The 115,343-nt window shown below is 73.7% G+C and carries 94 protein-coding genes, 4 tRNA genes and 1 riboswitch (1 of these 99 only partly in view); of the genes, 32 read left to right on the top strand and 66 right to left on the bottom strand.

Features of this window, described 5'->3' with window-relative positions; translation table 11 throughout:
- From ACIA8O_RS24330 to ACIA8O_RS24315, 4 genes are all read right to left on the bottom strand, one after another.
- A protein-coding gene (locus ACIA8O_RS24330) for a septum formation initiator family protein (protein WP_396296046.1) crosses the window boundary here: on the bottom strand, positions 1–352 show its 5' portion. 53 nt of this gene lie to the left of the window's left edge; 352 of the gene's 405 nt are visible here — the first part of the coding sequence; it begins with the start codon at positions 350–352; its stop codon lies beyond the left edge, outside the window.
- A 121-nt stretch (positions 353–473) separates the two neighbouring features.
- On the bottom strand, positions 474–1,760 hold the full coding sequence (eno, locus tag ACIA8O_RS24325; protein WP_396296045.1) for a phosphopyruvate hydratase: 1,287 nt from the start codon (positions 1,758–1,760) through the stop codon (positions 474–476).
- A gap of 193 nt (positions 1,761–1,953) precedes the next feature.
- Complete coding sequence (locus ACIA8O_RS24320) at positions 1,954–2,727, bottom strand: transglycosylase family protein (RefSeq protein ID WP_396296044.1); 774 nt, start codon at positions 2,725–2,727, stop codon at positions 1,954–1,956.
- 5 nt (positions 2,728–2,732) lie between these two features.
- A riboswitch (cyclic di-AMP (ydaO/yuaA leader) is annotated at positions 2,733–2,883 on the bottom strand.
- Between the two features lie 226 nt (positions 2,884–3,109).
- Positions 3,110–4,372, bottom strand: coding sequence for a cytochrome P450 (locus tag ACIA8O_RS24315; RefSeq protein WP_396296043.1), 1,263 nt, complete (start codon positions 4,370–4,372; stop codon positions 3,110–3,112).
- A 160-nt stretch (positions 4,373–4,532) separates the two neighbouring features.
- On the opposite strand from ACIA8O_RS24315, the gene ACIA8O_RS24310 reads away from it, so the two are divergent.
- Positions 4,533–4,928: an SDR family NAD(P)-dependent oxidoreductase gene (locus ACIA8O_RS24310; protein WP_396296042.1), complete on the top strand. Its 396-nt coding sequence runs from the start codon at positions 4,533–4,535 to the stop codon at positions 4,926–4,928.
- A 27-nt stretch (positions 4,929–4,955) separates the two neighbouring features.
- Here ACIA8O_RS24310 and ACIA8O_RS24305 read toward each other — a convergent pair whose 3' ends face one another.
- Entirely contained in the window at positions 4,956–5,942 is a 987-nt protein-coding gene (locus tag ACIA8O_RS24305; protein ID WP_396296041.1) for a MazG family protein, read from the bottom strand.
- A 17-nt stretch (positions 5,943–5,959) separates the two neighbouring features.
- Complete coding sequence (locus ACIA8O_RS24300; RefSeq protein ID WP_396296040.1) at positions 5,960–6,571, bottom strand: SurA N-terminal domain-containing protein; 612 nt, start codon at positions 6,569–6,571, stop codon at positions 5,960–5,962.
- 210 nt (positions 6,572–6,781) lie between these two features.
- On the opposite strand from ACIA8O_RS24300, the gene ACIA8O_RS24295 reads away from it, so the two are divergent.
- Positions 6,782–7,915 carry an ALF repeat-containing protein gene (locus ACIA8O_RS24295; protein ID WP_396296039.1) on the top strand — a complete coding sequence of 378 codons (1,134 nt, stop codon included), beginning with the start codon at positions 6,782–6,784 and terminating at the stop codon, positions 7,913–7,915.
- A gap of 159 nt (positions 7,916–8,074) precedes the next feature.
- Here ACIA8O_RS24295 and ACIA8O_RS24290 read toward each other — a convergent pair whose 3' ends face one another.
- From ACIA8O_RS24290 to mfd, 3 genes are all read right to left on the bottom strand, one after another.
- Positions 8,075–9,565, bottom strand: a complete 1,491-nt coding sequence (locus ACIA8O_RS24290) for a protein kinase (RefSeq protein WP_396296038.1) — start codon at positions 9,563–9,565, stop codon at positions 8,075–8,077.
- Positions 9,562–10,071 (bottom strand): hypothetical protein, encoded by a 510-nt coding sequence (locus ACIA8O_RS24285; protein ID WP_396296037.1) that lies wholly within the window; start codon positions 10,069–10,071, stop codon positions 9,562–9,564. The genes ACIA8O_RS24290 and ACIA8O_RS24285 overlap by 4 nt, the downstream gene beginning before the upstream one ends.
- A 325-nt stretch (positions 10,072–10,396) precedes the next feature.
- Positions 10,397–14,011, bottom strand: coding sequence for a transcription-repair coupling factor (mfd, locus tag ACIA8O_RS24280; RefSeq protein WP_396296036.1), 3,615 nt, complete (start codon positions 14,009–14,011; stop codon positions 10,397–10,399).
- A gap of 542 nt (positions 14,012–14,553) precedes the next feature.
- Here mfd and ACIA8O_RS24275 point away from each other — a divergent pair.
- A complete protein-coding gene (locus ACIA8O_RS24275) occupies positions 14,554–15,858 on the top strand; it encodes a nucleotide sugar dehydrogenase (RefSeq protein WP_396296035.1) in 1,305 nt (434 codons plus the stop codon).
- Positions 15,859–15,927: 69 nt separating this feature from the next.
- Here ACIA8O_RS24275 and ACIA8O_RS24270 read toward each other — a convergent pair whose 3' ends face one another.
- From ACIA8O_RS24270 to ACIA8O_RS24260, 3 genes are all read right to left on the bottom strand, one after another.
- Positions 15,928–17,118: a hypothetical protein gene (locus ACIA8O_RS24270; RefSeq protein ID WP_396296034.1), complete on the bottom strand. Its 1,191-nt coding sequence runs from the start codon at positions 17,116–17,118 to the stop codon at positions 15,928–15,930.
- A gap of 270 nt (positions 17,119–17,388) precedes the next feature.
- Positions 17,389–20,208, bottom strand: coding sequence for an SUKH-4 family immunity protein (locus tag ACIA8O_RS24265; RefSeq protein WP_396296033.1), 2,820 nt, complete (start codon positions 20,206–20,208; stop codon positions 17,389–17,391).
- Positions 20,202–21,227 (bottom strand): SMI1/KNR4 family protein, encoded by a 1,026-nt coding sequence (locus ACIA8O_RS24260; protein WP_396296032.1) that lies wholly within the window; start codon positions 21,225–21,227, stop codon positions 20,202–20,204. The genes ACIA8O_RS24265 and ACIA8O_RS24260 overlap by 7 nt, the downstream gene beginning before the upstream one ends.
- Before the next feature lie 189 nt (positions 21,228–21,416).
- Between ACIA8O_RS24260 and ACIA8O_RS24255 the strand changes: the two genes are divergently transcribed.
- The gene (locus tag ACIA8O_RS24255; RefSeq protein WP_396296031.1) at positions 21,417–22,307 is read left to right on the top strand and encodes a sigma-70 family RNA polymerase sigma factor; all 891 of its coding nucleotides are present in this window, start codon (positions 21,417–21,419) and stop codon (positions 22,305–22,307) included.
- A gap of 150 nt (positions 22,308–22,457) precedes the next feature.
- Here ACIA8O_RS24255 and ACIA8O_RS24250 read toward each other — a convergent pair whose 3' ends face one another.
- From ACIA8O_RS24250 to ACIA8O_RS24230, 5 genes are all read right to left on the bottom strand, one after another.
- Entirely contained in the window at positions 22,458–23,552 is a 1,095-nt protein-coding gene (locus tag ACIA8O_RS24250) for a DegT/DnrJ/EryC1/StrS family aminotransferase (RefSeq protein WP_396296030.1), read from the bottom strand.
- Positions 23,549–25,063: an MBL fold metallo-hydrolase gene (locus tag ACIA8O_RS24245; protein WP_396296029.1), complete on the bottom strand. Its 1,515-nt coding sequence runs from the start codon at positions 25,061–25,063 to the stop codon at positions 23,549–23,551. Before ACIA8O_RS24245 ends, ACIA8O_RS24250 begins: the two co-directional genes overlap by 4 nt.
- Positions 25,060–26,190, bottom strand: coding sequence for a DegT/DnrJ/EryC1/StrS family aminotransferase (locus tag ACIA8O_RS24240; protein WP_396296028.1), 1,131 nt, complete (start codon positions 26,188–26,190; stop codon positions 25,060–25,062). Before ACIA8O_RS24240 ends, ACIA8O_RS24245 begins: the two co-directional genes overlap by 4 nt.
- A gap of 143 nt (positions 26,191–26,333) precedes the next feature.
- On the bottom strand, positions 26,334–27,314 hold the full coding sequence (locus tag ACIA8O_RS24235) for an NAD-dependent epimerase/dehydratase family protein (protein ID WP_396296027.1): 981 nt from the start codon (positions 27,312–27,314) through the stop codon (positions 26,334–26,336).
- Positions 27,311–28,483, bottom strand: a complete 1,173-nt coding sequence (locus ACIA8O_RS24230) for a Gfo/Idh/MocA family protein (RefSeq protein WP_396296026.1) — start codon at positions 28,481–28,483, stop codon at positions 27,311–27,313. The genes ACIA8O_RS24235 and ACIA8O_RS24230 overlap by 4 nt, the downstream gene beginning before the upstream one ends.
- Positions 28,484–28,758: 275 nt before the next feature.
- Between ACIA8O_RS24230 and ACIA8O_RS24225 the strand changes: the two genes are divergently transcribed.
- The 3 genes from ACIA8O_RS24225 to ACIA8O_RS24215 all read left to right on the top strand — a co-directional run bounded on the left by ACIA8O_RS24225 (position 28,759) and on the right by ACIA8O_RS24215 (position 30,864).
- A complete protein-coding gene (locus tag ACIA8O_RS24225; protein ID WP_396296025.1) occupies positions 28,759–29,214 on the top strand; it encodes a YwqJ-related putative deaminase in 456 nt (151 codons plus the stop codon).
- Positions 29,215–29,234: 20 nt separating this feature from the next.
- Positions 29,235–29,738: an SUKH-3 domain-containing protein gene (locus ACIA8O_RS24220; protein WP_396296151.1), complete on the top strand. Its 504-nt coding sequence runs from the start codon at positions 29,235–29,237 to the stop codon at positions 29,736–29,738.
- Between the two features lie 103 nt (positions 29,739–29,841).
- Positions 29,842–30,864, top strand: coding sequence for an acyltransferase family protein (locus tag ACIA8O_RS24215; RefSeq protein WP_396296024.1), 1,023 nt, complete (start codon positions 29,842–29,844; stop codon positions 30,862–30,864).
- Here the strand turns inward: ACIA8O_RS24215 and ACIA8O_RS24210 are convergent.
- Positions 30,829–32,097, bottom strand: a complete 1,269-nt coding sequence (locus ACIA8O_RS24210; RefSeq protein WP_396296023.1) for a sensor histidine kinase — start codon at positions 32,095–32,097, stop codon at positions 30,829–30,831. The two genes, ACIA8O_RS24215 and ACIA8O_RS24210, sit on opposite strands and share 36 nt — an antisense overlap.
- Positions 32,098–32,403: 306 nt before the next feature.
- On the opposite strand from ACIA8O_RS24210, the gene ppc reads away from it, so the two are divergent.
- Positions 32,404–35,199 (top strand): phosphoenolpyruvate carboxylase, encoded by a 2,796-nt coding sequence (gene ppc / locus ACIA8O_RS24205; RefSeq protein WP_396296022.1) that lies wholly within the window; start codon positions 32,404–32,406, stop codon positions 35,197–35,199.
- Between the two features lie 66 nt (positions 35,200–35,265).
- On the opposite strand, the gene ACIA8O_RS24200 is transcribed toward ppc, so the two are convergent.
- The 6 genes from ACIA8O_RS24200 to ACIA8O_RS24175 all read right to left on the bottom strand — a co-directional run bounded on the left by ACIA8O_RS24200 (position 35,266) and on the right by ACIA8O_RS24175 (position 40,095).
- Positions 35,266–35,523 (bottom strand): hypothetical protein, encoded by a 258-nt coding sequence (locus ACIA8O_RS24200; protein WP_396296021.1) that lies wholly within the window; start codon positions 35,521–35,523, stop codon positions 35,266–35,268.
- Between the two features lie 164 nt (positions 35,524–35,687).
- On the bottom strand, positions 35,688–36,263 hold the full coding sequence (gene pth, locus ACIA8O_RS24195) for an aminoacyl-tRNA hydrolase (RefSeq protein ID WP_396296020.1): 576 nt from the start codon (positions 36,261–36,263) through the stop codon (positions 35,688–35,690).
- Positions 36,264–36,366: 103 nt separating this feature from the next.
- Positions 36,367–36,951: a 50S ribosomal protein L25/general stress protein Ctc gene (locus ACIA8O_RS24190; protein ID WP_396296019.1), complete on the bottom strand. Its 585-nt coding sequence runs from the start codon at positions 36,949–36,951 to the stop codon at positions 36,367–36,369.
- Positions 36,952–37,225: 274 nt separating this feature from the next.
- A complete protein-coding gene (locus tag ACIA8O_RS24185) occupies positions 37,226–38,206 on the bottom strand; it encodes a ribose-phosphate diphosphokinase (RefSeq protein ID WP_396296018.1) in 981 nt (326 codons plus the stop codon).
- A gap of 213 nt (positions 38,207–38,419) precedes the next feature.
- A complete protein-coding gene (gene glmU, locus ACIA8O_RS24180) occupies positions 38,420–39,871 on the bottom strand; it encodes a bifunctional UDP-N-acetylglucosamine diphosphorylase/glucosamine-1-phosphate N-acetyltransferase GlmU (protein WP_396296017.1) in 1,452 nt (483 codons plus the stop codon).
- A gap of 153 nt (positions 39,872–40,024) precedes the next feature.
- Positions 40,025–40,095 (bottom strand) — tRNA-Gln (locus tag ACIA8O_RS24175).
- Between the two features lie 202 nt (positions 40,096–40,297).
- Between ACIA8O_RS24175 and ACIA8O_RS24170 the strand changes: the two genes are divergently transcribed.
- The 3 genes from ACIA8O_RS24170 to ACIA8O_RS24160 all read left to right on the top strand — a co-directional run bounded on the left by ACIA8O_RS24170 (position 40,298) and on the right by ACIA8O_RS24160 (position 42,635).
- Positions 40,298–41,260 carry an acyl-CoA desaturase gene (locus ACIA8O_RS24170; RefSeq protein ID WP_396296016.1) on the top strand — a complete coding sequence of 321 codons (963 nt, stop codon included), beginning with the start codon at positions 40,298–40,300 and terminating at the stop codon, positions 41,258–41,260.
- 200 nt (positions 41,261–41,460) lie between these two features.
- Positions 41,461–42,063, top strand: a complete 603-nt coding sequence (locus tag ACIA8O_RS24165; RefSeq protein WP_345281154.1) for a TetR/AcrR family transcriptional regulator — start codon at positions 41,461–41,463, stop codon at positions 42,061–42,063.
- 80 nt (positions 42,064–42,143) lie between these two features.
- Entirely contained in the window at positions 42,144–42,635 is a 492-nt protein-coding gene (locus ACIA8O_RS24160) for a MarR family winged helix-turn-helix transcriptional regulator (RefSeq protein WP_396296015.1), read from the top strand.
- 45 nt (positions 42,636–42,680) lie between these two features.
- On the opposite strand, the gene ACIA8O_RS24155 is transcribed toward ACIA8O_RS24160, so the two are convergent.
- The 8 genes from ACIA8O_RS24155 to ACIA8O_RS24120 form a co-directional block, all read right to left on the bottom strand.
- Positions 42,681–44,216 carry a polysaccharide biosynthesis protein gene (locus ACIA8O_RS24155; protein WP_396296014.1) on the bottom strand — a complete coding sequence of 512 codons (1,536 nt, stop codon included), beginning with the start codon at positions 44,214–44,216 and terminating at the stop codon, positions 42,681–42,683.
- 59 nt (positions 44,217–44,275) lie between these two features.
- Positions 44,276–45,142, bottom strand: coding sequence for a LuxR C-terminal-related transcriptional regulator (locus ACIA8O_RS24150; RefSeq protein ID WP_396296013.1), 867 nt, complete (start codon positions 45,140–45,142; stop codon positions 44,276–44,278).
- 312 nt (positions 45,143–45,454) lie between these two features.
- On the bottom strand, positions 45,455–46,585 hold the full coding sequence (gene galK, locus ACIA8O_RS24145; protein WP_396296012.1) for a galactokinase: 1,131 nt from the start codon (positions 46,583–46,585) through the stop codon (positions 45,455–45,457).
- Positions 46,582–47,544 (bottom strand): UDP-glucose 4-epimerase GalE, encoded by a 963-nt coding sequence (gene galE / locus ACIA8O_RS24140; RefSeq protein WP_396296011.1) that lies wholly within the window; start codon positions 47,542–47,544, stop codon positions 46,582–46,584. Before galE ends, galK begins: the two co-directional genes overlap by 4 nt.
- Positions 47,537–48,631, bottom strand: coding sequence for a galactose-1-phosphate uridylyltransferase (gene galT, locus ACIA8O_RS24135; protein WP_396296010.1), 1,095 nt, complete (start codon positions 48,629–48,631; stop codon positions 47,537–47,539). The genes galE and galT overlap by 8 nt, the downstream gene beginning before the upstream one ends.
- Before the next feature lie 125 nt (positions 48,632–48,756).
- Positions 48,757–49,443, bottom strand: coding sequence for a LuxR C-terminal-related transcriptional regulator (locus ACIA8O_RS24130; RefSeq protein WP_396296009.1), 687 nt, complete (start codon positions 49,441–49,443; stop codon positions 48,757–48,759).
- Positions 49,444–49,571: 128 nt separating this feature from the next.
- Positions 49,572–49,644: transfer RNA gene (locus tag ACIA8O_RS24125), tRNA-Thr, on the bottom strand.
- An 82-nt stretch (positions 49,645–49,726) separates the two neighbouring features.
- Complete coding sequence (locus tag ACIA8O_RS24120) at positions 49,727–51,034, bottom strand: MFS transporter (RefSeq protein ID WP_396296008.1); 1,308 nt, start codon at positions 51,032–51,034, stop codon at positions 49,727–49,729.
- A gap of 216 nt (positions 51,035–51,250) precedes the next feature.
- On the opposite strand from ACIA8O_RS24120, the gene ACIA8O_RS24115 reads away from it, so the two are divergent.
- On the top strand, positions 51,251–53,152 hold the full coding sequence (locus ACIA8O_RS24115; protein WP_396296007.1) for an FUSC family protein: 1,902 nt from the start codon (positions 51,251–51,253) through the stop codon (positions 53,150–53,152).
- A gap of 147 nt (positions 53,153–53,299) precedes the next feature.
- Here the strand turns inward: ACIA8O_RS24115 and ACIA8O_RS24110 are convergent, their stop codons facing one another.
- The 8 genes from ACIA8O_RS24110 to rsmI form a co-directional block, all read right to left on the bottom strand.
- On the bottom strand, positions 53,300–55,102 hold the full coding sequence (locus ACIA8O_RS24110) for an ABC-F family ATP-binding cassette domain-containing protein (protein ID WP_396296006.1): 1,803 nt from the start codon (positions 55,100–55,102) through the stop codon (positions 53,300–53,302).
- Between the two features lie 71 nt (positions 55,103–55,173).
- Positions 55,174–56,163: an aldo/keto reductase gene (locus ACIA8O_RS24105; RefSeq protein ID WP_396296005.1), complete on the bottom strand. Its 990-nt coding sequence runs from the start codon at positions 56,161–56,163 to the stop codon at positions 55,174–55,176.
- A gap of 93 nt (positions 56,164–56,256) precedes the next feature.
- Complete coding sequence (locus ACIA8O_RS24100) at positions 56,257–57,177, bottom strand: 4-(cytidine 5'-diphospho)-2-C-methyl-D-erythritol kinase (RefSeq protein WP_396296004.1); 921 nt, start codon at positions 57,175–57,177, stop codon at positions 56,257–56,259.
- A complete protein-coding gene (rsmA, locus tag ACIA8O_RS24095) occupies positions 57,174–58,067 on the bottom strand; it encodes a 16S rRNA (adenine(1518)-N(6)/adenine(1519)-N(6))-dimethyltransferase RsmA (protein ID WP_396296003.1) in 894 nt (297 codons plus the stop codon). Before rsmA ends, ACIA8O_RS24100 begins: the two co-directional genes overlap by 4 nt.
- 20 nt (positions 58,068–58,087) lie before the next feature.
- The gene (locus ACIA8O_RS24090; protein WP_396296002.1) at positions 58,088–58,957 is read right to left on the bottom strand and encodes a TatD family hydrolase; all 870 of its coding nucleotides are present in this window, start codon (positions 58,955–58,957) and stop codon (positions 58,088–58,090) included.
- Entirely contained in the window at positions 58,957–60,576 is a 1,620-nt protein-coding gene (gene metG / locus ACIA8O_RS24085) for a methionine--tRNA ligase (RefSeq protein ID WP_396296001.1), read from the bottom strand. The genes ACIA8O_RS24090 and metG overlap by 1 nt, the downstream gene beginning before the upstream one ends.
- An 85-nt stretch (positions 60,577–60,661) precedes the next feature.
- Positions 60,662–61,072: a hypothetical protein gene (locus ACIA8O_RS24080; RefSeq protein WP_396296000.1), complete on the bottom strand. Its 411-nt coding sequence runs from the start codon at positions 61,070–61,072 to the stop codon at positions 60,662–60,664.
- Positions 61,073–61,333: 261 nt separating this feature from the next.
- Positions 61,334–62,182 carry a 16S rRNA (cytidine(1402)-2'-O)-methyltransferase gene (gene rsmI / locus ACIA8O_RS24075; protein WP_396295999.1) on the bottom strand — a complete coding sequence of 283 codons (849 nt, stop codon included), beginning with the start codon at positions 62,180–62,182 and terminating at the stop codon, positions 61,334–61,336.
- Between the two features lie 118 nt (positions 62,183–62,300).
- On the opposite strand from rsmI, the gene ACIA8O_RS24070 reads away from it, so the two are divergent.
- The 4 genes from ACIA8O_RS24070 to ACIA8O_RS24055 all read left to right on the top strand — a co-directional run bounded on the left by ACIA8O_RS24070 (position 62,301) and on the right by ACIA8O_RS24055 (position 66,886).
- A complete protein-coding gene (locus ACIA8O_RS24070; protein ID WP_396295998.1) occupies positions 62,301–62,714 on the top strand; it encodes a VOC family protein in 414 nt (137 codons plus the stop codon).
- Between the two features lie 42 nt (positions 62,715–62,756).
- Positions 62,757–63,191, top strand: a complete 435-nt coding sequence (locus tag ACIA8O_RS24065; protein ID WP_396295997.1) for a YdeI/OmpD-associated family protein — start codon at positions 62,757–62,759, stop codon at positions 63,189–63,191.
- A gap of 75 nt (positions 63,192–63,266) precedes the next feature.
- Positions 63,267–65,099 (top strand): dolichyl-phosphate-mannose--protein mannosyltransferase, encoded by a 1,833-nt coding sequence (locus ACIA8O_RS24060; RefSeq protein ID WP_396295996.1) that lies wholly within the window; start codon positions 63,267–63,269, stop codon positions 65,097–65,099.
- Between the two features lie 119 nt (positions 65,100–65,218).
- Positions 65,219–66,886 carry a penicillin-binding transpeptidase domain-containing protein gene (locus ACIA8O_RS24055; RefSeq protein WP_396295995.1) on the top strand — a complete coding sequence of 556 codons (1,668 nt, stop codon included), beginning with the start codon at positions 65,219–65,221 and terminating at the stop codon, positions 66,884–66,886.
- Between the two features lie 7 nt (positions 66,887–66,893).
- Here ACIA8O_RS24055 and ACIA8O_RS24050 read toward each other — a convergent pair whose 3' ends face one another.
- The 9 genes from ACIA8O_RS24050 to ACIA8O_RS24010 all read right to left on the bottom strand — a co-directional run bounded on the left by ACIA8O_RS24050 (position 66,894) and on the right by ACIA8O_RS24010 (position 79,565).
- Complete coding sequence (locus ACIA8O_RS24050; protein ID WP_396295994.1) at positions 66,894–68,405, bottom strand: N,N-dimethylformamidase beta subunit family domain-containing protein; 1,512 nt, start codon at positions 68,403–68,405, stop codon at positions 66,894–66,896.
- Positions 68,406–68,454: 49 nt separating this feature from the next.
- On the bottom strand, positions 68,455–69,768 hold the full coding sequence (locus ACIA8O_RS24045) for a glycosyltransferase 87 family protein (protein ID WP_396295993.1): 1,314 nt from the start codon (positions 69,766–69,768) through the stop codon (positions 68,455–68,457).
- 83 nt (positions 69,769–69,851) lie between these two features.
- Positions 69,852–71,315, bottom strand: a complete 1,464-nt coding sequence (locus ACIA8O_RS24040; protein ID WP_396296150.1) for an amino acid permease — start codon at positions 71,313–71,315, stop codon at positions 69,852–69,854.
- Between the two features lie 259 nt (positions 71,316–71,574).
- Positions 71,575–73,188, bottom strand: a complete 1,614-nt coding sequence (locus ACIA8O_RS24035) for a DUF2079 domain-containing protein (protein ID WP_396295992.1) — start codon at positions 73,186–73,188, stop codon at positions 71,575–71,577.
- A 1-nt stretch (position 73,189) separates the two neighbouring features.
- Positions 73,190–74,476, bottom strand: a complete 1,287-nt coding sequence (locus tag ACIA8O_RS24030; protein ID WP_396295991.1) for a glycosyltransferase 87 family protein — start codon at positions 74,474–74,476, stop codon at positions 73,190–73,192.
- 168 nt (positions 74,477–74,644) lie between these two features.
- The gene (locus ACIA8O_RS24025) at positions 74,645–76,108 is read right to left on the bottom strand and encodes a penicillin-binding transpeptidase domain-containing protein (RefSeq protein WP_396296149.1); all 1,464 of its coding nucleotides are present in this window, start codon (positions 76,106–76,108) and stop codon (positions 74,645–74,647) included.
- A 56-nt stretch (positions 76,109–76,164) separates the two neighbouring features.
- Positions 76,165–77,541, bottom strand: a complete 1,377-nt coding sequence (locus tag ACIA8O_RS24020) for an FtsW/RodA/SpoVE family cell cycle protein (protein WP_396295990.1) — start codon at positions 77,539–77,541, stop codon at positions 76,165–76,167.
- Between the two features lie 43 nt (positions 77,542–77,584).
- Positions 77,585–78,097, bottom strand: a complete 513-nt coding sequence (locus ACIA8O_RS24015) for a DUF1269 domain-containing protein (protein WP_396295989.1) — start codon at positions 78,095–78,097, stop codon at positions 77,585–77,587.
- Positions 78,098–78,383: 286 nt separating this feature from the next.
- Entirely contained in the window at positions 78,384–79,565 is a 1,182-nt protein-coding gene (locus ACIA8O_RS24010; RefSeq protein ID WP_396295988.1) for an FAD-dependent monooxygenase, read from the bottom strand.
- Between the two features lie 93 nt (positions 79,566–79,658).
- Here ACIA8O_RS24010 and ACIA8O_RS24005 point away from each other — a divergent pair, with 93 nt between their 5' ends.
- The 3 genes from ACIA8O_RS24005 (at position 79,659) to ACIA8O_RS23995 (ending at position 82,574) form a co-directional block, all read left to right on the top strand.
- Complete coding sequence (locus ACIA8O_RS24005) at positions 79,659–80,357, top strand: TetR/AcrR family transcriptional regulator (RefSeq protein WP_396295987.1); 699 nt, start codon at positions 79,659–79,661, stop codon at positions 80,355–80,357.
- Between the two features lie 76 nt (positions 80,358–80,433).
- Positions 80,434–81,723, top strand: a complete 1,290-nt coding sequence (locus ACIA8O_RS24000) for a VWA domain-containing protein (protein ID WP_396295986.1) — start codon at positions 80,434–80,436, stop codon at positions 81,721–81,723.
- Positions 81,724–81,725: 2 nt separating this feature from the next.
- Positions 81,726–82,574, top strand: a complete 849-nt coding sequence (locus tag ACIA8O_RS23995; protein ID WP_396295985.1) for a peptidase — start codon at positions 81,726–81,728, stop codon at positions 82,572–82,574.
- Positions 82,575–82,922: 348 nt separating this feature from the next.
- On the opposite strand, the gene ACIA8O_RS23990 is transcribed toward ACIA8O_RS23995, so the two are convergent.
- The 12 genes from ACIA8O_RS23990 to ACIA8O_RS23935 all read right to left on the bottom strand — a co-directional run bounded on the left by ACIA8O_RS23990 (position 82,923) and on the right by ACIA8O_RS23935 (position 93,391).
- Positions 82,923–83,900 (bottom strand): GNAT family N-acetyltransferase, encoded by a 978-nt coding sequence (locus ACIA8O_RS23990; RefSeq protein WP_396295984.1) that lies wholly within the window; start codon positions 83,898–83,900, stop codon positions 82,923–82,925.
- Between the two features lie 176 nt (positions 83,901–84,076).
- Positions 84,077–85,627 carry a M28 family metallopeptidase gene (locus ACIA8O_RS23985; RefSeq protein ID WP_396295983.1) on the bottom strand — a complete coding sequence of 517 codons (1,551 nt, stop codon included), beginning with the start codon at positions 85,625–85,627 and terminating at the stop codon, positions 84,077–84,079.
- A 151-nt stretch (positions 85,628–85,778) separates the two neighbouring features.
- Positions 85,779–86,444, bottom strand: coding sequence for an NAD(P)-dependent oxidoreductase (locus tag ACIA8O_RS23980; RefSeq protein WP_396295982.1), 666 nt, complete (start codon positions 86,442–86,444; stop codon positions 85,779–85,781).
- Positions 86,445–86,525: 81 nt separating this feature from the next.
- Entirely contained in the window at positions 86,526–86,888 is a 363-nt protein-coding gene (locus ACIA8O_RS23975; RefSeq protein WP_396295981.1) for a cupin domain-containing protein, read from the bottom strand.
- Positions 86,889–87,006: 118 nt separating this feature from the next.
- Positions 87,007–87,083: transfer RNA gene (locus tag ACIA8O_RS23970), tRNA-Ala, on the bottom strand.
- A gap of 65 nt (positions 87,084–87,148) precedes the next feature.
- Positions 87,149–88,249: a hypothetical protein gene (locus tag ACIA8O_RS23965; protein ID WP_396295980.1), complete on the bottom strand. Its 1,101-nt coding sequence runs from the start codon at positions 88,247–88,249 to the stop codon at positions 87,149–87,151.
- Positions 88,250–88,399: 150 nt separating this feature from the next.
- Positions 88,400–88,999 (bottom strand): GNAT family protein, encoded by a 600-nt coding sequence (locus ACIA8O_RS23960; RefSeq protein ID WP_345282576.1) that lies wholly within the window; start codon positions 88,997–88,999, stop codon positions 88,400–88,402.
- Positions 89,000–89,022: 23 nt separating this feature from the next.
- Positions 89,023–89,556, bottom strand: coding sequence for a molybdenum cofactor biosynthesis protein B (locus ACIA8O_RS23955; RefSeq protein ID WP_396295979.1), 534 nt, complete (start codon positions 89,554–89,556; stop codon positions 89,023–89,025).
- The gene (gene moaC, locus ACIA8O_RS23950) at positions 89,553–90,035 is read right to left on the bottom strand and encodes a cyclic pyranopterin monophosphate synthase MoaC (RefSeq protein ID WP_396295978.1); all 483 of its coding nucleotides are present in this window, start codon (positions 90,033–90,035) and stop codon (positions 89,553–89,555) included. The genes ACIA8O_RS23955 and moaC overlap by 4 nt, the downstream gene beginning before the upstream one ends.
- A gap of 55 nt (positions 90,036–90,090) precedes the next feature.
- Complete coding sequence (gene glp, locus ACIA8O_RS23945) at positions 90,091–91,392, bottom strand: gephyrin-like molybdotransferase Glp (protein WP_396295977.1); 1,302 nt, start codon at positions 91,390–91,392, stop codon at positions 90,091–90,093.
- 19 nt (positions 91,393–91,411) lie between these two features.
- Positions 91,412–92,329 carry a UTP--glucose-1-phosphate uridylyltransferase GalU gene (galU, locus tag ACIA8O_RS23940; RefSeq protein WP_396295976.1) on the bottom strand — a complete coding sequence of 306 codons (918 nt, stop codon included), beginning with the start codon at positions 92,327–92,329 and terminating at the stop codon, positions 91,412–91,414.
- A gap of 72 nt (positions 92,330–92,401) precedes the next feature.
- Positions 92,402–93,391: a diguanylate cyclase domain-containing protein gene (locus tag ACIA8O_RS23935; protein WP_396295975.1), complete on the bottom strand. Its 990-nt coding sequence runs from the start codon at positions 93,389–93,391 to the stop codon at positions 92,402–92,404.
- Between the two features lie 80 nt (positions 93,392–93,471).
- On the opposite strand from ACIA8O_RS23935, the gene ACIA8O_RS23930 reads away from it, so the two are divergent.
- Entirely contained in the window at positions 93,472–94,062 is a 591-nt protein-coding gene (locus ACIA8O_RS23930; protein ID WP_396295974.1) for a 5-formyltetrahydrofolate cyclo-ligase, read from the top strand.
- A 91-nt stretch (positions 94,063–94,153) separates the two neighbouring features.
- Here the strand turns inward: ACIA8O_RS23930 and ACIA8O_RS23925 are convergent, their stop codons facing one another.
- Positions 94,154–96,883 (bottom strand): penicillin acylase family protein, encoded by a 2,730-nt coding sequence (locus ACIA8O_RS23925; RefSeq protein WP_396295973.1) that lies wholly within the window; start codon positions 96,881–96,883, stop codon positions 94,154–94,156.
- Positions 96,884–97,156: 273 nt separating this feature from the next.
- Here ACIA8O_RS23925 and ACIA8O_RS23920 point away from each other — a divergent pair, with 273 nt between their 5' ends.
- The 5 genes from ACIA8O_RS23920 (at position 97,157) to mscL (ending at position 101,722) form a co-directional block, all read left to right on the top strand.
- Complete coding sequence (locus tag ACIA8O_RS23920) at positions 97,157–98,656, top strand: potassium/proton antiporter (protein WP_396295972.1); 1,500 nt, start codon at positions 97,157–97,159, stop codon at positions 98,654–98,656.
- 299 nt (positions 98,657–98,955) lie between these two features.
- Complete coding sequence (locus tag ACIA8O_RS23915) at positions 98,956–100,290, top strand: MFS transporter (protein WP_396295971.1); 1,335 nt, start codon at positions 98,956–98,958, stop codon at positions 100,288–100,290.
- Between the two features lie 81 nt (positions 100,291–100,371).
- Positions 100,372–100,680, top strand: coding sequence for an FmdB family zinc ribbon protein (locus ACIA8O_RS23910; RefSeq protein ID WP_396295970.1), 309 nt, complete (start codon positions 100,372–100,374; stop codon positions 100,678–100,680).
- Between the two features lie 210 nt (positions 100,681–100,890).
- Positions 100,891–101,211, top strand: coding sequence for a hypothetical protein (locus ACIA8O_RS23905; RefSeq protein ID WP_396295969.1), 321 nt, complete (start codon positions 100,891–100,893; stop codon positions 101,209–101,211).
- Positions 101,212–101,305: 94 nt separating this feature from the next.
- Entirely contained in the window at positions 101,306–101,722 is a 417-nt protein-coding gene (gene mscL / locus ACIA8O_RS23900) for a large conductance mechanosensitive channel protein MscL (RefSeq protein WP_396295968.1), read from the top strand.
- 42 nt (positions 101,723–101,764) lie between these two features.
- Here mscL and ACIA8O_RS23895 read toward each other — a convergent pair whose 3' ends face one another.
- Entirely contained in the window at positions 101,765–101,965 is a 201-nt protein-coding gene (locus ACIA8O_RS23895; protein ID WP_396295967.1) for a hypothetical protein, read from the bottom strand.
- Positions 101,966–102,119: 154 nt separating this feature from the next.
- Positions 102,120–103,091 carry a sigma-70 family RNA polymerase sigma factor gene (locus ACIA8O_RS23890; RefSeq protein ID WP_396295966.1) on the bottom strand — a complete coding sequence of 324 codons (972 nt, stop codon included), beginning with the start codon at positions 103,089–103,091 and terminating at the stop codon, positions 102,120–102,122.
- A gap of 360 nt (positions 103,092–103,451) precedes the next feature.
- Between ACIA8O_RS23890 and ACIA8O_RS23885 the strand changes: the two genes are divergently transcribed.
- Together ACIA8O_RS23885 and murJ are read left to right on the top strand one after the other, a co-directional pair.
- The gene (locus ACIA8O_RS23885; RefSeq protein WP_396295965.1) at positions 103,452–104,417 is read left to right on the top strand and encodes a phosphatase PAP2 family protein; all 966 of its coding nucleotides are present in this window, start codon (positions 103,452–103,454) and stop codon (positions 104,415–104,417) included.
- Positions 104,418–104,711: 294 nt separating this feature from the next.
- Positions 104,712–107,168 carry a murein biosynthesis integral membrane protein MurJ gene (murJ, locus tag ACIA8O_RS23880; RefSeq protein ID WP_396295964.1) on the top strand — a complete coding sequence of 819 codons (2,457 nt, stop codon included), beginning with the start codon at positions 104,712–104,714 and terminating at the stop codon, positions 107,166–107,168.
- Positions 107,169–107,248: 80 nt separating this feature from the next.
- Here the strand turns inward: murJ and ACIA8O_RS23875 are convergent.
- Positions 107,249–107,321: transfer RNA gene (locus tag ACIA8O_RS23875), tRNA-Arg, on the bottom strand.
- A gap of 182 nt (positions 107,322–107,503) precedes the next feature.
- On the opposite strand from ACIA8O_RS23875, the gene ACIA8O_RS23870 reads away from it, so the two are divergent.
- From ACIA8O_RS23870 to ACIA8O_RS23855, 4 genes are all read left to right on the top strand, one after another.
- Positions 107,504–108,817, top strand: a complete 1,314-nt coding sequence (locus ACIA8O_RS23870) for a diacylglycerol/lipid kinase family protein (protein ID WP_396295963.1) — start codon at positions 107,504–107,506, stop codon at positions 108,815–108,817.
- A gap of 90 nt (positions 108,818–108,907) precedes the next feature.
- Complete coding sequence (locus ACIA8O_RS23865) at positions 108,908–109,507, top strand: phosphatase PAP2 family protein (protein WP_396295962.1); 600 nt, start codon at positions 108,908–108,910, stop codon at positions 109,505–109,507.
- 142 nt (positions 109,508–109,649) lie between these two features.
- Positions 109,650–111,143, top strand: a complete 1,494-nt coding sequence (locus ACIA8O_RS23860; protein ID WP_396295961.1) for a carboxyl transferase domain-containing protein — start codon at positions 109,650–109,652, stop codon at positions 111,141–111,143.
- Positions 111,144–111,279: 136 nt separating this feature from the next.
- Positions 111,280–112,212, top strand: coding sequence for a YhjD/YihY/BrkB family envelope integrity protein (locus ACIA8O_RS23855; RefSeq protein ID WP_396295960.1), 933 nt, complete (start codon positions 111,280–111,282; stop codon positions 112,210–112,212).
- Between the two features lie 23 nt (positions 112,213–112,235).
- Here ACIA8O_RS23855 and ACIA8O_RS23850 read toward each other — a convergent pair whose 3' ends face one another.
- Entirely contained in the window at positions 112,236–114,161 is a 1,926-nt protein-coding gene (locus ACIA8O_RS23850) for a D-alanyl-D-alanine carboxypeptidase (protein ID WP_396295959.1), read from the bottom strand.
- Positions 114,162–114,438: 277 nt separating this feature from the next.
- Here ACIA8O_RS23850 and ACIA8O_RS23845 point away from each other — a divergent pair, with 277 nt between their 5' ends.
- Positions 114,439–115,179 carry a GPP34 family phosphoprotein gene (locus ACIA8O_RS23845; protein ID WP_396295958.1) on the top strand — a complete coding sequence of 247 codons (741 nt, stop codon included), beginning with the start codon at positions 114,439–114,441 and terminating at the stop codon, positions 115,177–115,179.
- The last annotated feature ends 164 nt before the right edge of the window (positions 115,180–115,343 follow it).

Raw genomic sequence — 115,343 nt, 5'->3', positions numbered from 1 at the left:
CGTACCAGGGCTGGGCGGCCTTGGCCTGCGGGGCTGACGCACCGTCGGCCGAGGAGGACTTGGTGGCCGGCGCTGCCGGGTCCACCGAGATGAACGGGGTCTCGCCGGGCATCGCGTAGTGCAGCCGCTGGCGGGCCTGGGCCTTCACGAACTCCGGGTCCTGCCAGCGGGCCTTCTCCCGGCTGAGCTTCTCCACCTGGGCCCTGGCGTGCTCGGCCCTGGCCCGTTGGGCGTTGATCTCCGAGCGCTGCGCGATGTACTGCCGGGTGGGGTAGGCGAGGATCGCCACCAGCGAGCAGAGGACCAGCACCAGCACGGTGGCGCGGCTGGTGAAGCGCGGTCGCGCCGCCAAGCCCGGAATCTTCCACATCGCCGGTACCCCTCCTCCAACAAGCCGGTGCCCCGGCCCACCACCCTACGGGGTGGGAGCCGGGGCACCGGTCACGGCGACTGGGTGTCAGCCCTCAGAGCTTTCAGCCCTCGTGCTTGAACCGCGGGAACGCGCCGCGGCCCGCGTACTCGGCGGCGTCGTCGAGGATCTCCTCGATGCGCAGCAGCTGGTTGTACTTGGCGACGCGCTCGGAGCGGGCCGGGGCACCGGTCTTGATCTGGCCGCAGTTGGTGGCGACGGCCAGGTCGGCGATGGTGACGTCCTCGGTCTCGCCGGAGCGGTGCGACATCATGCAGCGGTAGCCGTTGCGCTGGGCCAGCTCGACGGCGTCCAGGGTCTCGGTCAGCGAACCGATCTGGTTGACCTTCACCAGCAGCGCGTTGGCGGTGCCGGTCTCGATGCCGCGGGCCAGACGGGCCGGGTTGGTGACGAACAGGTCGTCACCGACCAGCTGGACCTTGTCGCCCAGCTTGTCGGTCATGGCCTTCCAGCCGTCCCAGTCGGACTCGTCCAGCGGGTCCTCGATGGAGACCAGCGGGTACGCGGCGACCAGCTCGGCGTAGTAGTCGATGAGCTCGGCGGAGGTGATCGCCTTGCCCTCGAACTGGTAGGCGCCGTCCTTGTAGAACTCGGAGGCGGCCACGTCGAGCGCCAGCGCGACGTCCTTGCCCGGGGTGTAGCCGGCCTTCTTGATGGCCTCGGTGATGAGGTCCAGGGCCTCGCGGTTGGAGTCCAGGTTCGGCGCGAAGCCGCCCTCGTCGCCCAGGCCGGTGGAGAGGCCGCGCTCCTTCAGGACGCCCTTGAGGGTGTGGTAGACCTCGACGCCCCAGCGGACGGCCTCGGAGAAGGACTCCGCGCCGATCGGGGCGATCATGAACTCCTGGATGTCGACGTTGGAGTCGGCGTGCGACCCACCGTTCAGGATGTTCATCATCGGGACGGGCAGGACGTGCGCGTTCGGGCCGCCCAGGTAGCGGAACAGCGGCAGGTCGCTGGCCTCGGAGGCGGCGTGCGCCACGGCGAGCGAGACGCCCAGGATGGCGTTGGCGCCGAGCGAGGACTTGTCCGGGGTGGCGTCCAGGTCGAGCATGGCCTGGTCGATGAGGCGCTGCTCGGTGGCGTCGTAGCCGACGAGCTCCGGGCCGATCTGCTCGATGACGGCCAGGACGGCCTTCTCGACGCCCTTGCCGAAGTAGCGGTTCTTGTCACCGTCGCGGAGCTCAAGCGCCTCGAAGGCGCCGGTGGAGGCACCCGACGGGACGGCGGCACGGCCGGTGCTGCCGTCGTCCAGGCCGACCTCGACCTCGACCGTGGGGTTGCCACGGGAGTCGAGGATCTCGCGGGCTACGACGACATCGATGGACGGCACGAGGCATCTCCTTGCGGAAGCGGGATGTGTGGTCGTTACGTCCAGAGCCTAACCGCACCGGGGCCCGGGACCACGCTGACCTTGGTCCCGTCTCACCTCGTGGCCTTCCTACCGGCCGGTAGCCCACCTGGACGGACACGGAGGGCCCGCACCGGATCGTGGTGCGGGCCCTCCGTGGTGACGAGGCGTCGGATCAGCCCAGCTGCAGGACCTGGCCGGGGTAGATCAGGTCGGGGTTGCCGCCCACGACCGACTTGTTGCCCTGGTAGACCTGGTGCCAGTCCAGACCCTTGGCGGCGGCGATGCCGGACAGGGTGTCACCGGACTTGACGGTGTAGTTGCCGGTGGCCTGGGTCTTCGGCGCGGCGTGCTTCGGGGTGCTCACCGTCGGCGCGGCGGCCTTCGGGGTCTCGACCTTGGGCGCCGGCTTGGTGGTCTCGACGGCCTTGGGCGCGGCCTTCGGGGTCTCCGTCTTCGGAGCGGCCTTGGGCGTGGCGGCCTTCGGGGTCTCGGCCTTCGGCGCGGTCGTGCGGGTCTCCGAACGCGAGGCCTTGGCCTCGGAGTTGGTGTCGACCTGGGCGGCCGCGCCGCCCTTGGTCAGACCCGCCTTGACGGAGCAGACCGGCCAGGCGCCGGGGCCCTGGGAGGCGAGCACCTTCTCGGCGATGGCGATCTGCTGGCCCTTGGTGGCCTGGTTGGCCTGCGGGGCATACGCCTTGCCGCCGAAGCCGGCCCAGGTGCTGGAGGTGAACTGCAGGCCGCCGTAGAAGCCGTTGCCGGTGTTGATCGACCAGTTGCCGCCGCTCTCGCACTGGGCGACCTTGTCCCAGGTGGAGACCGGGGCGGCCTGGGCGCCGGTGGCGGCCATCAGCGGCAGGGCGATGCCGACGCCGGCGACACCCGCGACGGCGATGGCCTTCTCGGCCTGGGTACGACGACGATGACGGCCCGAACCAGTGAACAGCATGAAGAAATCCCTCTCCGCACGCCTGCGAGGTGAGCTGTCGGGTTCGGACCGGGAGGTGGCCCGGCCGCCGTGAGGCGGCTTCACCCCAAGCCGTGGGGGACGGCGACGTACGTGTGGGTCCCCCGCCCCTGCCCAAGGGTCTGGTCGGTGTCCCGGCGGCGCGGCGGGCAGGATTCGGCGTTCCGCGCGCGGGGTCCGCAGCTGCGGACTCCAGGGAGGGTAAGCAGATCAGCGGATGGATCACAAGCTTATGTCGAACACATCACACCGGAATCACACAGTGCTGTGGGTCGTCCACAAACCGTGTCCAAGTGGCTTGATTGATACGCATTCAGATCACGAACGATCAGATTACGCCGACACGCCGATCACTGACGTCCGCTCAGCTCAGGGCAGTTGGCGACTCGGGCGTGAAGGCCACCGGCAACTCCCGCAGACCGCGCATGATCAGGCCACCGCGCCAGCGCAGGGCGGCGGGGTCGGCGGCCAGTTCCAGGTCGGGCAGCCGGGTCAGCAGGGTGGCGAGCGCGAGCTGCCCCTCCAACCGGGCCAGCGGGGCGCCGATGCAGTAGTGGATGCCGTGGCCGAAGCCCAGGTGGGGGTTGTCCTGCCGGGCCAGGTCGAGGGTGTTCTCCGCGGCGAACCGGGCCGGGTCGCGGTCGGCCGCGGCCAGCACCACCAGCACCGGGTCACCGACCGGGATGTCCACTCCGCCGATGGTCAGCGGGCTGGTGGCGAAGCGCCAGGTGGCCAGCTCCACCGGCCCGTCGTAGCGCAGGAGTTCCTCCACCGCCGTCTCCAGCAGGGCGCTCTCGCCCCGGCGCAGCGAGTCCTGGAGCAGCTTCCGCTGCTCCGGATTGCGCAGCAGCGCGTAGGTGCCGTTGCCGATCAGGTTGATGGTCGTCTCGAAGCCGGCGAACAGGAGGATGAAGGCCATCGCGGCCGCCTCGTTCTCCGTCAGGTGCTCGCCGTGGTCACTGGCCCGGATCAGCCCGGAGATCAGGTCGTCGCCGAGATCGGCCCGCTTGCGGTGGATCAGCTCCAACAGGTAGGCGCGGATCTTCTTCACCGCCCGCCCGACCCCGCCGCGCTGGCCGCCGTGGTGACGGATCATCGCGCCGGCCCAGTCCCGCAGGTCGTCCTGGTCCTCGGCCGGCACGCCGAGCAGGTCGCAGATCGCGTAGATGGGGAGCGGGAAGGCGAACTCGTGGATCAGGTCGGCCTCGCCGCGGGCCGCGAAGCCGTCGATCAGGCGGTCGGTCAGCTCCTGCACCCGGGGCTGGAACTCGGCGACCCGGCGCGGGGTGAAGGCCTTGGAGACCAGCCGGCGCAGCCGGGTGTGGTCCGGCGGGTCGATGTTCAGCAGATGGGTCATCAGGTCGGCCTGCCGCTCCCCGGGGATGCCGACCCGGCCGGTGCGGTGCGCCTGCTCGCTGTGGTGCGCCGGGTTCTTGGAGAGCCGGGCGTCGGCCAGCGCCTGCCGGGCGTCCGCGTACCGGGTGACCAGCCAGGCGTCCACCCCGCTGGGCAGGGTGGTGCGGTGCACCGGGGCGTGCTCGCGCAGCCAGGCGTACGCGGGGTACGGGTCGGCGGCGAACTCCCAGGTGAAGAGGGCGGGCTGGGTCGGGGCGGGGCTGTCCGGCATGGTGTGAACGGTAACCCGCCCGAGGAGGAGTGAGCCTGGTCACCTGGGGGGTAATTGCTCTTGCGGAGGAACGGCCCGTGCTTACGATCCTCCGATACGGACTTGGAGGGACGCCGGTGCGGCGCGTCCCGCCGGGCGCGGCTCAAGGAGGAGCAGTCCCATGCGAGTAACCGGGGCAGTGGTGGTCATCGCGGTACTGGACGGCGGTTCGGGTGCCGGGCTGGCCCGGCGGTTCGCCGCGGCCGGCGCGGCCGGCCTGCTGATCGCCGACCAGCGGCCCGGCGTGGCCGAGGACCTGGCCACCGAGCTGGACCGGCCGGGCTGCCCGGTGGTCGGGGTGGGCGCCGACGTCCGGCAGCCCTCCGACGTGGCCGCCCTGGTCGCCACCGCGGTCAAGCACCTGGGCCCGATCGACCTGTTCTGCGTCTGCGGCCCGGACGCCGAGCGGATCCTCCCGATCGCCGAACTCCCCGCCACCCTCGGCCCGCTGGCCGAGCTGATGGCCCAGGTCGGCGAGGCGATCGGCGAGGTCCTCGCCCCCGCCGTCGCCGCCTGAGCCGGTCCCTGCCGGGGGAGGCGTCCCTCACTCCGCCGCCCGGACCTCGTCCCGGTAGGCGCGGGTGGTGGCGCGCAGCGCCTGGTCGATGTCCAGGTCCTGGTCGTACGCCCGCTGGGCGAGGGCCAGCAGCAGCCTGCCCAGGCTCTCCTGGTCGAGCTCGGCGGGGAGTTCGTACGGGGCGTCCGGGACGGCGGTGAAGCCGGCCCGGCGGACCCGGGAGACCAGCTTGGCCGCGTACGCCAGCGCGGGCAGCCCGGCCGGGACGCCGTCCAGGATCGAGTCGCGCTGCTTCTCGGCGGCCTTGAGCTGCTCCCAGTTGGCCTCCACCTCGGCCGCGCCGGCCGCCTCCACGTCCCCGAAGACGTGCGGGTGACGGTACATCAGCTTCTCGACGATGTCCCCGGCCACGTCGTCGACCGTGAACGGGTCCTCCGGGTGCTCCTCGGCGATCCGGGAGTGGAACAGGACCTGGAGCAGCACGTCGCCGAGCTCCTCGCGCAGGGTGACGCGGTCCCCGTCCTCGATCGCCTCGACCAGCTCGAAGGCCTCCTCGACCAGGTACTTCACCAGCGAGGCGTGGGTCTGCTCGGCGTCCCAGGGGCAGCCGCCCGGGGACCGGAGCCGGTCCATCACCGAGACCAGGTCCAGCAGCCGGGCGCCGGGCAGGTCGTAGGAGCCGGGCAGCAGCTCGATCTCGGGCGCCTCCCCGGCCCGCTCGACCGCGATCCGGGCCAGCGCGTCGGTCAGCCCCGGGTCCCCGTCGGGGCTGCCGAGCCAGAGGGTCACGCCCTCCTTCTGCTCGGTCAGCAGCCGGGCCAGCGCGGGCGCGGTGGAGCGCTCGACCAGCCCGACCGTGACGCCGGCCTGCCGGACGGCCGGGAGCTGGGGGTGGGCCGGGTCCCCGGCCAGCACCCGGGCCGCCCCGCGCAGCGCCTCCCAGGCGGGCCAGGAGAGCAGGCCGGGGGCGACCCGGTGAGTGGTGGTGAGCAGGATCAGCTTCGGAGTGTCCACACTCCGAACCTACCCGCTCAGGCGGTGGCGGCGGGCTGCTTGATCCAGTCCGCAGGGGCCGTCACCAGGCCGATCTGCTGGACGTCCCAGCGGCCGTAGCGCGGGTTGACCTCGATCTTCAGCTTGGCCCCGGCGTCGGTCAGCGCGGAGCGGATCGCGGCGTCGCCCTCGGGCGTGCGGGGGTCCTTGCCGGCCGCCAGCTTCTGGATGCCCAGCTGCTGCCGGTAGAAGGAGTCCACCGCGTCGGCCGGGACGTTCTGCCGCACCAGCAACTCGCGGGCCAGCTCGGCCTCGCCGCCCATCATCCTGGCCTGGCTCTCCTTGGCCTCGGCGATCTCCCCGTCGGTGACCGTCAGTTGACGGTCCACCAGGGCCTGCGCCACCACCCGGTCCAGCACCAGGTCGACCACCGTCCGGCGGACCAGCCCGGCCCGCTCGGCCTGCTGCCCGCCGGTCTCGGCCGCCACCCCCTGGCGCACCTCCCCGACCCGGGCCTCCACGGCCGCGATGCTGATCCTCTCGCCTCCGACCACGGCCGCCGACCCCTGGTGGGGCGGCTGGCTCCCGCAGGCCGCCAGTGCGGCTCCGGCGAGCAGGACTCCGGCGGTGGTGCGGAGGTGGCGGATCACGTGGGGCCTCCCGGGAGTTGTGGGGCGCGCGTGGTTCTGCTGACGGTGCACCAGTCTCACGGCCCGGAGGCGTTTGGCCAAGGGTGCCGACGTCCACGGAAGGCTGGTGTCGCGGTGGCGGTGGGGGGCACGGGAACGCGTTCGACGGCGCCCCTATGATTCGTGCGCACGTTCATTGCACGGTATTTGCACAACTGGGGGAACCCCAAAATGAAGCTGCCCCGCGTCTCGGCCGTCCTCACGGCCGCCGCGCTCGCGCCGGCGATCCTCTTCCCGTCCACCGCCTCGGCGGCCGACAACCCGCCCGCCACCCCGGGCGTCTCGGCCACCGACAGCCAGACCGACGAGCAGAACAAGACCCTGATCCGGGCCCTGCTCGCCGACCCCGACGAGGGCACCACCGTGCACGAGCGGGCCCAGCAGGCCCTGGACGGGACCCCGGAGGACCGGGCCGCCTTCCTGGCGACCGGTCAGCACCTGGCCCGCGAGACCGACGAGCGGGTCCGCGCGACGCAGCTCCTCAGCGCCGGTGGCCCGGCCGTCAAGAAGGCCGCCACCACCGCCCTGCGGGCCGACCGCAAGGCCGTCCAGGAGTTCCTGCGCACGGGCTACCGGGAGGCCGTCGGCGACGACATGGTGGAGGCCGCCCGGATCGCCGAGGTCGCGGGCCCGCTCGTCGAGAAGGCCGCCTCCGACGCCCTCCGCAGCGGCTACCCGAAGGTCGCCGCCTTCCTCAACTCCGGCCGGGCCGAGGCCGAGAGCGCGGAGCGGGTCCTGGTCGCCCAGATCTCCGAGCGCGGCGGGCCCGCCGTCCGCGCCGCGGCCGACGCCGTCTTGGGCAGGCCCTACCCCGAGGTCGCCGCCTTCCTCAACACCGGCCGGGCCAAGGCCGAGAGTGCGGACCGGGTCGCCGTCAGCCGGATCGCCGAGACCGGCGGCCCCGCCGTCCGCAAGGCCGCCCTCGCCGCCCTGGAGGGCGACTACCCGGCCGTCGCCGCCTTCCTCAACACCGGCCGGGCCGAGGCCGAGGCCGCCGACGAGGCCGCGGCGAAGAAGGCCGCCGAGGACAAGGCCGCCGCCGAGAAGGCCGAGCGCGAGAAGGCGAAGGCCGGGCAGGACAAGCCGGCCGCCGTCACCCCCGTGAACGTCACCACCACCCCGGCACCGGCCGCCACGCCGACCACCGCGCCGGCCGCTCCCCGGGTGACCGCCGACACCACCCAGCGCCTGGCCTCCACCGGCGGCGGCACCGACCTGCCCTGGCAGGTCGGCGGCGGTGCGGCCGCCCTGGCCGCCGGTGCGGCCCTGGTCGCCGCCTCGCGCCGCCGGGGTACCGAGGTCTGACCCCCGTACGGCCCGGGGCCCGTCCGTCCGCGCGAGCGGAGGGGCGGGCCCCTCGCCGTGCACCGACGGGCCGTCAGCCTCGGGGGCCGTCCCCCTGGTGGGGCCGGCCGTGACGTCGTGCGGCTCCGCCGCGCGGGCGCCGACGAGGAGCGGGCACCGTCAAGGAGACAGCCCCTCGGCGTACGGGTTGCCGCGGACCGGGGTGGGCGGCGGGGTGGCCGGGCCGATCGCGGCCAGGTGGGTGCGCAGCCGGAGCACGTCGGGGTGGTGCGGGCCGTGGCTGCGCTCGCGCTCCAGCAGGAGCTCGGCCACCTGCTGCCAGGCGGCCCGGCGTTCGCCCTGACGGGCCAGCAACAGGCCGATCTGCTCCCGGAGTTCGAAGGACCGCTCCGGCTCGCCGGCCGCCCCCGCCAGCAGCTGCCGGTACTCGGCGAGCGCCTCCGGGTAGCGGCGCTGGGTCTGCAGGGCCCGGGCGTGGATGGTCCGGACGGTGCGCACCAGCGGTGCCGTGTCGCCCAGTTCGGCCCGGGCCCGGGGCAGCAGCCGGCCCGCCAGCTCGGTGACCTCGGCGTACCGGCGGGCCGCCACCAGGTCGGAGAGCTGGTCGCAGACCGCCGTCAGGTCCTCCACCGCGGTCGGCGGCACCGCCACCGACGGCAGGATGGCGGGCCCCTCGACCGAGGCGTCCGGGGCCGGCGGCGGAACGGCGCCGGGGCCGGGCAGCGGCTGGTGCGGGTAGCGGTAGGGCGCGGTCGGATCGGGCAACGGGCCCGGCTCGGACCGGAGTTCGGCCCGGGCCGGCGGGAGCAGCGGCAGCAGCCGGGCGTAGACCGCACGACTGTCCGCCGGGCGGTCCTCGGGCCGCTTCGCCAGCAGCTCCAGCACCAGTGCCTCCAGCGCCGCCGGCACCTCCGCCCGCAACTCCCGCAGCGGGGTGGGCGGTTCGTCCACGTGGCGGCGGAGCACCCCGAGCGCGCTGGGCGCCCGGAACGGCGCCTGCCCGGCCAGCATCTCGTGCAGCAGGCAGCCCAGCGCGTAGAGGTCGCTGCGCCGGTCGGTCCCGGCCGCGAGGGCCTGCTCGGGCGCCATGTACGCCGGACTGCCGATCGGCACGCCGGTCAACGTGAGCCGGGTCGCCGCCGGGTCCAGCGCGGTCGCGATGCCGAGGTCCAGCAGCACCACCCGGCCGTCCTCACGGACCATCACGTTGCTCGGCTTCAGGTCCCGGTGCACCACGCCGGCGGCGTGCACCGCCCCCAGTGCCCCGCACAGCTGCGCCGCGACGGCCGCCGCCCGCTCCACCGGGAAGGGGTCCTGCCCGTCGATCAGGTCCGCCAGGCTCAGCCCCGGCACCCGCTGCATCACCAGGTAGAGCTCGCCGCCGTCCTCCCCCGCGTCGAAGACCGTCACCAGCCCCGGGTGGTCGAGCCCGGCCGTCACCCGGCACTCGCGCAGGAAGCGCCGGCGCAGCGACCCCTCCTGGTCCGCGGCGGGCCCCTCCGCCGGGCCGAACCGGTCCGCACGGAGCAGCTTCACCGCGACCGGCCGCCCGAGGCGTTCGTCCGTCCCCGCCCAGACCTGGCCCATCCCGCCCTGGCCGATCCGCTCCCCCAGCCGGTACCTCCCGCCGACCAGCCGGGCGTCCCTCACGGACGGCCCTCCTGCGCCTGACGGCGCAGCAGCTCACCCAGCTGCTGGAGGTCGTCCTGGGTCGCCGGGCCGGCCTGCGGGGACCGCGGGGCCTGCGGGGCCTGCGGGTACGGCTGCTGCGGGTACGGCACGGCCGGCGGCGGGTACCAGGGCGCGGGGGCCGGGGCGGGGGTCTTCGAGCGCCACTGGGCCTGGGTGTCCATCACCAGGTAGTGCACCGGGCCGCCGAGCCAGAGCGCGAACAGGGCGAGCCCGCCCGCGAGGTCGAGCCCGCTGGCGGTGTCCGGGTCCGGGTCGGTCAGCCCGATCGCGACGTAGACCAGGAGCTGGAGCAGCCCGGCCACCACCGCCGCCACCACGTCCGCCGCCCGCTTGCGCCGCAGCGCCAGCACCAACGACGGCACCATGCCCAGCAACCCGAGCGACAGCAGCGGCACCAGGGCGAGCAGCACCTTCCCCCCGGCCCCGAGCGGGCCCGCGTTGCTGCCGTACTGCTGACCAGCCATGGGTACTCCCGTACGAGCGCCGCCAAAACTCCCGGCACACCGTACCGCCCCGGGTGGCCACCCCGGGGGCGCGGGCAGCGGCCGCCCCGGGGCGCGGGCGGTAGTGGTCACCCCGGGGGCGCGGGGAACTGCGCGAGGCGGAAGAGGCTGACCCGTGTGCCGGGTACGGAGTTCCACTTGCACGTGAGTGTCCGTACCCGGCACACGGGTCGTCGCCTCCCGCAGCGCGCAGTTCCCCGCGCCCCCGGGGTGACCGCCATCCACCGCGCCCATGCGGCAGTTCCCCGCGCCCCGGGGTGACCACTTTCCGCGCGCCCGCGTGAGGTCAGTTCTTGGAGCCGGCGAGGTCGTCGAACATGGTGGTGAGGAACTCGCGGCACCAGGCCAGCAGTTCGCGCCCGACCAACGGCTTGCCGCCGATCCGTCCGGTGGACGGCCGCGGCACCAGGAGCTGCTGCGCCGTCGCCTTGACCTGGCTGCGCGGGTAGAGGCGGTTGAGCCGCAGCTGCTGGGACTCCCGCAGGTCGACTGGCCCGAAGCGGACGAACTGCCCCTGCAGGGTGATGTCACCGATGCCGCACCGCCGCGCGTACAGCCGCAGGGCGGCGACCAGCAGCAGGTTCTCCACCGGCTCCGGCAGCTTGCCGTAACGGTCCGTCAGCTCCTCCCGGACCTGGACGATGTCCTCCTCGGAGTTGACCGCCGCGATCGAGCGGTACGCCTGCAGCCGCAGCCGCTCGCCCGGGGCGTAGTCGTGCGGGACGTGGGCGTCGACCGGCAGCTCGATCTTCACCTCCAGCGGCTCCTCCTCCGGCTCCGCGCCGCCGTTGGCCAGCGACTCGCGGAACTCGGCCACCGCCTCGCCGACCATCCGCATGTAGAGGTCGAAGCCGACGCCGGCGATGTGGCCGGACTGCTCGCCGCCGAGCAGGTTGCCGGCGCCGCGGATCTCCAGGTCCTTCATGGCGACGTACATGCCGGCGCCCATCTCGGTGTGCTGGGCGATGGTGGCGAGGCGCTCGTGGGCGGTCTCGGTGAGGGGCTTCTCCGGCGGGTAGAGCATGTAGGCGTAGCCGCGCTCGCGGCCCCGGCCGACCCGGCCGCGGAGCTGGTGGAGCTGGGAGAGGCCGAAGGTGTCGCCGCGCTCGACGATCAGGGTGTTGGCGTTGGAGATGTCGATGCCGGACTCCACGATGGTGGTGGAGACCAGGACGTCGAACTCCTTCTCCCAGAAGTCGACCACCACCTTCTCCAGCTGGGTCTCGCCCATCTGCCCGTGCGCGGTGGCGACCCGGGCCTCGGGCACCAGCTCCTTGATCCGGGCGGCCGCCTTGTCGATCGACTCGACCCGGTTGTGGATGTAGAACACCTGGCCCTCGCGCAGGAGTTCACGCCGGACGGCGGCCGAGATCTGCTTCTCGTCGTACGGGCCGACGAAGGTCAGCACCGGGTGGCGCTCCTCCGGCGGGGTGGTGATGGTGGACATCTCCCGGATGCCGGTGACGGCCATCTCCAGGGTGCGCGGGATCGGCGTCGCCGACATCGTCAGCACGTCGACGTTGGCCCGCAGCTTCTTGAGCTGCTCCTTGTGCTCGACGCCGAAGCGCTGCTCCTCGTCGACGATGACCAGGCCGAGGTCCTTGAACCTCGTCTCGTTGGAGAACAGCCGGTGGGTGCCGATCACCACGTCCACCGAGCCCTCGAACAGGCCCTCCAGGACGGCCTTGGCCTCGGAGTCGGTCTGGAAGCGGGAGAGCGCCTTCACGTTCACCGGGAAGTTGGCGTACCGCTCGGCGAAGGTGGAGAAGTGCTGCTGCACCAGCAGCGTGGTGGGCACCAGCACCGCGACCTGCTTGCCGTCCTGGACGGCCTTGAAGGCGGCCCGGACGGCGATCTCGGTCTTGCCGTAGCCGACGTCGCCGCAGATCAGCCGGTCCATCGGGACCGACTTCTCCATGTCGGCCTTCACCTCGGCGATGGTGGTCAGCTGGTCGGGCGTCTCCGCGTACGGGAAGGCGTCCTCCAGCTCGCGCTGCCAGGGGGTGTCCGGGCCGAAGGTGTGGCCGGGCGCGGCCATCCGGGCCGAGTAGAGCTTGATCAGGTCGGCGGCGATCTCCTTGACCGCCTTCTTGGCCCGCTGCTTGGTCTTGGCCCAGTCGGCGCCGCCGAGGCGGTGCAGGGTGGGCGCCTCGCCGCCGACGTACTTGGTGACCTGGTCGAGCTGGTCGGTCGGCACGAACAGCCGGTCGCCGGGGTGGCCCCGCTTGGCGGGGGCGTACTCCAGCACCAGGTACTCGCGGGTGGCGCCCTGGACGGTGCGCTGCACCATCTCCACGTACCGGCCGACGCCGTGCGCCTCGTGGACGACGTAGTCGCCGGCCGCCAGGGCCAGCGGGTCGATCGCGTTGCGGCGGCGGGACGGCATCCGGCGCATGTCCTTGGTGGAGGACTTCTGGCCGGAGAGGTCGGTCTCGGTGATGACGGTGAGCTTGAGGGACTCGTCCACGAAGCCGTGCTCGATCGAGCCGCAGGAGACGTGGACGACGTCCCGGGTCGGCGCCTGGTCCAGGTCGGCGACCAGCCGGGCCGGGATGCCCTCGCCGCTCAGCACCTCGGCCAGGCGGGAGGCCGGGCCGTGCCCCTCGGTCACCATGACGACCCGCCAGTCGGCGTTCAGCCGCTCCTTGGCGTCGGCGATCGCCCGGGCGGTGTCGCCCCGGTAGGCCTCCACGGCGTGCATGCCGAGGGTCAGCGTGTTGGCATCGAACTCCAGGACCTCCGTCACCGACGAGTCGCTGGTGGCGAACGGGCTGACGGACCACCAGGGCAGCCCGATCTCCGCCGCGTGCTCGCGGACGTCGGCCAGCGACCGGAGCGAGGCCGCCGAGACGTCGATCATCTCGATGTCGATCGGCCGCTCCCCGCCCGCCGCGGCGGCCACCCAGGAGGCGTGCAGGAACTCCTGACTGGTCGCCACCAGGTCGGCCGCCCGGGTGCGGACCCGCTCCGGGTCGCAGACCACCGCGACGGAGCCCTGCGGCAGCACGTCCAGCAGCAGCTCCATGTCGTCCACCAGCACCGGGGCCAGCGACTCCATGCCCTCGACCGCGATGCCCTGGGCGATCTTGTCCAGGATCTCGGCCAACTCCGGGTGCCGCTCGGCCAGTTCGGCCGCGCGGAGCCTGACCTCCTCGGTCAGCAGCAGCTCGCGGCAGGGCGGTGCCCAGAGGCCGTGCTCGGCGATCTCCAGCGAGCGCTGGTCGGCGATCTTGAAGAAGCGGATCTCCTCGACCTCGTCGCCCCAGAACTCGATCCGGAGCGGGTGCTCCTCGGTCGGCGGGAAGACGTCCAGGATGCCGCCGCGGACCGCGAACTCGCCGCGCTTCTCGACCAGTTCGACCCGGGAGTAGGCGGCGGCCGCCAGCCTGCGGGACACCTCGCCGAGGTCGTGCTGCTCACCGCGCCGCAGGGCCACCGGCTCCAGCTCGGCCAGCCCCTTCACCTGCGGCTGGAGCACCGAACGGACCGGTGCCACCACCACCTGGACCGGACCGGCCGCCGGGTCGTCGCCGCGCGGGTGGACGATCCGGCGCAGCACGGCGAGCCGGCGGCCCACCGTGTCCGAACGCGGCGAGAGCCGCTCGTGCGGCAGGGTCTCCCAGGCCGGGAACTCGGCCACCGCGTCCGGCGGCAGCAGCGAACGCAGGCTGGCCGCCAGGTCCTCGGCCTCCCGGCCGGTCGCGGTCACCGCCAGCACCGGCCGCCCCCGCTCCCCGGCCGCGCCGGCCAGCGAGCGGGCCAGCGCGGCGATCGCGAACGGGCGGGCGGCGGGCGGCCCCACCAGGTCGAGGTGCTGCCGCTGTCCGGCAGCGGCCGCCTCGATCGCCTCGGCGAGGGCGGCGTCGCGGACGACGACGTCGAGCAGTCCGGACAGACTCATGCTTCTCGGCTCCACGGCTGGAGTGCCCGGGCGCCGGAAAACCCCGGCCGGGCAACGCGAACGACCCGGAACGCGGAGCGCCCGGGGGTGTCCAGCCTACGCCGCCACCCGCCCCGCCGCCGTGATCATCGGGCCGGCCGGCCCGTCCGGGCGGACACCCGAACCCGCTCACAGATCACGAACTCGACATATTGCCGACACTGCCCGTCCATGGTGGTCGCGCAGCATGGTGTTCGTGCCCGCCGCACCCAACCGTGGGGGATGGCTGTGGTGGCACGGACGCACCTCCGATGGGGGTCGGGAGTGCGTGGCCGGGCGGCCCTGGGTGGGGGCGCCCGTGCCCAATCGCGGGAGCCGTGGTGCCCCTTCCTGGGGGGCGCCGCGGCCCCTGGCGTTTCCGGGCCCGTCCCAACAGGCGCTCTCCGTACCACTCTTCGACCACTTTGCCCGAACTCCGGCGCGGCCGGTCGGGGCTCCGTACCCTCTCGTGTGAAGACGGTGTGGGGACACCGTGCGAACCGCAACGGAGGGGGTACTTCGTCATGCGCGTGGTCATCGCGGGCCAGGGCTACGTAGGGCTGCCACTGGCCGTCCGCGCGGCGGAGGTCGGGCACCAGGTGGTCGGGTACGACGTGGACGAGCGGCGGATCAAGCGCCTGGCGCTCGGCGAGTCCTACGTCGAGGACATCCCGGCAGAGCGGCTCCGCCCGCTGCTGGACGACGGGAGCTACCAGCCGACCGCCGACCCGGCCGAGGTGGCGGGCTTCGACGTCGCGGTGATCACCGTGCCGACACCGCTGCGGGACGGCGTCCCGGACCTCTCCTACATCGAGTCCTCGGCCAGGCTGCTGGCCGAGCACCTGCGCCCCGGCGCGACCGTGGTGCTGGAGTCCACCACCTACCCCGGCACCACCGAGGAGCTGCTGGCCCCGATCCTGGAGCAGGGCTCCGGGCTGACGGCCGGTCAGGACTTCCACCTCGGCTACAGCCCCGAGCGGATCGACCCGGGCAACCCGACCTGGAAGCTGGAGAACACCCCCAAGGTGGTCTCCGGCACCTCGCCGGAGGGCCTGGCCGCCGTGGACGCCTTCTACTCCGAGCTGATCGAGCGCACCGTGCCGGTCTCCTCCTGCAAGGAGGCCGAGCTCACCAAGCTGCTGGAGAACACCTTCCGGCACGTCAACATCGCGCTGGTGAACGAGCTCGCGATGTTCGCCCACGACCTCGGCATCGACGTCTGGGAGGCGATCGACGCCGCCTCCACCAAGCCCTTCGGCTACCTGCGCTTCACCCCGGGCCCGGGCGTCGGCGGCCACTGCCTGCCGATCGACCCGTCCTACCTGTCCTGGCGGGTGGAGCGGGCGCTGGGCCAGTCCTTCCGCTTCGTCGAGCTGGCCAACGACGTCAACAGCCACATGCCCGACTACGTGGTGCGCCGCCTCGGCGAGGCGCTGAACGACCGTCACCGCTCGGTCCGCGGCTCCCGGGTGCTGCTGCTCGGCCTGGCGTACAAGAAGAACACCGGCGACGCCCGGGAGACCCCGGCCGCCCGGGTGGCCGAGCTGCTGCTGCGGATGGGCGCCGAGGTGCGGGCCGCCGACCCGCACGTGGTCACCGGCGTGCACGTGGCCGAGCCGGTCATCCCTGGCCAGCGGGCCACCGAGCCGGAGACCCCGTTCAGCTCGGTGATCCGGGTGGAGGCCACCCCCGAGGAGCTGGCCGCCGCCGACGCGGTGGTGCTGCTCGCCGACCACGACGACTTCGACTACGAGGCCGTCACCACCCACGCCTCCTACGTGCTGGACTGCCGCCGCCGCCTCAGCGGCCCGGCGGTCGAGGTGCTCTGACCCCGGGGCGAACGCCGGAGGCCCCGTCCACAGCGTGTGGACGGGGCCTCCGGCGTTCCGGACGGGGCGTCAGCCGCGGCGGATGACCTCGCTCGGGTACTCGTGGCCGTCGTCCACGATCACGATCTTGGGGATGATCCGGGTCTCCGCCTCGGGGACGGGGGCGGCCGTCGCGTCAGGGGTCGCCTCGGCCTTCTGGGCGGCCGGCGGGGCCGGGGGCTTGGGCGGGAGCGGCGCGGCCGGCGGGATGCTCGGCAGCGGCGCCGTCGGGGCCTCCTCGGCCGCCGCGGGAGCCTTGGGCGCGAGCGCCTCGGGTGCGGGAGCCGGCGGCGCGGCAGCTGGCGGCGCATCGACGGCGGGCGCGGGCGCGGCCGCCTCGATCTGGCCGACCGCGGCGCCGGTGAGGGCGGCCAGGGTCTGCTTGATGTGGTCCAGGTGCTGCTGCACCTGCTCGTACTTGGCGGTGAACTCGCGGTGCTCGCGCTCGCTGGCGGCCTGGATCTTCTCCGCCTCCCGGCGGGCCGCCTCGACCAGGGCGTCCGCCTCGGAACGGGCCTCCGCCTCGGCCTGCTTGATCTTGGCCAGCACCGACTCGCGGTGCTGCTCGGCCTCGCGTACCTTGCGCTCGGCGGTGGAGGAGATCTTGGCGTCCTCCGCGTCCGCCTTGGTCTCGACGGCGGCGAAGGTCTCGTCCGCCCGGCGGCGCAGCTCGGCCAGCTTGGCCTCCGCCCGCTCCTGCGCCTCCGCGGAGGCCACCCGGACCTTGGCCGCGTCCGCGGTCGCCGAGTCCCGGATCGCCCGCGACTCCCGGTCCGCGGTCGCCCGCAGCTGCTCGGCCTCGGCCCTGGTCCGCTCGTCGGTCCGGCGGGCGGCGGCGTCGGCCTCGTTCCGGGTCGCCACGGAGTGGTCGCGGGCGGCGTTGGCGGCCTTCTGGCCGTTCTCGTACGCCTCGTCCCGGGCGTCCTCGGCGGCCTGCTGGGCGGCCTCCCGGATCGCGGTCGCCTCGGAGTCGGCGATGGCCATCAGCTTCACGGCCTGCTCGCTCAGCACCGAGTAGTCCGGCTCCGGGGCGTCGGCGGCGGCCTGCCGGATCTCGGCCAGCCGGCGCTCCATCTCCCGGACTCCGGAGCCCAGCACGCTGAGCTGCTCCCACGCGCTGTCGCGCTCGGCCGTCAGCACGACCATCGCGTGGTCGACCTGCTCGGGGGCGTAGCCCCGGCGGGTGACGATGAAGCCGTGCTGGGAGACTGCGTCGCTCATGGTCTCTTCCCCTGTCGGTGCCGGTCGAGGCAGGCGTGGATAGGACCGTCCTCTTGACCTATTTTGCGCAAGTGGGATCGAAACCCAAACAAGGCCGTGCCGGGGCAGCCGGGTGAGGAGCCCCCTGCCGGGAGCTCGCGGTGGCGGGGCCTGCTGGGGCGGGACACGGCCGGGGTGGCCGGGCGAGGGGCCCTGCCGGGTCCGGAGGACCCGGCGTGCCGGTGAGGGGCCCGCCCGCGGTGTGACGAGCCCCTCACCGGTGACCCGTCGTCACATCAGGCCGTCCCAGAACTGCTCCAGGAGGACCGACCACCAGGTCTCCGGCCCGGCCAGGGCGGCGGGGTCGACGGCCTGGAGCTGGGCCTGGAAGTCGACCGTCCAACGGCCGGCCTGATCGGGCGTCAGCCCGTACCGCAGGCGCCACATCCGGCCGAGCAGGGCCAGCGAGCGGACGAACTCCGGGACGCCGCTGTTGACGAAGCGCGGGGCCTCCGCGCCCGGCCGCTCCAGGTCGACCGCGACCACCGCGGCCGTGCCGTACTGCACGCACAGCTGGCGCCCGTAGTCGTTGCCCAGCACCAGGTAGCCGCCGAAGTCCGGACCACCCGGCAGGCCGCGCTCGGCGGCCAGCTCGGCGAGGGTCGGGATCGGCCGCCCCTCCTGGGCCTGGGCCCAGAAGAACGGTGCGAAGTCGCGCGGCAGACCGGCCCAGATCAGCATCTGGGCGACCTGCTCCGGCACGCCCTGGCGGGACACCGCACGCTGCTCGAAGCGGAACACCGAGGGCCCGAAGACCTGCGCGAGCTCACCGCCCAGCTGCTGCGGGTCGGTGGGCGGCAGCGGCACCGCGCCGGCCGGCGGCGAACCCGCCGGGGGCAGCGGGACCCGGACGGTGCGCGGGCGCTGCGGGCCCGCGGCCAACTGGTGGAGCTGGTCGAGGTGGTCCAGCAGCACCGCCATGCCGGCCTGGCGGGCCTGGTGGTCCCGGCCGTACCCGGCGGTGTGGCTGATCCGGACGTTCGGCCAGGCCGCGCGGACCATCCGCAGGCAGTAGCCGCCGGGCAGGTCGCAGGGCTCCAGGTCGGTGTGGAGTTCGAGCACCTGGTCCGGGGGCACGTTGAGGCGGCGCAGCTCGGCCAGCACCTTCACCTCGGGGTGCGGGGTGCCCGGCTCGCTGCGCTGCATCACCGTCTGCTCGGAGCCGTCCGGCCCGCGGTAGCGGACCACGGCGCTGCTGCCCGGGCCGACCGAGGGCTGGCCGGGATTGGCCGGCGCCTGCGGGGCCGGGGCGGCGGCCGCCGGTTCGGCGGGGGCGGCGGGGGCCGGGGCACCGGCCGAGGCCGCGTCCGGGTAGCCGTAGCCGACCGGTGCCGCGCCCGGGAGCGGACGGGGGCCGGGAGCCCCGGTGCCGTCGCCGCGCAGGTCGGCCGGGGGCGGCGGGGGCGGGGCGGTCGGAGTCCGGCCCGGCGCCTGGCCCGGCGGTACGGGCGGGGCACCGGCCGGGCCGCGCAGGTCGGCGGGCGGCGGGGGCGGCGGCGCGGTCGGACCGCCCCGGCCCGGGGCGCCCGGCAGGCCGCTCAGCCCGGGGACGTCGGAGGCCAGCAGAGTCGGCGCCTGCGAGGGATCGGCGGCCGGGCCCGCACCGGGCCCGCCGGGCGGGGGCGCGAGCAGGGTCGGCGCGTCACCGGCCGGGCGGCCGGAGTCCGGCGGCGCGGCGAACACCGGCGGCGGGAAGCCGCCGGGAGCCTGCGGCGGCATGCCCGCCGACGGACCACCGGGGAACGGGGCCCCGGGCGCACCGGGGGCTCCCGGCGGCGGGAACGCACCGTGCGGCGGCACGCCGGGACCGGCGGGCGGAGGCGGGAACGGACCGGCTCCGTGCGGAGGCGTGCCAGGGCCACCCGGCGGCGGGAAGCCCCCGGGCCCGGCACCGTACGGCGGCGCACCCGGCCCACCCGGCGGCGGGAACGGACCCCCACCCTGCGGCGGCGGGAAGCCGCCGGGAGCCTGCGGCGGCATGCCAGCTGACGGACCACCAGGGAACGGGGCACCGGGCGGCGGGAACCCACCCGGCGGCGGCATCCCCGGACCGGTGGGCGGAGGCGGGAACGGACCGGCCCCGTGCGGAGGCGTACCGGGACCACCCGGCGGCGGGAAGCCCCCGGGCCCGGCACCGTACGGCGGCGCACCCGGCCCACCCGGCGGCGGCGGGAACGGACCCCCACCCTGCGGCGGCGGGAAGCCGCCGGGAGCCTGCGGCGGCATGCCGGCTGACGGACCACCAGGGAACGGGGCCCCGGGCGCACCGGGCGGCGGGAACCCACCCGGCGGAACCGCCGGACCGCCGTCCGCGGGGGCCGCCCCCGGTCCGGCGGCCTGGTCCAGGGAGCCGCCCAGGGCGAAGGCCAGGGCGGCGTCCAGCCCTTCCGGCTCCGCCGGGGCGCCGGACGGCCCGGCGGCGCGGGCACCGTCGGGCGACGGCGCGCCCGCCGTGCCGGGGGCGGCGGTCGCCGCCGCGACCGGCCCCGCGTCGGCGGCACCGGGCTCGGGCAGACCCGTGCCCTGCCCCGCGGGGGCTGCCGTACCGGGACCGGGCAGCGTGGCGCCCTCCCCGGCGGGAGCGCTGCCGGGCCCGGGCAGGGTGGCGTCCGGACCCGCGTCGGCCGCCGCCGCGTCCGGCTCGCCGCCGAGGCGGGCGCGTTCGGCCGCGATGGCCGCCTCCCCGGCCTCCTGGAGCCACTGCGGGGGGCTGAGCAGGAAGGAGGTGGCCTCCACCCGGCCCGGGGCCGGCTTGGCCGCGCCCGCCGGGTTGGGCTCGCTCGGGGTGCCGTAGGCGGCCTCGTAGCGGGCGACCACCTCGTTGACCGGGAGGGCGGGCCACAGGGTGCTGGCGCCGGTGTCGCGGGCGATCACCAGCCGGGGGCCGGGGGCCGCGCCGGGGTCGGCGGACGGGGCGTCAGCGGCCTCCTCCGCCCAGCAGACGTAGCCCAGGTCGAACTCCCGTACCCGGACCTCGCGTTGCCGCGAGCGCGGCACCCCCGCGTTGATCCAGTCCTCGGCCGTCTCGCGGGCCTGCGCGTACGTCACCACGCCTGCCGCACCCCTTCCGCACTCACCGGGACGGCGCGCGCGAACCCGCCGTCGACCATCATCGCCGCCACCGTCTCCAACTCCTGGGGGCTGCCCGCCAGGCGGAGCAGGAACTCGTCGAAGTCCGCTCCGCAGGGCAGCAGCAGCCGGGCCACCCGCTGCTCGGGCGTCTCGTCCGGGTCACCGGTGTCCCGGGCGTCGTCGTACGGGCAGAACCAGACCGTGCCGAGGTCCTCGCCGCGCACCTTGAGGGCCAGCAGGCCGCCCTGGAGGTAGGCGACGCCCAGGTAGTCCTTGGTGAGGTGGTCGCGCAGGCACTTGTTGGCGTACACCAGGTCCTGGACGCCGTACTCCTCACTGAGGGTCAGGAACGGCTGGTCCACCAGCAGCCCGAGGCCCACGTCCAGCGCGACGCCCACCGGGGCGCGACCGCCGGCCAGCTTGAGGAAGTCGCGGTAGGCCGGCGGCAGCGGGTGGCCCAGGCGCTGCTCGGCGCGCTGCGCCAGGTCCTCGGTGACGGCCAGCGGGTCGCCGCCGTCCAGCGCGAGCGGGAAGTGCGCCGGGCGCTGCTCCTGGAGCGGGCGGGTGCCCCGGCGCTCGTGGTCCGCGCCGGAGTGCGCCAGGCCGCCGTGGTGGCGCAGCAGCGCCTTCACCTCGACGGGCACCAGCTCCATCCGCCGCCAGCCGGGCTGCGCGCCGCCGCTGACGTGGTGCCAGGTCCAGCCCGCCGGGGTGGCCACCGCGGTCGGGAGGTCGGCCCAGAGCTCGTGGCCCTGGGTGTAGAGGGCGGCGTTGGCCGAGACGTAGTCGGTGAGCCGCATCTCGTCCACGCCGAAGCCCTCCGGCGGGTCGGCCACCTCGGCGGCGGCCACGGCGTACGGGGAGAAGACCGGCAGGCCGTCCTCGTCCACCCGCACCCCGGCCGGGTACTTCCCCGCCCTCAACGGGTCGGGAAACTGCACCACCTGCCCCGCGTACGCCCCGTTGGGCGCGGCGGTCCCGGGCCGGCCTGTCGTCATCTGGGTGCCCCCACTGGCTGCTGCGACGGATTGCTGCCCACAGCCTATGGGTACTCCCCGCCCGGTCCACCAGGTCCGAGCGGACTTGACGGACCGTCGACAGGTCCCCCGTCACGGGAGCCACCCACCCGGGCCCGGTAGGTTCGCGGCGACCACACGCCCATGAGCGAACGGGGGGACGCGACACCCATGGACCGAGAACTGGACCTCGTACGGTGCTTCGAGGAGGAACGCGAGCACCTGCGCGCGGTCGCCTACCGGATGCTCGGCTCGCTGAGCGAGGCCGACGACGCACTCCAGGAGGCCTGGCTGCGGGCCGCCTCCGCCGACGTCTCCGAGGTGCAGAACCTCCCCGCCTGGCTGACCACCGTGGTCGGCCGGGTCTGCCTCAACCTGCTGCGCACCCGGCGGACCCGGCGCGAGGACCCGCTGGAGCACGGACCCGAAGGCCCCGACCGGGCACTGGAACGCGGCTCCGGCGCCGACCCGGAGGAGGAGGCGCTGCTCGCCGACTCGGTCGGCCTGGCGCTGCTGGTGGTGCTCGACGCGCTCACGCCGGCGGAGCGGCTGGCCTTCGTGCTGCACGACATGTTCGCGGTCCCGTTCGACGAGATCGCGCCGATGCTGGAGAAGACACCGGCGGCGGTGCGGCAGCTGGCCAGCCGGGCCCGCCGCCGCGTCCGGGGCGCCTCGCCCGCACCCGACCCGGACCTGAGCCGGCGCCGGCAGGTGGTCGACGCCTTCCTGGCCGCCACCCGGGGCGGGGACTTCGACGCCCTGCTCGCCCTCCTCCACCCGGACGTGGTGCTCCGGGCCGACCGCATGGTCATCCCCACCCCCGAACCGGTCACCGTCTCCGGGGCCCTGCCGGTGGCGCAGGGCGCGATGGCCGCGATGGCCCGCGCCGCCGCGACCGAGGTCGCCCTGGTGGACGGCGCGCTCGGCCTGGTGATGGCCCCCTTCGGCCGCCTCACCGTCGTCCTGCGGTTCGCCTTCGCGGCGGACGGCACCGTCGACGGCATCGAGGTCATCGCCGACCCGGCCGTCCTCGCGGGCCTGGAGATCCGGCTGCCCGAGTAGGGGGCGGCGTAGGTGCGCCCCGCAGGGGCGCGAGGAACTGCGCGCGGGGGAACGGCAGCACCTGCAACCGGCTGACGGAGCCTCAGTTGCAGGTGGGCCGCCTCCCGAAGCGCGCAGTTCCCCGCGCCCCCGGAGGCATCACCTCGTTCCCTAGAGGGCCTTGGCCAGGGTCTCGGCCACGTAGGTCTGCTGGTACTCGGTCAGGTGGGGGTGCAGCGGGAGGCTGAGGAGTTCGCGGGCGGCCCGTTCGGCGACCGGGAAGGTGCCCTCGGGGTGGCCGAGGTGGTGGAAGGCGGGCTGGAGGTGGACCGGGACGGGGTAGTGGATGCCCGCGCCGATGCCGGCGGCGTTGAGGGCCGCGAGGACCTCGTCGCGGCGTCCGCCGTCGATCCGGACGGCGTACAGGTGCCAGACGTGCTCGTTGCCGGGCATGGTCAGGGGCAGCGTCACCCCCGCCAGCTCGCCGAGCAGCGCGTCGTAGCGGGCGGCCGCCGCGCGCCGGGCCTCGTTCCACGCCGGGAGCCGCCGCAGCTTGGCCCGCAGCACCACCGCCTGGACGGTGTCCAGCCGCGAGGTGAAGCCGAACCGCTCGTGGACGTACTTGCGGCTGGACCCGTGGTCCCCGATCTCCCGCACCGCGGCGGCGAGTTCCGCCGAGTCGGTGACCACGGCACCGGCGTCGCCGTAGGCGCCGAGGTTCTTGCCGGGGTAGAAGCTGGTGGCGGCGAGCACGCCCCAGGAGCCGGAGACCCGGCCGTGCCGGGTGGCGCCCTGGGACTGGGCGCCGTCCTCGACCACCGGGCGGCCGTCGGCGATCTCCAGGACGTGCTCCACCGGGGCCAGCTGGCCGTTCAGGTGGACCGGCAGGTAGGCCTCGGCCTCGACCGCCGCCGCCCGTTCCGGGTCGATCAGCAGGTGCTCGGGGTCGGCGTCGACCAGGACCGGCCGCAGGCCGGCCCGGACCACCGCCTCGACGCTGGCCACGAAGGTGTTGGCGGGGATCACCACCCGGGCACCGGGCGGGAGTTCGAGGGCGCGCAGGGCGATCTCGATGGCGTCGGTGCCGTTCGCGGTGCCGATCGCGTGGCCGACGCCGGAGTAGGCCGCGTACTCGGCCTCGAAGGCGGCCACGTCCGGGCCCTTCACGTAGGCCCCGGAGGCGAGCACCCGGTCGATGCCCTCCCGGACCTCCTCGGCTACCTCGGCGTGGGCGGCTTGCAGGTCCACGAGCGGGATCGGGTTCATCGGACTGGCCCTTCCAGGGTCGGTTCGAGCAGGGGTTCGTCAGGAGTCGCGGCGGCGGGTTCGACGCGCAGCGGGAGGGTGCCGCCGGAGAGGCAGCGGCCGGTGCGGGCGTCCCACCTCCAGTGGTGGCGGGGGCACTCGATCACGCCGTCGGCGACCTCGGCGTGCGCCAGGTCCTCCCCGGCGTGCGGGCAGTAGCGCTGGAAGCGCAGCCCGTCCCGCTCGACCACGGCGTCACCGGCGCCCTTCCGTTCCCGGACCAACTGCCGGGTCTGGGCGGGCTGGTGGCCGTAGCGGAGCAGGCTGAGCAGGGTGAGGTCGAAGACGTCCGGGTCGCGGTGCAGGGTGAGCCGCATGGAGAGCAGCGCCTCCTCCCAGCCGGCCCGGCCGTCCAGGACGGCCCGCAGCGCCCGGGGCGGGACCCGGATGGTGTAGCCGGGGTCGACCGGTTCGTCCTCCAGCTCGACCCGTTCGGCGAGTTCGCCGAGGCCGACGCCCCAGGCGGCGCCGTCGGCCTCCAGCCGCAGGCCCTGCCGGTAGCCGTCCAGCAGCGGGCGGTTGAGCCGCTGGAGCCGGTCGAAGTGTCCGGCCACCTCGGCGGTACCGATCTCCGGTTCCGGGCCGCGGTGGTAGGCCTCCCACTCGTCCCGGCGGCGCTCCCGGTAGGCGGCCAGGTACCCGGGCTGGTCGGTGGCCCAGCTCCCGGGCGCCGAGGGGGCGTCCACGGTGTCGCCGGGGGCGGTGCGGACCACCTCGACCTCCGGGCAGGCCGCGGCGAACTCCCCGGCCACGTCCTCCCAGTGCGGGAAGATGGTGGCGGCCCGGTCGTTGAACCGGTCCAGTTCCGGGTCGAGGAAGCAGGCCGGGCCGGCGGAGGGCAGGTAGGCCCGGGCGCCGGTCAGCCGGACCTTGCGGACCAGGGTGTCCAGCAGGTCCGCCCGGACGGCCGCGGTCTTGCGGGCCATCTCCCCGGGCGGGTAGCGGTAGGCGTTCGGGTACCACATGGCGCCCGAGTACTGGGCCGCCAACAGGTCGATGCCGGAGGGCAGTTCGGACAGCGGGGTGTTGCAGTCGTTCAGGTCCAGGAAGCGGTACCCGCCGAGGTCCAGCAGCAGGCCGCTGTCCTCCTTGTGACTGGTGTCCAGGTACACGGTGGCCACCGCGTCCGGCCCCAGCCGGTGCGACTCCCGGTGCCCGAGCAGCACCTGCTGCCCGAACCCCATCCGGGCCAGCCGGCGCCGCAGCGACTGCGAGCGGTACCGGGGCACCAGCACCGTGACCTCGCGGGAGAGCTGCCCCAGCAGCCGCTCGTCGAAGTGGTCCTCGTGGGTGTGCGAGACGTACAGGTAGTCGTACCGGCCGCCGACGACCTCGGGCAGCAGCGGCCGATTGTCGGGGTACGGGAACCAGGCGTCCAGGAACGCCGGGTGGAACCACGGGTCGATCAGGATCCGCAGCCCGGCGTGCTCGACCACGAAGCCCGCGTGGCCGAGGTGCCTGATCACCGTCACCCGACGATCTCCCGCAGGGCCGCGACGACGGTGTCCTGCTGCTCCTCCGTCAGCGAGTGGTAGAGCGGCAGGATCAGCGAACGGCCGGTCAGCAGCTCGGTGGTGGGCAGCTCCACCCGGGACGCCCCCTTGTACGGCAGCTCCAGGTGGGCCGCCATGATCCCGCGCCGGGCCGAGATCCCCTTCTCCGCCAGCCGGGCCAGCACCTCGGTGCGGTCCGGGGCGTCCTCGGGGAGCAGCAGCCAGCAGGCCTGGAAGTTGGAGCTGCCGTGCGGCGGGTCGGCCACCAGGCGCTCGCCCAGCGGGCCGAGCAGCTCGCGGTAACGCGCCGCCAGTTCCCGACGGCGGGCGACCATCGCCGGCAGCTTGCCGAGCTGCACCAGGCCGATCGCGGCCTGGATGTCGGTCATCCGGAAGTTGTAGCCGACCTCGTCGTACGTCTCCACCACGCTGGCCCCGCCGCTGGCGGCGTGCCGGTCGGCGGCCGAGACGCTCATCCCGTGCTCGCGCAACCGCCGCAGCCGGGCGGCGAGTTCGCCGTCCTGGCAGGTGACCATGCCGCCCTCGCCGGTGGTCAGCAGCTTGCGCGGGTGGAAGGAGTACGCCGCGATGGCCGCTCCGCTGCCCACCGGACGGCCGTTCAGCAGCGACCCGGCGCCGCAGGCGGCGTCCTCGACGACGGTGATGCCGCGGCCCGCGACCAGCGCCTCGACCGCGGGCAGGTCCACCGGGACGCCGCCCTGGTCGACCACGATCACGGCCTTGGTGCGGTCGGTGAGCAGCGGCTCCACCGTCCCCGGGGTGAGGTTCCCGCTGGAGAGCTCCACATCGGCGAAGACCGGGACGGCACCCAGGTAGGTGACGGCGTTGGCGGTCGCGATGAACGAGAAGGACGGCACCACCACCTCGTCCCCCGGGCCCACCCCGGCACCGATCAGCGCGAGTTGGAGGGCGGTCGTGCAGGACGAGACGGCGATCGCGTGCGGCACGCCGAGGTACTCGGCGAACGCCCGCTCGAACTCCGCCACCCGCGGCCCTTGGGCCACCCAACCGGAACGCACCGCCTCGGCGGCGGCCAGGGCTTCTTCTTCACCGAGCCAGGGGATCATCACGGGAATGCTGGACAACGGAGATCGCTCCCTCAGGGGCGCGAGGAACTGCGCGCAGCGGTAGGCAACGCGCCGTTCGGTCGCTTCGAAGTGGTTCAGTTGCAAGTGCCGCGATCTGACGGCGAGTGGATGGCTGGGCGCGCAGTTCCTCGCGCCCCCGGTCACTTGGCCGATTGCCACCAGCCGACGAGCTTGCGGAGTCCGTCCTCCAGGCCCAGCTCCGGCTTCCAGCCCAGGTCCCGCTCGGCGGCCGAGATGTCCGCCAGCCGCCGCGTCACGCCGCCCGCGGTCTCCCGCGCGGGCCCGTGCTCGACGTCCAGCTCGGAGTCCATCGCCGACAGCAGGGCGTCGGCCAGCCCGCGCAGCGAGACCTCGCTCGCCGAGGCGATGTTGTACACCCGGTCCGTCACCGGCGCGGCGGCGGCCAGCAGGTTGGCCCGGGCGATGTCCTCGGTGTAGACGAAGTCCATGGTCTGGGCGCCGTCGCCGAAGATCAGCGGGGGCTGCCCGGCGGTGATCCGCTCCATCCAGCGGATGAAGACCTCGGTGTACTTGCCGTGGACGTCCATCCGGGGGCCGTACACGTTGAAGTAGCGGAGCGCGACGTAGTCCAGCCCGTACATGGCGTGGAAGGACCGCAGCAGGCCCTCGTTGAAGACCTTGGCCGCCCCGTACAGGGTGTCGTTGTTGTAGGGGTGCTGGGTCTCCGGCGTCGGGAAGACGTCCGCCAGGCCGTACACCGAGGCGGTGGACGAGGCGATGACCTTCTTCACGCCGCACTCGGCCGCGGCCTCGACCACGTCGAAGGTCCCGTCCACCATGATCTCCAGCGCCAGCCGCGGCTCGGTCGCGCACTGGGTGATCCGGATCGCGGCCAGGTGGAACAGCAGGTCGGTGTCGCTGCCCAGCAGCTCCCGCAGCAGCGCCCGGTCCCGGATGTCGCCGTCCACCACCCGCAGTTGGCCCGGGGCGGCGGCGGCCTCGGCGTCCGCCAGGTTGGCCATCCGGCCGCGGACGAAGTTGTCCAGCACCACGACCTCGCGGGCCCCGGCGGCGATCAGCTGGTCGACCACGGTGGAGCCGATGGTGCCGGCACCTCCGGTGACCAGGCAGCGGGAACCCTCGATCGGTACGGCGTTCATCGGGCGGTGGCCCTCTCCTGTGCGGTGATCAGTTCTACGTCGGAGGAGTCGTCGGCGTTCACCGGCACGGTGGCGCCGCCGAGTTCCAGGCTGCGCGAGGCGGCGTGCAGCAGCTTGAGGACCCGCAGGCCGGAGCGGCCGTCGGTGAGCGGGGCCCGGCCCTCGGTGATGGCGGCGGCGAACTCGGCCATCACGTTGCGCAGCGCCTCCTGCTCGACCAGCGCGGGGGCGACCATCTCGCCGACCCGGTAGGAGATCAGGGCCTGGTGGCGGATGGCGTCGGTGAGCTCGTCCGGCGGGGTGAGGTCCACGCCGCGGTCGTGCACGGCCAGGCGGGCCTGCGGGTTGAGGTCGTCCCAGACCAGGGTGCGGCGGGAGCCGCCGATCATGGTGGTGCGGACCTTGGTCGGGGAGAGCCAGTTGACGTGGCAGTGCGCCAGCGCGCCATTGGACAGACGGACCGTCAGGTACGCCACGCAGGCCCGGCCGGCCCCGATCGGGTCGGCGCCCTGGGCGCTGACGCCCACCGGCTCGACGCCCGGGGGCAGCACGAAGTCGAGGATGGAGAGGTCGTGCGGGGCGAGGTCCCAGAGCACGTCCACGTCCGGCTGGACCAGCCCGAGGTTGATCCGCACCGAGTCGAAGAACTGCACGTCGCCGATCTCGCCGCCGTGCACCAGCTCGCGGATCCGGCGCACCACCGGGGTGTAGCAGAAGGTGTGATCGGTCATCAGCACCAGGCCGCGCTGCTCGGCCAGTTCGCAGAGCTCGGCGGCCTCCTCGACCGAGGTGGTGATCGGCTTCTCCACCAGCACGTGCTTGCCGGCCTCCAGCGCGGCGCGCACCAGCTTGTAGTGGCCGGCGGCCGGGGTGGCGATGGCCACCGCCCGCACCCGCTCGTCCGCCAGCACCTCGTCGAAGGAGGTGGTGGGCCGCACCGTGCTGTACTCGCCCAGCACCCGGCGGGACCGGGCCTCGTCCAGGTCGCACAGCCAGTGCAGCCGCAGGGCGGCGGTCTGCTGCGCGTTGCGGACCAGGTTCGGCCCCCAGTAGCCGGCGCCGACCACGGCCATGCCGATCCGTTCGGCGGCCCGCGGCCCGGGCACGCCCGGCGTCTCCACGTGCTCGCCCGGCGCCTCGTGCGCTTCCTGGCCTGCTGCGTTCGTCATCGCAAGACCCCCCTTGCCCGACAGTGAAGAGGGCACTCGTCGTGGCCGCGCACCGATACCCCCGGCGGACGGCGGCCCGGCCCTGCTGCGGAACGCTAGCGGCTGCCATCGGCGTCCGTGGGGCGAATCGGGAAACCGTGTGGGAATGGTGAAGCGTGGCGGGGCGCGCACCCCCCGGCGTCTGCCGTGTCGGCGGCATTTGGCAGGCTTGGTGCCTAGTGTGGTGCACCGGGGCACCACCCGCCGAGGGGCGGACGGCCAGGTGAGGAGCAGTCATGGAGCAGTCCGAGCAGGCCCCGACGCTGCGCCACCACCGGGACAGCCTGCTGCCCGCGGTGGCCGCCGCGCTCTCGCTGAAGAACGGCACCGTACACACCCTGGCCGGGCACAAGCCGGACGGCCTGCCCGAACTGCACCCGCTGGTCGGGGAGTTCCTGGCCGGGCTGCCGATGGACCAGCGCGAGCGCTTCCTCGGGCGCTGCCCGGAGGCGGTGCTGCTCTCCCGGTACCTGACCGAGGTGGACACCACCCGCTCCAAGCGGGCCTCCCGCAAGCCGCTCGGCCTGCACGACGCCCGCAAGGCGCTCAAGGGATCCCGGCTGACCACCGTCCGGATCCGCGAGGAGGGCGATCCGGCGCACGGCACGCACGCGCCGCCCTGCCGGTCCTGCGAGCCGCTGCTGGCCCACTTCCAGGTGGCCAGCGTGGCCGTCGGCCCGGCCGCCCCCTGAGTCCCCCACGTCCCGTCAGTCTGGAGCCCGCACTGAACTCCGCCCTCCGCACCCAGCCCCGCTTCCCCGCCGACGTGGCCGCCGAGCTCAAGCAGGCCGGTTGGCACCCCGGCCGCTGGCAGATCCGGCAGGCCGAGGAGTGGGCCGACGCGCTGGTCGCGCACGGCGACCCCCAGGGTGTGCAGCACTCCGTCTTCCCGGCCGCGATCGAGGCCTGGGCCGAGTTCGGCGGCCTGGCCTTCGACCTCTCCGGGGCCGGCCGGGAGATCGCCCGCACCCCCTTCCTGCTCGACCCGCGCCGCGGGCTGCACCAGCCGCGCACCCTGGCCGACCTGGGCCGGGCACTCGGCCGCCGGGTCGCCCCGCTGGGCGAGGAGGCGTACGGGCAGGCCCTGCTGGCGCTGGACGAGGACGGCCGGGTCTACAGCCTGGACCACGCCGGCGAGTGGTACCTGGGCCGCTCGGTGGACCAGGCGGTGAACACCCTGGTGCTCGGCCTGCGGCCCGAGCGCCTGCTCCCCTGACCCTCCGGCACCGTCCGGCGGCACGTGCCACTTCGGGCATTCCCTTCCCACCGGCGCTCCCCAGCCCCCACACTTTCCCCACACATCTGCACCAGGGGGCCCGGTGGAACGTCAACCACTCTTCGACAACGCCAAGTTCGCGGCGGTCGCGCTGGTGGTCTGCGCCCACACCTGGATGCCGCTGCTGGCCGCCGACCGGGTGGTCGGCGCCGTGGTGCTCACCGTCGCCGCCTTCGCCATGCCGGTCTTCATCACCCTGTGCGGCTACTTCGCGCAGCCGAGGCCCGGCCGGCCGCAGGTGGACGGCGCCCGGCTGATCGCCCAACTGGTGGTGCCGTACCTGGTCTTCCAGGTGCTCTACAACGTGGTCGGCATGGTCCTGGAGCGGAAGCTCGGGCCGATCCCGCTGCTGGAGCCGCGCTGGCTCACCTGGTTCCTGCTCTCACTGCTGCTCTGGCGGCTGAGCGTGCCGCTCTGGACGGCGCTGCGCCACCCGCTGCCGGTGGCGGTGCTGATCGCGCTCGGCTCCGGCGCGCTGCACGCCTTCCCGGCCGAGCTGGCGCTCGGGCGCACCCTGGGCTTCCTGCCCTGGTTCGTGCTCGGCCTGGTGCTGCGGCCCCGCCACTTCGAGCTGCTGCGCCGCCTGGCCGTCCGCCGGCTGGCCCCGTTCGGCCTGCTGCTCACCTTCGCCGCGGTCTGGGCGGCGCACCCCTACCTGCTGGACGCGGGCTGGCTGGAGTACACCGGGACGGCCGCCCAGCTCGGGGTCGGCTACCCGGTCTGGCTGACCGTCAGGATCGCCCTCGGCCTGCTCTCGCTGCTGGCCGCCGCCTCCTTCCTGGCCGTGCTCCCGGCCGGGCGGCTGCGCTGGACCTCGCTGGGCGCCGCCTCGCTCTACGTCTACCTGCTGCACGGCCTGCCGCTGAAGGCGCTCCAGGCGAGCGGGGTCTACCACGCCCGGGTGCTGCGGCACGCCTGGACGGCGCTGCCGCTGTACGGCGCCTTCGCGCTCGGCCTCGCCGTCCTGCTCGCCCTGCCGCCCAGCGTCCGGCTGCTGCGCCCGCTGGTGCAGCCGCCGGTGGAGCGGCTGCTACGCCAGCCTGGTGTCCTGCACCGCGAGGCGTGACGGGAGCACCGCCTCGACCCGGAAGCCGCCGTCCGGCTCCGGCCCGGCCGCGAAGGTGCCGCCCAGCGCCAGCACCCGCTCCTCCATCCCCACCAGCCCGTTGCCCCCGCTCGGCAGCCCGGCCCGCTTGGCCGCCCCGCCCGGGCACTCGTTCAGCACCGCGACCCGCACCCCGTTGGGCACGTACGCCAGCAGCACGGTGACCCGGGCTCCCCCGGCGTGCTTGTGCGCGTTGGTCAGCCCCTCCTGCACCACCCGGTACGCGGTCTGCTCCGCCTCGGTGGTGTACGGCAGCCGGCTGCCGCTCACCGTCAGGGTGACCAGCATCCCGGCCGCCTCCGACTGCTCGACCAGCCCCGGCAGCCCGGAGAGGTCGTCCACCGACATCGCCCGCTCCTCGGACATCCGCAGCACCCCGAGGATCTCGCGCAGCTCGTTCAGCGCCTGCCGCCCGACCTCGCCCATCAGCTTGGCGCTCTGCTGCGCCTTCTCCGGGTCCTTGGCGACGATCCGCTCCAGCGCCCCCGCGTGCACCACCATCAAGGAGACCCGGTGCGCCACCACGTCGTGCATCTCCCGGGCGATCCGGGTGCGCTCCTCCAGCCGGGCCCGGCGGGCCCGCTCCTGCGCCTGCTCGGCCAGCAGGCCGAGCTCGGTCTCCAGGCCCTGCGCCCGGTCCTTGAGGCTCTCCACCAGCCGCCGCCGCGCCCCCAGGTAGAGGCCGGTCACCACCGGCGGCACCGTCACGCCGACCGAGACCAGCACCGCGATCAGCACCAGCACCCAGACCGGCGGGGTCGTCTCGTCCGGCGGCACCGGCTCGAACATCCCGAACAGCACCACCGCGACGGTCTCCGCGAAGGCCAGCGCGGACAGCGAGATCACCCGCCCCCGTCTGGACGGCCACTCCCAGGTGGCCGCCAGGGTGTACAGCGACACCACCAACAGCACCACGCCGAAGGACCCGGGCACGAACAGCAGCGCCAGCACCACCGGCACGGCCGGCCAGCGCCGCCGCACCACCAGCGAGGCCCCGCAGAGCGCGCCCACCACCGCACTGGCCACCGCCAGTGGTGTGGACCAGTCGAACTTCTGCACCGCCGTGGCGTAGGCCCCGGCGGCACACTCCAGGGCGGCCAAGGCGGCCAGCCCGACATCCAGCACCACGCTGCGGCGCCGCTCCCACCACCAGAGTGATCGGCCCGGCCCGCCCCCGTCCGGCGAGTTGCTCATGCCGCTCAGCCTATGGCAGCGCCTCGGCGCCGAGCACCCGAGTAACGGCCGATCACCGGACGGTCCGTCAGCGGGGCGACCTGACAAGGTCGGCCACGCTCCGTACGGTCGGGGCACGTGCGGGGCCGACCATCCCCTCAGGAGACCGACCCGGACCAGCCCGGGACACCCGTGCCCGGCCACCCCCGAGTGTCCGACATTCGGTTACCCGGGTGAGACGGCACCGGGTGCCACCTATGCTGGTCGCGTCGGACAGCGAGGTCCGCGCGAGCCGTTGCCGAACCCCACCACCACAGGGAGCCAGCCGTGACCGCTCCGGTCCCCACCTCGGCGGAGAACCCGAATCCGATCGCCGACAACGCCGCCCTGCGCGCGGACATCCGCCGCCTCGGCGACCTGCTGGGCGAGACCCTGGTCCGCCAGGAGGGCCCCGAGCTGCTCGGGCTGGTCGAGCAGGTGCGCCTGCTCAGCCGCACCGACGGCGAGTCCACCGCCGAGCTGCTCTCCGGGATCGACCTGGAGACCGCCGCCAAGCTGGTCCGGGCCTTCTCCACCTACTTCCACCTCGCCAACGTCACCGAGCAGGTGCACCGCGGCCGCGAGTTCGCCGCCCGCCGGGCCAAGGAGGGCTCGCTGCTGGCGCAGACCGCCGACCAGCTGGCCGAGGCGGACCCCAAGCACCTGGAAGACACCCTGGCCAACCTCGCGGTCCGCCCGGTCTTCACCGCGCACCCGACCGAGGCCGCCCGCCGCTCGGTGCTCAACAAGCTGCGCCGGATCGGCGAGCTGCTGGAGCGCATCCACCGCGAGCACGTCGCCTCCGGCCTCGCCGCCACCGACCCGGCCCGGCACACCTCGGCCAAGCGCCAGGCCGACCGCCGCCTCGCCGAGGTGATCGACCTGCTCTGGCAGACCGACGAGCTCCGGATCGCCCGCCCCGAGCCCACCGACGAGGCCCGCAACGCCGTCTACTACCTGGACGAGCTCTACCGCGAGGCCGTCCCCGAGGTGCTGGAGGAGCTGCACGAGGAGCTGGCCCGGGTCGGCCTCACCCTCCCCGAGGGCGTCCGCCCGCTGACCTTCGGCACCTGGATCGGCGGCGACCGCGACGGCAACCCGAACGTCACCCCGGCCGTCACCTGGGACGTGCTCAACCTCCAGCACGAGTACGGCATCAAGGACGCCCTGCACGCCGTCGACGACCTGCGCAGCTCGCTCTCCACCTCGGTCCGGCTGGCCGGCGCCTCGGAGGAGCTGCTCGCCTCGCTCGACGCCGACCTGCGGGTGCTCCCCGAGCTCAGCCCCCGGTACAAGCGGATGAACGCCGAGGAGCCCTACCGGCTCAAGGCCACCTGCGTCCGGCTCAAGCTGGAGAACACCCGCGAGCGGCTGGCCGCCGGCACCCCGCACATCCCCGGCCGCGACTACCTCGGCACCCGCGAGCTGGTCGCCGACCTCAAGCTGATCCAGGACTCGCTGCGCGCCCACCGCGGCGGCCTGATCGCCGACGGCCGCCTGGCCCGCGCCATCCGCACCGTCGAGGCCTTCGGCCTGCAGCTCGCCACCATGGACGTCCGCGAGCACGCCGAGGCCCACCACCACGCCCTCGGCCAGCTCTTCGACCGGCTCGGCGAGGAGGCCTGGCGCTACTCCGACATGCCGCGCGAGTACCGCCAGAAGCTGCTCGCCAAGGAGCTCCGCTCCCGCCGCCCGCTGGCCCCCACCCCGGCCCCGCTGGACCCGGCCGGCACCAAGACCCTGGGCGTCTTCAGCACCATCCGCGAGGGCTTCGAGCGCTTCGGCGACGAGATCGTGGAGAGCTACATCATCTCCATGTGCCAGGGCGCCGACGACGTCTTCGCGGCCACCGTGCTGGCCCGCGAGGCCGGTCTGATCGACCTGCACGCCGGGATCGCCAAGATCGGCATCGTGCCGCTGCTGGAGACCACCGACGAGCTCCAGCAGGCCGACCGCATCCTCGACGAGATGCTCTCCGACCCCTCCTACCGCCTGCTGGTGTCGCTGCGCGGCGACGTCCAGGAGGTCATGCTCGGGTACTCGGACTCCTCCAAGTTCGGCGGCATCACCACCTCCCAGTGGGAGATCCACCGCGCCCAGCGCCGGCTGCGCGACGTCGCCCACCGCTACGGCATCCGGCTGCGCCTGTTCCACGGCCGCGGCGGCACCGTCGGCCGCGGCGGCGGCCCCTCGCACGAGGCCATCCTGGCCCAGCCCTGGGGCACCCTGGAGGGCGAGATCAAGGTGACCGAGCAGGGCGAGGTCATCTCCGACAAGTACCTGCTCCCCTCCCTCGCCCGGGAGAACCTGGAGCTCACCATCTCGGCCACCCTGGCCGCCTCCGCGCTGCACACCTCCCCGCGCCAGGCCCCCGAGGAGCTGGCCCGCTGGGACGCCGCGATGGACCAGGTCTCCGAGGCCGCGCACACCGCGTACCGCAAGCTGGTCGAGCAGGAGGACCTGCCGAAGTACTTCTTCGCCGCCACCCCGGTCGACCAGCTGGCCTCGCTCCACCTGGGCTCCCGCCCGTCCCGCCGCCCCGACTCCGGCGCCGGCCTGGACGGCCTGCGGGCCATCCCGTGGGTCTTCGGCTGGACCCAGTCCCGGCAGATCGTGCCCGGCTGGTACGGCGTCGGCTCCGGCCTGGCCGCCGCCCGCGAGGCGGGCCTGGGCGACGTGCTGGACGAGATGCACGGCCAGTGGCACTTCTTCCGCAACTTCCTGTCCAACGTCGCCATGACGCTGGCCAAGACCGACCTGCGGATCGCCCGCCACTACGTCGAGCAGCTGGTCCCGGCCGAGCTGCACCACGTCTTCGACCAGATCGTGGCCGAGCACGAGCTCACCCTGCGCGAGGTGCTCCGCCTCACCGGCGAGTCCGAACTCCTGGAGCACAACGAGGTGTTGAAGCAGACCTTCCAGGTCCGCGACGCCTACCTCGACCCGATCTCCTACCTCCAGGTCGCCCTGCTCCGCCGCCAGCGCGAGCTGGTCGCCCAGGGCCGCGACGAGGACCCGCTGCGGGCCCGCGCGCTGCTGCTGACCGTCAACGGCATCGCCGCCGGCCTGCGCAACACCGGCTGACGGCGGGTCACGCACGAGGGGCGGCCCGGGAGTCCTCTCCCAGGCCGCCCCTCCGCTGTTCCACGATCAGTGGACGGTCGGCTGTCCCGCCCGGCGTCGCCGCAGCCACATCGCCGCACCGCCGGCCGCGACCACCAGGCCACCGCCGACCGCGTACAGCCCGGAGCCGCCCTCCAGGTCGACGTCGTTCGGCCCGGGGAACTGGGCCGCGGCGGGCTCGGGCGTCGCCACCGGCCCCCCCGTCGGCTCGGCCGCCTGCGCCACCGGCGCGCTCAGCGCGGTGACCAGCAGTGCCGTCCCGCCGACCACTCGACCGACCCGCACCCGCTTCGACCGAACCACGTGCCTTACCCCCTGTACCGACCCCTCAACCCTGTGCACGGGTCGACGCTATCGGATCGGACGGGTCGTTCCCACACCGTTTTCGGAACGATCAAGCAAGCGTTGTACGACCGTTGCGCAAACCAGGCCCGCTTCTTGACGGACCGTCAGGAGTTGTACGTGGACTGGGCCCGCTCCAGACCCTCCGTCAGCAGCGCCTCCACCGCGTCGGCGGAGCGGTCCACGAACCAGTCCAGCTCCTTGCGCTCGGTGGACGAGAAGTCCTTGAGCACGAAGTCCGCCACCTCCATCCGGCCCGGCGGGCGGCCGATGCCGCAGCGGACCCGGTGGTAGTCCGGGCCGAGCGACTTGGTGATGGACTTCAGGCCGTTGTGCCCGTTGTCGCCGCCGCCCAGCTTGAGCCGCAGGGCCGCGTAGTCGATGTCCAGCTCGTCGTGGACCGCCACGACCGCCCCGGTGGGCACCTTGTAGAAGTCCCGCAGCGCGGTGACCGGCCCGCCGGAGAGGTTCATGAAGGTCATCGGCTTGGCCAGCACCACCCGCCTGCCGCCGATCCGCCCCTCGGCGGTCTGCGCCCGGCTCTTGTGCGCCTTGAACTTGGCGCCCATCCGCCCGGCCAGCAGGTCGGCCACCATGAAGCCGATGTTGTGCCGGTTCCGGGCGTACTGCTCCCCCGGGTTGCCGAGGCCCACGACCAGCCAGGGACCGTCGTAGTCGTCCATGTACCGCTCCTCCTGATTCGCTTCGGCCATCATCCCGGACGCACCGCTGCCCCGGCCGCTCCGAACGGAGCGACCGGGGCAGCGGTCAGGTGCGGGGAGAGGCTCAGGCCTCGGTGCCCTCGGCGGCCTCGTCGGCGGCCGGCTCGGCGGCCTGGGCGCCGATGACCTGCAGCACGACGGCGTCGGCGTCGACGGCGAGCGCGACACCGGCCGGCAGGGTGATGTCCTTGGCCAGGACGGAGGCGCCGGCCTCCAGGCCCTCGACCGAGACGGTGACGGCCTCGGGCAGGTGGGTGGCCTCGGCCTCGACCGGCAGGGCGTTCAGGACGTGCTCGAGCAGGTTGCCACCGGCGGCCAGCTCACCCTCGGTGTGCACCGGCACCTCGACGGTGACCTTCTCGCCGCGCTTCACCAGGAGCAGGTCGACGTGCTCGATGGAGCGCTTGATGGCCTCGCGCTGGACGGCCTTCGGCAGGACGTACTCGTCCTTGCCGTCGATCGGGACGACCAGCAGGGCGTTCGGGGTCTTGAGGGCCATCATCAGGTCGTGGCCGGGCAGGTTCAGGTGAACCGGGGCGTGGCCGTGGCCGTAGACGACACCGGGGACGAAGCCGGCGCGGCGGGCGCGACGGGCGGCACCCTTGCCGAACTCGGTGCGGGACTCGGCGGCAAGGCGGATCTCGGACACGTCTGCTCCTCGTGAAGGTCCGGGTGCAGACAAGCGAAAACCGCCGAAGCCACACCCACAAATACGCTGGGGGTTCCGCTCGGCGGCAGACGACGGGCCGTGAGGCCAGCGCGTCGATCACGGACGCGGCACCGTTTGGGCGCACAGCATCCCTCGCCGAGCAGTCTCACGAGTCTAACCGGGAAGCTCGTCAACCGTGAAATCGGCCCCCCGCTGTGAACAACGGGGGGCCGATTGTCGCTGACGGTGCGTCAGCAGGGACGTTTCTCCGGGATCAGTGGACACCCTCGAACAGGCTGGTGACCGAACCGTCCTCGAAGACCTCCTTGATCGCGGCGGCGATCGAGGGGGCGATGGAGAGGGTGGTCACCTTGTCCATCTGGAGCTCCTGCGGGGTGGGCAGGGTGTTGGTGAAGACGAACTCGCTCACCCGGGAGTTCTTCAGGCGGTCCGCGGCCGGGCCGGAGAGCACGCCGTGGGTGGCGGCCACGATGACGTCGGCGGCGCCGTTGTCGAACAGGGCGTCGGCGGCGGCGCAGATGGTGCCGGCGGTGTCGATCATGTCGTCGACCAGGACGCAGACCCGGCCCTTGACGTCACCGACGACCTGGGCCGACAGGATGGTGTTGGCCTGGGTCAGGTCGCGGCGCTTGTGGATGACGGCCAGCGGGGCGCCGAGGCGGTCGCACCACTGGTCGGCGACCTTCACGCGGCCGGCGTCCGGGGAGACGATGGTCAGCTTGGAGCGGTCGGTGACCCGCTCGCCGACGTAGTCGGCCAGCATCGGCAGGGCGAACAGGTGGTCCACCGGGCCGTCGAAGAAGCCCTGGATCTGCGCGGTGTGCAGGTCCACCGCCATCAGGCGGTCGGCGCCGGCGGTGCGCAGCAGGTCGGCGATCAGGCGGGCCGAGATGGGCTCGCGGCCGAGGTGCTTCTTGTCCTGGCGGGCGTAGCCGTAGAACGGGAGGATCGCCGTGATGGAGCGGGCCGAGGCCCGCTTCAGCGCGTCGATCATGATCAGCTGCTCCATGATCCACTGGTTGATCGGAGCCGTGTGGCTCTGCATCACGAAGCAGTCCGCCCCCCGGGCGGAATCCAGGAAGCGGACGTAGATCTCGCCGTTGGCGAAGTCGAGGGCCTTGGTGGGGACCAGGTCGGTGCCGAGCTCCCGGGCCACCTCCTCCGCCAGCTGGGTGTGGGCACGGCCGGAGAAGAGCTTGAGCTTCTTCTCACCCGACGTCGTGATCCCGCTCACTGAACCGTCTCCTCGCGTTGCTGCCGCATGGCCTCGCCGCACCGCACCCGGGCGCAGGCCCGGGCGCGGTGGTCGACGAGTGGATGGGGGTACGCCCAGAACACGGGCCAGGGAGCCCAGTGGCGCACGTATGTACTCCAGGTTACGCGCTGGCCCGGGAAGCGTCCGCCCCGGGACCACCCTTCAAGATCCCCGGTGGGCCGTTCGGGTCCCTCAGGACTCCTGCGTCCCGGTGGCCTCGGCGGCGGCCCGGGCCGAGTCGGTGCCCGGGCGCTTGCGGGCCACCCAGCCCGCGATGTTGCGCTGCTGGGCGCGGGAGACGCCGAGTGCGCCGGGGGGCACGTCGTTGGTGATGACGGAGCCGGCGGCGGTGTAGGCGCCGTCACCGACCGTCACCGGGGCGATGAACATGTTGTCGGATCCCGTGCGGCAGTGGGCCCCGATGGTGGTCCGGTGCTTGTTGACGCCGTCGTAGTTGACCGTGACGGACGCCGCACCGATGTTGCTGTGGGCGCCGATGGTGGCGTCCCCGATGTAGGAGAGGTGCGGCACCTTGGCGCCCTCGCCCAGCTCGGAGTTCTTGATCTCCACGTAGGTGCCGGCCTTGGCCTTGCGGGCCAGCTTGGCGCCGGGGCGCAGGTACGCGTACGGGCCGACCTGGGCCAGCTCGCCGATCTCGGCCCCGACGGACGTGGTGTTGCTCACGGTGGCGCCGGCGCCGACGGTGGTGTCGGTCAGGGTGGAGTTCGGGCCGACCTCGCAGCCCTCGCCCAGGTGGGTGGTCCCGTACAGCTGGGTACCGGGCAGCACCACCGCGTCGGGCTCGTACGTCACCTGGACGTCGAACCAGGTGGTGGCCGGGTCGACCACGGTGACCCCTTCGCGCATCGCGCGCTCGACCAGACGGGCGTTCAGGATCCGGCGGGCCTCGGCCAGCTGGACCCGGTCGTTGATGCCGAGCACGTCGCGGTGGTCGGCGGCGACCACCGCGCCGACCCGGTGGCCGGCCGTGCGGAGGATCTCCAGGGTGTCGGTGAGGTACTCCTCGCCCTGGGAGTTGTCGGTGGTGACCTTGGCCAGGGCCTCGCCGAGCAGCTCGGCGTCGAAGGCGAACACCCCGGAGTTGATCTCCTTCACGGCCCGCTGGGCGTCGGTGGCGTCCTTCTCCTCGACGATGGCCGCCACCGCGTCGGAGGCGTCCCGCAGGATGCGGCCGTAGCCGGTGGAGTCGGGGACCTCGGCGGTGAGCACGGTGGCCGCGTTGCCCTGCTCCGCGTGGGCGGCGGCCAGGGCGGCCAGGGTGGCGCCGGTGAGCAGCGGGGCGTCGCCGGTGGTGATCACCACGGTGCCCTCGGGGCGCTCGCCGCGGGCGGCCAGCTCGGCCAGCGCGGTGCGGACGGCATGGCCGGTGCCGTTCTGCTCCAGCTGCACGGCGGTGGAGACGCCGGGGTACTGCTCGGCCAGGTGGGCCTGGACCAGCTCGCGCTGGTGGCCGACCACCACGACCAGCTGCCGGGGCGTCAACTCCTGGGCGGCGGCGACCGCGTGGCCGACCAGGGTCCGGCCGCAGATCGGGTGCAGCACCTTGGGCAGCTTCCTGGACTTCATCCGCGTCCCGCCGCCGGCGGCGAGCACGATCACGGCTGCAGGGGTGTTGGCACTCACGCGGGAGGCTCCTCGGGTCGACAGGGAGGGGTTGGTGCCCCTGGGTCGGCACTCCGCACGGCCGCACCCGGGCTGCTCAGAGACTATCGGGACATCCTGGCTGAAAACCCGTCAGCCTCCGGCCGGGGCACCGGCCGGAGGCTGACTGAACGGCTCCCGGAGGAGGATTCGAACCCCCATAAGCTGGACCAAAACCAGCTGTCCTGCCCTTAGACGATCCGGGAAGGGCGCGCACCGCGCCGGTGTCCCGACGCGCGGTCCACAGCCTACGGGGTGCGGCGCCGCACATCCACCACCTTCGCGGCCCCCGAGCCGCCTGCGGGCCGCCCGCGGGCCGCCCGCGACACGTCTTCCCATCCGGGGCGGCAGTACTTACGATGCCGTAGGTTACGGCTACGTAGGTAGCCCCTTCCCTCGAGGACCCTCATGACGATCCAGGCCAGCGAAGCGCCCCCGGGGGCAGCCGCAGTCGCCGCCACCCAGCTGTCCGCCACCCGGGGTGGTGAGCAGCAGGGTCTCGCCGAGCGGATCACGCTCGGCCTCTTCATCGGCGTGCCGTTCCTGGCCCTGCTGGCCGCCGTTCCGGTGGCCTGGGGCTGGGGCCTCGGCTGGACCGACCTGGCGATCATGACGGTGATGTACTTCGTGGCCTGCCACGGCATCACGGTCGGCTTCCACCGCTACTTCACGCACGGCTCGTTCAAGGCCAAGCGGCCGCTGGTGGTGGCGATGGCGATCGCCGGCAGCCTGGCCATCGAGGGCCCGCTGGTGCGCTGGGTGGCCGACCACCGCAAGCACCACCGGTTCAGTGACAAGGAGGGGGACCCGCACTCGCCCTGGCGCTACGGCGAGTCGGTGCCCGCGCTGATGAAGGGCCTCTGGTGGGCCCACATGGGCTGGCTCTTCGACGAGGAGCAGACCCCGCAGCTGAAGTACGCCCCGGACCTGGTCAACGACCCGGTGATAAGGGCGATCTCCCGGCTGTTCTGGCTCTGGACGCTGATCTCGATGCTGATCCCGCCGGTGATCGGCGGCCTGGTCTCGATGAGCTGGCAGGGCGCGCTGACCGCCTTCTTCTGGGGCTCGTTGGTCCGGGTGGCGCTGCTGCACCACGTGACCTGGTCGATCAACTCGATCTGCCACGCGGTCGGCGAGCGCCCGTTCAAGTCCCGGGACCGCTCCGGGAACGTCTGGTGGCTGGCCGTGCTCTCCTGCGGCGAGTCCTGGCACAACCTGCACCACGCCGACCCGACCTCGGCCCGGCACGGGGTGCTCCGCGGCCAGGTGGACTCCTCCGCCCGGCTGATCCGCTGGTTCGAGCAGCTCGGCTGGGCGCGGGACGTCCGTTGGCCCGACGAGGCCCGGATCGCCGCCCGCCGCACCGCATGACCCGACGTCTACAGCATGATGTAAGGGTGAACGGGAGCAACGGAGACAGCGCAGCCGACCGGACCGACCGAGCGGAGGCCGCCGCGGGCGCGCCCGCCGCGCGCGCCCGGGCCGCCGCTCCCGCCGCCCGCACCGCCCAGGCCCGCACCGCACCGGCCCGGCCGGCCCCCGCCCGCAACGGCAAGGGCGGCCGGGTCCGGATGACCGGCAAGCAGCGCCGCGAGCAGCTGCTGGACATCGGCCGGACGGTCTTCGCCGAGCGCGGCTACGACGGCACCTCGGTGGAGGAGATCGCCGAGCGGGCCGGGGTCTCCAAGCCGGTGGTGTACGAGCACTTCGGCGGCAAGGAGGGGCTCTACGCGGTGGTGGTCGACCGCGAGATGCAGCTGCTGCTGGACATGGTCACCGGCGCGCTGACCGGGGGGCACTCCCGGGAGCTGCTGGAGCAGGCCGCGTTCGCGCTGATGGACTACATCGACACCTCGACCGACGGCTTCAAGATCCTGGTCCGGGACTCCCCGGTGGCCCAGTCCACCGGCTCCTTCGCCTCGCTGATCAGCGACATCGCCACCCAGGTCGAGGACATCCTGGGCCTGGAGTTCAAGTCCCGGGGCTTCGACGCCCGGCTCGCCCCGATGTACTCGCAGATGCTGGTGGGCATGGTGGCCCTCACCGGCCAGTGGTGGCTGGAGGTGCGCAAGCCCGGGAAGGCCGAGGTCGCGGCCCACCTGGTGAACCTGGCCTGGCACGGGCTGGAGGGCCTGGAGCGGCACCCCAAGCTGGTCGGCGACCGGCAGCTGTGACCTCCGGCTGACCTGAGGGTGTCCGAAGTCTTGACGTCAAGAGGCTTTATATCGACACACCCGTGGATACACTGATCCACATGGAGGACGAGGTCGACCGGCTGGTCGCTGCATGGCGCCGAGAGCGCCCCGACCTCGACGTGGAACCGCTCGAGGTGCTCAGCCGGGTCAGCCGGCTCGCCCGGCACCTGGACCGGGCCCGCCGGACGGCCTTCGCCGAGCACGGTCTGGAGCCCTGGGAGTTCGACGTCCTCACCGCGCTGCGCCGGGCCGGTTCGCCGTACCAGCTCTCCCCCGGGCAGCTGCTCACCCAGACCCTGGTGACCTCCGGCACCATGACCAACCGGATCGACCGGCTGACCGGCAAGGGCCTGGTGGTCCGGCTGCCCGACCCGGACGACCGGCGCGGCGTGCTGGTGCGGCTCACCGAGGACGGGCAGGACCGGGCGGACCAGGCGCTGGCCGGGCTGCTGGCCCACGAGCGGGCCCTGCTGGCCGAGCTGACCGGGCCCCAGCGGTCCGAGCTGGCCACCCTGCTGCGCCTGCTGATCGCCCCCTTCGACCGGGCCTGACGGCCCGTCGGCGGAAGCCGCCGACGGGCCGACCGCTCCGTACCGTCAGAAGCCGTCCGGGTAGGGCGTGCTGAGCGCCGGGACGGGCTGGGGCTCCGGGGTGGTGTAGCCCGGCAGGATGGCCCCCAGCTGGCGGCGCACCTCCGCGTCGGAGTTGCCCGCGGCCGCCGCGTACAGCGCCGTCAGGGAGCCCGCCAGGTCCTCCGGGCCGGCCGAGTGGTCGGCCACCGTGGCGTAGATCCGGGAGTGCGCGGTGGGCAGCCGCTCCTCGCCCTCGGAGAACAGCGCCTCGTTGAGCTTCTCCCCGGCCCGCAGGCCGGTGTAGCGGATCTCCACCTCCTCCGCCTCCAGCTGCACCTGGCGGGCGAAGTTGTGCACCAGGTCGACGATCCGGACCGGCTCGCCCATGTCGAGCACGAAGACCTCGCCGCCGTGCGCCATCCGGCCGGCCTCCAGGACCAGGCCGACGGCCTCCTCGATGGTCATGAAGAAGCGGGTCACGTCGGGGTGGGTGATGGTCACCGGGCCGCCGCTGCGCAGCTGTTCGGCCAGCACCGACAGGAGCGAGCCGCGCGAGCCCAGCACGTTCCCGAAGCGGACGGCAGAGAAGACGCCGGTGCCGAGGTTGCGGGCGTCCCGGGCGTTGGCCTGGACGATCAGCTCGGCCAGCCGCTTGGAGGCGCCCAGCACCGAGGTCGGGTCGGCCGCCTTGTCGGTGGAGATCAGCACGAACCGCTCCACACCGGTGGCCAGCGCGGCCTCCACCAGGTTGTCGGTGCCGAGCACGTTGGACTTCACCGCCTCGCTGGGGTGGCGCTCCAGCAGCGGCAGGTGCTTGTGCGCGGCGGCGTGGAAGACCACCTCGGGGCGCAGGTCGCGGAAGATCTGCTGGATCCGCGGCCGGTCCCGGATGTCGGCGATCACCAGCGAGTCGTCGGTGAGCAGCGCCTCGCCCCAGATCTCCAACTGGAGCCGGTGCAGGTTGGACTCGTCGTGGTCCAGCATGTAGAGCTCGGACGGGCCGAACGCGTGGACCTGGCGGCAGAGTTCGCTGCCGATCGAGCCGCCGGCGCCGGTCACCAGGACCCGCTTGCCCTCGATCACGGCACGGACGTCGGAGGAGACCACGTGCACCTCGTGACGGCCGATCAGCCGGTTCACGTCCAGCGAGCGCAGGTCGGAACCGACCACCTCGCGGCGCAGCGCCGCCAGGAAGGACGGCAGGTAGCGGACGGCCGCTCCGGCCGCCGCGGCGGCGGTGGCCAGCGCGCGGACCTTCTGGTGGGCCAGCCCGGGGATGGCCAGCACCACGACCTGTGCCTTGCTCTCCACGGCCAGCTCGGTGAGCTCGGTCAGCGTGCCCAACACCGGGACGCCGCCGACCAGTTCGCCCGCCTTCAGCGGGTCGTCGTCGAGCAGTCCGACCGGGACCAGCCCGAACTCGGGCGTCCGGCCCAGGTCACGGACCAGCGCGGAACCGGCCGCGCCGGCCCCGACCACGATCGTACGCAGACCCTGCCCGCCGTCCCCTGATGACGGGTCGAGCGGATTCAGGCGTGCGGCATTGCTGTACGGCGACATGGGTGTCCTCCGGATTCCCTGACCTGACGGAGTCGGTACCTGGGGCATTGGGGGGCCGGTCAGCCGGCGCCGGGGCCTGCGGTCGAGGCGACGGTTGGGGTGGATGGTGTGGTGCGCTGGGGAGGCCCGGACGGTTCGGACGGGCTGACGCCCGCCCGCCGGGCCACGGCCACGGCGGCCAGGGTGGAGTGCACCCCGAGCTTGCCGAGCACGTTCTGCATGTGGGTGCGGACGGTGTGCGGGGAGAGGTAGAGCCGCTCCGCTACGGCCTGCCGGCCGAGACCGGCGACCATGCAGCGGAGCACCTCCTCCTCGCGCGGAGTCAGTGTCTCCACCAGCCGTTCGCTCTCCGTCCGGTCGCGCCGGGCGGCGGTCAACTCCCGTACCACGCCGGTGAGCAGGGTCGGCGGGAGATGCGTCTCACCGCGCAGGACGCCGCGGATCACGGCCATCAGACGCGGCAGGGAACTGTCCTTGGCGACCCAGCCGCCGGCGCCGGCCTGCAGGGCCCGGACCGCACGGCGCGGATCGTCCTCGGTGGCCAGCACCACGGCCCGCAGCTCCGGATGGCTCCGGCCGGCCCGGGCCAGCAACAGCAGTCCGTCCGGCGCGGGGCCGGCGGCGGGGCGGGGCACCACGGCGAGGGGCTGTGACCCCGGCGGCCTCCGGGGTACCGGGGCGTGGCCCGGCGGGGCCTCCGGCTCCGCCGGCTGGCGCGACCGCCGGGCGGCGGCGCCGAGGTCGGCGTCGACCAGGATGACGTCGAAGGGACGCCTCTCGGCGGCCGCCCGCTCCAGGGCGCGCTCCGCCCCGGCCGCACTGCCGGCCACACCTACCTCGACATCGGGCTCGGCGGCCAGGGTGGCCGCCAGTGCCTCGGCGAAGATGCGGTGGTCGTCGACCACCAGGACGCGAACCCGCCCCATCGTCGTACCCCCCTGCTCAGGTGCCGACCCCCACCGGTACCGGACTCAGCGTACGGAAGTGGGGGGCGGGTCGGTGGGGGTTTCGTGAAGTTCCGTGGGGCACGGGGGCGTTGCGCGGCGAACGTACGTGGTTACCCCGGGGGCGCGGGGAACGTAGGTGGTTACCCCGGGGGCGCGGGGAACTGCGCGCTTCGGGAGGCGGCTCACCTGCAACTGCATCGCCGTCGGCCAGTTGCAGGTGCTGCCTTTCCACAGCGCGCAGTTCCTCGCGCCCCCGGGGTGGCCACTTTCGCGAGCCGGGTGCTGCCTGGGTCAGGACAGGCGGCGGGCGCCTGCCGAGGGGACGGCGGTGAAGGTGCGCGGTTCGGCGTACCCGGCCGCCTCGAAGGCGGCCCGCACGGCTGCCTCGACGGCCGCCAGCTCCTGCTCGCCGACCAGGGCGATGACCGAGCCGCCGAAGCCGCCGCCGGTCATCCGGGCGCCGAGCGCGCCGGCCTCGACCGCGGCCGAGACGGCCAGGTCGGTCTCCGGGCAGGAGACCCGGTAGTCGTCGCGCAGCGAGGCGTGACCCGCCGTCAGCACCGGGCCGAGCCCGGCGAACTCGCCCGCGTCCAGCAGTGCGACGGCCTGCTCGACCCGGGCGTCCTCGGTCACCACGTGGGCGACCAGCGGGGCCAGCTCGTCCGGCAGCCGGTCCAGTGCGTCGGCCAGGTCCTCCGGCGCGAGGTCCCGCAGGGCGGCCAGGCCGAGCAGTTCGGCGGCCTTCTCGCAGCCGGCCCGCAGCTCGGCGTAGGCGCCGTCGGCCAGGTCGTGCTTGACCCGGGTGTCGATCACCAGCAGGCGCAGCCCGCGGGCGGCCAGGTCCAGCGGGACCTGGCGCTGCGTCAGGTCCCGGGTGTCCAGCACCAGGGCGTTGCCCTCGGAGCAGCACATCGAGGCCATCTGGTCCATCACGCCGCACGGGACGCCGACGAAGGCGTTCTCGGCGTACTGGGCGAGCTGCGCCAGGTCGGCGTTGCCCAGCGGCAGGTCGTACAGGTCCCGGTAGGCGGTGGCGACCACGCACTCCAGTGCGGCGGAGGAGGAGAGGCCCGCCCCGCCGGGCACGTCGCTGTCGAACCAGAAGTCGGCGCCGCCGACCAGGTAGCCCGCCTCGCGCAGCGCCCAGACCACGCCGGCCGGGTACTTGGCCCAGCCCTCCACGGAGCCGGGGGCGAGCCCCTCGACCTCCAGCTCGGTCACCTGACCGTCGCCCTGCTCGCTCCAGAGCCGGAGCAGGCCGTCGGTGCGCAGCCGCACGGCCGCCTTGGCGGCGTGCGGGAGGGCGATCGGGAGCACGAACCCGTCGTTGTAGTCGGTGTGCTCGCCGATCAGGTTGACGCGGCCGGGGGCCGCCCAGACCCCGGTCGGGGCGGCTCCGTGGACGGACTGGAAATCGGTCATGCCTGCTTCTTCTCCAGGGTGAACTGCCAGGCGTCGCGGACGATCTCGTCCAGCTCCGGGCGGCGGGGGGTCCAGCCGAGCGCCTCGTGCGCACGGGTGGCGGAGGCGACCAGGACGGCCGGGTCGCCGGGGCGGCGGTCGGCGACCACGACCGGGATCTCCCGGCCGGTGACGCGCTTCACGGACTCGATCACCTCGCGGACCGAGAAGCCGCTGCCGTTGCCGAGGTTGCAGATCAGGTGCTCGCCGGGCTTGGCGGCGGCGATCGCCAGCAGGTGGGCCTCGGCCAGGTCGGCGACGTGGATGTAGTCGCGGACGCAGGTGCCGTCCGGGGTCGGGTAGTCCTCGCCGAACACCGCGATGTGCGGGCGCTGGCCCAGCGCGGCCTGGAAGACCAGCGGGATCAGGTGCGACTCGGGGTCGTGCCGCTCGCCGTACGCGCCGTACGCCCCGGCCACGTTGAAGTAGCGCAGCGAGACCGCGGCCAGGCCGTGGGCGATCGCCTCGCTGGTGATCAGGTGGTCCACCGCCAGCTTGGTGGCGCCGTAGGCGTTGGTCGGCGCGGTGGCGGCGGTCTCCTTGATCGGGACCTCGGTCGGCTCGCCGTAGGTGGCGGCGGTGGAGGAGAAGACCAGCTTGCGGACCCCGGCCTTGCGCATCGCGCTGACCAGCTCCAGCGAGCCGGCCACGTTGTTGCGCCAGTACTTCTCCGGGTCCGCGACCGACTCGCCGACCTGCGAGGAGGCGGCGAAGTGCAGCACGCCGTCGTAGGAGGAGTCCAGCACCTCGGCCGCGTCCTGGATCCGGCCCCGGACGAACTCGGCACCGGCCGGGACGCCCTCCAGGAAACCGGTGGAGAGGTCGTCGAGCACGGTCACCTGGTGACCGGCCTCCAGCAGGTGCGCGCCGACCACGCTGCCGACGTATCCGGCGCCACCCGTGACCAGGTACTTACCCATGTGTTGCGACCTCCCGCAGGCGGTGTGCCGCCTGTTCCGGCGACACGTCGTTCATGAAAGCGTCCATACCGGATTCGGTCCCGGCCAGGAACTTGAGCTTGCCTACCGTACGACGGATCGTGAAGAGCTCCAGATGCAGTGCCAGCTCGTCCCGGTGTCCGGCCGGTGCCTGGTGCCAGGCGGAGATGTACGGAGTCGGCGCGTCCGTGTCGAAGAGACGGTCGAAGCGGCGCAGCAGTTCCAGGTAGATCCCGGGGAACTCGGCCCGCTGGGCCTCGTCGAGACCGGTCAGGTCCGGTGTGCGGCGGTTGGGGTAGAGGTGCACCTCGTACGGCCAGCGGGCCGCGAACGGGACGAAGGCCGTCCAGTGCTCGCCCGCGAGCACCACCCGTTCGGGGTGGGCGAGCTGATCGGCGATCAGGTCCTCGAAGAGGTTGCGGCCGGTGGCGGCGCGGTGCGCGGTGGCGGCGGCGGCCGTCTTGACGGTGCGCGGGGTGACGAACGGGAAGGCGTACACCTGGCCGTGCGGGTGGGCCAGCGTCACGCCGATCTCCACGCCCCGGTTCTCGAAGCAGTAGACCTGCTCGATCCCGGGCAGCGCGGAGAGCTCGGCCGTCCGGTCCGTCCAGGCGTCCAGCACCAGCCGGGCCTTCTGCTCGGTGAGGCTCGCGAAGGAGGCGTCGTGCTCCGGGGTGAAGCAGACCACCTCGCAGCGGCCCGCCCCGGGCACCGTCTCGTGGAACGCGGTCCGGTCGGTGGCCACGTGCTCGGCGGCCCCCAGGGCCAAGGACGGGAAGCGGTTCTCGAACACCGCCACCTGGTACTCCGGCGCGGGCACCTCGCTCAGCCGCCCGTCCCTGGACGGACAGAGCGGGCACTCGTCGGCCGGCGGGTGGTAGGTGCGGCCCTGGCGGTGCGCGGCGACCGTCACGTGGTCGCCGGTGACCGGGTCGCGGCGGATCTCGGAGAGCGCGGTGGTGGGCTCCAGCGGACGCAGGTCGCTGTAGTTCCGATCGGCGGCGGTGCCGTCCGCGTCGAAGTAGATCAGCTCACGGCCGTCGGCAAGCTTGGTGGTGGTCTTCTGCACGGCAACATGGTCGAACAGATTCCAACAAGAGTCAACAGGCCGGGGCAGTCGACGACGGAAGGCGGTGATGCCGGGGCGCGAGGAACCGCGCGCAGGGGAAAGGCGGTCGAACGACCGAGGGAACGTCAGGAAGTCGCAGGTGCTCCGGGACCCGTGATCCGGTCGAGCAGCCCCGTGCGGGCCGCCGTGGCCGTGGCCTCCAGGCGAGTACGGGCGCCGAGCTTCATCAGGACCCGCTGGACGTGGGTACGGGCCGTGCTGGGGGCGATCCCCATGCCGTCCGCGATGGCGCCGGTGTCCTGCCCCTCGGCGATCCGCAGCAGCACCTGGACCTCACGACGCGTCAGCGCCCGCAGCAGCCGCACCGCGTCGTCGTCCGGCTCCGCCACCGGCCGCAGCAGCCGCTCGAACGCCCCCTGGAGCACCTCGACCGCGACCGCCGCCTCCCCCGCCCGCACCCGGGCGATGGCCCGCTCGACCACCTCGATCCGTTCGTCGCTGCGGACGTACCCCGCGGCGCCCGCCGCGAACGCGGCCGCCACCCGCCCGGGTTCACCCACCGGACCGAGCACCACCACGGCGATCTCCGGTCTGTCCCGCCGCAGTCGCCGCACCGGCTCGAAGGCGTCCGGGCCCCCCGGGCCCGCCACCCCGACCAGACAGACCTCCGGGCGCCGCGCCGTCACCAGCTCGCACACCGACCGGGCCGGCGAGCCGATCGCCAGCACCCGGTGCCCACGCAGCTGCAGGGCCGAGGCCAGTGCCTCGGCGAGCAGCCGGTGGTCGTCGACCACCACGAGCCGAACGCCCATGGCGCCCTCCCAGTCCATTGACGCACCATCACAGCGCATCCGGCCCCGGCCCGCCAGAGTGCGGGCGGCCTCGGAGCCCCGGGAAAACGAAGAAGACCCCCGCCGTGAGGCGGGGGTCTTCCTGTCCGAGCCCCCATGCGGAATCGAACCGCAGACCTTCTCCTTACCATGGAGACGCTCTACCGACTGAGCTATAGGGGCTTGCCGGTCTTCGTTTCCTTCTGACCGGGCCGGTCGAACGAGGAAGACATTACACGGTGATCGCCCCGCATGTGAAATCCGCTCAGCCGGCCTCGGCCACGAGCTTCCCGGGGCGCACCGTCGCGAGGTCGCGCCCCCTGGTCTCGGGCAGCGCCCGGAGCGCGAGCAGCGACACCACGCCCATCCCCGCGGCGTACCACCCCACCGGGACGGCCGTCCCGTACTCCGCCGTCAGCCGGGTCGCGACCAGCGGCGCCGTCGCCCCGCCGACCACCCCGCCGAGGTTGTAGCTCAGCGCCACCCCCGTGTACCGCAGCCGGGTCGGGAACAGCTCCGGCAAGTAGGAGGCGATCGGCCCGAAGTGCAGACCCAGCACCGCCATCGACCCGATCAGCGCCACCGCCACCAGCGCCGGGCTCCGCGTCTCCAGCAGCGGGAAGAGCAGCAGCGACCAGCCCGCGGTGAGCGCCGTCGAGACCAGCAGCGTCAGCCGCCGCCCGTACCGGTCCCCCCACCCCGCGCTCAGCCAGACCGTGCCGGCCTTCGCCGCCGTCCCGGTCAGCAGCGCCCCCAGGACCATCCCGCTGGCCAGCCCCAGGTCCACGGTGGCGTGGGCCAGGGCGTAGGTGGTGGTCAGGTAGAAGACCGTGTAGCCCACCATGATCGACAGCCCGCCGAGCACCACCTCCCGGCCGTGCCCGCGCAGCAGCTCCACCACCGGCACCCGGGGGCGCTCCGGCTGCTCGGCGAAGAGCGGCGACTCCGCCACCTTCAACCGGACGAACAGCCCGAACGCCACCAGCACGGCGGAGGCCAGGAACGGCACCCGCCAGCCCCAGGCCAGGAACGCCTCGCGGCTCAGGCCCTCGGAGAGCAGCAGGAAGACCGCGTTGGCGAGGAAGAACCCGGCGCAGGGCCCGAGTTGGAGGTACCCGCCGTACCGGCCGCGGCGCCCGCTCGGCGCGTGCTCGGCCAGCAGCAGCGCGGCCCCGCCCCACTCCCCGCCCAGGCCGATCCCCTGACAGAACCTCAGCACCACCAGCAGCGCCGGCGCCCACATCCCCCACGCCCCGTACCCGGGCAGCAGCCCCACCAGGGCGGTGGAGACCCCCATCAGGAGGAGCGAACCGACCAGGGTGGTCTTGCGGCCGAGGCGGTCGCCGTAGTGGCCGAACAGCACCGCCCCGACCGGGCGGGCCAGGAAGGCGACCGCGTAGACGGAGAAGGCGGCGAGCAGGGAGCCGGTGGTGCCGAGGCCGGGGAAGAAGACCTGGCCGAAGACGAGGGCGGCGGCGGTGCCGTAGATGAAGAAGTCGTAGAACTCGATCGTGGTGCCGACCAGCGCGGCGGCGGCGACCCGGCGCAGCGCGGGGGCCTGAGTGGGCGTCATGGACACCACCCTGGCGGGACCGTGACACCGACGGCCATCGGGCAACCGGGTGATAGATGGTCATGCCGGGGGCGCGAGGAACTGCGCGTGGGGGAGCGGCAGCGCGTGCAACTGGCTGACGGTGCATAAGTTGCAGGTGAGCCGCCTTCCGATTCGCGCAGTTCCTCGCGCCCCCGGGGTGACCGATGCTCCTGGGGTAACCCATAGGCTGGCGTCGTGCGTGAGCAGGTGTCGGTCTCGTGGTGGGCCCATGCGGCCAGGGCGGGGCGGCCGCCGGTGCCGTGGGGGCTGATGGTGCGCGGGGCGGCGGGGATGGGGACCCCGTTGGCGCTCGGGCTGGTGACCGGGCGGCTGGACCTCGGGGTGTACGCCGGGCTCGGGGCGATGCACGCGACCATGAACGACCGGGACGAGCCGGCCGGGCTGCGGGTGCCGAGGATCGCCGGGGCGGTGGGGGCCTCCGCGCTGGGGATGCTGGCCGGCGCCGCGCTGCAGCACTTCGACGCCTCCACCGCACTGGCCGCCGTGGTCCTGACCCTGCTGGCCTTCGCCTCCGGCGCCCTGAGCGCGACCGGCCCGCGCGGCTCCGGCGCCGGGATGCTGCTGCTGGTCTCGGCCACCCTCGGCGCCGGGATGCCGCTCGCCACCCCGTGGTGGGCCGCCGCCCCGACCATGCTGGTGGGCGCCGCGTTCGTGGTGCTGCTCGGTGCCCTCCACCACCCGTCCCGCCCCGCCGCGGACCCGCGCCGCCGCGCCCTGGCCGCCGCCTTCACCGCCCTCGGCACCACCCTCGCCGACCTCGGCACCCCACGCGGGGCCGACTCCCGCCAGGTCCTCACCGCCCGGCTCAACCAGCTCCAGGACCTGCTCCCGCCCGCCCGGACGGGCCGTCAGGAACCGGAGCGGGTACGGCGCCTGCGCACCCTGTACGAGGCGACCCTCGCCGTCACCGAGACCGCCAGCGGCCTGCTCTGGGCCTGGCGGCCGGTGCCCGCCGAGGTGGCCGGACTGCCGGGGCGGCTGGCCGCCGCCGTGCTCGGCGACGCCCCGCCGCCCGGGTACCCGGACTGGGAGCCCGGCACCCCGTCACTGCGCGCCCTGGACGCCGCCCTGCGCGACCTCACCGACGCGGTGGCCGGCCGGCCCGTGGTCCTGGGCACCGCACCCGCCCCTCCCCCGGACCCGTGGCGGCTGCGGGCCGGGCTGCTCTCCCCCGCCTCGGTCCGGTACGGGCTGCGGGTGGCGCTCTGCATCGCGGTGGCCTCGCTGCTCACCGCCGGGGTACCGCTCAGCCGGGGCTACTGGGTGCCGATGACGGTGGCCTTCGTGCTCAAGCCGGACCTGGGATCGGTCTTCCAACGGGCCGTCAGCCGCTCGGTCGGCACCGTGCTGGGCGTCGCGGTCACGGCCGGACTGCTCTCGCTGACCTCGTCCGAGTGGGCGCTGGCGGCGATCGCCGCGCTCTGCGTCGCGCTGCTGCCCTACTCCCTGGGCGTGCACTACGGGCTGAACGCGGCGGTGATGACGCCGATGGCGCTGATCCTGGTGCAGTTCGGCGGCGAGCCGGGCACCGAGGAGCTCTGGCCCCGGGTCCTGGACACCGCGCTGGCCAGTGCGATCGTGCTGGTCTTCGGCTACCTGCTCTGGCCCGAACGGCCGCAGCACCGGATCGAACCCCGGCTGGTCGCGGCCGCCACCGCCGTCCGGGCCTACCTGGCCTCGGTGGTGGACGACGGGCCGCCGGTGGCCGAGGTCTGGCTGCGGCGCACCGCGTACCGGGCCCTGGCCGACGCCCGGCAGGAGGTCCAGCACGGGCTCACCGAACCACCGCCGAACGGACGCCTGGCCGCCCAGTGGCTGCCGGCCACCGCCGCCCTGGAACGGCTCTCCGGCGCGGTGGCCGCGTACGGCGCCCAGATCCGCTACGGCGGCCGGGCCCCCGACCTCACGGAGGCGGCCCGCGTCTTCGACGCCCTCGACCGCCTCACCGCCGCCGCCCGCCACCACCGCCCCCCGGGCGGCCTGGCCGAACGGCCGACTGCGCCGCACGACCCCGCGCTCAGCGCCTTGGCCCGCGCGGCCAACGAACTGGACGCGCTGCTTCAGGGGCGCGGGTAGTGGTCACACCAGGGGCGCGGGGAACTGCGCGCAGGGGAACGGCAGCACCTGCAACTGGTTGACGGAGCCTCAGTTGCAGGTGAGCCGCCTTCCGGACTCGCGCAGTTCCTCGCGCCCCTGGGGTCGCTGCCCGGCCGAACCCCTTGCTCAGACCTCTTCGGCGAGCTCCAGCCAGGCCATCTCCAGCTCCTCCTTGTCCTCGCGGACCTTGCGCAGCTGCGCGTCCAGCTCGGCGACCTTGGAGAAGTCGGCGGCGTGCTCGGCCAGTTGGGTGTGCAGCTTGGACTCCTGCTGGTCCAGCTTGGCGATCTGGCGCTCCAGCTTCTGCATCTCCTTCTTGGCCGCCCGGGTGTCCCCCGCCGGCTTGGCGGCGGCCACCGGGGCCTGGACGGCCGAGGCGGCGGCGGCCTGCTCGGCCATCCGGGTGCGCCGCTCCAGGTACTCGTCGACGCCGTTGGGGAGCATCCGCAGCCGCTGGTCACCGAGCAGCGCGTGCACGGTGTCGGTGGTGCGCTCGATGAAGAAGCGGTCGTGGGAGATCACGATCATCGAGCCGGGCCAGCCGTCGAGGAGGTCCTCCAGCTGGTTGAGGGTCTCGATGTCGAGGTCGTTGGTGGGCTCGTCGAGGAAGAGCACGTTGGGCTCGTCCATCAGCAGCCGGAGCAGCTGCAGACGGCGCCGCTCACCACCGGACAGGTCGCCGACCGGGGTCCACTGCTTGTCCTTGCCGAAGCCGAACTGCTCGCAGAGCTGACCGGCGCTCATCTCCCGGCCCTTGCCCAGGTCGACCCGGCCCCGCACCTGCTCGACGGCCTGGAGCACCCGGGTGGCCGGGTCCAGCTCGGCGATCTCCTGCGAGAGGTACGCCAGCCGGACCGTCTTGCCGACCTTGATGACGCCCGAGGCGGGCTGCACGTCGCCCTCGGTCGCGTACGCGGCCTGCATGGCGCGCAGCAGCGAGGTCTTGCCGGCGCCGTTGACGCCGAGCAGGCCGATCCGGTCGCCGGGGCCGAGGTTCCAGGTGAGGTTCTCCAGCAGCAGCTTGGGGCCGGCCTTGACCGTCACGTTCTCCAGCTCGAAGACCGTGCGGCCGAGGCGCGCGTTGGCGAACTTCATCAGCTCGCTCTTGTCGCGGGGCTCCGGCACGTCGGCGATCAAGGCGTTGGCCGCCTCGATCCGGTAGCGGGGCTTGGAGGTGCGGGCGGGGGCACCGCGACGCAGCCAGGCGAGCTCCTTGCGGGCCAGGTTCTGCCGCTTCTGCTCCTCGGTGGCCTCGATCCGGGAGCGCTCGGCGCGGGCGAAGACGTAGTCGGAGTAGCCGCCCTCGTACTCGCGGACCTCACCGCGCTGGACGTCCCACATCCGGGTGCAGACCTGGTCCAGGAACCAGCGGTCGTGGGTGACGCAGACCAGCGCGGAGCGGCGGTTCTGCAGGTGCTGGGCGAGCCAGGCGATGCCCTCGACGTCCAGGTGGTTGGTGGGCTCGTCGAGGACGATCAGGTCGTGCTCGCCGAGCAGCAGCTGGGCCAGCGCGATCCGGCGGCGCTCGCCACCGGAGAGCGGGCCGATCACGGTGTCCAGGCCGTCGGCGAAGCCGGGCAGGTCCAGGCCGCCGAACAGGCCCTGGATGATGTCGCGGATGCGCGCGTCGCCGAGCCACTCGTGGTCGGCCCGGTCAGCGATCACCTCGTGCCGGATGGTGGCCTTCGGGTCCAGCGAGTCGTGCTGGGTGAGGACCGCCATCTGCAGGCCGCCGGAGTGGGTGATCCGGCCGCTGTCCGGCTCCTCCAGCTTGGCCAGCATCCGGATCAGGGTGGTCTTGCCGTCACCGTTGCGGCCGACGACGCCGATCCGGTCGCCCTCGCTGACGCCGAGGCTGACCCCGTCGAGCAGGGCCCGGGTGCCGTAGACCTTGCTGACGGACTCGATGGTGGCGAGGTTGACGGCCACTGCTGCGCGCTCCTGAGCTAGATGGGCCCGGGAAATGCTCCCCGGGCCGGTCCAGCGTAGTCGAGGGCCCCTCAGTGGGCGGCGTCCAGCTCGGCCCGCTGATCCTCCGTCAGCTCCAGGTCGAGGGCCGCCAGGCTCTCGTCCAACTGGGCCACCGAGGAGGCGCCGGTCAGCGGGATCACCGGGAGCTCGCCGCCGAGCAGCCAGGACAGCACCACCTGGTTGTGGGTCGCACCGGTCTCCTTGGCCACCTGGTCCAGCACCGCGCTCCGGGCCCGGGTGCCGGCGTGGTCGAAGGCCTGGTCCAGCGGCTTGGCCGCCTCGTTGCCGTAGCTGCCGCCCAACAGCGGGGAGTAGGCGACCATCGCCAGCTCCGGGTTGGCCCGCAGGTAGGAGAGCAGGTCGCCGACCACCACGCCCGCGTCACCGTCCGGCGAGAGTGGGCTGGGCCGGTCGGCCCGGCGGCGGAAGTAGCTGTGGCTGTACTGGAGCACCTCGTACCCGGCCAGCCCCGCCCCGGCCGCCAGGTTGCGGGCCCGCTCCACCTGCCAGGACCAGTGGTTGCTGACGCCCAGCAGGCCGACCGTGCCCTCCGCCACCAGCTCGCCGAAGGCGCCGACCGTCTCGGCGAGCTCCACCGTCGGGTCCTGGACGTGGGCGTAGAGCAGGTCCAGCTTCTCCACCCCGAGCCGCTGCCGGCTCTCCTCCGCCTCCTGCCGGATCGCCGCCGCCGACAGGCCCTCGCGGTTCTCCACGTACCCGGTGCCGGCCGCCTTCGGGCGGGCGCCCAGCTTGGTGGCGATCACCACCTCGTCGGTGATGCCGCGGCTGCGCCGCCAGTTGCCGAGCACCCGCTCGCTGGCACCGCCCCGGCTGCCGTCCAGCCAGTAGGCGTAGTTGTTGGCGGTGTCGACGAAGGTGCCGCCGGCCTCGACGAACCGGTCCAGCACCGCGAAGGCGGTGGCCTCGTCGGTACGGGTGCCGAACAGCATCGCGCCCAGGCTGAGGACGCTGACCTCGCGACGGTGCTGCGGGTCGGTGCCGATGGTGCGGTAGCGCATGGCGGAGCTCTCCCCGTTCTCACGGCCCGTCAGCTGCGGGCCCGTGGGAACGAGTCTGGAATCTGGAGCGCGCTCCAGGTCAACAGGCGGAGGTCAAGCAGAGGTCTGGACCGCCGCGCCCGGCACCGGGCCGTGGGTGACGTGCGCGGCCCGGCAGGTGCCCGACGCCCGGAGCGCCTGCGCCACCGTCTCGGCGGACTCGGCGTCCTTCACCAGGAAGGCCGTGGTCGGGCCGGAGCCGGAGACCAGCGCGGCCAGCGCACCCGCCTCGGTGCCCACCCGCAGGGTGTCCGCCAGGGACGGGCACAGCGAGACGGCGGCGGCCTGGAGGTCGTTGGCCAGCGCCTCGGCCAGCGCCGTCGGGTCGCCCCCGGCCAGCGCGGCCAGCAGCGCCGGGTCGGCGTCGGGGGTGGTCACCTCGTCCTCGGTGAACCCCGTACCGGCCTCGGCCCGCAGACGGTCGCACTCGCGGAACACGGCCGGGGTGGAGAGACCGCCGTCCGCCACCGCGAAGACCCAGTGGAAGGTGCCCGTCACCAGCAGCGGGGTCAGGATCTCGCCCCGCCCCCGGCCCAGCGCGACCCCGCCGAGCAGTGCGAACGGCACGTCCGAGCCCAGCTCGGCGGCCAGCTCGTGCAGCACCTCGGCGGGCGTCCCCAGGCCCCACAGCGCGTCGCAGGCCACCAGCGCGGCGGCCCCGTCGGCGCTGCCGCCGGCCATGCCGCCGGCCACCGGGATGGCCTTCTCGATGTGCAGCGCGACGTTCGCCTCGATGCCGTGGTGGGCGGCCAGCGCGTACGCCGCCCGGGCGGCCAGGTTGCTGTCGTCCAGCGGCACCTGGTCCGAACCGGGGCCCTCGCAGGTCAGCGTGACGCCCTCGCCCTGACGGGCCGTCACCAGGTCGCCGAGGGCGACCGCGAAGAACACGTTGGCCAGGTCGTGGAAGCCGTCGGGGCGCAGACCGCCCACACCCAGCTGCACGTTGACCTTGGCGGGGACCCGTACGGTGATCACTGGGCCGCCTCGGCCTTCGGCTTGTGCTCGGCGATCGCCGCGAACTGTTCCACCGTCAGCATCTCGCCGCGCAGGGTGTGGTCGATGCCCGCCCCCCGCAGCGCCTCCTCGGCGGCGGCCGGCGAACCGGCCCAGCCGGCCAGCGCGGCCCGCAGGGTCTTGCGGCGCTGCGCGAAGGCCGCGTCCACCACCGCGAAGACCTCCTGCCGGGTGGCGGTGGTCTTCGGCGGCTCGCGGCGGATCAGCGAGACCAGACCGGAGTCGACGTTGGGCGCGGGCCAGAAGACGTTGCGGCCGATGGCACCGGCCCGCTTCACGTCCGCGTACCAGTTGGCCTTCACCGAGGGGACGCCGTAGACCTTGTTCCCCGGCTTGGCGGCCAGGCGGTCGGCGACCTCGCTCTGCACCATCACCAGGGTGCGCTCGATGCTCGGGAAGGTGGCCAGCATGTGCAGCAGCACCGGCACGGCCACGTTGTAGGGCAGGTTCGCCACCAGCGCGGTGGGCGGCGGGCCCGGCAGCTCGGTGACCTCCATCGCGTCGCTCAGCACCAGGTCGAAGCGGTCCGCCCGCTCCGGCATCCGGGCCGCGACGGTCGTCGGCAGGTGCTGCGCCAGCAACGGGTCGATCTCCACCGCCGTGACGTGCTCCGCCACTTCCAGCAGCGCCAGCGTCAGCGAGCCCAACCCGGGCCCGACCTCCACCACCGCGTCCTCGGCCGTCACCCCGCCCGCCCGGACGATCCGCCGCACGGTGTTCCCGTCGATGACGAAGTTCTGCCCGCGCTGCTTGGTCGGCTTCACCCCGAAGGCGGCGGCCAGCTCGCGGATGTCCGCGGCGCCCAGCAGATGGCTGTTGTCAGGGGCGGTGGGTTCTTCGGTGCTGCTCACCCGGCAAGGATAAGGGGCGCTCAGTAGCCGAAGGCGCGAGCGGTGTTGGCGGCGATGGCCGTGGCGAGTTCGTCCTCGTGCAGGCCGAGGGTCTCGGCCATCGAGCGGAGGGTGACGGGGATGAGGTACGGGGCGTTGGGGCGGCCGCGGTAGGGGTGGGGGGTGAGGAAGGGGGCGTCGGTCTCGATCAGGACGCGGTCGAGGGGGGTGGCGGCGAGGGCGTCGCGCAGGGGCTGGTTGGCCTTGAAGGTGACGGGGCCGGCGAAGGAGAGGTACCAGCCGTGCTCGGCGCACACCTTGGCCATCGCGGCGTCGCCGGAGTAGCAGTGGAAGACGGTCCGCTCGGGGGCGCCCTCCTCCAGGAGGACGGAGATGACGTCCTCGTGGGCGTCGCGGTCGTGGATCACGAGCGCCTTGCCGTGCCGCTTGGCGATCTCGATGTGGCGGCGGAAGGACTCCTTCTGGATGTCCACGCCCTCGGGGCCGGTGCGGAAGTAGTCCAGGCCGGTCTCGCCGACGGCGAGCACCTGCGGGAGGGCGGCCAGCGCGTCGATCTCGGCCAGGGCGGCTTCCAGGGCGGGCGAGCCGCCGGGGGCCCGGCGTTGGCCGGACCACCCGTCGGGGTCGCCGAGGACGAGGCGGGGTGCCTCGTTGGGGTGCAGCGCGGCGGCCGCGTGGACCTGCTCGAACTCCGCCGCCAGCTCGGCGGCCCAGCGGGAGCCGGGCACGTCGCAGCCGACCTGCACGACCGTGGTCACCCCGACCGAGGCGGCCTTGGCCAGGCCCTCGGCGGGGGTGCCGGACTGCATGTCCAGGTGGGTGTGCGAGTCGGCCACCGGCACCGCGAGCGGTGCCGGCAGCGGCGGCGGGGTCGAGCGGTCGTCGGCCATCAGGCTGCGGGCTTCTCTTCCAGGCGGGGGAACAGGATCTCGCCCTTGACCACGGTGGCGCCGGCGGGCAGCCGGCCCCAGTCCGCGACGGTGGCGATGGTCTGCGAGGCGAGGGTGCCGAGCGACTCCTCCGCGCCGAGCGAGTCCCAGAGCTTCTGGGCGGTGGTCGGCATCAGCGGGTTGAGCAGGACGGCGGTGGCCCGCAGCGCCTCGGCGGCGGTGTAGAGGATGGTGGCGAGGCGCGCCTGGCCCTCCTCGGAGGTGTCCTTGGCGACCTTCCACGGCTCCTGCTCGGTGAGGTAGCCGTTGACCTGCTTGATGAACTCGAAGACGGCCGCGATGCCGCCCGCGAAGTCCAGCTCCTCGCCGATCTTCCGGTCGGCGATCTGAGTGGCCGTCACCAGCCCGGCCGCGACGGCCGCTTCGGCCTCGCCGGCCGCCGTGGCGGCGGGCAGCTTGCCCTCGAAGTACTTGCCGACCATGGCCGCCACCCGGGAGGCCAGGTTGCCGAAGTCGTTGGCCAGCTCGGAGGTGTACCGGGCGGAGAAGTCCTCCCAGGAGAACGAGCCGTCGGTGCCGAACGGGATGGCCCGCAGGAAGTAGTAGCGGTAGGCGTCCACGCCGAAGTGCGAGGTCAGGTCCTGCGGGGAGATGCCGGTCAGGTTCGACTTGGACATCTTCTCGCCGCCGACCATCAGCCAGCCGTTGGCGACGACCCGCTTGGGCAGCGGCAGCCCGGCGGCCATCAGCATGGCGGGCCAGATCACCGCGTGGAACCGCAGGATGTCCTTGCCGACCAGGTGGACCGAGGCGGGCCACAGCTCGGCGAAGCGCTCGGGGTCGGAGCCGTAGCCGGCGGCGGTGATGTAGTTCTGGAGGGCGTCCACCCAGACGTAGAGGACGTGCTTCTCGTCCCAGGGCAGCGGGACGCCCCAGTTGAAGGTGGAGCGGGAGATCGACAGGTCCTTGAGGTCCTGCTCGACGAAGCGCAGCACCTCGTTGCGGGCCGAGGCCGGCTGGATGAAGTCCGGGTTGGCCGCGTAGAACTCCAGCAGCTGCGGGCCGTAGGCGGAGAGCCGGAAGAAGTAGTTCTCCTCCTCCAGCCACTCGACCGGGCGCTTGTGCACCGGGCAGAGCTTCTCGTCCTCGGTGGCACCGGGCAGCAGCTCGCCGGGGAGCTTGTACTCCTCGCAGCCGACGCAGTACGGGCCCTCGTAGCCGCCCTTGTAGATCTCGCCCTTGTCGAACAGGTCCTGGACGAACTCCTGGACCCGGTCGGTGTGGCGCTTCTGGGTGGTGCGGATGAAGTCGTCGTTGGCGATGTCCAGGTGCTGCCAGAGCGGCTTCCACTCCTGCTCGACCAGCCGGTCGCACCACTCCTGCGGGGTCACGCCGTTGGCGTCCGCCGTCCGCATGATCTTCTGGCCGTGCTCGTCGGTACCGGTCAGGTACCACACCTTCTCGCCGCGCTGGCGGTGCCAGCGGGTGAGGACGTCCCCGGCGACGGTGGTGTACGCGTGGCCCAGGTGCGGGCGATCGTTCACGTAGTAGATCGGGGTGGTGACGTAGTAGGCCGAGTTCGGTGCCTCGGTGGTGCTGTGCTCTGCAGTGGCCGCCATGGCCGAAATCTTAGCGGCGCGAAGGAACCACCCTCGACTCGTTAAAGCCGGGGGTGGTTCCGGAAGGGGGACAGCGGCGGAAGGCTCAGGCGGCGCGGCCGAAGAGGGAGCGCAGCCAGGTGCGGAAGGAGCGGTGCGGGAGCCTGGTCACGGTGCGCTCGGGTTCGGCGTGGGAGGCGTAGCCGGGCGAGGAGTGCCAGTTGTGCTCGGCGGTGGCCACCCGGCCCTCGCGCATGATCCGGACGGTGTGGCCGCCGCAGCCGGGGCAGGTGGGCTTGAGCAGCGGGGACGGGACCCGGACCCCGTTGGCGTGGTACTCGATCAGGGTCGAGCCGTCGCGCGCGGTGTGGTGCTCGATCCGGTACCCCTGCTCCCAGCCGTAGCCGCAGCTGAGGCAGGCGAAGGAGTACGCCTCGTGGACGACCTCCACGGGGACGTGCTTGCTGGACAGCGCGCTGGCCGGGGTGGTGGTCGGGGTGCCGATCGTGTCGCTCATGGCCGTCTCCCAGCGCCCGCCGGGTCGCTCGCCCGGCTCGGGTCTTTCCATCCCAGGGAATGCCCGGGGCTCGCGCTCCGCCAACCGGCTTGCCGAACCTTGGTGCCGAATTGGGGAGCCTTGTACGACAAGCGGGTGAAAGCTTCAACGAGGCTTGGCTTTACTCAGTGCTCCCTCCAAGGTACGCGCTCGTGAACCTCCCTGCTCAGCCGTCGTTTGCGCGCCTTTCGCGCGCCCCCCGGCGCTCGCCGCGGGCGCCGTTCAACCGGCGTGCTTGGCGGCCACCACGGCGTCGAAGACCTCCCGCTTGGGCAGCCCCAGCTCGGCCGCCACCGAGGCGATGGCCTCCTTGCGGCGCTCCCCGGCGGCCTCCTCCCGGAGGGCCACCAGCCGGGCCAGCTCGGCCGGGGTGTGCTCCTGCGGCGGGGCCGGCGGGGCGCCCGCCACCACCACGGTGATCTCGCCCTTGACGCCGTCCGCGGCCCAGGCGGCCAGCTCGGCCAGCGGGCCGCGCTTGACCTCTTCGTAGGTCTTGGTGAGCTCGCGGCAGACCGCCGCCGGGCGGTCGGCGCCGAGTGCCTCGGCCATCGCGGCCAGTGCCTCGGCGATCCGGTGCGGGGCCTCGAAGAAGACCATGGTGCGGGGCTCGGCCTTGAGCTCGGCCAGGGTGCGGGCCCGGTCGCCGTTCTTGCGGGGCAGGAAGCCCTCGAAGGTGAAGCGGTCCACCGGCAGGCCGGAGAGGGCCAGCGCGGTCAGCACGGCCGAGGGGCCGGGCACCGCGGTGACCTTGATGCCGGCCGCCACCGCCGCGTCCACCAGGCGGTAGCCGGGGTCGGAGACCGAGGGCATCCCGGCGTCCGTGACCAGCAGCACCCGGGCGCCGCCCTTGAGCGCCTCGACCAGTTCGGGCGTGCGGCCGACCTCGTTGCCCTCGAAGTACGACACCACCCGTCCGGTGGGCTCCACGCCGAGCGCCTGGGTCAGCCGGCGCAGCCGCCGGGTGTCCTCGGCGGCGATCACGTCGGCCGAGCCGAGCTCGGTCAGCAGCCGGGGCGGAGCGTCCGCCACGTCGCCGATGGGGGTCCCTGCAAGCACCAGTACGCCAGTCACCCGCCCATCCTCCCAGACCCGGGGAGAGCGGTCAGGAATGGAGAAGCACCGGCGGGTGCCCGGCCCGTAGCGTGATGACCACGGCAAGCAACACCGGCCCCCACCAAGGAGAAACCCCATGAAGGCTCACGTCAGCTCGATCCTGCTCGGTGTCCGCGACCTGGACCGGGCCAAGGAGTTCTACACCGAGGGCCTCGGCTGGAAGATCCAGAACGACTACGGCATCTCGGTGTTCTTCGAGTCGGACGGCGCCTCGCCGGTCGGCTTCTACGGCCGCGAGGGCCTGGCCGGTCTGGTCGGCACCGAGGCGGAGGGCAGCGGCTTCAGCGGGCTGGTGCTGACCTACGTGGTGCGCAGCGAGGCCCGGGTCGACGAGGTCATGGCCGAGGCCGCGAAGGCCGGCGCCACCGTCCTGAAGCCGGCCGGCGCGCTGCCCTGGGGCGGCTACGGCGGCACCTTCGCCGACCCGGAGGGCTACGTCTGGAGCCTGGGCTACAGCGCCCAGGGCTCCGACCAGCCGTACGCCGAGTAAGAAGCCGGACCGCAGGACCCACCCGACACCAGGAGGAAGACCGTGAAGTTCCGTACCCAGGTCGAGCCGCCCGAGCCGATGCGCGGGCTGGAGGTGCCGCCCGAGGTGGTGGCGGCGCTCGGCGGGGGTGCCCGGCCGCCGGTGGTCATCACGGTCGAGGGGCACTCCTGGCGCAGCCGGGTGGCCGTCCTGCGCGGGCGCCACCTGCTCGGGCTCAGCAACGCCAACCGGCGGGCCGCGGGCGTGGAGATCGGCGAGGAGGTCGAGGTGGAGCTCGCACTCGACACCGAGCCCCGGACGGTCGAGCTGCCGGACGACTTCGCCGCGGCCCTGGACGCCGAGCCGACGGCCCGCGCCGCGTACGAGCTGCTCACCGACAGCCGCAAGCGCGAGCACGTCCGGGCGGTCGAGGGCGCCAAGAAGCCCGAGACCCGGCGGGGTCGGATCGAGAAGGCCGTCGCCATCCTGCGCGGCTGAGGGCCGCCCCTTTATTTGGTGACGAATCGGGCAGCTTTGCGGCGGGCCATTGTCTTGGTGGGGGGCGCCCCTACGATGTGGCGGGTGAGCGGCGAGAAGGGTCCCGAGGGACCGGTTGGCGTAGACCACTCGGAGGCGGGCGCGGTTGCGCTGCTGGACGAGGCGGTGGCGGTACCGGGGCCCCGGGACGGCGAAGAGGGCACGTCGGGCTGGCGCCGGGCGCTGGAACGGCTCGGACACCGGGCGGCGGAGCCGGCCCCGGTGGCCGAGCGGCTGGTGCCGCCGATGCCGGACGGCCCGAAGGTGACACCCCGTCGGGTGGCGCCCTCCCCCGTGCTGCTCTCGCTCGGCCTGCGGCTGCCGGACGCGCTCTGGTCCTGGCTCTGCCGCTGGGCCGGCTGGCTGGGCCCGCTCGCGGTCGCGGCCTTCGCCGGGGTGCTGCGGTTCTCCGGGCTGAGCGGTCCGCGCTCGTTGATCTTCGACGAGACCTACTACGCCAAGGACGCCTACTCGCTCTGGCGGGTCGGCTACGAGACCAGCTGGCCGGACGACGCCAACGGCAAGATCATGGCGCCGCAGCAGTCCATCCCGTTCCGCGAGGACCCGTCGTACATCGTCCATCCGCCGGTCGGGAAGTGGATGATCGGGCTGGGCGAGCAGCTGTTCGGGATGAACCCCTTCGGCTGGCGGTTCGTGGTGGCGGTGCTCGGCACCCTCTCGGTGCTGATGATCGCCCGGATCGCGCGGCGGCTGTTCCGCTCCACGCTGCTGGGCTGCGTGGCCGGGCTGCTGCTCGCGGTGGACGGGCTGCACTTCGTGATGAGCCGGTCGGCGCTGCTCGACCTGGTGGTGATGTTCTGGTGCCTGGCGGCCTTCGGCTTCCTGCTGCTGGACCGGGACCGCACCCGGGGTCTGATCGCCCGTCGGATCGAGGGGGGCACGGCGCCCGCCGGCTGGTGGTTCGTCGGGGCCCGGCCGTACCGGCTCGCGGCCTGGGTCTGCATCGGGCTGACCACGGCGACCAAGTGGAGCGGCCTCTACATCGCGGTGGCCTTCTTCGTGCTCGGCCTCTGCTGGGACCACGGCGCGCGCAAGCTGGCCGGCTCCCGGGAGCCGCTGGCCTTCGCCCTCTGGGACGCCGCGTTCGCCGCGGTCGTGCTGCCCGTCGTCGCCACCGCGGTCTACGTCGCCTCCTGGACCGGCTGGTTCCTGTCCGACCACGGCTACGGGCGGGACTGGGCGGCGCACCGCGCGGGCCTCTCGCCGGACGCCGTGCTCGGCGTGAGGATGCCGTTCCAGTTCGACATGAGCTGGGTGCCGGAGTCGCTGCGCAGCCTCTGGCACTACCACGCGACCATGTACGACTTCCACGTCGGCCTGACCAGCCCGCACACCTACCAGTCGAACCCGTGGAGCTGGCTGCTGGTGGGCCGCCCGGTCTCGTTCTTCTACGAGTCCCCGAAGATGGGCCAGTCGGGCTGCCAGGTCAGCGAGTGCGCCACCGAGGTGCTCGGCATCGGCACGCCGCTGCTCTGGTGGACCGGGATCGTCGCGGTGCTCTACTGCCTGTACCGCTGGGTGGCCCGGCGGGACTGGCGGGCGGGCGCGATCCTGTGCGGCCTGGCGGCCGGCTACCTGCCCTGGTTCATGTACCAGGAGCGGACGATCTTCCTGTTCTACGCGGTGGTCTTCGTCCCGTTCCTGGTGCTGGCGGTGACCATGATGCTCGGCGCGCTGATCGGGCCGGCCACCGCGAGCCGGGACCGGCGGCTGATCGGGGGCACGGCGGCCGGGGTGGTCGTGCTGCTGGTGATGTGGAACTTCGCCTACTTCCTGCCGATCTTCAGCGGCCGCACCATCCCGATGGAGGACTGGCGCAGCCGGATGTGGTTCAACAGCTGGATCTGACCGGCTCCGTACCAGCTCTGCAACAACCCCCCGGTCGATCGCTCACGCACGGTTGACCTCCGCTTATGGTGGGCTGGACCTGCCATGACCATCGGGGGAACAGCACCATGAACACGGGCGTGAAGATAGGGATCGGCGTCGTCGGCGCGGGCATGCTCGGCGTGGCCGGGCTGGGCGCGTACAACATCTACGGCTCGCTCTCCGACGGCAACGTGTCCGCCGAGCCCAAGACGCGCACCGTGGTGGCCGAGGCCCCGGCGGCCGATCTGGCCGCGACCGGGGCGAAGGCCTTCCTGGAGGCCTGGGCCAAGGGCGACTACGAGGCCGCCGGGAAGCTCACCGACAAGCCGGACACCGCCAACTCCGAACTGCGCACCTTCCAGGACCGCCTGAAGCCGAGCGCGATCACCCTGACCCCGGGCGGCGCCCCGGCGGCGGCGTCCTCGGCCTCCCCGGCCCCGTCGGCCCCCTCCGGCTCCCCCTCGGCCGCGGCCGACCCGAACAGCGTGCCGCTGACCTTCAAGGCCAAGGTGGAGTTCGCCGGGACGGCCACCGCCTGGACCTACGAGGGCCGGCTCAACCTGGTGAAGATGAGCGACGGCAAGGCGGCCGTGCAGTGGGCGTCCAGCGTGCTCAACCCGAAGCTCAAGCCCGGTGAGCTCCCGGACGTCAAGCCGATCACCGCCAAGGTCACCGGCGTGGTGGACCGCAAGGGCAGGAAGCTGAACTCGCCCACCCTGAACGGCCTGCTCGCCACCATCAAGCCGGCCGAGGTGAATCCGGGGGACGCCGGCAGCGGCGTGGTGGTCACCAAGGCGAACGGCTCCCAGGAGACGCTGTTCACCATCACCGAGCCGAAGCCGGGACCGCCCGCCAAGGTGACCCTGGACGCGACCCTCCAGGCCGAGGCCGAGAAGGCCGTGCAGGCCGCCTCCGACGGCGGCAAGCTGCCCGCCTCGCTGGTCGCGATCGAGCCCACCACCGGCAACATCCTGGCCATCGCCAATGCTCCGGCCACCGGCCAGAACCGCGCCTTCCTGGCCGCCATCGCCCCCGGCTCGACCATGAAGGTGGTCTCGGTGGCCGCCTTCCTGGAGGCCGGCGTGAAGCCGGACGACGTGGTGGCCTGCCCGGAGACCCTCAACGTCTCCGGCCGGACCTTCAAGAACGACTTCACCGGCGACCGCTCGGACTACAAGCTCTCCCAGGACTTCGCCCAGTCCTGCAACACCGCCATGATCAAGAAGGGCCAGGAGGTCCTGAAGAACGGCGACATGGAGAACCTGGCCCGGGACGCCTTCGGCATCGGCCCGACCTGGAAGACCGGCCTCCCGCTCGCCCCGGCCAGCGCCCCGGTGCCGAACGGCGCCACCGAGCGGGCCGCCCAGATGATCGGCCAGGGCAAGATCACCATGAACGCCCTGACCATGGCCTCGGTCTCCGCCACCGTCCAGAACGGCACCTTCAAGCAGCCGATCCTGGTCCCGGGCTACGAGCAGCAGACCGCCGCCAGGACCCTCTCCCCGGCCACCCTGAACGGGCTGCGCCAGATGATGAACCTGACGGCCACCCAGGGCACCGCCGCGGACGTGATGCGCGGCATCACCGCCAACGCCGGTGCCAAGACCGGCACCGCCCAGGTGGACGGCCAGAAGGACGACAACAGCTGGTTCACCGCCTACCGCGGCAACCTCGCGGTGGCCGCCGAGGTCGGCGGCGGCGGCCACGGCGCGGCGGCGGCCGGTCCGGCGGCCGCGGCCGTGCTCAAGCTGGGCAACAACGGCTGACGCACCCTCAGAGCGGGCTCCGCACCGGGTGTGCGGGGCCCGCCGGGCCGGCCGCGAAGGCCCGCAGCAGGTTCTCGGTGACCCGGCGGGTGAAGGCGCCGGCCCGGTGGTCCATGCCGTGGTCGGCCCTGCCTCCGCCCGGGCCGTTGGCGTCCAGCGCCTCGACCCAGCGCATGGTGCCGGTGGCGAAGACGGCGGCCCCGCTCGGCACGGTGCAGTAGGCGGAGTCGGCGTACGAGCGGCGGCCCTCGCAGACCACCGGGGAGCGCGAGACCAGCTCGACCGGCCCGGGCACCGGCCGGCCGGGCACGACCCGGTCGTACTCGACCCCGACCAGGTGCGGGAAGGAGTCGCCCTCCTTCGCGCCGGTGCCCTCCAGCAGCCAGTGCCCCGGGTTGCCGACCACGTACGGGGCGTCCACCGGGTAGCCGTCGTAGATCACCCCGAGCAGCGCGCTCTCCGGGTCGGCGCCCGGGCCGTCCCGGAAGTCGCAGGTGGCGGGCTTTCCGGCGCGGAAGCCCGGGTCGTCCCGGTAGTCGCTCTTCCAGCAGACCACGGTGCGGTCCTCGCCCAGCGGCGAGGGTTCGTAACGGACCCGGCGGTAGCAGCAGTTGGCGCCGAGGAAGGCGAGGTTGGTCCCGGCGTCGCGGGCGGCGGTGACGTGCCGGCGCTGTTCGTCGGACCAGTACTCGTCGTGGCCGGGGGAGAGCAGGGCGGTGGCGCCGCGCAGCAGCTCCGGGGAGCGGGCCAGGTCGGGGCCGGTGGTGTAGGCGAGCGGGATGCCGAGCCGTTCGGCCAGGGCGATCAGCGGGGCCTCGTAGACCAGGAACAGCCCGGCGCCGTCGTCGTAGTGGTACGGCCGGTCGAAGCAGACCTCCAGGGCGCGGGTGGCGTAGCCGCCGGTCGGGCCGTTGTAGAGGCTGTGGCCGCCCCACTCGTTGTAGGCCTGCCAGGTGGCCACCGCGTTGACCACGACGGTCCGTCCGGCGGTGGAGCGGGAGCGGACGGTGAGCGGGACGTACCGGTGGCCGGTGTCGGCGTCCAGCCGGAGCAGGTAACTGCCCTCGGGCCAGCTGGTGGTGTCCACCGTGGTGGTGCGCTGCCAGGGGGCCCGGACGGTGCGGGTGCGCGGGTCGGTGGTGGCGGCCGGCTGGAGGGTGCCGGGCAGGCGCTCGGAACGCCAGACCAGCCGGGCCCGGGCGCCGCCGTACCAGCCCGCGCGGTAGGCGGAGACGGTGAAGCCGGGGGCGGTGGTGGAGACGTGCAGGCCGAAGGACTCGCCGGGGAGCACGCTGACCCGGTCGGCGTAGCCCTGGACGGCCTCGCGCGGGCCGGGGTCGGTGATCGCCCAGTCGGCGTTCCCGGGGCGGGAGTTCTCGTCCTGGGTGGGCGTCGGTGAGGGCGCGGGGGTGGGGGTGGGTTCGGGGGCCGGGGAGCCGGCGGCCTGCCCGCAGGCCGTCAGGCCGACCGCGGCGGCGGCCAGTCCGAGGAAGTGGCGGCGTCCGGTCGGGTACGACATGTCCGTATCGTCCCGTGCCGGGCGGCCCGGCCGGTGCCGACACACGGGGTCAGAGCTGAACGCCCGTCAGGATGGTGGTCAGCCGGTCGGGTCTGCGGCGCGGCACCGCGGCCAGCCGGGGCCAGACCATCAGCACCGCGGGGAGCGCCAGGTACCCGAAGCGTCCGGCCGGGGCCAGCGTGAAGGCCACCGTGAGGCCGACCGCCAGCACGTCGCAGGCGTGCACCGCCGAGGTCGGCGGGTAGGCGACCAGCCAGACCGCGACGCCGAAGGCGCCGAGGCAGAGCATCGAGAGCGAGATGGTGTGCCCGGTCGGGCCGAAGCCGGCCAGGATCTTGCCGGGCAGCGGGCTGCCGGCCGGGGTCCGGATGCCGGTCAGGCCGAGCGGGAAGCGGACCACCTGTTCCTGGAGCACCCGGGGGACCGTCAGCAGGTACGGCAGCACCACCGCCGCCCCCGCGCCCAGCGCGGTGAGGGTGGCCCGGGCCGCCGGGCGCCGCCCGTACAGCCGCCAGAGCAGCAGGGCGGCCACCGGGAGGGCGGGCCAGGCGGTCCACTTCAGGGTGCAGGCCAGCGCCAGCACCAGCCCGGCGGGGACGGCCCGCCCCCGGGCGGCCAGGGCCATGGCCAGGCAGCAGACCCCGATCAGCGGCAGGTCCACCCCGCCGACGGCCAGCGCCAGCGCGATCAGCGGGGAGGCGGTCAGGGTGACCAGCGGCAGCAGGGCGGCGCCGTCCTGGCGCGGGCGGAGCAGCCGGCGGCAGGCCAGCAGGCAGACCAGGAAGGTGACGGCGAACCAGATCCGGGCGTCGCCGAGCAGGACGGCGACCGGGTTCCCGGTGCCGAGCAGGGCCCGCGGCAGGCCGAACAGGGCCATCGCCGGGAGGTACGGGTCGTAGTCGGTGACCACCGCCGGGTGCGGCAGGTACGGGCTGCCGGTCTCCAGCAGCAGCCTGGCCGAGCGCTCCACCACCATCACCTCGGACTGGTGACGGCCGGTCAGCACCAGCAGGACCAGCGGCACCAGGACCGCCCCCAGCACCGCGACGGCCGCCGCCGCCCTGGCGCCGCGCCGGCCCGGCACGGTCAGGCAGAGCAGCGCGGCCAGCGCGTAGGCGGGGGCGGCGACGGAGCCCCAGAAGACCTGGTTCGGCAGGTCGGAGACGAGCGGGAACGCCGCCGCCCAGCCCGCCGCCACCAGGCAGCCGGCGACCTGGACCCAGCGGCGCCGGGCCAGCCGCAGCCGGGCGGCCCCGGCCGTCCGCTGGACGGGGATCCGGCCGCCGGCCAGCGCGGACCGTCCCGCCTCGGGCAGGGCGCAGACCGCCTGCTCGGGTACCTCTGGGGATCGGGTGGTGGCCATGCAGGAAGGTTAGGGGGTCGGTTGTGCCCTTCCGTAGGGGAAGGGACAACGGTTTGGTGGATCTCTGCGGGCGGGTGTGGAGGTCAGCCCGCCTCGGTGAGCTCCTCGGCGGGGCGGTTCAGCTTGGAGTGCTTGACGCTGTAGCCGAAGTAGACGACCGCGGCGAGCGCCAGGGCGATGCCGAAGAAGAGGTACGTCAGCGGGTGCAGCTCGACGATCAGGTAGACGCAGAAGCCGACGCTGAGCACCGGCACCACCGGGTAGCCCGGCACCTTGAAGCCGCGCGGCAGGTCGGGCTGGGTGCGGCGCAGGATGATCACGCCGACCGAGACCACCGAGAAGGCGACCAGGGTGCCCAGGCTGGTGAGGTCGGTGAGGATGTCCAGCGGCACGAAGGCGGCCAGCACGGAGACGGCGGCGCCGACCACCAGGGTGTTCCAGACCGGGGTGCCGGAGCGCGGGGAGAGCTCGGCGAACTTCTTCGGCAGCATGCCGTCGCGGCCCATGGAGTACAGGATGCGGGTCTGGCCGTAGATCACCACGAGGGTGATCGAGAAGATCGAGATGACCGCGCCGACCGCGAACATCATGGCGGGCCAGGTCTGCCCGGTGACGTCCTGGAGGATCTGCGCGAGCCCGGCCTCCTGGCCCTCGAACTGCTGCCAGGGCTGGGCGCCGACGGCGGTGACCGCCACGCCGATGTAGAGCAGGGTCACCACCACCAGCGAGATGATGATCGCCAACGGAAGGGTCCTGCGCGGGTTCTTGACCTCCTCGCCGGCGGTGGACACCGCGTCCAGGCCGATGAAGGAGAAGAAGATGCTGGAGGCGGCGGTGCCCACGCCCGCGATGCCGAGCGGCATGAACGGGGTCAGGTTGCCCGACTGGAAGCCGGTCAGGCCGATCGCGATGAAGAGCACCAGGATGGCGATCTTGATGGCCACCATGGTGGCGTTCACCTTCGCCGACTCGCTGACGCCGCGGATCAGCAGGAAGACCACCATGGCCACCAGGATCACGGCCGGCAGGTTGAAGAACCCGCCGCCACCGGGCGGGGCCGCCATCCACTCCGGGATGGTGAAGCCGAAGGCCAGGTCGAAGAACTTGTTCAGGTACTCGCCCCAGCTGACCGCGATGGCCGAGGCCGAGACGCCGTACTCCAGCAGCAGGCAGACGCCGACGCCGAAGGCGACCACCTCGCCCAGGGTGGCGTACGCGTAGGAGTACGAGGAGCCGGAGACCGGGATCGCCGAGGCCATCTCCGCGTAGCAGAGCGCGGTGAGGCCGGCCGTGACGGCGGCGATCAGGAAGGAGAGCACCACGGCCGGACCGGCCTCGGGCACCGCGCTGCTGAGCACGAAGAAGATGCCGGTGCCGACGGTGGCCCCGATGCCGATCGAGGAGAGCTGCCAGAGCCCGATCGAGCGCTTCAGGTGGATGCCCGACCGGCCGCCCTCCTCCGGTGCGCCCGGCGGCGGTGCGTCGGCGGCGCCGCTCTCGGCGATCAGTGTCGAGACCGGCTTCTTGCGGAACAGGTCGGTGCCCATGCTGCTCAAGGCGGTGGTTCCTTCTAGGCGGGGGAGGGTGTCCTAGGTGGCTGCTCCGGACCGCTGTGGGGACCGCTGTGGGGGCGGCAATCCGGACCAACCGAACAAAGATGGGACAGTACCCCGGAAGCGCACCAGTCACGCAAACGGTGCGAGGTGGGGTCCGCCTTGTACGGATCGTCACATACCGTCCGACAAACCGGACACATCGCACGCGGCGGACTCGCCCGTTCGGAGCTCTCCGCAGCCTGACGTGACGTCAGCCGCGGAACAGGTTGTGCCCCACGTCGGAGGGCACCACGTCCTGCACCGGCCGGCTGTCCGGCCCCGGCACCGACTCCCCCGGCACCGGCGAGGCGCCCGTCCGGTGCAGCAGCACCGCACCGCCCTCGGACCAGATCCGCTGGTAGCCGTTGGCCTCCAGCAGCCGGATCCGGGCCGCCTGCTCGGTGTCGGCGGCGAACGGGAAGGCCCGCTTGTCGGAGCGCATCAGCACGTACTCCCGGCCGCGCGGGGTGCCGTCCACCAGCACCACGTCGGTCCGCGCGGTGAGCCGGGGCGCGACCTGGTTGTCCGCCTCCACCGACGCCCCGTCCGGGATCAGCGCGGCGCCGCGCAGCAGCGCCGCCTCGCTGGGCTTGGCCTGCCAGGCCGCCGGCAGCGCCAACTTGGCCACCCCGAAGGGCAGGGCCAGCGCCAGCGAGAGCCCGGCCGCCGCCGCCCCGATCCGCCGGTACGTCCGGGCCCTCGGGGCGCCGTCGGCGCAGAGCCGGCCGAGCACCTCGACGGCGGCGGTGACCAGCACCGGCCAGAGGAAGACGTCGTAGTGCCGGGCGACCGACCAGTGGTTGGGGTTGGAGGAGAGGATCCGCTCGGCCAGCAGCGGCACCGCGCAGAGCGCGGTGGCCGAGCGCAGCGGCAGGGCCAGGGTGGTGACGAGCAGCCAGAGCAGCAGCAGCGGCTTGAGCGGGGCGTCGAGGGCGGCCCTCACCAGGAGCAGCGGATCGCCCAGCACGTTGCGCAGGGCGTCGCCGCCGTCGGTGCCGAGGGCGGCGTAGTTCCAGTAGTAGCCGGGCTCGCCGCCCATGGCCGGGATCAGCCAGCCGACCGTGACGGCGGCCGCGACCGGGCCGGCCACCAGCAGGCCGAGGCCGGTGAGCAGCCCGCGCCGGTCGCCGCCGCGGCGGGCGCGCAGCGCCAGCACCAGCCCGTACGCGCCGACTACCAGGCCGAGGTCCTCCTTGGTGCAGCAGAGCAGCACCGCCGCCACCAGCACCCCGCCGTACCGGCGGGCCTGGCCGCGCTCGAACATCAGCAGGGTGAGCGGGGCCGCGAAGGCCACCTCGTGGAAGCCGCCGCGGGCGGCCACCAGCAGCGGCCAGCCCAGGACGTAGACCAGCCCGGTGAGGTCCGCCGCCCGGCGGGCGGTGCGCGGGTCGGCGGCGGCGAAGGCGTGGGCGGCGATCCGGCGGGCCAGTGGCACCCCGGCGGCGAACAGCAGGGCCTGACCGAGGATCAGCGAGCGCGGGTCGTCCCAGATCCAGTAGAGCGGGGCGAGCAGCGCCAGCACCGGGGAGAAGTGGTCGCCCAGCAGCGAGAAGCCGGGCGGGAACTCGTGGTGGTAGGTCTTCAGGGAGGAGACCGGGAGCCCGAAGTGGGCGTAGCCGCGCACCCCCTGGTCGAAGATGCCGAGGTCGAAACCGCCGAGCTGGACCGAGCTCCACTGCTGGAGGCCGATCGCCAGCAGCACCAGGAAGCCGCCGAGCGTGGTGGCCGGCCCCCGGTACCGGGCGTCCCGCCACCACGCGGTGGCGGCGGGCGCATCGGTCGGTCGGACGGCGGTCGGCGCGGGGCGCACGGCGGGTGAGGTCACGTCAGCTCTGCTCGGTCAGCACGGGTACGGCGGGGGTGGCCGACGGCCCGGCGGGCCGGCGCAGGCGGCGGTGCAGGCGGACCGCCGTGACGCCGAGCACGGCGAGGCCGAGCAGCGGGTAGGGCGAGGCCGGCAGTTGCCACCAGGGCTCGATGCCGAGACCGCTGCGTTTGGGCACGACCCACAGGGTATGCGAGAAGAAGACCAGGGCGGTGGCACCGAGCACCCACCCCCAGCGGCGGGCCCGCCAGGGCAGTGCCCGGGCCGACTCCTGGGCCGCCTCGGCGCCGAGCAGCACCAGCAGCGGGACGCACCAGACCCAGTGGTGGCTCCAGCTGATCGGCGAGATCAGCACGCCGGTCAGCGCGACCGAGACCACGCCCCAGGCCTCGGCCCGGCGCAGCACCCGGGTGGAGCGGGCGGCCAGCACGGCGACGGCGAAGCCGGCCAGCGCGGTCAGCGCGCCGGCGGCCAGGCCGGTGAGGCCGGGCTGGTTGGTGGAGAGCAGACGGGCGACCATGCCGCGCACCGACTGGTTGTCCACCAGCTCGGTGACACCCACCCGGCGGGAGTCCCAGAGGTGTTCGGTCCAGAAGCCGTAGGAGTCGCCGGGCAGCACCGCGCCGCCGAGCAGCACGGTGGAGGCGAAGACCCCGCCGGAGACCAGGGCGGCCCTGATCCGTCCGGTCAGCAGCAGGTAGACCGCGAAGACGCCGGGGGTGAGCTTGATGCCCATGGCCAGGCCGATGCCGAGGCCCTTGAGGCGGTGGCCGTCGACCCGGGTGAGGTCCCAGAGCACCAGGCAGGCCACCAGCAGGTTGATCTGCCCGTACTGGAAGGTGGTGTAGACGGGCTCCAGGAAGACCCCGGCGCCGGTGGCCAGCAGCAGCGCGGCCGGGCGGTCCACCCGGCGGGGCCAGCCGACCAGCTTGAAGGAGAGGTGCACCAGCAGGGCCAGCAGTCCGACGTTGGCCAGGGTGACCAGCACCCGCAGCAGCGAGACGTCGAACCAGCCGGCCGGCACGAAGAGCATCGCCGCGAACGGCGGGTAGGTCGCCGCCAGGTCCCAGCCCGGCAGCCGCATCGCGTACAGGTCCCGCCCGTCGGCGACGGCCTCGCCCTCGGCCCGGTAGACCAGCATGTCCACCATGCTGAACCCGTGCAGGTGCCGCACCACGGCGAAGGCCGAGAGCAGCACCACCGCCGCACAGAGCGCGGAGCCGGTCGAGAACCGGGCCCCCCGTCCGGCCGCCCGCGCGCCCCGCTCGACCGCGCCCCGTTCAGCCACGCTGCCCCGCAGCCCTCGGGTGGATACGACTGGTTCTGGCGCGCGACGGCATGGAAGGTCCCCCTTGGAGCGGAAAGAACCGAATCACCCTAACGGAGCCTCCTGAGACGGGAGGTGACTCCCGCCACACCGGCTGTCACAGCTCTGTCACCGGTTGATGAGAGCGTCTCAGCCACCGTTCAGCACCGCCTGCATGACGGACCGTGCGATCGGCGCGGCCAGTCCGCCGCCGGTCACGTCGGTCGCGGCGCTGTCGGCGATGACCACCGCGACCGCCACCGGGGGCACCGCCGAGGAGCCGGCGGGCCTCGCCCAGGAGATGAACCAGGCGTACGGGACGCCCGAGTTGTCCACGCCCTGCTGGGCGGTGCCGGTCTTGCCGCCGACGGTGGCACCGGGGATCCGGGCGTTGCGGCCGGTGCCGTTCTCCACCACGTCGGTCATCAGCTGCCGCACCTGGCCGGCCACCTGCGGGGTGAGCGCCTGCCGGTAGACGGCGGGCTCCATCACCTGGACGGAGGTGCCGTCGGACTTGGCCAGCCGGTCGACCAGCTGAGGGTGCATCACCGTGCCGTTGTTGGCGACCCCGGCGGCGACCATCGCCATCACCAGCGGGGTGGCGGCGGTGTCGTACTGGCCGATGGAGGAGAGCGCGACCTGCGAGGCGTTCATCTCCGTGTCGACGTTGGACCGGGCGGCGCGCACCGGGATGTCCAGCTTGGCGTCGTTGAAGCCGAAGGACTCGGCCATGGCGGTCATCTTCTCCAGGCCGACCTGGGTGCCGAGCCAGCCCATCACGGAGTTGCAGGAGAGCACCATGGCCCGGTCCAGCGACTGGCCCGGCGAGTCGCAGGCGGTGGTGTCGTTGACCAGCTCCGTGGTGGTGCCCGGCATGACGAAGGGGTACGGGGCGCCGGTCGGGGCGTTGATGTCGGTGACCACGCCGTTGGCCAGCGCGGCCGCCGCGGTGACCACCTTGAACGTCGAGCCGGGCGGGTAGATCTGACGGAGCGCCCGGTTGAGCATCGGCTGGTTCTCGTCGGCCTGGAGCCTGTTCCAGGCGTCCTGGTCGGCGGTGGAGGAGCCGGCGAAGCTGCCCGGGTCGTAGGACGGGGTCGAGGCCAGCGCGAGGATCCGCCCGGTGGCCGGCTCGATCGCGGCGACCGCCCCGGTCTGCCCGCCGAGCCCCTTCAGCGCCGCCTGCTGGGCGGCCCTGCTGAGGGTGGTGTGGACGTCGCCGCCGGGGTTCTGCTTGCGGGCGATCTCGTCCCAGAGCGCCCAGCTCGCCAGCCGGGGGTCGGTGCCGGAGAGCAGTTCGTCGTCCACGCCCTCGATCTGGGTGTTGCCGTAGGTCTGCGAGGAGTACCCGGTGACGGCCGCGTACGCCGGACCGTCGGTGTAGGTGCGCTTGTACGCGTACCAGCCGCCGGTCTCCGCCGAGCCGGTGACCGGCTCGCCGCCGACCAGGATGTTGCCGCGCGGCTGGGCGTAGCGCTGGATGGTCTCGCGCTGGTTGGCCGGGTTGTCGTCCAGCTCCTCGGCCTCGAAGACCTGGACGTAGCTGGCCTGGCCGATCAGCGCCAGGATCAGCAGCAGGCAGAAGGTGCCCGCCCGGCGGCCGGTGGTGGAGATGCCCGGCAGTCCCTGCGGGCCGCCGGTGGAGGTGGCGCCCTGACGGCGTCTCGGCTTCACTCCTGGGCCTCCGCGGCGGGGACGGTCTCCGGAGCGGTGGCGGTCTCCGGGGCGGGTCGGCGGGCCTGGTCGCTCATCCGGACCAGCAGCGCCACGATGATCCAGTTGGTCACCACCGAGGAGCCGCCCTGGGCGATGAAGGGCAGCGTCATGCCGGTCAGCGGGATCAGCCCGAGCACTCCGCCGGCCACCACGAACAGCTGCAGCCCGACGATCGCGGCCAGGCCGATCGCCAGCAGCCGGCCGAACGGGTCGCGCAGCGCGATGCCGGTGCGGAAGCCCCGCGAGATCAGCAGCGCGTACAGCAGGAAGACCGCGATCAGCCCGGCCAGGCCCAGCTCCTCGCCGATGGTGGCCAGGATGAAGTCGGACTTGGCGGCGAAGCCGATCAGGATCGAGTGGCCCTCGCCGAGGCCGGTGCCGAGCACCCCGCCCCAGGCGAAGGCGAACAGCGACTGGGCGATCTGGTTCGCCCCCTCCCCCGCCGCGATCGAGCCCAGCGGGTCCAGCCAGGCCGTCACCCGGCTGTGCACGTGCGGCGAGAGCCAGCCCACCGCCGCCGCGCCGACCGCCGCCAGGAAGAGGCCGATGGCGATCCAGCCGCTGCGGGCGGTGGCCACGTACAGCATCACCACGAAGAGGCCGAAGAAGAGGAGCGAGGTGCCGAGGTCGGTCTCCAGCACCAGCACCCCGACGAAGGCCGCCCAGATCAGCAGCACCGGGCCGAGGTCCCGGCCGCGCGGGAACTGGAACTTCCACAGCCTCTTGCCGGTCAGCGCCAGCGCGTCCCGGTGCACCGCCAGGTAGGCGGCGAAGAAGACCGCCAGCAGGATCTTGGCGAACTCCCCCGGCTGGAAGGAGAGCGGGCCGATGGTGATCCAGATCCGCGAGCCGTACACCGGCGGGAAGAAGATCGGCAGGATCAGCAGCACCAGCGCCACCAGCGCGCCCAGGTAGGCGTACCGCCGCAGCAGCCGGTGGTCGCGCAGCAGCACCACCACGGCGATGAACAGCGCCACCCCGAGGGTGGACCAGAGCAGCTGGGTCGGGGCCGCCTCGCTCTTCGGGGTGGCCCGGTCCAAGCGGTAGATGACGACCAGTCCGATCCCGTTCAGCAGGATCGCGATCGGCAGCAGCAGCGGGTCCGCGTACGGGGCCTTCCACCGGATCACCCCGTGCGCGAGCAGTGCCAGCACGCCGAGCGCGGCCCCGTAGCCGGCCGCGCCGGAGGGCACCGAGCCGTCGATGTTGACGCCGACCTCGACGTAGCCGAGGACGGCGATCAGCACGGCGCCCAGGACCAGGGCGAGCTCGGTGTTGCGGCGGGTGGCCGGCCGCGGAGGCGGCGCGCCGGCGGCGGCGGGCGGGGGCACGGACCTCCTGTCGAGTGGGTGGGGCCTGCCGGGTGAGGACGCGTCAGGCGGAGCCCGCCGGGGCGGCGGCACGCGACGCCTCGACGGTGGCCCGCAGCTCGGCCTCCGCCTCGGCGCTCAGCGAGGTCTGGATGATCTGGCCGCCGTACCGGGCCAGCGCCGGCACCACCTTGTCGGCGGTGGCCTTGCGGACCAGCAGGAAGACGGCGGCACTGCCCGGCTGGAGGTGCTCGCCGACCTGCCGCATGAAGTTGTCGTCCACCCCCACGTCGGTGGAGGCGCCGACCGCCGCACCGGTGGCGCCGCCGACGGCCGCCCCGAGGAACGGCATGAAGAAGAGCAGGCCGATCACGCCGCCCCAGAGCGCACCCGAGGCGGCGCCCGCGCCGGTGGTGGAGACGGCCTGGTGCAGCTTGATCTTCCCGTCCTGGCGCCGCTCGACGACGACGGCGTCCTCCAGCTCGATCAGCTTCTGCTTCTGCAGGCCGACCGCCTCGGCGCGGACCTGCTCGGCGGTGGCGAGGTCGGGGTAGGCGATCGCGAACAGGTTGCTCACGGGGAGGTCCTTCCAACTCGACGGGCTTCTCCGCGCACCCTAACCGGGATTAGCCATATTTATTGGCCTTGGTGAGGGTGTGTCCGGATTTAGCCTCCGGGCAACCGCCTCCGGCGGGGCCGCGAGCGGACGGGACCGGAGCGCACCGCGCGGGGCGGCCACCGGGCGGAAGCCTGCGGCTGGACCACCGCGCCCGGCTCCACGGCTCGTCCACCCGGGCCGCTGCGCAGCCGTCCCATCCCACCCGACTCCGCCGTCGGCCGGGCACGGCTCCGCCGCGGTCGGGTCAGCGGTGGGCGAGGGCGGCCGGGTAGTCGGGGAGGTCCATCGCGGCGGCCTTCTGACCCTCCGCCAGCATCCAGGCCATGACCCGGGGGCGGTTGAGCATCGCGTCCCGCAGCCACCCGCCGATCCGGCCCGGGGCGAGGAACCTGCCGCAGCGGTCGCCGCCCTTCTGGCAGCGTTCGGCGTACGGGCGGAGCAGCCGCTCGTAGGCGGCGTACGCGGCGGTGTGGTCGCCGTCGTGGCGGGCGAGTTCGCCGGCCAGGACGTAGGCGGCGACCACCGCGGTGCCGGTGCCCATGCCGCCGATGGTGGCGCCGCAGGCCGCGTCGCCGAGCAGGACCGTCCGCCCCGCCGCCCACCGCGGGACGTCGGCCCGGCTGATCGAGTCGAGGTAGAGCTCCTCGGCGCCGCGCAGCGAGGCGAGCATCGCGGGCGTCTCCCACCCCAGCCCGGCCAGCCGCTCGGCGATCAGCGCCTTCTGCTGCCCGAGGTCGCGGCGGTCGTACGCGAGCCGCGGGGCGGCGAAGACCACGAAGGCGTCGGCAACCTCCGGGTCGGGGTGGCCGCCGCCGAGTTGGGCGAGCACGCCGGGGGCGTTGAGGCCGACGGTCTCGCGGCCGAGGCCGAGGTGGTTGGGCAGCTTCCAGGTGGCGGCGTAGTGGCCGAGGTGGGTGACGTAGCGCTCCTCCGGTCCGAAGGCGATCCGGCGGACGGTGGAGTGCAGCCCGTCGGCGCCGACCACCAGGTCGAAGGTGCGCGGGGCGGCGGTCCGGAAGGTCACCCGCACGCCCTCCGCCGTCTCGGTCAGGCCCGTCACCGAGTCCCCGAAGAGGTACTCGGTGTGCGGGAGGCCGGCCTCGTACAGCACCCGGACCAGGTCGCCCCGGTGCACCTCCACCTCGCCGCCGGTGAACTCGGCGGGCAGCGCGAGCCGCTGACGCCCCGTCCGGTCCACGTAGCGGCCGGCCCGGCCGCCGGTGTCCAGCGCGCGCAGCCGCTCCAGCACGCCGGTGCGCTCCAGCACCGTCAGGTGCGCCTCGCCCCGGAAGTCGACCGCCTGGCCGCCCTCCCGCAGGGCGGGGGCGGCTTCGACCACCGTCACCTCGTACCCGTACCGGCCGAGCCAGTGCGCCAGCGCCGTACCCGCGATCCCGGCACCCGAGACCAACACGTTCCCGCCCATGGCGGACCCCCCTCCGCGAAACTGTGTCCGGCGGACACTGTGAATACCGTGTACGGTAGACGCAGTTTCGCCGCGGACGCAAGGGAGCTCGGAGTGGGCGAGGAACTCGACCCGGCCGCACGGCTGCTCTGGGGCCCGCCGCCCACGGCCACCCGGGGCCCGAAGGCGGCGCTCAGCCTGGAGCAGATCGCCCGCGCGGGCATCGCGATCGCCGACGCCGACGGGCTGGCGGCCGTCTCCATGCAGCGCGTCGCCGGGGCGCTCGACTACACCAAGATGGCGCTCTACCGGTACGTGCCGGGCAAGGCCGAACTGGTCGCGCTGATGGCCGAGCTGGCGATCGGCGCACCCCCCGAGGGCGGCTCCCCCGGCTGGCGGGCCGCGCTCACCGCCTGGACGCACGGCCTGGCGGAGGTCTTCGCCGCGCACCCCTGGCTGCTGGAGGCCACCCTCGGCCCCCGGGTGCTCGGCCCGGCCGAACTCGGCTGGATGGAGCGGGCGGTGGCCGCCCTGGACGGCACCCCGCTGACCGGCGCCGAGCGGCTGGACACCGTCGCGGTGCTGGCCGGGCACGTCCGTTCGCTGGCGCAGCAGACCCGGGCCGCCGACGGCGAGTCCCCCGAGGCCCGGCTGGCCGCCGCCGTGGGCTCCCTGGTCGAGGGGCACCGGGAGCGGTTCCCGGCCTCCGCCGCCGCGATGGCCTCGGTCCGGCCGGAGCAGCGGGACGCGGCGCTGGACTTCGGGCTGGAGCGCTTCCTGGACGGGCTCGCGGTGCTCATCGACGGGCGCTGACGCGGGGGCACGCCGGGTGGCCGGAAGCCCACGGGGGCCTTTGGAGCGGCGAACTGATGATCCATAGGATTCGGCGGTGACCACCACCAGACGACGACGTTCGCCGGCCCGCCCGCTCGGGCTGCTGGCCGCCCTGGCGATATCCGCCGGGGCCCTCATGCACGGATTCCCGGCCCAGGCCGACGAGTTGGGGGTCGAACCGCCCCGGGTCGACCTGGTGCTCGACGTGAGCGGCTCGATGCGGGCCACCGACATCCAGGGCAAGAGCCGGATGGCGGTGGCACAGCAGTCGATCAACGAGGTGATCGACGCGCTGCCCGAGGAGACCCACTTCGGCATCCGCACCCTCGGCGCCACCTACCCGGGCAACGACAAGGCCGAGGGCTGCAAGGACACCAAGCAGCTCTTCCCGGTCGGCAAGACCGACAAGACCCAGGCCAAGACCGCCGTCGCCACCCTGCGGCCGACCGGCTGGACCCCGATCGGCCTGGCCCTGCGCGGCGCCGCCCAGGACGTCGGCACCGGCAACACCACCCGCCGGATCGTGCTGATCACCGACGGCGAGGACTCCTGCGCCCCGCCGGACCCGTGCGAGGTGGCCCGTGAACTGGCCGCCGCCGGCACCCACCTGGTGGTCGACACCCTGGGCCTGGCCCACGACGAGAAGACCCGTCAGCAGCTGCTCTGCATCGCCAACGCGACCGGCGGCACCTTCACCGACGTGCAGAGCCAGCAGCAGCTGACCGACAAGGTCAACCAGCTGGTCAAGCGCGCGGGCACCACCAACCGGACCGCCCCGGCCAAGGCCACCGGCACCGAACAGTGCGACACCGCCCCGGTGCTGGCCCCCGGCGTCTACAGCGACCGGGAGAAGTTCTCCGAGCACCGGGTCTACCGGGTCGCGGTCCGCCCCGGCCAGGAGCTGCGGGCCTCGGTCTCGCTCTCGCTGGACCGGGCACTGGCCCGGGACTACGGCGTACTGCTGAAGGCCACCGACACCGGCGGCCAGGAGCTGGTCCGCGGCACCGACGCGGGCAGCGGCCGCACCGACGTGGCCTCCACCGGCGTGCGCTGGTCCTCCGGCAAGAAGGCCACCGCCACCCCGACGGCCACCCAGCAGGCGGACACCGTCTGCCTGGTGGTCAGCAACTCCTTCGCCCCGGCCCCCGGCGTCGCCGCCGAGCCCGGCCTGCCGCTGGAGCTGACGGTCGACCTGGCCACCGCCTCCCCGGCCCCCGACCTCTGGTCGGCCGGCCTCGGGCGCGGCTGGGTGCTGCTGCTGGTGCTCACCCTGGCCGGCCTGCTGGCCGGTCTGGTCTTCGGCTGGCTGGCACGCTGGCGGATCGCGGTCTGGCGGGAGAACTGACGATGCGTAGCAACCTGATCGCGCGTACCGGCGCCGTCCTGCTGGCGGCCCCGCTGCTGCTCGCCGCCTCCCCCTCCCCGTCGCCCTCCGGCGCCCCGAAGCCGGTGACCGACGCGGGCACCTCCTTCCTGACCGCCACCACGCTGGCGGCCGGACAGGGCGCGGACGTCCCGGCCTCCACCGGCGACTACCTGTACTGGGCCTTCGCCGCCGCCGAGGGGCGGACGGTGACGGTGGACGTCAACGTCACCCTGCCGCCGTCCGCCGAGCGGCACGGCCCGCAGAGCTGGTCGGTGGAGTTCTTCGACGGCCTGCGCCGCCGCCAGTCCTGCACCTCCGGACCGCAGGACGCCACCGCCCAGCAGGCCGACGCGGCCCTGACGCTGCGCTGCACCCTGCGGCAGATCCGCTCCTGGGCCGAGCCCTGGTCCGGCGACCCGCTGCCCGGCACCTACTACGTCCGGCTGACGGCCGGTCAGGTGCCGCAGCAGGACCTCGGCCTGGCCGCCCAGGTGAAGCTGCGGCTCACCGAACGCGGCGGGGCGGGCGACGCCCAGCCCGAGGGCGGGGAGCTGAAGGCCCCGCTGGTCCCGCCGGTGAACTCCGGCACCACCGGCACCGCGCCCACCGCCGCCCCGTCCGCCGCCGCCTCGGAGCGCGCGGTCGCCCCCGGCGAGGACGACGAGGCCTGGTACTCCGCCGCCGTCACCGGGGCCAACACCCGCTGGTACTGGACGGTGGCGGGCGGCGTGCTGGCCGCCCTGGCCGGCGTCGCGGGCTACCGCCTCACCCGCCACCCGCGCGGCCAGCGCCCGGCCGGGCCGCCGCCGCAGGCACCCAGCGGCTACTGACCCACCGGACGGACGGCAGGGCAGCCACCCAGGGGCGCGGGGAACTGCGCGAACCGGAAGACACAGACCCGCATGCCGGGTACGGAGCTCCACCTGCACGTGAGCGCCCGTACCCGGCACCCAGCGGCCACTGACCCACCGGGCAGGCGGCAGGGCAGCCACCCAGGGGCGCGGGGAACTGCGCGCATCGGAAGACGACGACCCGTGTGCCGGGTACGGAGCTCCACTTGCACGTGAGTGTCCGTACCCGGCACACGGGTCTCTGTCTTCCGATGCGCGCAGTTCCTCGCGCCCCTGACCGCCCTCCGGGCGGTCCGAGGGCCGCCCGGAGGGCGGCGGGGGCGGCTGCTAACCGGTCGTCAGGACCAGCCGGACGCCGAAGCGGTGGTACCCGGCCCGGTCGAAGGCGGCGGCCATCGGGAGGTTGTCGGCGTCGGTGTCGGCGCCGATCCGCTCGGCGCCCCGGGCGGCGTGGAAGCGGGTGATCTCGCCGAGCAGCTCGTCCACGTAGCCGCGCCCGCGCATCGCCGGGAGGACGCCGAGGAAGCCGACCACCGGCCCGCCCTGGTTGGCGGAGGGCAGTGCGAAGCCGACCGGTTCGCCCTCCGGAGTGTGCGCCGTCAGCCACCAGGAGCGCTCGCCGGGCATCTGCAGGTAGGCCTCCAGGGTCTCCCTGGCCTGCCCCTCCTCGCCCAGCCGGGCCAGGCCGCGGACCGTGTCGTCGTCGATCGAACCCTCCGCGGTCCGGCGGAACAGCTCCACGAAGACCTCGTCGTCGGGCTCGGCGGTGAAGACCAGCCGCCCGCTCGCCGCCGGCACCGGCGCCCCGGGCGTCCACGCGTAGCGGTAGCGCTCCAGGCTCCCGCCCAGACTGCTGCGGGCGGCGGCCTCGCGCCGCCATGCCAGGGCCGCCGAGACGGCGGGGTCCTCGCGCCAGTCGGGGGCGAGGAAGAGGTGCCACTCGGGCAGCTCCCATCCGGCGGTGCGGAAGGAGTCGTGGGCGGCGGCCAGCAGCCCGGCCGCCAGGGCGGTCCGGTCCTCGGCCCCGGGAGCGGTCCAGACGCAGTCCAGGGCGAGCGGGCGGTCCCCTTCGGGGAAGGTCCACCAGACCGCGCGGGCCAGCAGCCGGCCCTCGTCGTCCTCGGCGATCCAGGTGTGCTCGGGGCGGTAGGCGCCGCTCTCCAGCATGCCGCGGTAGCGCTCGGGGTCGGCCCAGGAGACGGGCTCGTCGACGGTGCAGGAGAGCACCCGGTCGAGGTCGGCCGGGGTGGTGCTGCGGAAGGTGGTGTTGCGGAAGGTGGTGCGGGAAGTCGTACGGAAGGACACGCTGCCTCCGGGCAGTCGGTGGCGCTTCCGGAGCGGCTAGTGAGCCGTACGGGAAGGAAGCGCCGGAGGGATGTGGGTGTACATCGCGGTGCCTCCTTCCTCCGCACGTGGCGGACCTGGCGCCGGGTGCGCCATCGCGGTGGACGCTACCCGACGCCGGTCTGACGGTCCATCGGTTATTCGGCGACCTCGTGTCCGTGGCCCGCGTGCAGGCCGCCGCCGCTGCCCTGGTCGCCGGAGGTGTTCTCCGGGGCGACCGGGGCGGTCAGCGAGGAGAGGTCCCAGGCGTAGGTGCCGACCGCGTTGGCGATCACGTCGATGTTCCGGTCGAAGGCCTTGAGGTCCAGGTTGGACAGGTCGTCGCAGGCCTGGTGGTAGCACTTGTCGTAGGCGGTCCCGGCGGTGCCGCCGTACTTCGCCGCCTGCGCCTCGGTCTTGATGCCCTCGGCACCGGTGAAGGTGCCGCCGGCCGGGATGCCGGCCTCGATGAACGGGCCGTAGTCGGAGCGGCCGGTGAAGTCGGTGCCCTCGTGCGGCAGCTGGCGCCTGTCCAGGTAGCCGTTGATCAGCCGCTCGATCTGGGCCGAACCGGCCGGGCCGGGGCCCGCGCCGACGTGGTCGGAGTCGTCGCCGTCGTAGACGAACTGGGCCGCGTTGGGCGAGGCGATCATGTCGAAGTTGAGGTAGAGCTTGATCTTCGCCCGCTCGGCCTCGGAGAGCGAGGCGACGTACTCCTCGGAGCCGATCAGGCCGAACTCCTCCGCCGACCACCAGGCGAACCGCACCTTGTTCTTCACCTGACGGTCCGACAGGCTGCGGGCCACCTCCAGGATGCCCGCCGAGCCGGAGCCGTTGTCGTTGATGCCCGGGCCCTCGGTGACCGAGTCCAGGTGGGCGCCGACCATCACGGTGTTGGCCTCGTCGCCGCCCCGGGTCTCGGCGATCACGTTCCAGGTCTTCCGCTTCTCCACCAGGGTCTTGATGTCCAGGGTGACGGTGACCGGCCCGGCCGCCGCCTGGGCCGCCAGCGCCTCGCCCGCCGCCTGGGTGATGCCGCCGACCGGCACCTTGCCGACCGTCGGGTCGCCCAGGGTGCCGCCCAGGTCGCCCGCGACGTTGTTGTAGATCACCGCGCCGACCGCGCCCGCCGCCGCCGCGGTGGCCTGCTTGACCGCGAAGGTGCAGCCGCCGCGCTTGATCAGCGCGATCTTCCCGGTGAACGCGCCGGCCGGGTAGTCCGCCGCCTCGCAGCCGGTGGTGGCGTCCACCGCCACCACCGCCAGCGGGGCGGTCAGCCCGCCGTCGGGGCCGCTCACCGAGTAGGTCATCGCCCGCACCGGCACGTCCTGCGCCACCGGGCTGACCACCCGGAGCTTCTCGGTGAGCGCCTGGTTGAAGGTGTACTCGAACTCGTGTCTGGAGACCTTGAGCCCGGCCTCCGCGGCCTTCCGGGCCACGTACTCGGCCGAGGCCGCGTGCCCGGCCGAACCGGCCACCCGGGTCCCCCCGTTGCGCTCGGCTATCCGCTGGAACTCGGCCAGGGTCCGGAAGGCGTCCTTGCCACTGCTCTGCTCGACCAGCTTGGCGGCCAGCTGGGCCGCCTTCCTGGCCGGGTCCGGGCCGTGGCCGTGTGCGGCCGCTCCGGTGGCCCCGACCAGCAGGACGGGGGTGGTCAGGGCGGCCACCGCGAGGGCGGCCACGGCTGCGCGACGGGTCCGAATGTTCACGGGCGAATCCTCCGACGGGTCGTCAGTAGCACCTTGGAACAGGGGGTGCTGGTGACCGTAGCGACCCGGCTCCCCGATGAACACCGAACGCACAGAAGCGGTTTCCGACCTTCCGGTCTCCTCGCTCCTCGCCCCGGGCGCCACCTCCGCCTCAGGACGCCACCGCCACCGTCCGCCCCACGCTCTCCGCGCTGTCCACCAGGTCGAGCATGCAGTGCGCCACGTCCGCCCGCGACACCGAGGTGCCGCCGCGCACGTTCCGCTCCAGGGCGGTCCGGTAACGGCCCGTCAGCGGACGGTCGGTCAGCCGGGGCGGCCGGACCACCGTCCAGTCCAGCCCGCTGGCCCGCACCACGTCCTCCATCCGCGCCAGGTCCGCGTACCGCTCCCGCAGCACCGCCTTCACCAGCGGCGCCAGCAGACGGCGGGTGACCAGGTCGTCCCCCGGGTCGTGCCGCGGCGGGCGCGGCCGGTCCGGGGACGGCACCGTGCCGATCGGCCCCGCGCTCACCACCAGCAGCCGCCGCACCCCCGCCGCGCTCATCGCCCCCGCGATCGCCCGGGTGCCCCGCTCCGCCACCCCGATGTCCCCCTTGCCGCGGGCCCCGAGCGCCGACAGCACCACGTCCGCCCCGGCCACCGCCTCCAGCAGCTCCGCCCCCGGCGCCGCCAGGTCCACCCCCACCACCCGGGCACCGCGGCCGGCCAGCCGCTCCGGGCTGCGCACCGCCGCCGTCACCTCGTGCCCCGCCGCGACGGCCTGCTCCAGCACCAGCCGTCCGATGCCGCCGGTGGCGGCGAAAACCGTGATCCTCATGCTGCCCGCTCCCTCGGTCGATGCCGTGTCCTCACAGCACCGACGTACCGGGAGCGGGAAGTGTGACGGACCCTCTCCTCCCTACCGCTTCGCGTAGTCCGCGTAGCCCTGCCAGTCCAGGAACACGCAGGGCTCGTCGCCCAGCACCCAGGCGTCGTGCCCGGGCTCGATCACCGCGACGTCACCCGGGCCGAGGTCCTGCTCCGCACCGTCGTCCATCACGATGTGCATCCGGCCCGAGACGCAGTACCCCACGTGCGAGGCCATGCAGCTGTCCGTCCCGGCGATCGGCTTCACGTGCTCCGACCACCGCCACCCCGGCTCGAAGGTCCCCTGCCCCACCTGGGCCCCGCCCAGGTCCACCAGGTCCAGCCGCCCCTTGTCCGCCTCGAACGGACGGGTCTCGTCGGCCTCGTCGAATCTCTTCCTGATCAGAGCAGCCATCACGGCCTCCCTCGATCGGCCACCCATCGGGCCTGACCGCCCGCGGGCGGACTCCTGTCTCCACGGTACGCCCGGAGAACGCGAAATCCCGTCCAGGCAAAGCCTGGACGGGATTCGTTGGTGGAGCTGAGGGGATTCGAACCCCTGACCCCCTCGATGCGAACGAGGTGCGCTACCGGACTGCGCCACAGCCCCAACGAGAAGAAACTCTAGCACCTTCCGGAGGGGGCTCGTGACCACCCCTCACCTGGCCACTCGGTCTACTCGTTCGCGGCCCGGGGGCGGGACGGGTAGTCCGCCCCCGCGGCCGGGTCGGGGCGCGACTCGGCGCGGGCCCGCTCCGGGTCGGCGTACTGGTCGAAGAGCGGGGTGTTGGCGCGGCCGGAGTCCCAGCTGGTGGCGCGGGCGTCCAGGCCGGGAGTGGTGCGCGGGGCGACCGGGGCCGTGACGTAGGTGGGGAGCGGCACGGGGACGGGCTCCCAGGAGTCGGGGCCGGCCGGGGCGCGGTCGCGCATGCCGTCCACCCACTCCTCGTGGTCGGTGGCCTCGACCAGGGCGGAGTCGGTGGTGGCCAGCCGCAGGTGCGGGCGGGCGGACCGGCCGGTGGCCGCCTCCCGGACCGGGGCGGCGTCCTGACGGGGCGTCGGGACGGCCTCCGCCGCCCCGTCGGCGGGCACGGGCGCGGCGGCCGGGACGGCGGCCGCCCTGGTCCGCTCGCGCTCGCGCAGCCGCTCGGCGGCGTGGGCCGCCCGGGTGCGGTCGAGCTTCACCTCGTACCGCTGGCGCTCCAGGCGGCGCAGGTGGCCGATGTAGAGGGTCAGCAGCAGGGCTGGCACGGCGGGGATCCAGAGGAAGGCCACTCCGAGCACGGCGGCGGCGACCGCGCCGGTCGCGAAGGCCAGGAACAGGGTGGTGACCATCCGGCGGCGGCGCGCCAGCAGCCGGGCCCGGCGCTCGGTCGAGCCGTGCGCGGGCTCGCGCGCGGGGGCGGACGGGGTGCCGGGGGCGGCCGGGGCAGCGGGTGCGCCCGGCGCCGCTTCGGGCGCGGGGGCGCCGGCCGGGGCCGTCCCGCGGCCGGGCAGGTCGCCGACCGCCATCGCCTCGGTGGGCGCGCCGGTGGGGTCGCCGACGTCACCGGGGACGGGTTCGTCGCCGGTGTCGGACCGGGGGGTCTCCTCGCCGAGTGCCCTGGACGCCCGCCGCTCCATGGCCGATCGTCCGGCCAGCAGGCGGATCGCGGTACTGAAGCGTTCCGTCGGACGGCCCTCGTTGAGCTCGTCCTGCCTGCGGAGCCACATCGGCACCAGATAGGCGGCCCAGGCTCCTACGATGACCGCGTAGATAAGGCCGCTACTGCTCACGTTTCACACGGTACGGGCGCGGGGGAAGGCCCGGCAGCAATTTGGCGCGGCGTGTCGTGTGATCAAGCTGATTCTCCGACTATTTTGCCGGTATTTGTGACCACTCGCCCCGGCCGCGATGCCATATCGATATCTATTTCGAACACTTATTCAATTACCGGGCGTGCCTTGGCCCCTGACCCACCGCCAGCGGTTCAGCATGCCCTCCGGCACCTCTTCCGCGGTGAGTGCGTACACCAGGTGGTCGCGCCAGTCGCCGTCGATGTGGAGGTAGCGCGGGCGCATTCCCTCCTCGCGGAAACCGAGCTTCTCGGCCACCCGCCGGCTGGGCCGGTTCTCCGGCCGGATGCAGACCTCGATCCGGTGCAGTCCGAGCCCGGTGAAGCAGTGGTCCACGGCCAGCGCCACGGCGGTCGGCATGATGCCCCGGCCGGCCACCGACTCGTCCACCCAGTAGCCGACGTTGGCCGAGCACATCGAGCCCCAGGTGATCCCGCCCACCGTCAGCTGGCCGACCAGGCGGCCCCGGTGGAGCACCACGAAGGGCAGCATCCGCCCGGCCGCGGCCTCGTGCCGCAGGTAGCGGGCCATCTGCCGGAAGGTCGGCCGGGCGGCGGCCGGGCGGGCGGCGCCGGCCGGCGGCACGGTCGCCTCCCACCGGCGCAGCCAGTCCCGGTTGCGCTGGCTGAGCTCCTGCCAGGCCCGCTGGTCGCGGACCCGGATCGGGCGCAACGCGACGTCGCCCTCCAGGAGTTCGACCTGCCAGGAGGCGTTCAGGAGGTGCTCCCCTCGTCGGCGGAGGCCGGGTCCGCGGAGGTCTGGTCCGCGGCGGCCGGGCGGGGGTGGTCCCCGCCGCCGAGCTGGTCCACCGCGTGCGGGAGCAGCGGCGTCAGCACGGCGATGCCGTCCTTGACGCCCCCGGTGGAGCCCGGCAGGTTGACGATCAGGGTACGTCCGGCCAGCCCGGCCAGCCCCCGGGACAGCGCCGAGGTGGGCACCTTCTCCCGGCCGTACGCCCGGATGGCCTCGGCGATGCCGGGGATCTGACGGTCGATCACCCGGGCGGTCATCTCCGGGGTGAGGTCCATCGGCGAGATGCCGGTGCCGCCGGTGGTCACCACCACGTCGTACCCGGCCGCCACGGCCTCGCGCAGCGCGGCCTCCACCGGCTCGCCGTCCGGCACCACCCGCGGGCCGTCCACCGCGAAGCCCATCGCGCGCAGGCCCTCGGCGACCAGCGGGCCGCCCTTGTCCTCGTACACCCCGGCCGAGGCCCGGTTGGAGACCGTCAGGGCCAGCGCCTTCACTGCTGCACCGCCCAGTCACCGCTCTTGCCGCCGGTCTTGGAGAGCACCCGGACGGCCTCGATGGTGGCGCCCTTGTCCACCGCCTTGACCATGTCGATCACGGTCAGCCCGGCCACCGCGACGGCGGTCAGCGCCTCCATCTCCACGCCGGTCCGGTCGGCGGTCCGCACGGTGGCGGTGATCTCCACCGCGTCGTCGGCGACGGTGAGGTCCACGGTGACGCCGGAGATGGCGATCGGGTGGCAGAGCGGGATCAGGTCCGGGGTCTTCTTGGCCCCCATGATCCCGGCGATCCGGGCCACCGCGAGGGCGTCGCCCTTGGGCACGCCGGCGCCGCGCAGCAGCGCGACCACCTCGGGCGAGACCAGCACGCGCCCGGCGGCGACGGCCGTGCGGACGGTGGTGGCCTTCTCCGAGACGTCCACCATGCGGGCGGCGCCGGTCTCGTCGACGTGGGTGAGGCGGGGTGTTTCGGACACGGGAACTCCACGGTGGCGCAGGCGAATACCGCGCTACCGTACAGCCCCCCGCCGCCTAGTCCGTGAGAAGGACCACGTCGACGTCAGTTCCCGCCGCGAGCCGCGTCTCGTCCTCCGGGACGGTGATCAGGCAGTTCGACCGGGCCAGCGCGCCGACCAGGTGCGAGCCCTCGCCGCCGACCGGGGCCACCGTCCCGTCCCCGGCGTACCAGCCGCGCAGGAACTGCCGCCGCCCGGCGGGCGAGCGCAGGTCCGCGGTGGTCCGGGCCCGGACCACCGGGCGGTGCACGTCGGGAGCGCCCAGCATGGTGCGGATCACCGGGCGGACGAAGAGCTCGAAGGAGATGTACGCGGAGACCGGGTTGCCCGGCAGGGCGAGCAGCGGGGTGCCCTGCAGCCGGCCGAAGCCCTGCGGCTTGCCGGGCTGCATCCGGAGCTTGCGGAAGTCCATGTCGCCGTACTCGGCGAAGACCTCCTTGACCACGTCGTACGCGCCGACGCTGACCCCGCCCGAGGTGACGATCAGGTCGGCCCGGCCGAGCTGGTCCTCCAGCACCGAGCGGAGCACCGCCGCGTCGTCGGGGACGCCGCCCACCCGGTAGGCGATGGCGCCGGCCGCCTGGGCGGCGGCGGTCAGGGTGAAGCTGTTGGAGTCGGAGATCTGCCCGGGGCCGACCGGCTCGCCCGGCTGCACCAGCTCGCTGCCGGTGGAGAGCACCACCACCCGGGGGCGGGGCACGGCCTTCACGGTGGCGCGGCCGATGGCGGCCAGCAGGCCGAGCTGGGTGGGGCCGAGCAGGGCGCCGGCGTCGAGCACCTTCTCCCCGGCCGGGAGGTCGCTGCCCCGGCGGCGGACGTGCTGCCCGGCCTCGACCGGGCGGAGCACCCGGACCTCCTCGGGGCCCTCGGGCGCCGCGGTCATCGCCTCGGCGGCGATCCCGGTGCCGGCCCCGCCGTCGGTCCACTCGACCGGGGCCACCGCCTCGGCGCCAGGCGGCACCGGGGCGCCGGTCATGATCCTGGCCGCCTGGCCCGGGCCCACCTTGGGGAGCTCCCCGGCCCCGGCGGCGATCTCGCCGACCACCGGGAGCACCGACGGGTACTGCTCGGTGGCGCCCTGGGTGTCGGCGGTGCGGACGGCGTAGCCGTCCATCGAGCTGTTGTCGAAGGGCGGCAGGTCGACCGCGGGGACCACGTCCTCGGCCAGCCGGCAGCCCTGGGCGTCGAGCAGCTGGAGCTCGATCGCCGGGAGCGGGCCGACACCTGACAGCACGTCACTCAGGTGCTCGGCCACGCTCCACATGCGCGGCGGTGCCGGGACCTCTTCGCAGCAGGAATCAGCAGTGGTCCCGGTCATCGCCTCACTCGCCTTCTGGTCAGTCCTGCATCTCGGCGCCGACGAAGTCCTTCAGCCAGCCGCGGAACTCCGGGCCCAGGTCCTCACGTTCGCACGCCAGACGGACGATAGCGCGAAGGTAGTCGGCGCGGTCGCCGGTGTCGTAACGGCGGCCCTTGAACAGCACGCCGTGCACCGGACCGCCCTCGGTCTCGTCCCGGGTGGCCAGGGTGCGCAGCGCGTCGGTCAGCTGGATCTCGCCGCCGCGGCCGGGCTCGGTCTCGCGCAGCACGTCGAAGACGGCCGGGTCGAGGATGTAACGGCCGATCACCGCGTAGTTCGACGGGGCGTCGGCGGTGTCCGGCTTCTCCACCAGGTCGGTGATCCGGAAGACGTCCTCGCCGAAGCCGTTGGCCTTGACGGCGGCGCAGCCGTAGAGGTGGATCTGCTCCGGCTCGACCTCCATCAGGGCCACCACCGAGCCGCCCAGCTCCTGCTGGACCTCGATCATGCGGGCCAGCAGCGGGTCGCGCGGGTCGATCAGGTCGTCGCCGAGCAGGACCGCGAACGGCTGGCCGGCCACGTGCTGCTCGGCCACCGAGACGGCGTGGCCGAGGCCCTTCGGGTCGCCCTGGCGGACGTAGTGCATGTTGGCCAGCTGGACGGACTCCTGCACGCGGCGCAGCTTGTCCTGGTCGCCCTTGCGGGCGAGCAGCTCCTCCAGCTCGTAGGCGCGGTCGAAGTGGTCCTCGAGGGCGCGCTTGTTCCGGCCGGTGACCATCAGTATGTCGGAGAGGCCGGCGGCCGCCGCCTCCTCCACCACGTACTGGATCGCGGGCTTGTCGACGACCGGCAGCATCTCCTTCGGGGTGGCCTTGGTCGCGGGGAGGAAGCGCGTCCCCAGTCCGGCGGCAGGCACCACGGCCTTGGTCACGGGGATGCGGGCGTTCGTCGTCATGTGTCAGACCTTATCGGGGCGGAATTCCGCCACACTGAGAGCTGGGTGAACCGATCGTGAACTGCCGAACCGTCAGGATCCCGGCTCGGCTGCGACGGCCGGAGTGTGGGCAGCACCGGCCGGGGTGAGGGTGGCCTTGCCGGTACAGGGCGACAGAGTACCGGGGATTTGTTGCGGTTCCGTGCGGGGAGCATCGGCGGGATCGCTCCGGACGGCGCCCGCGAGCTCCGGCCGGGAACTCCCGCCGTGCCCCGTCCGGGAGTTACCGACGGGTTCCGCCGCGGCCCCCGGTCCGACCTCCGGTCCGGCCTCCCGCACCCCCTGTCCCCCGGTCACCGCGGGGCCCGCGTCGGCCGGGCTCCGCCAGCAGTCGCCGCCCGCCGCCCGGGCCGCCGCCAGCGCGCGGTCGGCCGCGCGCAGCAGCAGCGCCGCGTGCCCGCCGTCCTCCGGCAGCACCGCGACGCCGACCGCCGCCGTCAGCCCGTTCCCGCTGACCGGGCGGCGCGGGGCCGGGCCGGCCGGGGACCAGTCCAGCAGCTGGTGGCGGCGGACCGTCCAGCAGAGCCGCTCGGCCACGTGCGCCGCGCCCTCCGGGCCGGTGTCCGGCAGCACCACCAGGAACTCCTCGCCGCCGTACCGGCCGAGGGTGTCGGAGCGCCGGATCTCCACGCTGAGCCGCTGCGCCAGGTCGCGCAGCACCGCGTTCCCCCGGCCCCGGCCGTGCTCGGCCACCACCGCGTCGAAACCGGCGATCTCCAGCATCAGCAGCGCCAGCGGCCGGGGCGGCGCCCCCGGGTCGACCCGGCGGGCCCGCTCCACCTCGCGGTCCAGGGTGAGTTGGAGGTGCCGGTAGTTCCACACACCGGTGAGCGGGTCGCAGGAGGCGGTGCGCTGGAGCGCGTCCCGCTCGGCCGTCAGCTCGGCCAGCTCCCGCCGCAGCTCCGCCTCCCTCGCCTCGGCGGCCGTCGCCGACCGGCGCAGCCGGCCGCCCGTCAGCACGGCGGCGCCCAGCGCGGGCAGGCTGAGCCCGGCCAGCGCCTGGAGGAGCAACGGGGTGGACATCCGGGGCCTTCCACGTGTCAGGCTCTCTGCACCCGGCGGGGATCGCGCCGACCGGGCCGGAGCGGACCAGGGAGTATCCGGTGCACAACGACAAAGCCGCACTGAGGACACGGCTGCTGGCGGAGCGCCGGGCGCTCACCCCCGAGCAGCGGGCGCGCACGGCCGACGCGCTCGCCGCGCACGCCGGGGCGCTCGCCCGGCCCGGCGAGACCGTCGCCGCCTACGTCTCGGTCGGCGGCGAGCCCGGAACCCGCCCCCTGCTGGACGCGCTGCGCGCGGCCGGCGCCCGGGTGCTGCTGCCCGTCCTGCTGCCCGACAACGACCTCGACTGGGCCGAGTACACCGGCCCCGGGGCGCTCGCCCCGGCCGCCCGCGGCCTGCTCGAACCCACCGGCCCCCGGCTCGGCCCCGACGCGGTGGCCGGCGCCGCCCTGGTCCTCCTCCCCGGCCTGGCCGTCGACCGACGGGGCGTCAGGCTCGGCCGCGGCGGCGGCTCCTACGACCGCGTCCTCGCCCGCCTCGCCCGCCTCGGCGCCACCCCGGTCCTGGCCACCCTGCTGCACGACCCCGAGCTCCTCCCCGAGGTCCCCGCCGAACCCCACGACCTCCCGGTGCACGCCGCCGTCACCCCCTCGGGGGTCCACTGGTTCGGGGCGGCCGGAAGCAGGTGACCGGGCCTCGCCGGACGGACCTCGCCGAAAACGAACGGCCTCCCGGTCCACGCCGCTGGTGCGGCGCGGCCGGGAGGCCGTCGTGGGGGTGCTAACCGTTCGTCAGGACCAGGCGGTGCTTGGTGGCCTGGTCGACCTGGTCCGGGGAGTACGGCCAGGGCAGCAGGTTGCCGCGCTGCCAGTCGACGGTCTGGTCGTCGTAGTTGTCGTGGTACGCGTGGCCGGAGGCGCCGCCGACGTTGATCCAGCGGGAGGCGTTGAAGTCGCTGAGGTCGACCACCATCCGCATCGACGGGATCCAGTCCACTTGGTAGCCGGCCGCCGCGTTCCAGCCCGCCGCGTTGACCGCCGCGCTACCGCCGGAGAGCCGGTACGGGCCGCGGTTCAGGAGGCGGTGCACCAGACCCGAGGCGATCGAGGAGTCGTCCGAGCCGAGCGTCTGCTCCTTGAGCTCCAGGGTGTGCAGGCGGCCCCAGCTCCAGGTGGAGACGTCCTTGCCGAGCCGGGAGGTGAGGTCCTGGCGGGCGTTCTTGAGCGCCTCGGCGAGCAGGTTGCCCAGGCCCTTCTGGGTCTGCCGGTCGGAGTCCTTGTACTCCCACCAGCTGCTGTCGGGCTGGGTGATCAGCCGGCGGACCACCTCGGTCCAGCGGTCGCCGCCGTCCGGCTGGGCCTGGCCCGGGTCGCGGGTGCCGCAGACGGTGACCACGGGGTTCTTGTTGAGGTCGTCCTGCGGCAGGGTGTCGCTGGACTTCTGACGGACCAGCAGGCAGTCGCCCTCGGCGCGCAGCCCGGCCGGGAACTTCTGGCCGAAGGCCAGGGTGAGCAGCTGGCGCCAGACGCCGTTGTAGTAGGCGGCGGCGGCCGAGTCGGCGTCCTGGTTGTAGTTCCAGTCCTTGAGCAGGTCCTGGGCCTCGCGGACGTAGGGGTCGTCGATCCGGACCTTGAGCAGCAGCGGCACCAGGGTCTTGGCCATCACGCTGGTGTTGTCGAGCTGGATCGCCTTCATGTCCTCCGGCGAGATCTTGCCGCCGTTCTTGAGGCGGTCGGTGATCTGGTCGGTGATCTCCTTGGCGCGGGTGCCGTACTCCCAGTCGGTGGTGAGGACGGGCTTGTAGCTCGGGTCCACCACGGCCTGGTTGGCGGTGACGATGTAGCCCTCGGAGGGGTTGAGCACGTACGGCAGGGACTTGAAGGGGACGAAGTCGTACGCCCCGTTGCTGCCCTTCCAGCCGTAGGAGGAGTCCCAGCCCGGGGCCGGGTAGCGGCCGTCGCCCTTGGTGCGCTGGGGGATCATGCCGGGGGCCTGGTAGCCGATGTTGCCCTTGGTGTCGGCGTAGAGGAGGTTCTGCGCGGGGACGGCGAAGTCGGCGGCGGCGGCCCGGAACTGGTCCCAGGTGGCGGCCTGGTTGAGCTTGAAGACGGCGTCCATGGTGCGGCCGGGGACCAGCGCGGTCCACTGCAGGGCGACGCCGTAGCCGCCGGCCCGGTCGGGCGCGGAGTCGGCGGGGGCGTACTTGCCGACGTTCTGCTGCTCGGTGGACTTGTCGGAGATCAGCGGGCCGCGGTCGGTGGTGCGCACCACGATGGTGCGGTCCTCGCCGCCGGCCACCTTGATGGTCTCCTTGCGGGTCTCGAACTTCCGCTCCTGACCGTCCACCAGGTAGGTGTCCGGGCCGGTGACCTTCTCCAGGTAGAGGTCGGTCACGTCGGCGCCGAGGTTGGTGAAGCCCCAGGCCACGTCCTTGTTGTGGCCGATCACCACGCCGGGCATCCCGGCGAAGGTGAAGCCCGCGGTGTCGAAGCCGCAGTTCGGTCCGGTGGTGCGGCAGTGCAGGCCCATCTGGTACCAGATGGACGGGTTGGCCGGGCCGAGGTGCGGGTCGTTGGCCAGCAGCGGCTTGCCGGTGGTGGTGTGCTTGCCGTCCACCACCCAGGAGTTGGAGCCGATGCCCTGGCCCTGGCGGCCCAGCAGCTGCGGCATGGCGGCCATCTTCCCGGCCACGTCGCCGAGCAGCGAGGCGGTGACGGCGCGGGACTGGCCGGCCGGCTGCCCGGCGGTGGTCTGGCCCTCGGCCGGACGGTAGGTGCCGTCGGCGCCGACCTTGCCGGTCTTCACGATGGTGCCGTTGCGGTCGTACGGGTACGGCGGGTAGAGCTGCTCGATCTTCTCGGCGCTGAAGTCCTGGGCCAGCAGCGAGCGGTCGATCTCCTCCTGCATGTTGCCGGAGAGGTTCCAGGCCATCGCCTTGAGCCAGGCCACCGAGTCGACCGGGTTCCACGGCTCGGGCTCGTAGTCGCCGTTCACGGTGCCGAGCAGGGCGTACTCCAGCGAGGCGGAGCTGCCGCCGGGGTGCTCCTTCAGCCAGGCGTTCACGCCGTCGCTGTACGCCTGGAGGTACTTCTTGGTGTCGGCCGAGAGCTGGGTGTCGAACTCCTGCTGGGCCACCCGGCGCCAGCCCATGGTGCGCAGGAAGGAGTCGGTCTCGACCTGGCCGTCGCCGAACATCTCGGACAGCCGCCCGGCGGTGACGTGCCGTCGGACGTCCATCTCCCAGAAGCGGTCCTGGGCCTGGACGTAGCCCTGGGCCCGGAACAGGTCCTCGGCGGTGTCCGCGTACAGCTGCGGCACGCCCTTGGCGTCGCGCTTCACGTCCACCGGCGCGGTCATCCCGGCCACCTTGACGTTGCCGTCCAACTGCGGGAAGGAGGCCTGCACCGTGTGCACGGCGAACCAGCCGCCGCCGACCGCGCCGGCGACCAACAGCACCACCAGCACGATCACGAGCAGACGAGCGCGCCGGAACCTCTTCGAGCGGGGCATCTGGTTGAGTCCTTGGCTGGGAGACGGGCGGCCGTGACAGACCACCACATTAGGGCGCACGCGCTTGCGGGAGTGCACTCGGGGCGCCCGTGGTCGGATCAGGTGGACCCTACCGGCCTCCGGGAAGCGGAACCCGTCCGACCATATGTAAAAGAGCAGGTAAAATGTTAGACTGGGTAACGATCCCCGGATGACGACCCGTCAGGTCCCCTGCCGGGGCCTGCCTTCAGACGCTCCATCAGCCCGCCCCTGACTGCGCCGAGGTGCCACTGCGTGACTGTCGACGACCTGAACCGCTTCCTGCTCGAAGTCGCCGTGGTGCTTCTCTTCGCGGTCGTCGCGGTGCGCTTCTCCACCCGCACCGGCCTCCCCAGCCTGCTGATCTACCTCGGCATCGGCGTCGCGCTCGGCCAGAACGGGCTCGGCATCGAGTTCGACAACGCCGAGCTGACCCAGGTGCTGGGCTACGCGGCCCTGGTGGTGATCCTGACCGAGGGCGGCCTGAAGACCAGCTGGCGGTCCATCAGACCCGTGATGCCCGCCGCCACCGTGCTGGCCACCTTCGGGGTCGCGGTCAGCGTGGTGGTCACCGCCCTCGGTGCGCACCTGCTGGCCGGCTTCGACTGGCGCACCTCGCTGCTGCTCGGCGCGATCGTCTCCTCCACCGACGCCGCGGCGGTCTTCTCGGTGCTGCGCACCGTCCCGCTGCCGGCCCGGCTGAACGGCCTGCTGGAGGCCGAGTCCGGCTTCAACGACGCCCCCGTGGTGATCCTGGTGGTCGCCTTCGCCACCACCGGGCCGCTGGACTCCTGGTACGTACTGCTCGGCACGATCATCGCCGAGCTGGCCATCGGCGCCGCGGTCGGCCTGGCGGTCGGCAAGCTCGGCGCCTGGGCGGTGCGGCACATGGCACTGCCCTCCTCCGGCCTCTACCCGATCGCCGTGATGTCGCTCGCGGTCGGCGCCTACGCGGGCGGCGCGATGCTGCACGGCTCCGGCTTCCTGGCCGTCTACATCGCCTCGGTGGTGCTCGGGAACTCCAAGCTCCCGCACGGCCCGGCGGTGCGCGGCTTCGCCGACGGGCTGGCCTGGATCGGGCAGATCGGCATGTTCGTCCTGCTCGGCCTGCTCTGCACCCCGGCCGACATGGGCTCGGCCATCGTGCCCGCGCTGGTGATCGGCGCGGTGCTGGTCTTCGTCGCCCGGCCCGCCTCGGTCTTCGCCACCATGACCCCGTTCAGGCTGCCCTGGCGGGAGCAGACCCTGCTCAGCTGGGCCGGGCTGCGCGGCGCGGTGCCCATCGTGCTGGCCACCATCCCGCTGGTGCTCCAGCAGGACTCGGCGCTGGCCAACGAGGTCTTCAACATCGTCTTCATCCTGGTCGTGGTCTTCACCCTGCTCCAGGGCCCGACCCTGCCGCTGGTCGCCAGGTGGCTGCGGATCGGCGACGGCTCGATGGGCCAGGACCTCGGCATCGAGTCCGCCCCGCTGGAGCGGCTGCACGGGCAGCTGCTCTCGGTCGCCCTCTCCGCCGACTCCCGGATGTCCGGCGTCGAGGTCGGCGAGCTCCGGCTGCCGCCCGGGGCGGCCGTCACCCTGGTGGTCCGGGACGGCGCCAGCTTCGTGCCCGACCGCGCCACCGTGCTGCGGGCCGGGGACGAGCTGCTGGTGGTCACCACCGAGGAGGTCAGCGAGGCGGCCGAGAAGCGGCTGCGCGCGGTGGACAAGGGCGGCAAGCTGGCCGGCTGGCTGCGCGGGCGCAACGGGGCCTGACCTGGCTTTCCTCGCTCCGCGTCGGTGTTCACCGTGAATTCACCGGCGCGGAGGGGTGGCGGAGCGACGCTACCCGCGTAGAATGAGTCCGTAGATCTTCTGAGAACCGAACCGAAAAAACCCGCTACATCTGCCTGAAGCAGAGTTGGCGCGACCGCTCGGCGGCCGCGTCCGGACGCCCCACCCTCGGCCGTCCGGGCCCGGTATCAACCCCGGTCGACGCGCGAGAGGACAGCTCTCGGCGCCGTCGGGGCCACCCACACCCCCACTGCGCTACCAGGCAGCAGGAAGGACCGACCGTGACGGCCCGCCGAACGGTCGACGACCCCACCCGCGTCGGATACGGAGCCCTGCTCCGCACCCCCGGCGCCTGGACGTTCCTGGCGCCCGCCTTCGTCGCGCGCCTGCCGTACGCGATGCTCAGCCTGGGGATCGTGCTGCTGGTCCTGGAGACCCACGGCTCGTACGGCACCGCCGGCACCGTCGCCGCCGTCTCCGCCGTCGCACAGGCCCTGATCGGCCCGCAGACCGGACGGCTCGCCGACCGCCACGGGCAGGCCGCGGTCCTGCTGCCCAGCATCGCGGTGCACGCGGTCTCGGTGGCCGCCCTGATCGGCCTGGCCCTCGGCCACGCCCCCGCCTGGGCGCTCTTCCTCGCCGCCGCCCCCGCCGGCGCCAGCGTGCCGCAGATCGGCGCGATGGTCCGCTCCCGCTGGGTGGCCAGGCTCTCCGACTCCCCCGCCACCCTGAACACCGCGTTCGCCTTCGAGTCCGTCACCGACGAGTTCACCTTCGTGATCGGCCCGGTGCTGGCCACCGCCATCGCCGCCGGGGTCTCCCCCACCGCCACCCTGATCGCCGAGGCCGCGCTCACCGTGGCCGGCGGCCTGGCCTTCGCCGCCCAGCGCTCCACCGCCCCGGCCCGCCACCCGCGCACCGAGGGCGCCGAGCACGTCTCCGCCCTCGCCTCCCCGGGCGTCCGGCTGCTGGCGGCCTCCTTCCTGGGCGTCGGCACCGTCTTCGGCGCCCTCCAGGTCTCCATCACCGCCTTCGCCAAGGACGTCGGCCAGGCGGACATGAACGGCATCGTCTACGGGATCTTCGCCGGCGGCTCCATGGTGGCCGGCGTGGTCTACGGGCTGGTCAACTGGCGGCGCTCGGCCCGGCAGCGGATGCTCGCCTGCTACGCCCTGCTGCTGGTCGGCTGCTCCACCCTCTGGGCCATGCCCAACCTGGCCACCCTGACCGTCGCCGCACTCTTCTGCGGCCTGGCCATCGCGCCCACCCTGATCACCGGCTACACCCTGATCGAGACCCTGGTCGCGGCCAACGCCAAGACCGAGGCCTTCACCTGGCTCACCGGCGCCATCGGCCTCGGCCTGGCGATGGGCTCCACGGTGGCCGGCCAGCTGATCGACTGGCGCGGCGCCTCGGCCGGCTTCACCGTCCCGCTGGCCGGGGTCGGCCTGGGCCTGGTGGCCCTGCTCGCCCTGCGCCACCTGCTGGTCGCGCCGGGCCCGGCGAGCCGTACGGTGGCCCGCTCCGAGGGCCGCTCCGAGACCCGCTCCGAGGACCGCGGCGAGCGGCGCGCGGGTGGCCAGGCGGCGGTTCTCACACCGGCGGCGCTGGACTGATCCTGCGGAATGCCGCATCATTGACCATCGTTAGCACTCATCAGGTGAGAGTGCCAGGGGGAAGGCCAGGAGGAAGAACACGTGCCCACGTACCAGTACCAGTGCACCCAGTGCGGCCACGGCCTGGAGGCGGTCCAGAAGTTCACCGACGAGGCGCTGACCACGTGCCCGGACTGCCAGGGCAAGCTCCGCAAGGTGTTCTCCGCGGTGGGCGTCGTGTTCAAGGGCTCCGGCTTCTACCGCACCGACAGCCGCTCCTCGTCGAGCAGCTCGCTGAGCTCCTCGTCCACGCCGTCCTCCTCGACGGCGTCGACCCCGACGGCCGCCCCGGCGTCCTCGGGCAGCTCCGGCGGCTCCGGTTCGGGCTCCGGCTCCGCCTCGGCGAGCTGAATCGCTCCTTCCGCACGGCCCGGCACCGCGAGGTGCCGGGCCGTCGGCGTTCTCCGGGCGGACGTCCTCCGTACGGGTGAGGCCGGTTGTCCACAGGGCCGGGTTTTCCACAGGCGGTGGACGGGCCCGGCCACCGCTCCGTTCTCGGGCGCACTCTGATCCCGCGACGCTCCCGCACCCCGCCGGAGCCCGGACCAGAGGCGGCGCCCGATGACCACCACCCCGCTCACCCGCACCACCACCGCCCTCGCCACGGCCGCCCTCACCACGGCCCGCGCGGCTGCCCCGGCCGCCGTCCCCGCCGTGCCGCCGCGCCGGGTGGTGCCGCCGTTCCCGCCCATCCGCCGGGGCTCCGGCGGGCGGCACCGCCTCCAGCAGGCCGTCCGGCACCGGCCTGGCCTGCTCGCCACCGGCCTGCTGGCCGCCGCCACCGCACTGGCGGCCGGCCCGCTCCGCCCTCCGGCCGGGCCGGTCCCGGCCGCCGAGGCGGTCGCCCTCCCCCGCTGCACCGGCTCGGCCCCACCCTTCTGACCGGGCCGCACCACCCCTGACCAGTGACGATCCGTCAATCCGGGGCCGTGGAATTCACCCGTGACCATCCGTGCTGACTGTCGTTCAGCGCGGCATGAAGGGCTTCAAGGAATTCCTGCTTCGCGGCAATGTCATCGACCTCGCCGTAGCCGTCGTGATCGGCGCGGCCTTCACCAAAGTCATCAACGCCTTCGTCGACGGCGTCATCAATCCGCTCGTCGGGGCGTTCGGCGCCAAGGACCTGTCGGCCTACTCGTCCTGCCTGAAGGGCCCCTGCGCGGTGGACGCCGACGGAAAGGTCACGTCCGGCATCCTCATCCTCTGGGGATCGGTGATCAGCGCGGTGATCACCTTCCTGATCACCGCCGCGGTGGTCTACTTCGTGCTCATCGTCCCGATGAAGCGCGTGATGGCCCGCTACAAGAGCCCCGCCGAGGAGGCCGCCGAAGCGGAGGCCAAGGAGGTCGCCCTGCTCACCGAGATCCGGGACGCACTGGTCCGCCAGCGCTGACCGCCCCGCCCCCGGCACCACTCCCCCGCGGCTGCCGCGCCGTCACCCCCCGTGGTGCGGCGGCCGCTGACTCAGGTACCAGTCCAGCCCCCGGCCGCCACCGCCGCCACCCTCGGAGCCGCCCCAGCCCTGGTCGGTGTCGTCGCTGGTCTGCCGGTCGAATGGGTCGTCGAAGACCAGCTTGGGCTTCGGCTTCTCCCCGGGCTCCCGCTCCTGCTGCTTCTTCTGCTGCTGCTCCGCCACCGCTGTCCACTCCTTCGTCCGTCTCCGCTCCCAGCCTAGGCCGCGTCCCCCCGGCCGCGAACGGCGACGGACCCCGCCGGGGCCGAAGCCCCGCCAGGGTCCGTCTGGTCGTCAGGATCCGTCCGGCCGCCAGGTGGGCGGGCCGGACCAGCGGTCAGGCCGCCTCGAAGCCCGCGTGGTCCGCGATCTTCTTCAGCTCGGCCAGTGCGTGCTTCTCGATCTGCCGGATCCGCTCCCTGGTCAGACCGTGCTGCTTGCCGACCTCGGTCAGCGTCCGCTCCCGGCCGTCCTCCATCCCGTAGCGGGACCGGATGATCGAGGCGGTGCGGTCGTCCAGCCGGCCGATCAGGCCGTCCAGCTCCTCGCGGCGGAGCATCACCATCACGGCGTCCTCCGGCGAGACCGCGCCGGTGTCCTCCACCAGGTCTCCGAACTGGGTCTCGCCCTCGTCGTCGACCGACATGTTCAGACTGACCGGATCACGCGCCCAGTCCAGCACGTCCTTGACGCGCTGCTCGGTGGTGTCCAGCTCGGCCGCCACCTCGGCCGGATCGGCCTCGCGGCCCAGCTCCTTCGCCTTCTCCCGCTGCACCCGGCGGATGCGGCCGAGCTCCTCGACGAGGTGCACGGGCAGCCGGATGGTGCGGGACTGGTCGGCGATCGACCGGGTGATCGCCTGCCGGATCCACCACGTCGCGTAGGTGGAGAACTTGAAGCCCTTCGAGTAGTCGAACTTCTCGACCGCCCGCACCAAGCCCGCGTTCCCCTCCTGGATCAGGTCGAGCAGCGGGAGACCGCTGCGCGGGTACCGCCGGGCCACCGCCACCACCAGTCGGAGGTTCGACCTGATGAAGACGTCCTTGGCGCGCTCGGCGTCCTCGGCTATCGCCTCCAGCTCCTCACGCTTGGCGCCCTTCGGCAGCGTCTCCTCCTCCAGCAGGTGCTGGGCGTAGACGCCGGCCTCTATTCGCAGCGACAGCTCCACCTCCTCGGCGGCGTCGAGCAGGGGCGTACGGGCGATCTCGTCGAGATACATGCCCACGAGGTCTCGGTCGGCCTCAAGGTTGTTCGGCCGGGCCGTGCGAGTCCGGTCGGCCTTGTCGCGAACGACGGCACGAGTGGCCATGCTTGCTCCCTTGCTGCTGGTGCCGATCTGCCTTGGATCCCGCCCCGCCGGGGGTGAGCCGGGGCAAAGGTGTGCGGGCCCCAGGAGGCTCACACGTAACGATCCAACGCACAGAAATGGGACAACATTCCCAACTCACCCAGTTTCTTCCCGGCATGCAGTATCCTGCGACTTTTTCCGCGCGACGGTCGACAGCGCGCGACGCACCGGCCACCCGGAGCGAGATTCCGGGCCTCCCGATCCACCCCTCCTCCGCACAACGGGCGGACACCGGCCATCCGCAGCTTCTCCCCACAAAAGATGCCGAATCGCGATCCGTACTGCCTCCGAACCACCTCGGCCACTGGGAAGGTGTCAGTCATGTACCCGTCCATTTCCGGCGCCCGCGCCGAGGCCGCTCCCCCCGGCGGCCCACCCGGCCGGCCGGCCGACGGCACGGCCCCCGGCAGCCGGACCTCCGGCGGCAGCGCTCCCGACGGCAGCGCCCCTGACGACAGGGCTCCCGACGGCAGGGCCGGGCTCCGCCGCCGCCGGCAACTGCTCACCTGTACCGCCGCGAGCCTGGGCTCCGCCGCCCTGCTCGCCCTGCTGACCCTGCTGGTGCTCAGCGGCTGGGGCCCGCTGCGACGCCTGGACGAGGGCTGGATCGCTTCACTGCACGAGTACGCCCTCGACCACACCGTGTGGACGGCGTCCATGCAGACCCTGGCCGACATCGGCAGCACCGTCACCATGCGGGTGCTGCTCGCCCTCGCCGCGGTCTGGCTCTGGGCGATCGGGGCCCGCACCCTCGGCGGCTGGGCAGCCGCCCAGGCACTGGCCGGCTGGCTGGCGAGCGCGGCCGGCAAACAGCTGACGGGCCGTGAGCGCCCGCTCTTCCACGATCCGGTGGCCACCGCCGACGGCTTCGCCTTCCCCTCCGGGCACGCCCTGGCCTCCACCGTCACCTGCGGCGCCCTGGTGATCCTGGTCTGGCCCCGGGCCAACCGCACCGGCCGGATCGCCGCCTGCACCATCGCGGCCACGGCCGTCCTGGCCATCGGCTGGACCAGGATCGCGCTCGGCCTGCACTGGCCCAGCGACGTGCTCGGCGGCTGGCTGGCCGGTGTCCTGGTGGTCGGCGCCGTCACCCTGGCCGTCGAGCTCTGGCGCCCCGGCGCCCTCTCCCGCGACGTCCGCCGGGTCGGGCTGCGGACCAGACCACGGGTGCAGCGGGTGCTCGCGAGCCTGGAGTCGGCCCACACCCCCGAACCCGACCCCAACCTCGACGACGAGCCCGACCTCGGCCCGGATCCCGGCCGCAGCACCGCCCCTGACGGACCGTGAGAAGGATCACACGAACACCCTCGAACGGCATGGGGAGGGATCGGTCAGGGCAGGATCAACCAATTCACTCCCTATCGGCAGCGGAAAAATCACCCTGAACCGGCACTTTCGCGGCGGCCCGCGCCTCGTCAGCATGCCGACCGCTCCGACTGGAGAGATTTCCAGCACACGGCACGGGGCTCCCCAGCCGGTGCCAGGGTGCGGCAGACTTCTCCGGCCGGGTGTGCCTACCCCCGGCCGGGCCGGGCAGTCGCCGCACTTCCGCTGCCCAGGCACCGAGTGACGGGGGTCGGAATGACCATGCACAGGACGGACGAACCGGCCAACCCGTACGGAGAACGGCCCGCGACACCGGCCCACCACGTCCCGGACGCCCCCGTCACCGACGGCCGCGTCCCCGGCGCCCCCGCGCCCGACAACCGGTTCCCCGAAGGCTTCTTCCGCGACGAACCCGCCGCCGCTCCCGCCGCGCCGTTCGCCCCGGCCTCCTTCCCTTCGCCCTACCCCGCCCCCGACGCCTACGGCGCCCCCGCGCAGCCGGGCCACTCGGACCTCCCGGGCCAGCCGGTCGACCACCACGCCGACCAGCACGCCGCCCACCCGACCATGCAGCTCGGCCAGCCGGCCCCCAGCCACCCGACCATGCAGCTGAGCCAGCCGGCCCCCGGCCACCCGACGATGCAGCTCGACCCCCAGGTGCCCTCGCCGCGGCCGCCGTACCCGGGCCCGCAGCCGTCGCACCGGACGCCCCCGATGCCGAGCGCCCCGCCGGTGCCGCCGGCCGTCCCGGCCGTGGCCCCGGTGGTCCCGCTCGCCGGAGGAGGCCTGCCGGACGCCACCATGCAGCTCACCGTCGTCCCGGCCGCCGGGGCCGCGGCGCCGCAGCAGCCCCGGTCGCCCCAGCCGCAGCCCCCGGTGTCCGAGCCCGAGCCCGAGTCGGAGTCCGCCAAGGCCGGCCGGACCGCCCGCAACGGCATGATCATGGCGCTCGGCTCGCTCAGCTCCCGCGCACTCGGCTTCGTCCGCGCGGCCGTGATCGCCGCGGCGATCGGCGTGGCCGGCGTCGGTGACGGCTACGCGGTGGCCACCATGCTGCCGAACACCATCTTCATCATGCTGATCGGCGGCGTGCTCAACTCGGTCTTCGTGCCCGAGCTGGTCCGGGCCGCCCAGCAGCACGCCGACCGCGGCGTGGCGTACACCAACCGGCTGCTGACGGTCTGTGGCGTGGTGCTGATCGGCATCACCGCCGTGGCCTTCGTCTGCGCGCCGATGATCGTGGATGCCTACACCAACTACGGTCCGAACGACACCGCCCAGCGCGAGCTCACCCTGGCCCTGGCCCGGTACTGCCTCCCGGCGGTGCTGTTCTACGGCCTCTTCGGCCTGCTCGGCCAGGTGCTCAACTCCCGCGACAGGTTCGGCGCGATGATGTGGGCCCCGGTGCTCAACAACGTCATCGTGATCGCCGTCTTCAGCCTCTACATGGTGCTGTTCGACTTCGCCAAGACCGCCGACGACGTCTCCGGCGGGGCGGCCATGCTGCTCGGCCTGGGCAGCGCCTTCGGCATCCTGGTCCAGGCGCTGGCCCTGCTGCCCTCGCTCCGGGCTTCCGGCTTCCGCTACCGCCCGCGCTTCGACTGGCGCGGCTCCGGGCTCACCGCCCCGCTGCGGGCGGCCGGCTGGGCCCTGATGCTGGTCGTGGTCACCCAGCTCTGCTTCCTGGGCATCACCAACCTGGCCACCGGCGCCCTCGCCAAGGCGGCCGAGGACGGCCTGACCGGCATCGGCCTCGGCTACACCGCCTACAACAACGCCTACCTGCTCTTCATCGTCCCGCAGGGCATCATCACGGTCTCCCTGGTCACCGCGATCCTGCCGGGCATGTCCCGCTCGGTGACCGCGGGCCGCTTCACCGAGGTCGGCCGCGAGCTGGCCCAGACCCTGCGCAGCTCCGCCGGGATGATCGTGCCCGCCTCGGCGGTCTTCCTCGCCCTGGCCACCCCGATCGCCCGCCTCGCCTACGGCCACGGCAACGTCGCGGCCGCCGACGTCGAGGTGATCGCCCAGGTCCTGATGGCCTTCGCGATCGGCCTCCCGGCCTTCTGCGCCCAGTACGCGCTGGCCCGCGGCTTCTACGCGATGAGCGACGCCCGCACCCCGTTCTGGCTCACCACGGTGATCTCCGGCAGCAACGTCGCCCTCTCCGGCGTCGCCTTCCTGCTCCTGCCCAGCCGCTGGATCATCGTCGGCATGGCCGGCGCCCACACCCTGGCCGTCCTGCTCGGCGTGGCCATCACCGGCCGCGCACTCGGCCGCCGCCTGCGCCGCGAGGGCGCCGCCGCACCCGCCGCCCCCACCCCGGCCGACCTCCCGCCGGACGCCACCCTGATCCTCAACACCGGCCTCAACACCGGCGCCGCGGCCGGCCGCCGTGCCCCGGTCCGCAGCGGCCTGGACGGCGCCCGGGTGGTCGTCCTCCACCTCGCCCTGGCCCTCGCCTGCGCCCCCGGCGCCCTCGCCGCCTACTGGCTGACCGGCCTGGTCTCCGACCTGATCCCCAACGAGGTCATCGCCGCCCTGCTCTCCCTCGGCACCGGCTCCCTCCTCATCCTCGCCTCGGTGCTCCTGCTCGCCCGCCCCCTCGGCGCCGCCACCGCGGTCGGCCCCCTGGCCCGCAAGCTCCGCATCCCCTACCCCACCCCGGCCCCGGCCCCCGCCGCCCCGGGCAACGGCAAGCACCGCCGCTGACCCCGGCCGTACCCGGCGGTCCCCGCACACGACAGAAGGCCGGCACCTGACGGTGCCGGCCTTCGTCACTTCTCGTTCTGTGCCCCATGCAGGATTCGAACCTGCGACACCGGCTTTAGGAGAGCCGTGCTCTATCCCCTGAGCTAATGAGGCGGGGGCCGGTCCCGGGGGACGTGGCGTGATCGGCACCGGGCCGACCGCTGACAGACTAGCGGATCGTGCCGGTGGGCGGGGCTGGGCGGGCTGGGCCGTGGGGGTGCTGCGGCGTGGACCGAGCGCCGCAAGGGGCTCCGGTGGGGCAGGATGCGGGGACTGACGGTGTGTAGGGGGCGAGGGTGACGGGCGTGGAGGGTGCGGTGCGGGTGCAGCGGTTGGCTCAGGTGGCGGTGGGGTGTGCCGGGGCTGCTGTGGTGGTGCTGGTGGTGATGGTGGGCTGGCGCGGGCTGGGGGTGGTGCTGGCCGGGGCGATCGGGTTGGGGGTGGCGGCGGCCGGGGCCTGGTGGGCGGTGGCGTACCGGGGGACGACGCGGGTGTTCGGGGCGGTGCTGGCGGTGGCGGCGCCGGTGTGGGTGCTGGGCTTCCTGGTGCAGAGCGGGCTGGGGCTGGAGGCGGTGCTGACGGTGTCGCTGTGGGCGGGCGGGATGGCGGCCGCCACCGAGGCGCTGCGGCTGGACAAGCGGGCGCGGCGGGCCGTGCAGGTGCCGTCGGCGCCGCGGGCGCTGAAGCCGGTGCTGATCATGAACCCGAAGTCCGGTGGCGGGAAGGTCGAGAAGTTCGACCTGGTGCGGAGGGCGGAGGCGCTCGGGGCCAGGGTGGTGCTGCTGGACGGGCAGGACGTGTCCGCGCTGGCCCAGCGGGCGGTGGCCGAGGGGGCGGACCTGCTCGGGGTCGCGGGCGGGGACGGGACGCAGGCGCTGGTGGCGGAGGTGGCGGCCGAGCACGGCCTGCCGTTCCTGGTGATCTCGGCCGGCACCCGCAACCACTTCGCGATGGACCTGGGTCTGGACCGCAACGACCCCTCCACGTGCTTGGAGGCGCTGACCGACGGTGTGGAGCTGACGGTCGATCTGGGGACGGTCGCCGGCCGCCCGTTCGTGAACACGGTCTCCTTCGGGGCCTACGCCGAGATCGTGCAGAGCCCGGACTACCGGGACAACAAGACGGTGACCGCGCTCGGCGCACTGCCCGACCTGCTGGCCAACCGGATCGGTGCCCGGCTCACCGCCGAGGCCGACGGCACCCGGCTGACGGACCCGCAGGCCCTGCTGGTGAGCAACAACCCGTACGAGACCGGCGACCTGCTCGGCGCGGGCAGCCGCCCCCGGCTGGACACCGGCCGGCTGGGGGTGCTCTGCCTGAAGGTGGAGGGTGCGGCGCAGGCCGTCGAGCTGGCGCTGCGCGGGGAACAGGCGCAGGGGCTCACGGTGCTGACGTCCCGTGAGGTGACGGTCCGGGCGGAGGCCGGGACGGACAGCATCCCGGTCGCGGTGGACGGCGAGGCGCTGACGCTGCCGACGCCGGTGCGGTGCGAGGTCCGTCCGGGGGCGCTGCGGGTGCGGGTGCCGCGGGACCGGCCGGGCGCGGAGGTGGTGGCGCCGCTGCGGGACTGGCGGCGGGTCTGGCAGCTGGCCTCGGGCGAGGCCGGCTGATGCCCCGGCGCGGGCCCGAACGGGTGCCGGTGTGCGGGCCGGAGCTGATGGTGCGTGAGGATGGCACGGAGACGAGGGAGGTGACGGTCGATGCGGAGCCCGACGACCGGTAGGTGGTGGCCGCTGTCGGCACCGGTGGTGCTGGACCTGGCGGCGCTGGACCGCTCGGTGTACGGCGCGGTGGCGGCGACGCCGACGCCCGCGCTGGACGGGGTGATGCGGCGGCTGTCGGCGGCGGCCGACCATTCGAAGCTGTCGTTCGCGGTGGCCGGGCTGCTGGCGCTGCGCGGTGGTTCGGCGCGGCGCGCGGCGGTGCTCGGGGTGGCGGCGATCGGGCTGGCCTCGGCCACCGCGAACCTGCTGGGCAAGAACCTGGTGCGGCGCGAACGCCCGGACCGGGCCGGGGCGCTGGTGCCGGAGGCCCGGCACGTCCCGATGCCGAGCTCGGCCTCCTTCCCGTCCGGGCACTCCGCCTCGGCCTTCGCCTTCGCGGTGGCGGTCGGTGCGGAGCTCCCGTCGGCGGCGGTCCCGCTCGCCCTGCTGGCGGCCACCGTGGCGTACTCGCGGGTGCACACGGGGGTCCACTACCCGGGTGACGTGGTGGCCGGTTCGCTGCTGGGCGTGGCGGCGGCCACGACGGTCCGCCTGGTGGGCGTGGGCACCTTCGGCGTGGCCCCGCAGGCCGACTGACGTCGGGGGTGGTGGGGGCGGACGGGGCGCCCCGTCCGCCCCCGTCCGCCCGTGCCGCCGGACCGGCCCCCGCCGGAGGCACGTGAGCACGGCCACAGGATGCCGCCGCCCCCACCGGGAATGGTGCCGTAGGAGGCAGCGGGTGGACCGGGAGGACGAGTTGACGGCGGAGCGGATGATCGGGCTGCTGGCGGATGCCGGGAGCTTCGAGTGCTGGGACGAGCCGGTGCGGCTGCCGGAGGCCGATCCGGAGTACCGCGCGGCGCTCGGACGTGCCCGGGAGCGGACCGGGCTGGACGAGGCGGTGACGACCGGCCGGGCCCGGCTGGCGGGGCGTCAGGTGGTCTTGGTGGTGTCGGAGTTCGGCTTCCTGGGCGGGTCGATCGGGGTGGCCACCGCCGAGCGGATCACCCGGGCGGTGGAGCGGGCCACGGCCGAGCGGCTGCCGCTGCTGGCGCTGCCGGTCTCGGGCGGGACCAGGATGCAGGAGGGCACCGCCGCGTTCCTCTGCATGGTGCGGATCACCGCCGCCGTGCAGGCCCACCGGGCCGCCGGGCTGCCCTACCTGACGTACCTGCGCAGCCCCACCATGGGCGGGGTGTTCGCCTCCTGGGGCACCCTGGGCCACCTGGTGCTGGCCGAACCGGAGGCGCGGCTGGGCTTCCTCGGGCCCCGGGTGTACCGGGAGCTGCGCGGGGTGGAGCTGCCGGAGGGGGTGCAGCGGGCCGAGACCCTGGTGGCGCGCGGGCTGGTGGACGCGGTCGTCCCGCCGGAGCGGCTGGCGCGGACGGTGGCCCGGGCCCTCGCGGTGCTGGCCGACCCGCCCGACCCGCTCGGGTCGGCCACCCCGCTCGACCCGCCCGGTGCGGAGCGGCCGCAGGGGCCGGCCGACGCCTGGGAGGCCGTGCTGCGCAGCCGTGCCCCGGGCCGCCCGGGCGCCGACGCCGTGCTGGCCGCCGCCGGCCCCGGCCTGCTGGAACTGGCGGCGCCGGACCAGGCACTGGTGCGGGCGCTGGCCCGGTTCGGCGGGCAGCCGGCCGTGGTGGTGGGGCAACGGGCGGGGGCGGAGCGGCCGTTCACCGCCGCCGACCTGCGCAGCGTGCGGCGGACGGCACGGCTGGCCGAGCAACTGGGACTGCCGCTGGTGACCCTGGTGGACACCTCCGGCGCCGAACTCTCCGTGCAGGCCGAGCTGGACGGCCTGGCCCTGGAGATCGCCCGGACCCTGGAGACGCTGGTCGCGCTGCGCACGCCGGTGCTGGCGGTGCTGCTCGGCCAGGGTTCGGGCGGCGGGGCACTGGCCCTGCTCCCGGCCGACACGGTGCTGGCGGCGGGCAACGGCTGGCTGGCCCCGCTGCCGCCGGAGGGCGCCTCGGCGATCGTGCACCGGGACGGCGAGCACGCGCCGGAGCTGGCCCGCGCCCAGGGCATCGGGGCGGCCGACCTGGTCGCGGCGGGCCTGGTGGACCGGGTGCTGCCGGAGGACGACACCGACCGCACCGACGGCCCCGGCTTCGCCGGCCGGGTCGCCCACGCGATCGGTACGGAGCTGGCCGGGCTGACGGCCCGTCCGGAGGCGGAGCGGCTGGCTGCCCGCGCCGCCCGGCACAGACGACTCGGCGGCGGCAGCGGCTGACCCGGACCGCCCGGGCCGTTCGGACGCCCCCGCGGACGCCCCCACGGGTGACGGTGCGTCAGGCCCCGGGTGCGGCCCGGCCCGTCACGGGTGAGGATGGCCGGTGGGGGACGGCCGAGCCAGACGGAGGTACGGGTTGACCGGGTCGCTGCCCAGCCTGGGCCAGGAACCCTCCCCGCAGCGGCCCGGGCGGTCGGCCCGGGTCAAGGCCCGGCTGGCCTCGCTGGCCGTCACCGCCAAGGGGCTGCCGGACCGGGTGCCGATCGTCGGCCGGGCGGTCGGCCAGCTGATCCGGGTCAACCTGCTGGACAACGCCACCCGGCTGGCCGCCCAGGCCTTCCTCAGCGCGCTGCCCGCGCTCTTCGTGGTGGCGGTCTTCGCCCCCGCCTCGGTCCGCGAGGGCGTGGTCGGCTCGCTGCGGGACCAGCTCGGGCTGGAGGGCGAGGCCCAGCAGCAGGTGCGGCAGCTGCTGTCGGCCGGCAACGACGACGTGACCCAGAGCTTCGGGGTGATCGGCGCGCTGGTCACGCTGCTCTCGGCCACCGCGTTGAGCCGGGCCATGCAGCGGGTCTGCGAACGCTGCTGGGAGCTGCCCAAGTCGGGGGTGCGGCTGGCCGCCTGGCGGTGGCTGGCCTGGCTGGTGGTCTGGCTGGCCTTCCTGGTCTTCCAGTCGCCGGTCCGGGACGGTTTCGGGGCGGGGGCCTGGCTGGGGCTGCCGCTCTACCTGGTGCTGGCCACCGCGCTCTGGTGGTGGACCCAGCACCTGCTGCTGGGCAGCCGGGTGCGCTGGTACCCGTTGCTGCCCGGGGCGCTGCTCTGCGGGGTGGCGGTCCTCGGCCTGGGCCTGGCCGCCAAGGTGTACCTGCCCCGGGCGGTGACCCAGAGCGTGGACCGGTTCGGCCCGTACGGGGTGGTGTTCACCTCCCTGAGCTGGTTGATCGTGCTGTTCACCGCCGTCACCCTGGCGATCTCGCTCGGCCGGGTGGTCGCCGACGAGCCGGCGGTGACGCGGTGGCTCGGAACGCCGGACGAGCCCGGCCGCTGGGGCGGCCGGGCTCGTCGAGGTTGAGCTGAGGGGGTGGCGACGGGGCGTCAGAGCACGCGCAGCAGCCGGGAGAGGATGGACGGCGGGGCCAGGTCCGACTGGAGCGTGACGGGCACCTCGACCCGGTCCTCGCCCTCGCCGGCCGCGATGGTGCCGACCTGGGTGCCGGCCTTGGCGGTGTGGCCGAGGCCCTCGGTCCTCATGGTCAGCTCGGCCTTCACGCCGGACCAGCCGGCCACCGTCAGGTCCTTGGCCGCGACCACCGGGACGGTACCGCCGAGGCCGTCGTCCACGCGGCCGACCACCTCGCCCTGCTTGGCCAGGGTCTGGCCGGTGAGGCCGTTCTGCGCGCTGGTGATGATCTTCTGACTGGCCGTCTGGGCGGCCTTCAGCAGGTTGTCGGTGGCGGTCGCGGGCTGGCCCAGGGTGACGCCGAGGATCAGCCGCTTGGTGCCGCCGATCTCCTTGGTGGCGGCCCACATCAGGCAGGAGCCGGCCGGGGTGCTGGAGCCGGTCTTGACGCCGATCACGCCGTTGCGGGCGGAGAGCAGCCCGTTGGTGTTGTAGATCCGCTGGTTGTTGAAGGTCATGTCCGGGGTGGCGACCACCTGGCGGAACACGTCGTCGCCCATCACCTCGCGGGCCAGCTTGAGCTGGTCCTTCGCGGTGCTCTTGGTGTTGTTGTCGTAGCCGGCCGGGTCGGCGTAGGTGGTGTTGGTCATGCCGAGCGCCTTGGCCTCGGCGTTCATCTTCTCCACGAACGCGGCCTCGGAGCCGGAGTCCCAGCGGGCCAGCAGGCGGGCCACGTTGTTGGCCGAGGGCAGCATCAGCAGTTCGAGCGCCTCGTACTCGGTCATCTTCTGACCCTCGGTCAGCTGGGCCCGGGACTCGTCGGTGTTGGCGGACTCGGCGGCGGCCTGCTTGTCGACCGTGATGACCGGGCCCGGCTCGCCCTTCTTCAACGGGTGGGCCTTGAGGATCAGGTGGGCGTTCATCACCTTGGTGACGCTGGCGATCGGCGCCGGGGTCTCCGGGCCGGAGCTGCCCAGGCTGCCGACCCCGACCACCTCGGCGGCGGCCTGGCCCTTGGCCGGCCACGGCACCGTCAGCTGGTCGCCGGAGAAGGTGTAGGAACCGGCCAGCGTGAGCTTGGTCTTCGGGTCCGGCAGCGGACGCAGCAGCTGGGCCACCACGACCGCGCCGATCACCACGGCCAGGAAGACCGTCCAGATGGTGATCCGCTTGACCGCCCTTCGGAACGGGGAGACCGGACGGGCGGAGAGGGTGGCCAGCACCTCCATCGCCTCGGAGGTGGTCTCCGGCAGCGGCAGCGGCTCCGGCTCGACGACCGGCGGCGCGCTCGGCTCGGGGACGGTCCAGACCTGGACCGGCGGCTTGACCGGGGCGGGCTTCTCGAACTTCTCGGCCTTCTCGGTCTGCGCCGGCGCCTGTGCAGGCGTCGGCTTCGGCGCCTGCGTCAGCGCCTGCTCCGGCGCCGCGGGGGGCACCGGGGCAGCGGGCTCCACCGGCTCCTCGGCGGCGGATTCCAGCAGGTCAGCGCCCTCGGGAGCCTCCCCGTCCCGCTCCGCCCCGTCGGCCTTCGCGGGCTCCTCCGCGACCGCCGGAGCGGCCACCGGAACAGCCACCGGAGCGACCACCGGAACGGCCGCCGGAGCGGGCTCGTCCTCCACCGGCTCGACCGCCTCCGGCTCGACCTCCGCGGGCGCGGCGGCGGCCTCGGCCCCCTCCTCCGCGACGGACTCGGCGGGCTCCGCGGGCTCGACGTCCTCGTCCGGCAGCCGCAGGTGCGTGGTCGCGTTGTCCACCGGCAGTCTCAGCATGGTGGTCCGGTTGTCCACATCACGGACCCTCAACTGGACGGTGGAACCGTTCGGCGCCGCGGCTGCCGCTGCGGCGGCCGCCTCCTCCACCGTTTCCCCGTCGCGCCGCACCTTGTCGGGGGACTCGCCCACGTAACCCATCCTCCTCGTCCGCCGGACCGGCCGGAGCAGATTTCCGCCCGCCGGTTAGCTCTCCAGTCTCCGCTACCGGGACCGTAACGACCGTCACACCCCGCCCGACCGGCCGTTATTCGCTCGGGCCGGTCCGTCCGGGGGCTTTCCCAGCCTCAGACGCCGGGCCCGGTGGGCCCGGTTCCCGCCCCCACCGCCAGGTCACAATTCGGAGGCGTACTCGACAAGCCGCTGTGAGAGGCGTCACTCTGTCATTCATCCACGCGGGGAGGCTTGGATGGGCAAGAGCCGCAGAACTATTCCCGAGGAACTCCTGTTGCTCGCCCTGGACCCGACCACGGGTACCACGGCGCAGCCGCAGACCCTCGACCTCGGACTCGCCGGGGCACAGCTCGTCGAGCTGTCCCTGGCCGGACGGATCGTCCCTGACGGGGACCGGATCGCCGTGGTGATGGCACGGCCGACCGGTGATCCGACCTTGGACCACGCACTGGAACTGCTACGCCGTCGTGGCAGTGCGGTGCGGGCAGCACACTGGATCGGCGGGCCCCGGCTGGGGCTCAGGCAGACCTACCTGGCGCACCTGGAGCGGTGCGGCATGGTGACCGCCGTGCCGGGCCAGGTGTGCGGCGTGCTGCCGACGACGCGGTACCAGGCGTCGGACGACTGCACCAACGCCGCCATCAAGCAGCGGCTGGACACCGCGATCCGGACCGGGGTCCCACCGGACCCCAGGACGGCCGCGCTGGCCGCGCTGGCGCACGCCGTCGGCCTGGGCAAGCACCTCTACCCGGGCAACGAGGGCCGGTCGTCGCGGTCACGGCTGCGCGACCTGATCCGGTACGACCCGCTGGGCGGCATGGTCGCCCACGCGGTGATGGACGTTCAGAACGGCCTGCCCGGGCAGGCCCGGGGTGCGGCACCGTCGCGCCCCGCGGTCACCGGTCACCCGGCGCCGAGCCGTCCGACCTCGGGCGGTACCGGCCGGGGCCTGGCGGGCCGGGCGGTGGCGCGCTGATCGCAGCGCGCGGCCGGCCGGGTGCGGCGCCACCTCGCACGAGCTCTCGGGGCGGGGGGGGGGGGGCCGCCGGCCCCCCAGCCCCCCCCCCCCCCCCCCCGCGCGCGGCGGGGGCGCGGGCCCCCCCCACCCCACCCGGCCCGGGCCCGCGCGCGGCGGGCAGC

The sequence above is a fragment of the Kitasatospora sp. NPDC051853 genome (assembly GCF_044452665.1).
In the GTDB taxonomy this organism is placed as follows: domain Bacteria; phylum Actinomycetota; class Actinomycetes; order Streptomycetales; family Streptomycetaceae; genus Kitasatospora.
The sequence above is the reverse complement of the archived record's forward strand: the minus strand, read 5'-3'. Positions and strand labels throughout refer to the sequence as shown.

Excerpts from the sequence above, each read along its gene's own strand:
- ACIA8O_RS24320 (WP_396296044.1), bottom strand. The coding sequence starts at position 2,727 with ATGCTGTTCACTGGTTCGGGCCGTCATCGTCGTCGTACCCAGGCCGAG.
- ACIA8O_RS24315 (WP_396296043.1), bottom strand. The coding sequence starts at position 4,372 with ATGCCGGACAGCCCCGCCCCGACCCAGCCCGCCCTCTTCACCTGGGAG.
- ACIA8O_RS24310 (WP_396296042.1), top strand. The coding sequence starts at position 4,533 with ATGCGAGTAACCGGGGCAGTGGTGGTCATCGCGGTACTGGACGGCGGT.
- ACIA8O_RS24295 (WP_396296039.1), top strand. The coding sequence starts at position 6,782 with ATGAAGCTGCCCCGCGTCTCGGCCGTCCTCACGGCCGCCGCGCTCGCG.
- ACIA8O_RS24285 (WP_396296037.1), bottom strand. The coding sequence starts at position 10,071 with ATGGCTGGTCAGCAGTACGGCAGCAACGCGGGCCCGCTCGGGGCCGGG.
- mfd (WP_396296036.1), bottom strand. The coding sequence starts at position 14,011 with ATGAGTCTGTCCGGACTGCTCGACGTCGTCGTCCGCGACGCCGCCCTC.
- ACIA8O_RS24275 (WP_396296035.1), top strand. The coding sequence starts at position 14,554 with ATGCGCGTGGTCATCGCGGGCCAGGGCTACGTAGGGCTGCCACTGGCC.
- ACIA8O_RS24270 (WP_396296034.1), bottom strand. The coding sequence starts at position 17,118 with ATGAGCGACGCAGTCTCCCAGCACGGCTTCATCGTCACCCGCCGGGGC.
- ACIA8O_RS24260 (WP_396296032.1), bottom strand. The coding sequence starts at position 21,227 with ATGACGACAGGCCGGCCCGGGACCGCCGCGCCCAACGGGGCGTACGCG.
- ACIA8O_RS24255 (WP_396296031.1), top strand. The coding sequence starts at position 21,417 with ATGGACCGAGAACTGGACCTCGTACGGTGCTTCGAGGAGGAACGCGAG.
- ACIA8O_RS24250 (WP_396296030.1), bottom strand. The coding sequence starts at position 23,552 with ATGAACCCGATCCCGCTCGTGGACCTGCAAGCCGCCCACGCCGAGGTA.
- ACIA8O_RS24235 (WP_396296027.1), bottom strand. The coding sequence starts at position 27,314 with ATGAACGCCGTACCGATCGAGGGTTCCCGCTGCCTGGTCACCGGAGGT.
- ACIA8O_RS24230 (WP_396296026.1), bottom strand. The coding sequence starts at position 28,483 with ATGACGAACGCAGCAGGCCAGGAAGCGCACGAGGCGCCGGGCGAGCAC.
- ACIA8O_RS24225 (WP_396296025.1), top strand. The coding sequence starts at position 28,759 with ATGGAGCAGTCCGAGCAGGCCCCGACGCTGCGCCACCACCGGGACAGC.
- ACIA8O_RS24210 (WP_396296023.1), bottom strand. The coding sequence starts at position 32,097 with ATGAGCAACTCGCCGGACGGGGGCGGGCCGGGCCGATCACTCTGGTGG.
- pth (WP_396296020.1), bottom strand. The coding sequence starts at position 36,263 with ATGGACGACTACGACGGTCCCTGGCTGGTCGTGGGCCTCGGCAACCCG.
- ACIA8O_RS24170 (WP_396296016.1), top strand. The coding sequence starts at position 40,298 with ATGACGATCCAGGCCAGCGAAGCGCCCCCGGGGGCAGCCGCAGTCGCC.
- ACIA8O_RS24165 (WP_345281154.1), top strand. The coding sequence starts at position 41,461 with ATGACCGGCAAGCAGCGCCGCGAGCAGCTGCTGGACATCGGCCGGACG.
- ACIA8O_RS24160 (WP_396296015.1), top strand. The coding sequence starts at position 42,144 with ATGGAGGACGAGGTCGACCGGCTGGTCGCTGCATGGCGCCGAGAGCGC.
- ACIA8O_RS24155 (WP_396296014.1), bottom strand. The coding sequence starts at position 44,216 with ATGTCGCCGTACAGCAATGCCGCACGCCTGAATCCGCTCGACCCGTCA.
- ACIA8O_RS24150 (WP_396296013.1), bottom strand. The coding sequence starts at position 45,142 with ATGGGGCGGGTTCGCGTCCTGGTGGTCGACGACCACCGCATCTTCGCC.
- galK (WP_396296012.1), bottom strand. The coding sequence starts at position 46,585 with ATGACCGATTTCCAGTCCGTCCACGGAGCCGCCCCGACCGGGGTCTGG.
- galE (WP_396296011.1), bottom strand. The coding sequence starts at position 47,544 with ATGGGTAAGTACCTGGTCACGGGTGGCGCCGGATACGTCGGCAGCGTG.
- ACIA8O_RS24130 (WP_396296009.1), bottom strand. The coding sequence starts at position 49,443 with ATGGGCGTTCGGCTCGTGGTGGTCGACGACCACCGGCTGCTCGCCGAG.
- ACIA8O_RS24120 (WP_396296008.1), bottom strand. The coding sequence starts at position 51,034 with ATGACGCCCACTCAGGCCCCCGCGCTGCGCCGGGTCGCCGCCGCCGCG.
- ACIA8O_RS24105 (WP_396296005.1), bottom strand. The coding sequence starts at position 56,163 with ATGCGCTACCGCACCATCGGCACCGACCCGCAGCACCGTCGCGAGGTC.
- ACIA8O_RS24090 (WP_396296002.1), bottom strand. The coding sequence starts at position 58,957 with ATGGCCGACGACCGCTCGACCCCGCCGCCGCTGCCGGCACCGCTCGCG.
- metG (WP_396296001.1), bottom strand. The coding sequence starts at position 60,576 with ATGGCGGCCACTGCAGAGCACAGCACCACCGAGGCACCGAACTCGGCC.
- ACIA8O_RS24080 (WP_396296000.1), bottom strand. The coding sequence starts at position 61,072 with ATGAGCGACACGATCGGCACCCCGACCACCACCCCGGCCAGCGCGCTG.
- ACIA8O_RS24070 (WP_396295998.1), top strand. The coding sequence starts at position 62,301 with ATGAAGGCTCACGTCAGCTCGATCCTGCTCGGTGTCCGCGACCTGGAC.
- ACIA8O_RS24060 (WP_396295996.1), top strand. The coding sequence starts at position 63,267 with ATGTGGCGGGTGAGCGGCGAGAAGGGTCCCGAGGGACCGGTTGGCGTA.
- ACIA8O_RS24050 (WP_396295994.1), bottom strand. The coding sequence starts at position 68,405 with ATGTCGTACCCGACCGGACGCCGCCACTTCCTCGGACTGGCCGCCGCC.
- ACIA8O_RS24045 (WP_396295993.1), bottom strand. The coding sequence starts at position 69,768 with ATGGCCACCACCCGATCCCCAGAGGTACCCGAGCAGGCGGTCTGCGCC.
- ACIA8O_RS24040 (WP_396296150.1), bottom strand. The coding sequence starts at position 71,315 with ATGGGCACCGACCTGTTCCGCAAGAAGCCGGTCTCGACACTGATCGCC.
- ACIA8O_RS24010 (WP_396295988.1), bottom strand. The coding sequence starts at position 79,565 with ATGGGCGGGAACGTGTTGGTCTCGGGTGCCGGGATCGCGGGTACGGCG.
- ACIA8O_RS23995 (WP_396295985.1), top strand. The coding sequence starts at position 81,726 with ATGCGTAGCAACCTGATCGCGCGTACCGGCGCCGTCCTGCTGGCGGCC.
- ACIA8O_RS23980 (WP_396295982.1), bottom strand. The coding sequence starts at position 86,444 with ATGAGGATCACGGTTTTCGCCGCCACCGGCGGCATCGGACGGCTGGTG.
- ACIA8O_RS23975 (WP_396295981.1), bottom strand. The coding sequence starts at position 86,888 with ATGGCTGCTCTGATCAGGAAGAGATTCGACGAGGCCGACGAGACCCGT.
- glp (WP_396295977.1), bottom strand. The coding sequence starts at position 91,392 with ATGACCGGGACCACTGCTGATTCCTGCTGCGAAGAGGTCCCGGCACCG.
- galU (WP_396295976.1), bottom strand. The coding sequence starts at position 92,329 with ATGACGACGAACGCCCGCATCCCCGTGACCAAGGCCGTGGTGCCTGCC.
- ACIA8O_RS23935 (WP_396295975.1), bottom strand. The coding sequence starts at position 93,391 with ATGTCCACCCCGTTGCTCCTCCAGGCGCTGGCCGGGCTCAGCCTGCCC.
- ACIA8O_RS23925 (WP_396295973.1), bottom strand. The coding sequence starts at position 96,883 with ATGCCCCGCTCGAAGAGGTTCCGGCGCGCTCGTCTGCTCGTGATCGTG.
- ACIA8O_RS23905 (WP_396295969.1), top strand. The coding sequence starts at position 100,891 with ATGACCACCACCCCGCTCACCCGCACCACCACCGCCCTCGCCACGGCC.
- mscL (WP_396295968.1), top strand. The coding sequence starts at position 101,306 with ATGAAGGGCTTCAAGGAATTCCTGCTTCGCGGCAATGTCATCGACCTC.
- ACIA8O_RS23890 (WP_396295966.1), bottom strand. The coding sequence starts at position 103,091 with ATGGCCACTCGTGCCGTCGTTCGCGACAAGGCCGACCGGACTCGCACG.
- ACIA8O_RS23885 (WP_396295965.1), top strand. The coding sequence starts at position 103,452 with ATGTACCCGTCCATTTCCGGCGCCCGCGCCGAGGCCGCTCCCCCCGGC.
- murJ (WP_396295964.1), top strand. The coding sequence starts at position 104,712 with ATGACCATGCACAGGACGGACGAACCGGCCAACCCGTACGGAGAACGG.
- ACIA8O_RS23865 (WP_396295962.1), top strand. The coding sequence starts at position 108,908 with ATGCGGAGCCCGACGACCGGTAGGTGGTGGCCGCTGTCGGCACCGGTG.
- ACIA8O_RS23845 (WP_396295958.1), top strand. The coding sequence starts at position 114,439 with ATGGGCAAGAGCCGCAGAACTATTCCCGAGGAACTCCTGTTGCTCGCC.